General features: G+C 72.3%; 96 protein-coding genes, 1 tRNA gene and 4 pseudogenes (1 of these 101 cut by a window edge). 55 read left to right on the top strand and 46 right to left on the bottom strand.

The features are described from left to right. Positions 1-24 precede the first annotated feature (24 nt). Positions 25-2028 carry an FUSC family protein gene (locus BKA18_RS31450; RefSeq protein ID WP_366044631.1) on the bottom strand — a complete coding sequence of 668 codons (2004 nt, stop codon included), beginning with the start codon at positions 2026-2028 and terminating at the stop codon, positions 25-27. 266 nt (positions 2029-2294) lie between these two features. On the opposite strand from BKA18_RS31450, the gene BKA18_RS31445 reads away from it, so the two are divergent. Next, positions 2295-3326 (top strand): FAD-dependent oxidoreductase, encoded by a 1032-nt coding sequence (locus tag BKA18_RS31445; RefSeq protein WP_366044632.1) that lies wholly within the window; start codon positions 2295-2297, stop codon positions 3324-3326. 170 nt (positions 3327-3496) lie between these two features. Continuing rightward, positions 3497-4387: a D-alanyl-D-alanine carboxypeptidase family protein gene (locus BKA18_RS31440; protein ID WP_366044633.1), complete on the top strand. Its 891-nt coding sequence runs from the start codon at positions 3497-3499 to the stop codon at positions 4385-4387. A 67-nt stretch (positions 4388-4454) separates the two neighbouring features. On the opposite strand, the gene BKA18_RS31435 is transcribed toward BKA18_RS31440, so the two are convergent. Together BKA18_RS31435 and BKA18_RS31430 are read right to left on the bottom strand one after the other, a co-directional pair. Next, positions 4455-5798, bottom strand: a complete 1344-nt coding sequence (locus BKA18_RS31435) for a M14 family metallopeptidase (protein ID WP_366044634.1) — start codon at positions 5796-5798, stop codon at positions 4455-4457. A 99-nt stretch (positions 5799-5897) separates the two neighbouring features. Further along, on the bottom strand, positions 5898-7862 hold the full coding sequence (locus BKA18_RS31430) for a Xaa-Pro dipeptidyl-peptidase (RefSeq protein ID WP_366044635.1): 1965 nt from the start codon (positions 7860-7862) through the stop codon (positions 5898-5900). Between the two features lie 204 nt (positions 7863-8066). Here BKA18_RS31430 and BKA18_RS31425 point away from each other — a divergent pair, with 204 nt between their 5' ends. Next, the gene (locus BKA18_RS31425; protein ID WP_366044636.1) at positions 8067-9566 is read left to right on the top strand and encodes a M1 family metallopeptidase; all 1500 of its coding nucleotides are present in this window, start codon (positions 8067-8069) and stop codon (positions 9564-9566) included. A 68-nt stretch (positions 9567-9634) separates the two neighbouring features. Here BKA18_RS31425 and BKA18_RS31420 read toward each other — a convergent pair whose 3' ends face one another. Next, positions 9635-10486, bottom strand: coding sequence for an oxygenase MpaB family protein (locus BKA18_RS31420; RefSeq protein WP_366044637.1), 852 nt, complete (start codon positions 10484-10486; stop codon positions 9635-9637). A 469-nt stretch (positions 10487-10955) separates the two neighbouring features. On the opposite strand from BKA18_RS31420, the gene sph reads away from it, so the two are divergent. Continuing rightward, positions 10956-11927 (top strand): sphingomyelin phosphodiesterase, encoded by a 972-nt coding sequence (gene sph / locus BKA18_RS31415; protein ID WP_366044638.1) that lies wholly within the window; start codon positions 10956-10958, stop codon positions 11925-11927. Between the two features lie 106 nt (positions 11928-12033). Here the strand turns inward: sph and BKA18_RS31410 are convergent, their stop codons facing one another. After that, complete coding sequence (locus BKA18_RS31410; RefSeq protein WP_366044862.1) at positions 12034-13476, bottom strand: amino acid permease; 1443 nt, start codon at positions 13474-13476, stop codon at positions 12034-12036. Between the two features lie 131 nt (positions 13477-13607). Then, positions 13608-15431: an AMP-dependent synthetase/ligase gene (locus BKA18_RS31405; RefSeq protein ID WP_366044639.1), complete on the bottom strand. Its 1824-nt coding sequence runs from the start codon at positions 15429-15431 to the stop codon at positions 13608-13610. A gap of 120 nt (positions 15432-15551) precedes the next feature. On the opposite strand from BKA18_RS31405, the gene BKA18_RS31400 reads away from it, so the two are divergent. Continuing rightward, positions 15552-16307 (top strand): MerR family transcriptional regulator, encoded by a 756-nt coding sequence (locus BKA18_RS31400; RefSeq protein WP_366044640.1) that lies wholly within the window; start codon positions 15552-15554, stop codon positions 16305-16307. Between the two features lie 34 nt (positions 16308-16341). Here the strand turns inward: BKA18_RS31400 and BKA18_RS31395 are convergent, their stop codons facing one another. The 7 genes from BKA18_RS31395 to BKA18_RS31365 all read right to left on the bottom strand — a co-directional run bounded on the left by BKA18_RS31395 (position 16342) and on the right by BKA18_RS31365 (position 24793). After that, on the bottom strand, positions 16342-18546 hold the full coding sequence (locus BKA18_RS31395) for a 3-hydroxyacyl-CoA dehydrogenase NAD-binding domain-containing protein (RefSeq protein WP_366044641.1): 2205 nt from the start codon (positions 18544-18546) through the stop codon (positions 16342-16344). A 33-nt stretch (positions 18547-18579) separates the two neighbouring features. After that, complete coding sequence (locus tag BKA18_RS31390) at positions 18580-19794, bottom strand: acetyl-CoA C-acetyltransferase (RefSeq protein ID WP_030086013.1); 1215 nt, start codon at positions 19792-19794, stop codon at positions 18580-18582. Positions 19795-19855: 61 nt separating this feature from the next. Then, positions 19856-20998 carry an acyl-CoA dehydrogenase family protein gene (locus tag BKA18_RS31385; RefSeq protein ID WP_366044642.1) on the bottom strand — a complete coding sequence of 381 codons (1143 nt, stop codon included), beginning with the start codon at positions 20996-20998 and terminating at the stop codon, positions 19856-19858. Positions 20999-21062: 64 nt separating this feature from the next. Next, entirely contained in the window at positions 21063-22256 is a 1194-nt protein-coding gene (locus BKA18_RS31380; protein WP_366044643.1) for a CaiB/BaiF CoA transferase family protein, read from the bottom strand. Positions 22257-22434: 178 nt separating this feature from the next. Beyond that, on the bottom strand, positions 22435-22815 hold the full coding sequence (locus BKA18_RS31375; RefSeq protein WP_366044644.1) for an MmcQ/YjbR family DNA-binding protein: 381 nt from the start codon (positions 22813-22815) through the stop codon (positions 22435-22437). A 272-nt stretch (positions 22816-23087) separates the two neighbouring features. Continuing rightward, on the bottom strand, positions 23088-24599 hold the full coding sequence (locus tag BKA18_RS31370; protein WP_366044863.1) for a sialate:H+ symport family MFS transporter: 1512 nt from the start codon (positions 24597-24599) through the stop codon (positions 23088-23090). Between the two features lie 2 nt (positions 24600-24601). Next, complete coding sequence (locus BKA18_RS31365; protein WP_366044645.1) at positions 24602-24793, bottom strand: hypothetical protein; 192 nt, start codon at positions 24791-24793, stop codon at positions 24602-24604. 252 nt (positions 24794-25045) lie between these two features. On the opposite strand from BKA18_RS31365, the gene BKA18_RS31360 reads away from it, so the two are divergent. Further along, the gene (locus BKA18_RS31360; RefSeq protein ID WP_366044646.1) at positions 25046-26233 is read left to right on the top strand and encodes a saccharopine dehydrogenase family protein; all 1188 of its coding nucleotides are present in this window, start codon (positions 25046-25048) and stop codon (positions 26231-26233) included. Between the two features lie 23 nt (positions 26234-26256). Here BKA18_RS31360 and BKA18_RS31355 read toward each other — a convergent pair whose 3' ends face one another. Next, positions 26257-26961: an endonuclease V gene (locus tag BKA18_RS31355; RefSeq protein ID WP_040897957.1), complete on the bottom strand. Its 705-nt coding sequence runs from the start codon at positions 26959-26961 to the stop codon at positions 26257-26259. Between the two features lie 182 nt (positions 26962-27143). Here BKA18_RS31355 and BKA18_RS31350 point away from each other — a divergent pair, with 182 nt between their 5' ends. Beyond that, positions 27144-27443, top strand: a complete 300-nt coding sequence (locus BKA18_RS31350) for a YciI family protein (RefSeq protein WP_006602051.1) — start codon at positions 27144-27146, stop codon at positions 27441-27443. A gap of 87 nt (positions 27444-27530) precedes the next feature. Here the strand turns inward: BKA18_RS31350 and BKA18_RS31345 are convergent, their stop codons facing one another. Beyond that, on the bottom strand, positions 27531-28997 hold the full coding sequence (locus BKA18_RS31345) for a sugar porter family MFS transporter (RefSeq protein ID WP_366044647.1): 1467 nt from the start codon (positions 28995-28997) through the stop codon (positions 27531-27533). Positions 28998-29362: 365 nt separating this feature from the next. Between BKA18_RS31345 and BKA18_RS31340 the strand changes: the two genes are divergently transcribed. From BKA18_RS31340 to BKA18_RS31325, 4 genes are all read left to right on the top strand, one after another. After that, complete coding sequence (locus BKA18_RS31340; protein ID WP_366044648.1) at positions 29363-30268, top strand: SIS domain-containing protein; 906 nt, start codon at positions 29363-29365, stop codon at positions 30266-30268. Positions 30269-30341: 73 nt separating this feature from the next. After that, positions 30342-31223, top strand: a complete 882-nt coding sequence (locus tag BKA18_RS31335) for a class II fructose-bisphosphate aldolase (RefSeq protein ID WP_366044649.1) — start codon at positions 30342-30344, stop codon at positions 31221-31223. 180 nt (positions 31224-31403) lie between these two features. Next, positions 31404-32207: a DeoR/GlpR family DNA-binding transcription regulator gene (locus BKA18_RS31330; RefSeq protein WP_366044650.1), complete on the top strand. Its 804-nt coding sequence runs from the start codon at positions 31404-31406 to the stop codon at positions 32205-32207. An 809-nt stretch (positions 32208-33016) separates the two neighbouring features. Further along, complete coding sequence (locus BKA18_RS31325) at positions 33017-33328, top strand: hypothetical protein (protein ID WP_235450724.1); 312 nt, start codon at positions 33017-33019, stop codon at positions 33326-33328. 64 nt (positions 33329-33392) lie between these two features. Here BKA18_RS31325 and BKA18_RS31320 read toward each other — a convergent pair whose 3' ends face one another. Next, the gene (locus BKA18_RS31320; RefSeq protein ID WP_366044651.1) at positions 33393-34010 is read right to left on the bottom strand and encodes a TetR/AcrR family transcriptional regulator; all 618 of its coding nucleotides are present in this window, start codon (positions 34008-34010) and stop codon (positions 33393-33395) included. A gap of 124 nt (positions 34011-34134) precedes the next feature. On the opposite strand from BKA18_RS31320, the gene BKA18_RS31315 reads away from it, so the two are divergent. Both BKA18_RS31315 and BKA18_RS31310 read left to right on the top strand, forming a co-directional pair. Then, positions 34135-36084, top strand: coding sequence for an FUSC family protein (locus BKA18_RS31315; RefSeq protein ID WP_366044652.1), 1950 nt, complete (start codon positions 34135-34137; stop codon positions 36082-36084). Between the two features lie 82 nt (positions 36085-36166). Beyond that, on the top strand, positions 36167-36673 hold the full coding sequence (locus tag BKA18_RS31310) for a MarR family winged helix-turn-helix transcriptional regulator (RefSeq protein WP_366044653.1): 507 nt from the start codon (positions 36167-36169) through the stop codon (positions 36671-36673). A gap of 83 nt (positions 36674-36756) precedes the next feature. Here the strand turns inward: BKA18_RS31310 and BKA18_RS31305 are convergent, their stop codons facing one another. Beyond that, positions 36757-37896, bottom strand: a complete 1140-nt coding sequence (locus BKA18_RS31305) for a WD40/YVTN/BNR-like repeat-containing protein (protein WP_366044654.1) — start codon at positions 37894-37896, stop codon at positions 36757-36759. Positions 37897-38331: 435 nt separating this feature from the next. Here BKA18_RS31305 and ssgD (BKA18_RS31300) point away from each other — a divergent pair, with 435 nt between their 5' ends. Continuing rightward, the gene (gene ssgD / locus BKA18_RS31300; RefSeq protein WP_366044655.1) at positions 38332-38745 is read left to right on the top strand and encodes a spore wall synthesis regulator SsgD; all 414 of its coding nucleotides are present in this window, start codon (positions 38332-38334) and stop codon (positions 38743-38745) included. A 169-nt stretch (positions 38746-38914) separates the two neighbouring features. On the opposite strand, the gene BKA18_RS31295 is transcribed toward ssgD (BKA18_RS31300), so the two are convergent. Beyond that, positions 38915-39661, bottom strand: a complete 747-nt coding sequence (locus BKA18_RS31295; protein ID WP_366044656.1) for a TetR/AcrR family transcriptional regulator — start codon at positions 39659-39661, stop codon at positions 38915-38917. A gap of 144 nt (positions 39662-39805) precedes the next feature. Here BKA18_RS31295 and BKA18_RS31290 point away from each other — a divergent pair, with 144 nt between their 5' ends. The 3 genes from BKA18_RS31290 (at position 39806) to ssgD (BKA18_RS31280) (ending at position 42720) form a co-directional block, all read left to right on the top strand. Further along, positions 39806-40324 carry a PH domain-containing protein gene (locus tag BKA18_RS31290; protein ID WP_040899723.1) on the top strand — a complete coding sequence of 173 codons (519 nt, stop codon included), beginning with the start codon at positions 39806-39808 and terminating at the stop codon, positions 40322-40324. Next, a complete protein-coding gene (locus tag BKA18_RS31285) occupies positions 40321-41979 on the top strand; it encodes a PH domain-containing protein (RefSeq protein WP_366044657.1) in 1659 nt (552 codons plus the stop codon). Before BKA18_RS31290 ends, BKA18_RS31285 begins: the two co-directional genes overlap by 4 nt. Positions 41980-42306: 327 nt before the next feature. Beyond that, positions 42307-42720, top strand: a complete 414-nt coding sequence (gene ssgD / locus BKA18_RS31280; protein ID WP_096212098.1) for a spore wall synthesis regulator SsgD — start codon at positions 42307-42309, stop codon at positions 42718-42720. 160 nt (positions 42721-42880) lie between these two features. Here ssgD (BKA18_RS31280) and BKA18_RS31275 read toward each other — a convergent pair whose 3' ends face one another. Next, positions 42881-43660, bottom strand: coding sequence for a polysaccharide deacetylase family protein (locus BKA18_RS31275; RefSeq protein ID WP_366044658.1), 780 nt, complete (start codon positions 43658-43660; stop codon positions 42881-42883). A 151-nt stretch (positions 43661-43811) separates the two neighbouring features. On the opposite strand from BKA18_RS31275, the gene BKA18_RS31270 reads away from it, so the two are divergent. The 4 genes from BKA18_RS31270 to BKA18_RS31255 all read left to right on the top strand — a co-directional run bounded on the left by BKA18_RS31270 (position 43812) and on the right by BKA18_RS31255 (position 47327). Beyond that, positions 43812-44519 (top strand): response regulator transcription factor, encoded by a 708-nt coding sequence (locus BKA18_RS31270; RefSeq protein ID WP_006602068.1) that lies wholly within the window; start codon positions 43812-43814, stop codon positions 44517-44519. Beyond that, positions 44516-46105 carry an ATP-binding protein gene (locus tag BKA18_RS31265; RefSeq protein WP_366044659.1) on the top strand — a complete coding sequence of 530 codons (1590 nt, stop codon included), beginning with the start codon at positions 44516-44518 and terminating at the stop codon, positions 46103-46105. Before BKA18_RS31270 ends, BKA18_RS31265 begins: the two co-directional genes overlap by 4 nt. After that, the gene (locus tag BKA18_RS31260) at positions 46102-46761 is read left to right on the top strand and encodes a hypothetical protein (RefSeq protein ID WP_366044660.1); all 660 of its coding nucleotides are present in this window, start codon (positions 46102-46104) and stop codon (positions 46759-46761) included. The genes BKA18_RS31265 and BKA18_RS31260 overlap by 4 nt, the downstream gene beginning before the upstream one ends. A gap of 164 nt (positions 46762-46925) precedes the next feature. Continuing rightward, positions 46926-47327, top strand: coding sequence for a DnaJ family domain-containing protein (locus BKA18_RS31255; RefSeq protein WP_366044661.1), 402 nt, complete (start codon positions 46926-46928; stop codon positions 47325-47327). A gap of 72 nt (positions 47328-47399) precedes the next feature. On the opposite strand, the gene BKA18_RS31250 is transcribed toward BKA18_RS31255, so the two are convergent. Continuing rightward, a complete protein-coding gene (locus BKA18_RS31250) occupies positions 47400-48680 on the bottom strand; it encodes a DUF5005 domain-containing protein (protein ID WP_366044663.1) in 1281 nt (426 codons plus the stop codon). A 253-nt stretch (positions 48681-48933) separates the two neighbouring features. Here BKA18_RS31250 and BKA18_RS31245 point away from each other — a divergent pair, with 253 nt between their 5' ends. From BKA18_RS31245 to meaB, 3 genes are read left to right on the top strand one after another with little or no spacing between them, the layout of a single operon-like run. Further along, entirely contained in the window at positions 48934-50817 is a 1884-nt protein-coding gene (locus BKA18_RS31245; RefSeq protein ID WP_366044664.1) for a methylmalonyl-CoA mutase family protein, read from the top strand. Then, a complete protein-coding gene (scpA, locus tag BKA18_RS31240) occupies positions 50817-53048 on the top strand; it encodes a methylmalonyl-CoA mutase (RefSeq protein WP_366044665.1) in 2232 nt (743 codons plus the stop codon). The genes BKA18_RS31245 and scpA overlap by 1 nt, the downstream gene beginning before the upstream one ends. A gap of 10 nt (positions 53049-53058) precedes the next feature. Further along, positions 53059-54063: a methylmalonyl Co-A mutase-associated GTPase MeaB gene (gene meaB, locus BKA18_RS31235; protein WP_366044666.1), complete on the top strand. Its 1005-nt coding sequence runs from the start codon at positions 53059-53061 to the stop codon at positions 54061-54063. 43 nt (positions 54064-54106) lie between these two features. On the opposite strand, the gene BKA18_RS31230 is transcribed toward meaB, so the two are convergent. Further along, on the bottom strand, positions 54107-54613 hold the full coding sequence (locus tag BKA18_RS31230; protein WP_366044667.1) for an ATP-binding protein: 507 nt from the start codon (positions 54611-54613) through the stop codon (positions 54107-54109). A gap of 196 nt (positions 54614-54809) precedes the next feature. Between BKA18_RS31230 and BKA18_RS31225 the strand changes: the two genes are divergently transcribed. Both BKA18_RS31225 and BKA18_RS31220 read left to right on the top strand, forming a co-directional pair. After that, the gene (locus BKA18_RS31225) at positions 54810-55052 is read left to right on the top strand and encodes a DUF397 domain-containing protein (RefSeq protein ID WP_096212106.1); all 243 of its coding nucleotides are present in this window, start codon (positions 54810-54812) and stop codon (positions 55050-55052) included. Positions 55053-55297: 245 nt separating this feature from the next. Continuing rightward, entirely contained in the window at positions 55298-56203 is a 906-nt protein-coding gene (locus tag BKA18_RS31220; RefSeq protein ID WP_366044669.1) for a helix-turn-helix domain-containing protein, read from the top strand. A gap of 67 nt (positions 56204-56270) precedes the next feature. Here BKA18_RS31220 and BKA18_RS31215 read toward each other — a convergent pair whose 3' ends face one another. Next, on the bottom strand, positions 56271-57086 hold the full coding sequence (locus BKA18_RS31215) for an SAM-dependent methyltransferase (RefSeq protein ID WP_366044670.1): 816 nt from the start codon (positions 57084-57086) through the stop codon (positions 56271-56273). A gap of 672 nt (positions 57087-57758) precedes the next feature. Here BKA18_RS31215 and BKA18_RS31210 point away from each other — a divergent pair. Next, positions 57759-58406 carry a TetR/AcrR family transcriptional regulator gene (locus tag BKA18_RS31210; RefSeq protein WP_366044671.1) on the top strand — a complete coding sequence of 216 codons (648 nt, stop codon included), beginning with the start codon at positions 57759-57761 and terminating at the stop codon, positions 58404-58406. Positions 58407-58496: 90 nt separating this feature from the next. Then, the gene (locus BKA18_RS31205; protein ID WP_366044672.1) at positions 58497-59369 is read left to right on the top strand and encodes a class I SAM-dependent methyltransferase; all 873 of its coding nucleotides are present in this window, start codon (positions 58497-58499) and stop codon (positions 59367-59369) included. Between the two features lie 24 nt (positions 59370-59393). Here BKA18_RS31205 and BKA18_RS31200 read toward each other — a convergent pair whose 3' ends face one another. Beyond that, positions 59394-60716: a PucR family transcriptional regulator gene (locus BKA18_RS31200; protein ID WP_366044673.1), complete on the bottom strand. Its 1323-nt coding sequence runs from the start codon at positions 60714-60716 to the stop codon at positions 59394-59396. 192 nt (positions 60717-60908) lie between these two features. Here BKA18_RS31200 and BKA18_RS31195 point away from each other — a divergent pair, with 192 nt between their 5' ends. Further along, positions 60909-62438, top strand: a complete 1530-nt coding sequence (locus BKA18_RS31195) for a hypothetical protein (protein ID WP_366044674.1) — start codon at positions 60909-60911, stop codon at positions 62436-62438. Positions 62439-62553: 115 nt separating this feature from the next. Here the strand turns inward: BKA18_RS31195 and BKA18_RS31190 are convergent, their stop codons facing one another. Further along, positions 62554-63024, bottom strand: coding sequence for a DUF6314 family protein (locus BKA18_RS31190; RefSeq protein ID WP_366044675.1), 471 nt, complete (start codon positions 63022-63024; stop codon positions 62554-62556). A gap of 294 nt (positions 63025-63318) precedes the next feature. Between BKA18_RS31190 and BKA18_RS31185 the strand changes: the two genes are divergently transcribed. The 3 genes from BKA18_RS31185 to BKA18_RS31175 are packed head-to-tail and all read left to right on the top strand — an operon-like array spanning position 63319 to position 67936. Further along, positions 63319-64788, top strand: a complete 1470-nt coding sequence (locus tag BKA18_RS31185) for an aldehyde dehydrogenase family protein (protein ID WP_366044676.1) — start codon at positions 63319-63321, stop codon at positions 64786-64788. Then, a complete protein-coding gene (locus BKA18_RS31180) occupies positions 64785-66359 on the top strand; it encodes an APC family permease (RefSeq protein WP_366044677.1) in 1575 nt (524 codons plus the stop codon). The genes BKA18_RS31185 and BKA18_RS31180 overlap by 4 nt, the downstream gene beginning before the upstream one ends. 14 nt (positions 66360-66373) lie before the next feature. Next, positions 66374-67936 carry a GMC family oxidoreductase gene (locus BKA18_RS31175; RefSeq protein WP_366044678.1) on the top strand — a complete coding sequence of 521 codons (1563 nt, stop codon included), beginning with the start codon at positions 66374-66376 and terminating at the stop codon, positions 67934-67936. Positions 67937-68245: 309 nt separating this feature from the next. Here BKA18_RS31175 and BKA18_RS31170 read toward each other — a convergent pair. Next, positions 68246-68333 (bottom strand) — tRNA-Leu (locus BKA18_RS31170). Between the two features lie 105 nt (positions 68334-68438). Here BKA18_RS31170 and BKA18_RS31165 point away from each other — a divergent pair. Beyond that, on the top strand, positions 68439-69773 hold the full coding sequence (locus BKA18_RS31165) for a DUF2254 domain-containing protein (RefSeq protein ID WP_366044679.1): 1335 nt from the start codon (positions 68439-68441) through the stop codon (positions 69771-69773). Between the two features lie 76 nt (positions 69774-69849). Here the strand turns inward: BKA18_RS31165 and BKA18_RS31160 are convergent, their stop codons facing one another. Both BKA18_RS31160 and BKA18_RS31155 read right to left on the bottom strand, forming a co-directional pair. Then, entirely contained in the window at positions 69850-71445 is a 1596-nt protein-coding gene (locus tag BKA18_RS31160) for an aldehyde dehydrogenase family protein (protein ID WP_366044680.1), read from the bottom strand. Between the two features lie 386 nt (positions 71446-71831). After that, entirely contained in the window at positions 71832-72209 is a 378-nt protein-coding gene (locus BKA18_RS31155; RefSeq protein WP_366044681.1) for a chorismate mutase, read from the bottom strand. A gap of 625 nt (positions 72210-72834) precedes the next feature. Here BKA18_RS31155 and BKA18_RS31150 point away from each other — a divergent pair. Further along, positions 72835-73230, top strand: coding sequence for an FAD-dependent monooxygenase (locus tag BKA18_RS31150; RefSeq protein WP_366044682.1), 396 nt, complete (start codon positions 72835-72837; stop codon positions 73228-73230). A 187-nt stretch (positions 73231-73417) separates the two neighbouring features. Next, positions 73418-74284 carry a formate dehydrogenase accessory sulfurtransferase FdhD gene (gene fdhD / locus BKA18_RS31145; protein WP_366044683.1) on the top strand — a complete coding sequence of 289 codons (867 nt, stop codon included), beginning with the start codon at positions 73418-73420 and terminating at the stop codon, positions 74282-74284. Positions 74285-74311: 27 nt separating this feature from the next. On the opposite strand, the gene BKA18_RS31140 is transcribed toward fdhD, so the two are convergent. After that, a complete protein-coding gene (locus BKA18_RS31140) occupies positions 74312-74755 on the bottom strand; it encodes a MarR family winged helix-turn-helix transcriptional regulator (protein WP_366044684.1) in 444 nt (147 codons plus the stop codon). A gap of 154 nt (positions 74756-74909) precedes the next feature. Here BKA18_RS31140 and BKA18_RS31135 point away from each other — a divergent pair, with 154 nt between their 5' ends. After that, a complete protein-coding gene (locus BKA18_RS31135; protein ID WP_366044685.1) occupies positions 74910-75851 on the top strand; it encodes a quinone oxidoreductase family protein in 942 nt (313 codons plus the stop codon). Positions 75852-76093: 242 nt separating this feature from the next. After that, positions 76094-78067: an exo-alpha-sialidase gene (locus BKA18_RS31130; protein WP_366044687.1), complete on the top strand. Its 1974-nt coding sequence runs from the start codon at positions 76094-76096 to the stop codon at positions 78065-78067. Between the two features lie 28 nt (positions 78068-78095). On the opposite strand, the gene BKA18_RS31125 is transcribed toward BKA18_RS31130, so the two are convergent. Further along, positions 78096-79184, bottom strand: coding sequence for a bile acid:sodium symporter family protein (locus BKA18_RS31125; RefSeq protein ID WP_366044688.1), 1089 nt, complete (start codon positions 79182-79184; stop codon positions 78096-78098). Between the two features lie 164 nt (positions 79185-79348). Between BKA18_RS31125 and BKA18_RS31120 the strand changes: the two genes are divergently transcribed. The 5 genes from BKA18_RS31120 to BKA18_RS31100 all read left to right on the top strand — a co-directional run bounded on the left by BKA18_RS31120 (position 79349) and on the right by BKA18_RS31100 (position 84543). After that, on the top strand, positions 79349-80212 hold the full coding sequence (locus BKA18_RS31120) for a LysR substrate-binding domain-containing protein (protein ID WP_366044689.1): 864 nt from the start codon (positions 79349-79351) through the stop codon (positions 80210-80212). A 330-nt stretch (positions 80213-80542) separates the two neighbouring features. Next, positions 80543-82369, top strand: a complete 1827-nt coding sequence (locus tag BKA18_RS31115; RefSeq protein WP_246594017.1) for an AMP-dependent synthetase/ligase — start codon at positions 80543-80545, stop codon at positions 82367-82369. After that, positions 82366-82665: a hypothetical protein gene (locus tag BKA18_RS31110; RefSeq protein WP_366044690.1), complete on the top strand. Its 300-nt coding sequence runs from the start codon at positions 82366-82368 to the stop codon at positions 82663-82665. Before BKA18_RS31115 ends, BKA18_RS31110 begins: the two co-directional genes overlap by 4 nt. Before the next feature lie 48 nt (positions 82666-82713). Further along, positions 82714-83547 (top strand): aldo/keto reductase, encoded by an 834-nt coding sequence (locus tag BKA18_RS31105; protein ID WP_366044691.1) that lies wholly within the window; start codon positions 82714-82716, stop codon positions 83545-83547. 204 nt (positions 83548-83751) lie between these two features. Continuing rightward, positions 83752-84543, top strand: a complete 792-nt coding sequence (locus tag BKA18_RS31100) for a VOC family protein (RefSeq protein WP_366044692.1) — start codon at positions 83752-83754, stop codon at positions 84541-84543. A 63-nt stretch (positions 84544-84606) separates the two neighbouring features. On the opposite strand, the gene BKA18_RS31095 is transcribed toward BKA18_RS31100, so the two are convergent. The 3 genes from BKA18_RS31095 to BKA18_RS31085 all read right to left on the bottom strand — a co-directional run bounded on the left by BKA18_RS31095 (position 84607) and on the right by BKA18_RS31085 (position 89638). Next, positions 84607-86307 (bottom strand): hypothetical protein, encoded by a 1701-nt coding sequence (locus tag BKA18_RS31095; protein ID WP_366044693.1) that lies wholly within the window; start codon positions 86305-86307, stop codon positions 84607-84609. Between the two features lie 110 nt (positions 86308-86417). Further along, entirely contained in the window at positions 86418-88511 is a 2094-nt protein-coding gene (locus BKA18_RS31090; RefSeq protein WP_366044694.1) for a tetratricopeptide repeat protein, read from the bottom strand. A 212-nt stretch (positions 88512-88723) separates the two neighbouring features. Next, the gene (locus BKA18_RS31085; RefSeq protein ID WP_366044695.1) at positions 88724-89638 is read right to left on the bottom strand and encodes a class I SAM-dependent methyltransferase; all 915 of its coding nucleotides are present in this window, start codon (positions 89636-89638) and stop codon (positions 88724-88726) included. A gap of 100 nt (positions 89639-89738) precedes the next feature. On the opposite strand from BKA18_RS31085, the gene BKA18_RS31080 reads away from it, so the two are divergent. The 3 genes from BKA18_RS31080 (at position 89739) to BKA18_RS31070 (ending at position 93295) form a co-directional block, all read left to right on the top strand. Further along, entirely contained in the window at positions 89739-90827 is a 1089-nt protein-coding gene (locus BKA18_RS31080; protein WP_366044696.1) for a DUF1266 domain-containing protein, read from the top strand. A 58-nt stretch (positions 90828-90885) separates the two neighbouring features. Continuing rightward, positions 90886-92265, top strand: a complete 1380-nt coding sequence (locus BKA18_RS31075) for a cryptochrome/photolyase family protein (RefSeq protein WP_366044697.1) — start codon at positions 90886-90888, stop codon at positions 92263-92265. An 85-nt stretch (positions 92266-92350) separates the two neighbouring features. Continuing rightward, positions 92351-93295, top strand: a complete 945-nt coding sequence (locus BKA18_RS31070; RefSeq protein WP_366044698.1) for a YihY/virulence factor BrkB family protein — start codon at positions 92351-92353, stop codon at positions 93293-93295. A 12-nt stretch (positions 93296-93307) separates the two neighbouring features. On the opposite strand, the gene BKA18_RS31065 is transcribed toward BKA18_RS31070, so the two are convergent. The 4 genes and pseudogenes from BKA18_RS31065 to BKA18_RS31050 all read right to left on the bottom strand — a co-directional run. Further along, positions 93308-93619 carry a 4a-hydroxytetrahydrobiopterin dehydratase gene (locus BKA18_RS31065; RefSeq protein ID WP_366044699.1) on the bottom strand — a complete coding sequence of 104 codons (312 nt, stop codon included), beginning with the start codon at positions 93617-93619 and terminating at the stop codon, positions 93308-93310. A 238-nt stretch (positions 93620-93857) separates the two neighbouring features. Further along, entirely contained in the window at positions 93858-94343 is a 486-nt protein-coding gene (locus BKA18_RS31060) for a hypothetical protein (RefSeq protein WP_366044700.1), read from the bottom strand. Then, a complete protein-coding gene (locus BKA18_RS31055) occupies positions 94340-94579 on the bottom strand; it encodes a hypothetical protein (RefSeq protein ID WP_366044876.1) in 240 nt (79 codons plus the stop codon). The genes BKA18_RS31060 and BKA18_RS31055 overlap by 4 nt, the downstream gene beginning before the upstream one ends. 108 nt (positions 94580-94687) lie before the next feature. After that, positions 94688-94918, bottom strand: a pseudogene (locus BKA18_RS31050) (RHS repeat-associated core domain-containing protein); the annotation flags it as partial. Between the two features lies 1 nt (position 94919). Here BKA18_RS31050 and BKA18_RS31045 point away from each other — a divergent pair. Then, positions 94920-95051 (top strand): annotated as a pseudogene (locus BKA18_RS31045) (RHS domain-containing protein); the annotation flags it as partial. A gap of 192 nt (positions 95052-95243) precedes the next feature. Here the strand turns inward: BKA18_RS31045 and BKA18_RS31040 are convergent. After that, positions 95244-95660: pseudogene (locus tag BKA18_RS31040) on the bottom strand (WXG100-like domain-containing protein); the annotation flags it as partial. 425 nt (positions 95661-96085) lie between these two features. On the opposite strand from BKA18_RS31040, the gene BKA18_RS31035 reads away from it, so the two are divergent. Together BKA18_RS31035 and BKA18_RS31030 are read left to right on the top strand one after the other, a co-directional pair. Continuing rightward, positions 96086-96544, top strand: a complete 459-nt coding sequence (locus tag BKA18_RS31035) for an SseB family protein (protein WP_366044702.1) — start codon at positions 96086-96088, stop codon at positions 96542-96544. 235 nt (positions 96545-96779) lie between these two features. Then, positions 96780-97850, top strand: a complete 1071-nt coding sequence (locus BKA18_RS31030; protein WP_366044703.1) for a fatty acid desaturase family protein — start codon at positions 96780-96782, stop codon at positions 97848-97850. On the opposite strand, the gene BKA18_RS31025 is transcribed toward BKA18_RS31030, so the two are convergent. Together BKA18_RS31025 and BKA18_RS31020 are read right to left on the bottom strand one after the other, a co-directional pair. Beyond that, positions 97780-99192 carry an amino acid permease gene (locus BKA18_RS31025; protein ID WP_366044704.1) on the bottom strand — a complete coding sequence of 471 codons (1413 nt, stop codon included), beginning with the start codon at positions 99190-99192 and terminating at the stop codon, positions 97780-97782. The genes BKA18_RS31030 and BKA18_RS31025 overlap by 71 nt on opposite strands. Before the next feature lie 85 nt (positions 99193-99277). Next, complete coding sequence (locus BKA18_RS31020) at positions 99278-101422, bottom strand: phage holin family protein (RefSeq protein WP_366044705.1); 2145 nt, start codon at positions 101420-101422, stop codon at positions 99278-99280. A gap of 190 nt (positions 101423-101612) precedes the next feature. Here BKA18_RS31020 and BKA18_RS31015 point away from each other — a divergent pair, with 190 nt between their 5' ends. Both BKA18_RS31015 and BKA18_RS31010 read left to right on the top strand, forming a co-directional pair. Further along, positions 101613-102410 (top strand): MBL fold metallo-hydrolase, encoded by a 798-nt coding sequence (locus BKA18_RS31015; protein ID WP_366044706.1) that lies wholly within the window; start codon positions 101613-101615, stop codon positions 102408-102410. After that, a complete protein-coding gene (locus BKA18_RS31010; RefSeq protein WP_366044707.1) occupies positions 102394-103035 on the top strand; it encodes a DedA family protein in 642 nt (213 codons plus the stop codon). The genes BKA18_RS31015 and BKA18_RS31010 overlap by 17 nt, the downstream gene beginning before the upstream one ends. Positions 103036-103119: 84 nt before the next feature. On the opposite strand, the gene BKA18_RS31005 is transcribed toward BKA18_RS31010, so the two are convergent. The 3 genes from BKA18_RS31005 to BKA18_RS30995 form a co-directional block, all read right to left on the bottom strand. Continuing rightward, complete coding sequence (locus BKA18_RS31005; protein ID WP_366044708.1) at positions 103120-103848, bottom strand: hypothetical protein; 729 nt, start codon at positions 103846-103848, stop codon at positions 103120-103122. A gap of 264 nt (positions 103849-104112) precedes the next feature. After that, positions 104113-105327, bottom strand: coding sequence for an aminotransferase class I/II-fold pyridoxal phosphate-dependent enzyme (locus BKA18_RS31000; RefSeq protein ID WP_366044709.1), 1215 nt, complete (start codon positions 105325-105327; stop codon positions 104113-104115). Between the two features lie 146 nt (positions 105328-105473). Beyond that, positions 105474-105944: a GNAT family N-acetyltransferase gene (locus BKA18_RS30995; protein WP_366044710.1), complete on the bottom strand. Its 471-nt coding sequence runs from the start codon at positions 105942-105944 to the stop codon at positions 105474-105476. A 119-nt stretch (positions 105945-106063) separates the two neighbouring features. Between BKA18_RS30995 and BKA18_RS30990 the strand changes: the two genes are divergently transcribed. From BKA18_RS30990 to BKA18_RS30975, 4 genes are all read left to right on the top strand, one after another. Then, the gene (locus BKA18_RS30990) at positions 106064-107545 is read left to right on the top strand and encodes a bifunctional phosphatase PAP2/diacylglycerol kinase family protein (protein WP_366044711.1); all 1482 of its coding nucleotides are present in this window, start codon (positions 106064-106066) and stop codon (positions 107543-107545) included. A 111-nt stretch (positions 107546-107656) separates the two neighbouring features. Continuing rightward, positions 107657-108472 (top strand): class I SAM-dependent methyltransferase, encoded by an 816-nt coding sequence (locus tag BKA18_RS30985; protein ID WP_366044712.1) that lies wholly within the window; start codon positions 107657-107659, stop codon positions 108470-108472. A gap of 180 nt (positions 108473-108652) precedes the next feature. Then, positions 108653-109840 carry a CapA family protein gene (locus BKA18_RS30980; protein WP_366044713.1) on the top strand — a complete coding sequence of 396 codons (1188 nt, stop codon included), beginning with the start codon at positions 108653-108655 and terminating at the stop codon, positions 109838-109840. Between the two features lie 36 nt (positions 109841-109876). Next, a complete protein-coding gene (locus tag BKA18_RS30975; protein WP_040897981.1) occupies positions 109877-110236 on the top strand; it encodes a VOC family protein in 360 nt (119 codons plus the stop codon). 42 nt (positions 110237-110278) lie between these two features. Here BKA18_RS30975 and BKA18_RS30970 read toward each other — a convergent pair whose 3' ends face one another. From BKA18_RS30970 to BKA18_RS30960, 3 genes and pseudogenes are all read right to left on the bottom strand, one after another. Then, positions 110279-111202: an NADP-dependent oxidoreductase gene (locus BKA18_RS30970; RefSeq protein WP_366044714.1), complete on the bottom strand. Its 924-nt coding sequence runs from the start codon at positions 111200-111202 to the stop codon at positions 110279-110281. A 175-nt stretch (positions 111203-111377) separates the two neighbouring features. Further along, positions 111378-113405 (bottom strand): DUF5107 domain-containing protein, encoded by a 2028-nt coding sequence (locus BKA18_RS30965; RefSeq protein WP_366044715.1) that lies wholly within the window; start codon positions 113403-113405, stop codon positions 111378-111380. Positions 113406-113532: 127 nt separating this feature from the next. Next, positions 113533-113694 (bottom strand): annotated as a pseudogene (locus tag BKA18_RS30960) (arginase family protein); the annotation flags it as partial. Between the two features lie 146 nt (positions 113695-113840). On the opposite strand from BKA18_RS30960, the gene BKA18_RS30955 reads away from it, so the two are divergent. Next, positions 113841-114176 carry a DUF6204 family protein gene (locus tag BKA18_RS30955; RefSeq protein ID WP_366044716.1) on the top strand — a complete coding sequence of 112 codons (336 nt, stop codon included), beginning with the start codon at positions 113841-113843 and terminating at the stop codon, positions 114174-114176. Here BKA18_RS30955 and BKA18_RS30950 read toward each other — a convergent pair. Beyond that, positions 114157-114408: the 3' portion of a glyoxalase superfamily protein gene (locus BKA18_RS30950; protein ID WP_366044717.1), read on the bottom strand. Its footprint extends 144 nt past the window's final position; only the last 252 of its 396 coding nucleotides appear in the window; the start codon falls outside the window, past its right edge — the gene reads right to left on this strand; the stop codon is at positions 114157-114159. The two genes, BKA18_RS30955 and BKA18_RS30950, sit on opposite strands and share 20 nt — an antisense overlap.

Below are 114408 nucleotides of genomic sequence, written 5' to 3'. Positions count from 1 at the left end.
GCTGCCGCCGGAGCCGATGGGCGCTCAGCCCGCCCCCGCGTAGCCGCGGATGCGCTCCAGCTCCGTCGCCACGTCCGTGAGGGTGGCGCAGTCCGGCACCGGCAACAGATCAGGGTCCACTACGGCGGCGCCGGGCTCGCGGCCCGGGTCCTCCAGGGCCTCGGCCATCGCGGCGAGCGCGAGGCACAGCCGCTCGGCCTCCTCCGTACTCGGGCGGTGGGCGCCGTGGTCGAGACGTACCGCGCAGGCGGTCGCGGCGTCCACGATGCGTTCGGCCGCGGTGACGACGGTCAGCCAGTCGGGGTTGCGGTCGCGGGCCGCGACGAGTTCGGCCGCGGCGGTCTCCGCCGCCGCCCTGGCCTCCCCCAACGCCCGGTAGGCGGCGCGGCGCAGCGCCCGCCGCGCGGTGGGGTCCGCGCCCGGTTCCGCCTCCAGGACGTGCCGGAGGAACCGCTCGGCGGCCCACAGCGCCGCGGTCACGCGCTGGCCGATCCGCCGGCGCGGATCGGCGAGGTGCGGCAGATGCCCGACGACGAGGACGATGCCGCAGGCGATCGAGGTGTCGACGATCCGCTCGGCGGCCGCCTGGGGATCACCGCTCACCGTCACGAACGACAGCACCATCAGGGTGATCGCGACGGTCTGCAGCGCGAAGTGCCGGGTGGCGAACGGCAGCAGCGCACCGCCGGCACCGGCCACCAGCGCGGGCCACCAGGTGCCGGTCAGCAACAGTCCCGCCCCGGCGAAGACCAGCACACCGGCGACCGTCCCCGCGAAACGGTTGACCGTACGGGAGAAGAGCGGTCCCAGGTCCGGCTTGACGAGGAAGGTGGCGGTCGCCGGGAGCCAGTACCAGTGGTCGGCGCGGAGCATCAGCGCCACGGCGGTGCTCGCGGCGATGCAGACGGCGACCCGCAGCCCGTAGTCCCGCCCGGCGGGCCCGAACAGGCTGCGGCCGCGCCGGGTCCGGCCACCGACGGCCGCCAGCGCACCGCCGGCCACGGCCGCCGGCACCCTCCGCCAGCCGGGCCGGCGGGCCGGCGCGGGGCCCGGCTCCGGCGCGGGCAGCGGCTCCCGGCGGGCGAACGCGACGGCGGCGTCCAGCAGCGCCCGGTCGAAGGCGCCGCGGGCGGCCGTACTGGTCTCCGGGGCGGACAGCCGGCCCGGGGAGCGCCCGGTGCGCAGGGCGTCGGCGAACCGGCGGGGGCTCTGTGCCACCCGGGACGGCAGCGGGCGGGCCTCCCACAACAGCGCCACGCTGGCCTCGCACAGCGCGGTGGCCGCGGCCAACCGCTCGGTGAGCAGGAGTTCTTCCGTACGGGCCGGCCGGCGCAGCAGCCGGCTGGTGAGCCGGCGCAGCCGCAGCGCCTCGTCGGCACGGTCCAGGGCGGCGGTGAGCCGGCGCCGGGCGGGCTCGGCACCGGGCCCGCCGGCCGCCCCCAGGGCGTCGGCGAGCGCGTCGAAGACCCGGGCGACGGCCGCCCGCTCACCGCTGAGCGCCCCGCCCGCGGGACGCGGTGAGCGCAGTACGAGCCGCAGCACGAGCAGCCACAGACAGCCGGCGAGCATATAGAGGGCCTTCGCCCAGGGCGCGCCGGGCAGCGGCATCCCGGCGCCCAGGACGGTGGTGGCCAGCATCTGCATCCCGGCGTTGGAGCGCACCGGTCCGGCCACGCTGTCCGCGCCGGAGACGAAGCCGACCGCGAACAGCGCCGGCACCAGCCACCAGCCCGCACCGGCTGCTTGCAGCGAGGCGCCGATCAGCATGCCGAGCGCCGAGGCGAGGGCGGGCAGACCGATATGGACGATGCCGGTGCGCCGGGTGCCGGGCCGGTCGTTGACCCCCGCCAGCATCGAGCCGAGTCCGGCCAGTACGCCGGGCGCCGGGTGGCCGGTCGCGAGGCCCGCGCCGAGCAGCGGCCCCGCACACAGCGCACCGCGGGCCACGGCCGCCCAGGGCACGGGCAGCCGCTGCCAGCGGAACGGGTGAGCCAGCCAGGCGGGCACGGCGCGCTGCGCGCGGAGCATGGGCCTCCTCAGACGACGGCGTACGGACGGCGCGGCGGGCCGGTCCGGCGGGATCCGAAGGGCGACATCGGCCGACGGTGGTGCTACCAGCCTAAGGTCCGGGATTGTCCACTTCGCTGCTGCGGGGTTACCGCAAGATCACAGGCGAGCGGCGGGCGGGCGGCCCGGCCCCACCGGCTCGCCCGCGCTGCCCCCTCCGCTCCCCCGTCCGTCCTCCCCTCTTCCAGCCCCTCGGCATCGCGGACGGCACGGGTTAGCGTCGCTCCATGACGATCAGGACAGACGACGTATGGGTGATCGGCGGCGGCGTGATCGGGCTGACTTCGGCGATCGCGCTGGCGGAGGACGGACACCGGGTACGGGTGGTGAGCCGCGACGCGGCCGGCGGGACGACGTCCGCGGTGGCCGGCGGGCTGTGCTGGCCGTACCGCATCCAGCCGTACGAGCGGGCGGTGCAGTGGTCCGTACGGTCCTTCCAGGTGCTCGCCGAACTCGCCCGGCAGCCGGAGGAGACGGGCGCCCGGATGGTGACGGGCACGATGGCGAGCGCCGCGGTGCCGGACGCGGTGGACGAGGGGCACCGCGCCCCGGACAACGGCGTCGAGGAGGGTCTGGCCGCCTGGTACGAGGCGGTCCCCGGGCTGCGGCGGGCGCACCGGGAGGAGCTCCGCGAAGGGTGCGCCTCGGGGTGGCGGGCACGGACTCCTCTGGTGGACATGCCGGCCCATCTCCGGTATCTGGAACGGCGATTGACGGCGGCCGGCGGGACCGTGGAACGACGCACCCTGACGTCCCTGGAGGAGGCCGGCCGGGCGGCGGGCCTGGTCGTGAACTGCTCGGGACTCGGCGCGCGCGAACTGGTACCCGACCCGGACGTCCATCCGGTCCAGGGGCAGTTGGTGATCGTGGCGAACCCCGGTATCGAGGAGTGGTACGTGGCCGCCGACACCGGTGCGGCGGACACGACGTATGTGCTGCCGCAGCCGTACGGCCTGGTCCTCGGCGGTACGGCCCGTGAGCACGCCTGGTCGCGGGAGCCCGATCCGGCGGTGGCGAAGGCCATCGTGGCACGGTGCGCCCGGCACTTCCCCGAGCTTGCCGGCGCCCCCGTACGGGCGCACAAGGTGGGGCTGCGCCCGGCCCGCCCCGCGGTGCGGCTGGCGGCGGAGCGACTGCCCGGCGGCGCGGTGTGCGTCCACAACTACGGGCACGGCGGCGCGGGCGTGACCGTGGCGTGGGGCTGTGCGGACGAAGTGCTGCGGACCGTACGGGAGATCGGGGAGGACGGCCGCCGGTAGCCGAGGCTCCGGGGCGGTTTCCCGCCACGCCGCCTCGTCCCGGGCGGCATCCGGACACGAACAAATTTGCCGCTCCGCAGGCGCATCCATCCGCCCGTCTCATGCGTCTCACCAGCGAGCGGCACTTTTATGGCGCCGCACTGCAGGGGCATTTCATTTGGAGCATTCACTTGAAAATCGGCATTAAGGGCATTCGGCGCGTGTCCGCGGTCGTCGTCACCGCGGGAGCCGTCCTGACGGCCGGGGCGTTCACCGCCCCGGCGCAGGCCGCCACGCTCAACACCCCCACGATCACCGCCAAGGGCGGTTTCGTGATGAACAACGGCACGGGGTCGACCCTCTTCACCAAGGCCGCCGACACCCGGCTCTCCACCGGCTCCACCACCAAGATCATGACGGCTCGGGTGGTGCTGGGACAGCCGAACCTCGACCTTGATTCCAAGGTCACGGTCCAGAAGGCGTACAGCGACTACATCGTCTCGAAGACGGCGTCGTCGGCCCATCTGATCGTCGGGGACAAGGTCACCGTCCGCCAGCTGCTGTACGGGCTGATGCTGCCGTCCGGCTGCGACGCGGCGTACGCACTGGCCGACAAGTTCGGCAGCGGGTCCACCCGGGCCGCGCGGGTGAAGTCCTTCATCGGCAAGATGAACTCCACCGCCAAGGGCCTCGGCCTGACGAACACGCACTTCGACTCGTTCGACGGCATCGGCAGCGGCGGGAACTACTCGACCCCGCGCGACCTGACGAAGATCGCCAGCAACGCGATGAAGTACTCCACGTTCCGTACGGTCGTGAAGACCAGGTCGACCAAGCAGAAGGTCACGACGAAGAGCGGTGGCTACCGCTACATGTCGTGGACCAACACCAACAATCTGCTGGGCAGCTACGCGGGCACCATCGGCGTCAAGACCGGCTCGGGCCCGGAGGCCAAGTACTGCCTGGTCTTCGCCGCCACCCGGGGCAGCAAGACCGTCATCGGCACGGTCCTGGCCTCCTCTTCGGTGGCCAACCGCACCGCGGACGCCAAGAAGCTGATGGACTACGGCTTCAAGAAGTAGCCCGTTCCGGACGGACAAGGGGGCCTGCGCGCGGCCGGACGGCCGCGGGCGGGCCCCTCTCCTTTGCCTACCGGTTCTCCCCTCTCACGCGAGGGCAGACGTCCAGGGGCGTCGCGTCCGTGACGTGATAGACGGCCCGTTGGTCCAGCAGCAGCGGGACGAGCTTGCGCAGCGGCTGGCGCAGCGGGACGAGCACGCCGTCGCGCTCCCGCTTCCAGAGCACCCCGTGCCCCGCCAGCACGTCCTTGACCTGCGCGAACCGGTCCGCTTCGAGACGGTAGGCGCAGGGCGGATCGGCCAGGGTCTGCTCCTCGGTGGCGGGTTCGTTGTCCGCGCCGCCGAGGTAGACGGGGCCGCGGTCGGTGTATCCGGCGAGCCGGGCGGCGGCGGTGGCCGCTTCGATCCGCGGGCGGTGCCGGTCGAGGAAGGTGAACGCGCCCTTGAGGGCGGCGAGCTGGGAGTCCACCCGGCGCCTGTTGTTGCGCGCGGGGTCGGCCTTCTCGGCGTCGGTCAGCGCGTCGACCCGGGTCTCGACCAGCATCCCGATCGAGCCCTTCACCCCCGCGGTGTTGCGCAGGATCCGCTCCTGGCCGTCGCCCGCGACCTGCTTGACGGGGTCACCGGTCTCCGGGTCGGTCCAGATGCCGTAGACGCCGGTGGAGAAGCCGGCCCGCCGCACGGCGGGCGCCACGAAGTCCTGGGAGAGCGAGGCGGCTTCGCGGTGCACCGGGTCCGCGGTGTTGAGGTTGCGCGGCCACAGCGACAGCACGTCCTTCATGTAGTACGGGACGGTGGGCCCGTACTCGTGCAGGTCGTAGACGGTGTCGGGGCGGTAGTCGCGGAGCACTGCGGCCATCGCGCGGGCCTCGGCGGTCTGCAGGGCGAGGTGGTCGCGGTTGATGTCCGCACCGGTGGAGTTGCCGCGGGTGTCGGCGGCCCGGCCGTCGGGGTTGGCGGTCGGAATGACCAGGACGCTGGTGTGTGCCAGGAAGCGCCGGGTCGCCGGGTCCCGGGCGTAGGCCAGGTCGCGGACGGTGGTCAGGCAGGCCTCGCGCCCGGAGGGTTCGTCACCGTGCTGGGAGCAGGTCAGCAGGACGGAGTTGCCGCGCCGTACGTCCGCCGGGCGCGCGGGAGCCGGGGCACCGATCCGTACGAGCCGCATCGGCCGGCCCTGCGCGGTGGTGCCGATCCGGTCGATGCGCACGCGCGCGGAGCCGCGGTCGACGGCGGTGAGGAACTCCTGCTCCTCGGCCTCGCTGGTCCAGCGGGCGCCGTGGCTGGTCTCGAATCCCGTACGGGGCAGGGGGGTCGCGGCGGCGCGGGCGGGAGGGGCCGGCAGGATCGCGCCGAGGGTGGCCGTCAGTCCGATGGCCAGCGCCCCTCGGGCGAGGCGATGGGAGCGGGATATCACGAGGGGGTGCCTCCCTTGGGCGAGCGGTGGGGGTGGGGCGGGGCCGCCCGCGGTGGGCGGCCCCGGGCGGTCATCCCGCGGCGGTACGGTGCCGGGCGGTCAGCGCGCGGCCGGCATCCGGCTGAGGCCGTGCGGCGGGGCGAGGCCGTCCAGCAAGGGGCCGCCCACCGGGGGCCGGGACACGCCCGCGGTGGCCCGTACGAAGGCGGGGGCGCCACCGGTCAGCGGGAGCGCGGCCGAGGTGCGGGACAGGTCGAGGGTGAGCGTCGGGCGGGACGCGGGCGGGTCGATCAGACCGGCGTCGGTACCGCCGACGAGGAGTGCGAGCCGGTGTCCGGCGGGCACGACATGATCGCTCGCGGCGAGGTGCAGGGTGATCGTGTACGGCCTGCCGGGGGTGAGCGGCCGGCCCTTGTGGGCGTCGGCGTAGGTGCCGAGGTCGGCCCAGCCGCGGCTGAAGACGGTGGCGGCCACCTTCTCCGTGTCGGCGGCGGTCTCCTTGAAGCAGCCGGTGTCGGCCGGGGTGCCCGCGCCCCAGCAGGTGCGCGCGTCCAGCGTGGTGATGCCCTCGCCGGCGGCCGTGTAGTTGCGGATGGTGGCGGGGCCGAGGTCCACCAGGACGGCGGAGAGGTGGGCGGTCGAGGTGCTCGGGGTGGCGGTCACCGTCACCGTTCCGGAGCCGGACAGCCGCAGCGGCGCGCGCAGCGCTCCGGTGCTGAATCCGGCCTTGTCCGGGGTCGGTTGACCGGCCCGGGCCGCCCAGTCGGCCTCGCTCCGCTTCGGATCGTCGGTGAAGGTCTCGGTCGCGCCCTGCGGTGCCTTGGCGGTGCCCAGGACGCCGACACCGGGCACGCTGCCGCCGCGCGGCCGCAGGACGGTCGTCGAGGTGCCGGGTGCGGGCCAGCGGGGGTCGGTGGACCAGCTGCCGGGCGCCCGCTCGACATCGGCCTTCGGCGCCCGCTCGATGCCGTTGTCGTAGCCCATCAGGTAGTGGTCGAACCAGTGGTGCAGGGTCGTGACCCACTCGGCGCGACGGTAGTCGAAGGGGTCGACGTGCCCGGTCTGGGACAGCCAGATCTTGCGCGCGACGCCGTGCCGGGCGAGCGCGTCCCACCACTGACCGGCGTGCCGGGTGCGGACGTTGAGGTCCTGCATGCCGTGCACCATGAAGACGCTGGCCCGGACCCTGCCGGCGGCACGGACGTAGTCGCGCTCGGTCCACAGTCCGGTCCAGTCACCGCTGCGCGGGGCGCCCTTGACGAGCTTGCGCTGCACCGCGTCGCAGTGCTGCTGCGCGCCGGAGCTCTCGACCATGGCCGCGAGGGAGTCGGGGCCCGAGTCGTAGAGCGGGGCGCCCTGGGCGAAGTAGTAGTCGTACCAGGAGGAGATGCCGGCGATCGGGACGATGGTCTTCAGTCCCCTGACCCCGGTGGCCGCCACGCCGTTGGCGATGGTGGCGTCCCAGCTCTTGCCGATCATGCCGGTGCTGCCGTTGGACCAGCCCGCCGTGACGGGTCTGCCGCCCGTCCGCGCGGTGTAGGCGCGGGCTCTGCCGCCGAGCCAGTCGACGACGGCCCTGGCCGACCGGATGTCGGAGCGGCCGCCGACATCCACGCAGCCGTCCGAGCGGTTGGTCCCCGCGAGATCGACGAGGACCGTCGCATAGCCGCGCGGCACGAAGTAGTTGTCGTAGAAGAGCGGGAACCCGGCCGGCCGGCCCCGGTCGTCATACGTCTTCTTCTGGCTCTCGTTGCCGCGTCCGCAGCAGGAGTAGTACGGACTGGCGTCCATGATCACGGGTATGCGGCGGCCCTGCCGGGCGGGTTCGGACGGCCGCACGATGTCGGCGGCGACGCGGTCGGTCCGCCCGTCCCCGTCGCCGTCGAGCCCGGTGTCCACCCAGACCGATTCGCGGATCGCGTGGTCGTAGGAGTAGACGGGTCTGCTCTCACCGGGCACCGCCTGCGCGGCGGCCGGCCCGATCAGGGCGGACAGCAGGGCGGCGACGGCCGCCAGCACGAGCGCTGTGAAGGAGATGCGGGGAATCCGCGCAGGATTGGTCACGAAGCGGACGGTAGCGCGGCTCAACTCCCGCGCGTAAGGGTGCGGGTGACGAGGGAGGTGCGGCCGGTGACAAAGGCGGACGGCGAGAGTGGCCGGATGTGGTTCATGTCGGTCATGTGTCAGATGAGGCCATGTACATGACGCCGGCTCATCGGAGTACATAGGGTCTGAACAGAGCCATCCCCCCTACGAGTTGGAGGACTCGTGCGTCACAGACTCCTCGTCCCGGGCGCGGTCGCACTCAGCCTGGTGCTGGCGGTCCCGGCCTCCGCGGCCGACTTCACCCCGGGCGCTCCGGGTGTGGGCGACACCTACTACCCCGAGAGCGGGAACGGCGGATACGACGTTTCCCACTACGATCTGCGCCTCAAGTACCAGCCGAAGACGGACCTGCTGCAGGGCACGGCGACGCTGCTCGCCACGACCACCCAGGACCTCTCCCGCTTCAACCTGGACTTCGCGCTGAAGGTCAGCGAGATCCGGGTCAACGGCAAGAAGGCCCGCTTCGCCACCTCCGGCAAGCACGAGCTGGAGGTCACCCCGGCCACTCCGCTGGAGAAGGGCAAGCAGATCAGCGTCGTCGTGCGCTATGCGGACAAGCCCTCCGAGGTGAAGATCGACAACTACAGCGCCTGGGCCCGGACGCCCGACGGCGGTGTGGTCGCACAGGAGCCGGACGCCGCCGTGTGGTGGTTCCCCAGCAACGACCACCCCACCGACAAGGCGACGTACGACGTCTCGGTGGCGGTCCCGGACGGCACTCAGGCGCTCAGCAACGGCGTCCTGGCCTCGCAGTCCTCCAAGTTGGGCTGGACGCGTTACAACTGGCGCTCGGACAAGCCGCAGGCGACGTATCTGACGACGCTGGCCGTCGGCAAGTTCGACATCACCACCGACACCACCGCGAACGGCCTGCCGGTGATCAACGCCGTCAGCAAGGACCTCGGCGCGAACGAGGGGTCGGCGAGGGCGAGCATCGCGCGCACCGCCGAGGCCACCGAGTGGCTGGAGAGCGTCTTCGGCCCCTACCCGTTCAATGCGGTGGGCGGCTATGTGCCGAACGTGCCGGCCCATTACGCCCTGGAGACCCAGACCCGTCCGTTCTACGGGAAGAAGGCCTTCGACCGGGGCACCAATGTCTCCGTCGTGGTGCACGAGCTGGCGCACCAGTGGTACGGCGACAGCGTCTCGCTCAAGGACTGGAAGGACATCTGGATCAACGAGGGCTTCGCGGCCTACAGCCAGTGGCTCTGGTCGGAGAAGGAGGGCGAGGGCACCGCTCAGCAGCTGGCGGACTACGTCTACGCCCAGCACCCGGCCGATGACCCGTTCTGGAAGGTCAGGCCGGGCAACCCGGGCGCGGAGAACCAGTTCGACGACGCGGTCTACGACCGCGGCGCGCTGGCCCTCCAGGCGCTCCGCAACAAGGTCGGCGACAAGGTGTTCTTCGGCATCCTCAAGTCCTGGCCGACGGAGCACCGCTACGGCAACGCCTCGGTGGCCGACTTCGTGAAGTTCGCCGGGAAGAAGTCCGGCACGTCGCTGGACGGCTTCTTCGACACCTGGCTCTTCGAGCCGACCCGGCCCGCTGCCGGCGCGGCAGGCCGGACGCTCGGCGTGCGGCACACGGCCGTAGCCGAGCCCAAGTCGTGGCGGCAGATCGCCGCGGCCACCCACGGCGTGCACGGGGTACACGGGCACTGAGCAGGCCGTTCACCGGCCGATCCGAGCGGAGCCGGGGGCGCCCCCGGCTCCGCTCGCGTACCGCGTCCTCAGCCGCGCGCCGCCCGGCGGGCCCGGCGGGCGATCGGCATGAACCGCAGCCGCTCCGGAAGCACCGGCACCACGGCGCGCACCACCCGCCCGAAGCGGCGCAGCCTGCGCTCCTGTGCGTCCGTCCACTCCAGACCGAGGGCGCTGCGGGCGTCCGGCGGCATCAGCCCGATCGTCAGGAAGCGCCGGAAGCGGGTGAAGCACGGACACAGCGACGGCCAGAGCGGCCGGAGGAGCAGCCGCAGCCACCGGGGGCCGCGGTCGGGGGCCGGGATCGGCTGGTCCGGCGCGATCAACTCCTCGACCACGACGGTCACTTCGAGATCGTTCTCAAGGACCTTGCGGTAATACGGCCAGAACTCCTCGATGGTCTGCGGCATATCGCGGTCATGGATGCCCAGCACCCGGCCGACCTGGAGCCACTCCGCGTACAGCTGCCGCTCCTGCGCCTGGGTGAAGGGACGGCCGAGATACTGCTGGGCGTGCCGGAAGACGGGATAGCCGGTGGCGTGCACCCAGGCGTAGGAGGAGGGCGTGAGCGCGTGGTATCGGTGGCCGTGCGCGTCGGTCCCCTGAATGGCCTTGTGCAGCCGGCGCAGCCGGCGCCCCTCCGCGGCCGCGCCCTCGCCGCCGTACACCCACAGTTGCAGCGAGGTCAGCGACCGCTCGCCGCGTCCCCACGGGTCCGTGCGGAACACGGAGTGGTCGTCCACTCCGGCTCCTACCGAGGGGTGGGCGACCTGCATGGTCAGCGCGGCCGGCAGGGTCAGCAGCATGCGGATGTCCCCGACCAGCGACCAGAGCACGCCTCCGACCGGAGGGGGATTTGGTTCGTTATTTACCGTATTCATTGCATTAATCATGATACGGCGGCTCCCCGTGACCGGCTTAGGAGGGGATCGATTCTGCGTCACCCTCGCCGGCCCCTCCACGCCGCGGCCCCCTGGGGCGCCGCCGGGCCGACGTCACCCCGGCCGCAGCGACCGCGCCGCGGCGCACCGCCGGACCGCGCACCGGCCGAGCGCACCGCCACCGCCACCACCGCCCGAGACCCCGACCCCCCGATCCGGACGGGAGGCGCACCTCGGGACGGTCGACGGGAGGCGCACCTCGGGGCGGTCACCGCGCCGCGGCCCCCGCGACCGAGACCGGCCGACGACGGCGGCAGTGGCAGTGGCAGTGGCGGCACATCCGACGCCCCCTCACCACCGACGGCTTCGCTCCGTACATCTCACACCCCCCGAGCGGCTACCTGGAAGTAACCCCAGCTGGTTGGATGAGCGTCGCCGAGTCAAGTCCCCACCCCCACAGGGAGATTCAGTGCCGCACTCACCGCTGCGCACGTCCCGGATCGCGGCCCTCACCGCGGCTCTCGCCGCCGTCACCGTGGCCGCCGCCCCCTCCGCGTCGGCCGCCGCCGTCCCCCATCTGAAGGTGCTCAGCTACAACACCTTCCTCATGAGCAAGACGCTGTACCCCAACTGGGGCCAGGACCACCGCGCCCAGGCGATCGCGGCCGCGGACTTCTTCCAGGGCAACGATGTCGTCGTGCTCCAGGAGGCGTTCGACAACTCCGCCTCCGATGCGCTGAAGAGCCGGGCCGCGGCGCAGTATCCGCACCAGACACCGGTAGTGGGCCGGAGCCGGAGCGGCTGGGACTCCACCGGCGGTGCCTACTCGGCCACCACCCCCGAGGACGGCGGGGTCACGCTGCTGAGCAAGTGGCCCATCGTCCACAAGGAGCAGTACGTCTACAGGGACGCCTGCGGTTCGGACTACTTCTCCAACAAGGGCTTCGTCTATGCGGTGTTGGACGTCAACGGCACCAAGGTGCATGTGGTCGGCACCCACACCCAGTCCACCGACTCGGGCTGCAAGGCGGGCGAGTCGGCCGCGGACCGGGCCAAGCAGCTCAAGGAGGTGGACGCCTTCCTGGACGCCAAGAACATCCCGGCGGACGAGGAGGTGATGGTGGCCGGCGATCTGAACATCGACTCACACGGCGACGAGTACCCCGCGCTGCTCGGCAACGCCGATCTGGCGCCCGCCGACAGCCGCACCGGGCACCCCTATTCCTTCGACACCCAGGAAAACTCGATCGCGAAGTACCGCTACCCGAACGACCCCCGCGAGGACCTGGACTACGTACTGCACCGCAACGGCCATGCCCGGCCCGCCGGATGGCAGAACACCGTGGTGAAGGAGGAGTCGGCTCCCTGGACGGTCTCCAGCTGGGGCAAGGACTACACCTACACCAATCTCAGCGACCACTATCCGCTGATCGGCGGCTGAGGGGCGGACGGCGCCGGGCGCGGGGCCCCGACGCACAAGGGCGGTCGCGGACGCCTTCCGGCATCCGCGACCGCCCCGAGGTGTCAGGCGCCCCGCTGCTGCGTGGCTACTGCGACAGTTCGCGCTCCTGGGCGATCCGGTTCACCCGGCCGCGGACCGCGAACCAGCCGGCCACCAGCGCGGCGGCGATCACCGGAATGATCATCACGGTCTGCCGGCCGACACCGTCGTCGAACCACATCAGCACGATGACGCCGAGCAGGAAGACGATGGTGGCGATGTCGGTGACCGGAGTGCCCGGCAGCCGGAAGCGCGGCCGCTCGACCAGGCCCTCCTTCGACCGGCGCACGAACACCATGTGGCAGACCATGATCGTGCACCAGGTGCTGACGATGCCCAGCGCCGCGATGTTCAGCACGATCTCGAACGCCTCACCCGGCACGACGTAGTTGAGCGCGACGCCCAGCACACACACCGTGGAGGTGAGCATGATGCCGCCGTACGGCACCTGGTTGCGGTTCATCCGGCCGGCGAACTTGGGCGCGGAGCCCGCCATCGACATGGAGCGCAGGATGCGGCCGGTGGAGTAGAGCCCGGAGTTCAGGCTGGACATCGCCGCGGTCAGCACGACGAGGTTCATCACATCGCCCGCCGCCGGCACACCGACGTTGGACAGCACGGTGACGAAGGGGCTCTCACCGCCGGTGTACTTGTTCCACGGCAGCAGCATGGCCAGCAGGATCACCGAGCCGACGTAGAAGACGCCGACCCGCCACATGATGGAGTTGACGGCCTTCGGCACGACCTTCTCCGGCTCACCGGTCTCACCGGCGGTCACACCGACCAGCTCCACCGCGGAGTAGGCGAAGACCACACCCTGGAGCACGATCACGACGGGCAGCATGCCGGTCGGGAAGAGGCCGCCGTGGTCGGTGATCAGATTCAGACCTGGCGCATGGCCGCCGACCGGGTGCTGGGTGGCCAGCAGGAAGATGCCGATGAACATGAAGATGACCAGCGCGGCGACCTTGATGATCGCGAACCAGAACTCCAGCTCACCGAAGATCTTCACGGAGATGAGGTTCACCGTCAGCACGACCGCGAGCGCGATCAGTGCCATGACCCACTGGGGGATGCTGGTGAACATGCTCCAGTAGTGGGTGTAGAGCGCGATCGCGGTGATGTCGGCGATACCGGTCGTCGACCAGTTGACGACGTACATCCATCCGGCGACGTAGGCGCCCTTCTCCCCCAGGAACTCACGGGCGTAGGAGACGAACGAGCCGGACGACGGGCGGTGCAGCACCAGCTCGCCCAGGGCGCGTACGACGAAGAATGCGAAGAGACCGCAGACCGCGTAGGCGATGGCCAGTGCGGGACCGGCGGAGTGCAGCCGGCCGCCGGCGCCCAGGAACAGGCCGGTGCCGATCGCTCCGCCGATGGCGATCATGTTGATGTGCCGGCCCTTGAGGCCCTTGCTGTAGCCCGCGTCGCCCGCATCCTGCTGGGCGCCGCTTCCCCCGTCAGGTGACCTGTGGGCTGAGTCGATGACGGTTTCTGTGCTCACTGCTGGTGTATCTCGCTTTCGGGCAGGCTTGAGCGATGGCCGGATCCCGTGGATCGCACGGCCGGTCGACGGCACACCCTCCCTGAAGAGCGCCCCTCCGTCTGTGCGCAAGATCACAACGCGTACAGGCCATCCAAGATTTGTCCGAATTTGTCGTGAATTACCCGGCGCCTCATTTTGAAAGAGGGCGTCAGTTCACCCGATTCCGGACCCCACTCCTCGCCCAGCATCGCGAATTTTCTGACCTGTTCAGTCCTGTTGAGGCGTTTGTTGGCCGAACCGACAGCTCGCTCGATCTCGGCCCGCACCTCCGGATGCCGGGCCAGCTCCCGCAAGGTGCCCCCGAGGCCGTGCCGTGCCGCCCAGGCGGGGGCCAGCTCCGGGTCCAGGACCAGCAGCGCGACCAGATACGGCCGGTTGTCGCCGTACACCAGCGCCTGGGCGATGAGCGGGTGCTCCTTCAGGACGTTCTCCACCAGGGCGGGCGCGATATTCCGGCCCGTCGACGTCACGATCAGTTCCTTCTTGCGGTCGGTCAGCCAGAGGAAGCCGCCCTCGTCGATCCGTCCGATGTCGCCCGTCGCGAACCAGCCGTCGGCATCGGTCATCCGCTCCACCGACCCGTCGGCCCGCAGATAGCCCGCGCACACGGTCCGCCCCCGGACCTCGATCTCCCCGTCCGCGGCAGTCCGCAGCTCCACCCCGCCGAGCGGGCGGCCGACCGAGCCCCTCCGGAAGGCACCGGGACCGTTGGTCGTCGCCACCCCCGTCGTCTCGGTCAGCCCCCAGGCGTCCATGATCACGATGCCCAGACCGGCCCAGAACCGCAGCACGTCCGGCGGCATCGGTGCGGCCGCGCTCGCCGCCCACACCAGCCGGTCGAAGCCGGCCGGCGCCAGCAGCGGATCGAGCACCTCGGCCCTGGCCCTGCGGTACGCCTCCGCCAGCTGGGCGGACGGGCGCTCCCCTCGCTCCTGACAGGCGAGGTGGGCACGGGCGCAGTCGCCCGCCGCGGCGACGGCCGCCCGCCGCTCCTCGGGGAGCTGCGTCACTACGGTCCGTATCGACACCGTCAGCTTCTCCCAGACCCGCGGCACTCCGAAGAACTCCGCCGGATGCAGCGCGCGCACGGCGTCGGCCACCGCGGCCGGGTCCGCGCAGAGGTGGACGTGAGAGGCCCGGAAGACCGGCAGATACAGCCCCAGCATCCGCTCGGCGATATGCGCGAAGGGGAGGTAACAGAGGTGGTCGGGATGGTCCGGCACCTCCACCACGGCGTCCAGCGCCCTCGCGTTGAGCACCACATTGCGGTGGCTGACCACCACGCCTTTGGGCTCGCCGGTGGTGCCGGAGGTGTAGACGACGGTGAGCGGATCCGCCGCGTCCGCCTGCCGCAGGCCCTCCTCGAACGCCACCGGGTCGTACCGCTCGGCGCCCCGGGCGGCCAGCGCCGCCCAGCTGACGAACCGGTCCGCCGCACCGGCGCCCTCGGTGTCGACGAGCACCAGCCGGTCCAGGCACGCGGCCGCATCGTCGAGCAGCGGCGTCCAGCGCCCGGCCGCGCGCACCCCCTCCACCACGGCGAGGCGGGCCCTGCTGTGCCGGACGACCCGGGCGAGCTGCTCGGGCGCCGCGGTGCCGTACACGGTCACCGGCACCGCGCCCAGATGCACCAGGGCGAGGTCGCTGAGCCAGTGCTCGGGGCGGTTGCCCATCATGAGGAGGACGATCTCGCCCCGCCGTACGCCCAGCGAGCGGTACCCGGCCGCCAGCTCGGCGACCCGGTGGCGCACCTCGGCCCAGCTGAGCGTGTGCCGGCCGCCGGGGTCAGCCCAGGACAGCGCCGGCAGCCCTCCGTGATCCTCGGCATTGCGCAACAGCAGTGCCGGCAGGGTGAGTTCGTCCGCTGCGCCGGGCATGCGCAGGATCGTGGTCACGACGGCCTCCTGAGAAGGTGCGCCGGCGCCACGGACGTGCCGGGCCCGCGGCGGTACGCCCGGCGGAGAAGGGGGGCAAGAGGTTTCACAAGAGTGGTGAGACAGCAATACTGTTGAATCATGAGGGAGTCCGCCACCGGTCTGACCGTCGACGAGCTGGCCGCCCGCGCCGGCGTCACGGTCCGCACGATCCGCTTCTACAGCACGCGCGGTCTGCTGCCGCCGCCGGAGATCGGTCCGCGCCGGGTCGGCCGCTACGGACCGGACCACCTCTCGCGGCTCGCGCTCATCGAGGAGCTCCAGCACCAGGGCCTGACGCTGTCGGCGATCGAGCGCTATCTGGAGCAGCTGCCACCCGATCTGAGCGCCCAGGATCTGGCCATCCACCGGGCGCTGGTGGCCGGCTGGGTACCGGACAAGGCGGAGGACGCGACCCGGGAACAGCTGGAGCGGCGGGTCGGCCGGGCGCTGACCGAGGAGGACGTGGACCGGCTGGCGGCGATGAGCGTGCTCGTACGGACCGAGGACCCCCGTGTCTTCCGGGTCGACCCGGGACTGCTCCATCTGGGCACGCGCCTTCTGGACGTGCCGATCGCGCTGGAGACCATCCTCGCGGCGCGCAGCGTCGTCATCGAGCACACCCGCGCGGCGGCCCGGGAGCTCAGCCGGCTCTTCAAGGACGAGGTATGGGAGCCGAACCGGCACGGCGGGCCGGACGAGGAGGAGATGGCGCGGATGAAGTCGCTCTCGGCCGAGATGCAGCCGATGGTGGTGCAGGCACTGGTCACCGCCTTCCAGCGGTCGATGAAGCAGGAGCTGCGGGAGTCGTTCGGCAAGGAGGGCGACCGCAGCCGGCGGGACGGGCCCCAGGGGTGACGGGGGCGGGCCGCCGGGGCCCGCCCCCGACCGTTCAGTCGCTGAACTTCTCGCCCTTCCCGGCCTTTTCGACCAGCAGCGGGGACGGCGCGAACCGGTCTCCGTAGGCAGCCTGCAGCTCACGGGCGCGGGCCACGAATCCGGGCAGACCGACGAGTTCCTCCCGCCCTGGCCCACCCTGGTAGCCGTTGATGTACTGGAGCACACCGCCGGTCCAGCCGGGGAAGCCGATGCCCAGGATGGAGCCGATGTTCGCGTCGGCGACGGAGGTGAGCACGCCCTCCTCCAGGCAGCGGACGGTGTCCAGCGCCTCGGAGAACAGCATCCGCTCCTGCATGTCGGCGAACGGGATGCCGGCGCCCTCCTGGGCGAAGTGTTCCCGCAGGCCCGGCCACAGACCGGCGCGCTTGCCGTCGTCGCCGTACTCGTAGAAGCCGGCGCCGCCGCTGCGGCCGGGGCGGCCGAACTCGTCGACCATCCGGTCGATGACCGCGTCGGCCGGATGCGGCTGCCAGGTGCCGCCGGACTCCTCGACCGCCCGCTTGGACTCCTCGCGGATCTTGCGCGGCAGGGTCAGGGTCAGCTCGTCCATCAGCGACAGCACCTTGGCCGGATAGCCGGCCTGGGCGGCGGCCTGCTCGACGGAGACCGGGTCGAGGCCCTCGCCGATCATCGCCACGCCCTCGTTGATGAAGTGGCCGATGACGCGGGACGTGAAGAAGCCCCGCGAGTCATTGACGACGATCGGAGTCTTGCGGATCTGCCGGACCAGGTCGAAGGCGCGGGCCAGCGCCTCGTCACCGGTCCGCTCGCCCTTGATGATCTCCACCAGCGGCATCTTGTCGACCGGCGAGAAGAAGTGCAGCCCGATGAAGTCCTGCTCCCGCTCGACGCCTTCGGCCAGCAGCGTGATGGGCAGGGTGGAGGTGTTGGAGCACAGCAGCGCGTCGGGGGCGACGATGTGCTGGATCTCCTTGAACACCTTGTGCTTGAGACCGACGTCCTCGAAGACCGCCTCGATGACGGCGTCACAGCCCGCGAGATCGGCGGGCTCGGCGGTGGGCGTGATGCGCGCCAGCAGCTCATCGCGCTGCTGCTCGGTGGTCCGGCCCCGGGAGAGCGCCTTGGCGAGCAGCCCCTCCGCATACGCCTTGCCCTTCTGGGCCGCCTCCAGGGAGAGGTCCTTGAGGACGACCTGCATCCCGGCCTTGGCGCAGGAGTAGGCGATGCCCGCGCCCATCATCCCGGCGCCGAGGACCGCGACCTTCTCGACCTTGCGCGGCTCGATGTCCTTGGGACGGTTGGCTCCCGAGTTGACGGCCTGCAGATCGAAGAAGAACGCCTGGATCATGTTCTTGGAGACCTGACCGGTCACCAGCTCGACGAAGTAGCGCGCCTCGATGGTCTGCGCGGTCTCGAAGTCGACCTGGGAGCCCTCGACCGCCGCGGCCAGGATGTTGCGCGGGGCCGGATACGGCGCGCCGTTCAGCTGCTTCTTGAGGTTGGCGGGGAACGCCGGGAGGTTGGCCGCGAACTTCGGCTGGGCGGGGGTGCCGCCGGGGATGCGGTACCCCTTGACGTCCCAGGGCTGCTGGGACTCGGGGTGCTCGTCGACGAAGGCGCGGGCCTTGGCGAGGAGCTCCTCGGGGGTGGCCGCGACCTCGTGGATCAGGCCTGCGTCCTTGGCCCGGCCGGCGTTGTACTGGGTGCCCTGGAGGAGCACCTTCAGCAGTGCGTCGGTGATGCCGAGCAGCCGGACGGTGCGGGTGACGCCGCCGCCGGCGGGCAGCAGGCCGAGGGTGACCTCGGGCAGGCCGATCTTGGTGCCGGGGGTGTCGAGGGCGATGCGGTGGTGGCAGGCCAGGGCGATCTCGTAACCGCCGCCCAGCGCCGCGCCGTTGATCGCGGCGACGACGGGCTTGCCGAGGGTCTCGATGCGGCGCAGGTCGCGCTTGATGCCGTTGCCGGTCTCGAAGGCCTGCTGGGCCTGTGCGGGGGTGATGGCGATGAGTTCGCGCAGGTCACCGCCGGCGAAGAAGGTCTTCTTGGCGGAGGTGAAGATGATGCCGCGGATGCTGTCCTTCTCGGCCTCCAGGCGGTCGGCGACCGCGGTCAGGGAGGCCTTGAAGGCGTTGTTCATGGTGTTGGCCGACTGGTCGGGGTCGTCCAGGACCAGGGTGACGATGCCGGTCTCGTCCTGTTCCCAGCGGATGGTCGACGACGCAGGGGACTCGCTCACTGTGGCTTCTCCGTAAGGGGTGGGGACGGGCGGTCAGAGGCGCTCGATGACGGTGGCGATACCCATGCCGCCGCCGACGCAGAGGGTGGCCAGGCCGTAGCGCTTGTCCTGCCGCTCCAGCTCGTCGATCAGGGTGCCGAGGATCATGGCGCCGGTGGCGCCGAGGGGGTGGCCCAGGGCGATGGCGCCGCCGTTGACGTTGACCTTGTCCAGGCTCAGGCCCATGTCCTTGACGAAGCGCAGCACCACGGCGGCGAAGGCCTCGTTGATCTCGACGAGATCGATGTCGTCGATGGTCAGCCCGGCCTTGGCGAGGGCCTTGCGGCTGGCGGGCGCCGGGCCGGTGAGCATGATCGTCGGCTCGGAGCCGGAGACCGCGGCGGAGAGGATGCGGGCCCGCGGGGTCAGGCCGTAGCGCTCGCCGACCTCCTTGGAGCCGATGGCGACGAGCGCCGCGCCGTCCACGATGCCGGAGGAGTTGCCCGCGTGGTGGACGTGGTCGATCTTCTCGACCCAGTGGTACTTCTGCAGGGCGACCGCGTCGAAGCCGCCCGCGTCACCGATCGTGGCGAAGGACGGCTTGAGGCCGGCCAGGGAGTCGGCGGTGGTGCCGGGCCGCATGTGCTCGTCGTGGTCGAGGACGACCAGGCCGTTGCGGTCGCGCACCGGGACGACGGAGCGGTCGAAGCGGCCGTCCTTCCAGGCCTCGGCGGCGCGCTCCTGGGAGAGCGCGGCGAATTCGTCGACATCGCGCCGGGTGTAGCCCTCGATGGTGGCGATCAGGTCGGCGCCGATGCCCTGCGGGACGAAGCCGGTGTCGAAGTTGGTCATCGGGTCGGCGAACCAGGCGCCGCCGTCGGAGGCCATCGGGACCCGGGACATGGATTCGACACCGCCCGCCAGGACCAGGTCCTCCCAGCCCGAACGCACCTTGGCCGCGGCCATGTTGACGGCTTCGAGACCCGACGCACAGAAGCGGTTCTCCTGGACGCCGGCGACCGTGTCGGGCAGGCCGGCGGCGATCGCCGCGATCCGCGCGATGTCGGATCCCTGGTCGCCGACCGGGCCGACCACGCCGAGCACGATGTCGTCGACGGCGGCCGGGTCGAGTCCGGGGAAGCGCCGGCGCACTTCGTGGATCAGTCCGACGACCAGGTCGATCGGCTTGGTGCCGTGCAGCGCGCCGGTGGCCTTGCCGCGGCCGCGCGGGGTGCGGATCGCGTCGTATACGTACGCTTCGGTACTCAAGTCAACAAGCCTTTCGCATGAGGGTGGGGCAGGGGCAGCGAGTGGTCCGGGGCCGTCCGGGTCAGTCCAGCAGGGAGCGTCCGATGATCTCCTTCATGATCTCGGTGGTCCCTCCGTAGATCGTCTGGATGCGGCCGTCGGTGAAGGCCTTGGCCACGCGGTATTCGGCCATATAGCCGTATCCGCCATGGAGTTGCAGACAGCGGTCGGCGACGCGTTTTTGCAGCTCGGTGGCCCACCACTTGGCCATCGAGGCATGCGTCGCGTCCAGCTCGCCGGCGGTGTGGTCGGCGATACAGCGGTCGACGAAGGCGCGGGTGACGGCGCATTCGGTGGCCATCTCGGCTATCTCGAAGCGGATGTGCTGGAGCTTGGACAGCGGCCGTCCGAACGCCTCGCGCTCCTTGACGTACCGGCTGGTGATCTCCAGCAGATGTTCGGCGGCGGCGATCCCGGAGACGGCGATGTTCATCCGCTCCTGCGCGAGATGGGTCATCAGGTGGATGAAGGCGCCGTTCAGCTCGCCGAGCAGATTCTCCTTGGGGACGCGGACGTCGTGGAAGAACAGCTCGGCGGTGTCCTGGGCCTTCTGGCCGATCTTGTCGAGGTTGCGGCCGCGCTCGAAACCCGCCATGCCCCGCTCGACGACCAGCAGGCTCAGACCGTGCGCCCCGCCCTCCGGCGTCGTCCTGGCCACGACGATAACCAGGTCGGCGAGGATGCCGTTGGAGATGAAGGTCTTGGAACCGTTGAGGATCCAGTGGTCGCCGGCGTCCTCGGCGTGGGTGCGGATGCCCTGCAGGTCGGAGCCGGCGCCGGGCTCGGTCATCGCGATGGCGGTGATGATCTCGCCGCTGCAGAAGCCGGGCAGCCAGCGGCGCTTCTGCTCGTCGGTGGCGAGCGTCGTCAGATAGGGGCCGATGATGTCGTTGTGCAGGCCCACGGCGAGCCCGGCGGCGCCCGCCCGGGTGAACTCCTCGGCCAGCACCACGCTGTAGCGGAAGTCGGGCTGTCCGCCCCCGCCGTACTCCTCGGGCACCGCGAGTCCCAGCAGCCCCTGGGCGCCGGCCGCCCGCCAGGCGTCGCGGCTGACGATGCCGTCCTTCTCCCACTGCTCGTAATGCGGCGTCACTTCCCTGGTGAGGAAGGTCCGGACGGTCTCGCGGAACGCGTCGTGGTCCGCGGTGAAGATCTGGCGCTTCATCTGTCGGGGCCCTCCTCAGAGCCAGTGTGTGACGGTCTCGGTCGGCTTGGCGGGCAGCGGCCCCTCAGCCGGCTGTGTCCTTCTGCTCGGCGCGGGCTCGGCCGCCGGACGGGGCGTCGGACGGGCCCGGCGGCGGCGCGGCGAGGAGGCTGGGTGCCTGCCAGTCGCGCGCGATCTCCGCGGTGTCCGCACCGGGCCGTGCGGGTGGTCGGCGGAGCGCCCCCGGCGTGCGCGAGAACCGCGGCGCGGGCGCGGGCTGGGTGATCCCGCCGTGCTCGACGAAGGTGCCGCGGGCGGCGAGATGCGGATGCTGCGGGGCCTCGCGGAGGGAGAGCACGGGCGCGACACAGGCGTCGGACCCCTGGAAGACCGCCGTCCACTCCTCGCGGGTCCGGGTCCTGAAGCGCGCGGCGATGGCCGCGCGCAGCTCCGTCCAAGCGGCGAGGTCATCGCGGTCGGGGACCTCCTGTGCGAGGCCCAGCAGCCGGATGAACTCGCCATAGAAGCGCTTCTCCAGCGCGCCGACCGCCATATGGCCGCCGTCGGCGGTCTCGTAGGTGCCGTAGAAGGGTGCGCCGCCGTCCAGCAGATTGCTGCCGCGCCGGTCCTGCCAGCCGCCGGCCGCCAGCATGCCGTGGATCATCGCCGTCAGATGGGCCGTGCCGTCGACGATGGCGGCATCGACGATCTGGCCCCTGCCGTCTTCGCTGCGGGCGTGCTGGAGGGCGGCGAGGATGCCGATGACGAGGTAGAGAGAGCCGCCGGCGTAGTCACCGACGAGGTTGGCGGGGATGGCGGGCGGGCCGTCGGGCGAGCCGATCATGCCGAGGGCGCCCGTGATGGCGATATAGCCGATGTCGTGTCCGGCGGTGTCGGCGAGCGGGCCCTGCTGCCCCCAGCCCGTCATCCGGCCGTAGACCAGCCGGGGGTTGAGCGCCAGGCACTCCTCGGGGCCCACGCCCAGCCGCTCGGCCACGCCGGGGCGGTAGCCCTCCACCAGCACATCGGCGCGGGCGACCAGTTCCCGTACCTGCGCCACCCCCTCGGGGGTCTTGAGATCCACCAGCACGGAGCGTTTGTTGCGGTTGGTGAGGTCGTACGCGGGGTCGATGCCCAGCCCCGCGCCTCCGGGGCGGTCGACGCGGACGACATCGGCGCCGAGGTCGGCCAGCAGCATGGCCGCGAAGGGGCCGGGGCCGATGCCTGCGAGTTCGACGACCCGCACCCCGCTCAGCGGGCCGTTCCCTGACTCTGTCATCGCGCCCCATGCCTTTCCGCACTGTGACACTTCTGATGTAACACTCGTGATGTTAAGAACGTGTTCCACTTTCCACAAGCCCCTCATGCCAGGTGGCAACCGCGGAAAAGGCCCGTGCCGTCGATGCTCAACTGCCATCGCCGTCACGGGCCTTTGCGCGTCTGCTGCCGCTGCGCCGCTATCCCCCGTCGAGCTCGGCGATGAGCTTCTTGGGGGCTATGACGCGATACGACTCCTCCGCCCAGTCGCAGAGCAGCTCGGCCGGCGGAGCGCCCTGCTCCTCCAGGGGGACCTGGACCCATCCGGACGCGCCCAGGCCGTAACCGGCGGGCTTGGCGCCGGGCGAGGTCAGCGCATGGGCATGCGCCTCCGGGTCCTTGAGTTTCAGCGTGACCCCGCGCGGATGGCTGCCGTCATCGACCCCGAGGTAGACGAAGACCTTTTTGTTGACCTTGATGACGCTCTCGCCCCACGGAAACTCCTCCACGGCTCCGGGCAGGGCCAGCGCGAACGCCCGCACCTGCTCCCGCACCGCCGCCGGATCCGACGCCTTCGCCATGACTTCCTCCACGTCCGTCCCCCGTACGGCACCGTCTGCGGTACCGCCCGGCCCACGCGCACACCGCGCGGGCCGGCCAACGCATTCCACGCTAACGGCGACCACTGACAACGGCCCCGCGGAGCGCCGGACGCCCGGCCGGCAGCGGCACGCCTGCCGCCATGCCTGCCCGGCTCCACAAGGCGCCACGCCGTCGGCTCGCGCGGCGCACAGCCCGAGCACGGCGCCCGCCCCGTCCGGCCCGGCTGTGGTGCCCGTCGCGCCGGGCACCGCTATGGCGCGTCGGGGGCCGCGTCCCCGAAGGCCGGGCCGGGCGCCGCCCCCGCGGGAAGGGTCCCCGTTCCCCCGGCCTCCGGTACGAGGTGGTCATCGGGCGCCCGACGGTCCGCAAGGCGTCCCAGTCGCTGAGGAATGTTGCCGCCCACCAGGAGGATGACGACGAGCGTCAGCCCGAAGGTGAGCACGGCGAGCGCCCGCCCCAGGGGCATGCCTTCGGCCAGTCGGGCCCCGAGGACGGGCGCCACCGCCCCGCCCAGGGCCCCGACGTTGTAGACAAAGCCCAGGGAGGCGGCGCGGGTGGCGGTCGGGAAGTGGCCGGCGAGGTACTTCGGCAGGATCCCCGAGATGCCCTGGCCGAGCGCGAGCAGCACGAAGATGAGCACTCCGAGCGCCGGGAGACTGTCCCGTACCGCGAAGACCGGAAAGACGAAGGCCAGTGAGGCCAGCAGGGTGTACGCGTAGGCGCGGCGGGTGCCGAGCAGGTCGCCGACGAAGCCCGCCAGCCAGCAGCCCGCCATGGTCCCGAAGCCCGCGTAGAACATCACGTCGGTGACCTGCGCGGGGGCGTATCCGAGGTCGGTCTTGAGGTAGGTGGGTAGCAGGGCCTGGATCGGCCAGCTGTAGAGGAAGGCGCAGAAGACCGTCGCCATGAGGGAGACGTACAGCAGCCATCCCCGGCGGCCGCCGAGCTGCACGGCGAACGCGATCAGACACAGCGCGGCGACGCCCGACAGCCAGGGGACACCACCGGCGCCGACGGGCGTGAACACGCAGAACAGCGCGACCGAGGCGGTCGCCGCCAGCGCCGTGTTGCCCCAGCCCCGGATGCGACCGGTGAACAACGGCCGGAAGGGGTTGGGGCGTTCCCCGTCCGGACGGGCGGCGATCTGCCGCTGCCAGTCACCGGCCTCCGGCAGCGATCTGCGCACCCAGACGGCGACCAGGACGGGCAGTACGCCGATCCAGAACATCCAGCGCCAGCCCCCGTGCGGGACCACCCATTTGTAGAGCTCGGCCGCGAGGACGGTGCCGCCCGCGTAACCGGAGATCAGGAATCCGGAAGCCCGGTTACGCCATCGGGTGGGCCAGCTCTCCAGCACATACGTTGCGCCGGCGCTGTACTCCCCCGCCATGCCCAGACCGATGACCAGCCGGGCGACGAACAAACTGGTGTAATCCCAGGCGAACCCACAGGCGAAGGTGCCGAGCGAATAGAGCAGAATGCTGGTGATCATGGCGGCCCGGCGGCCGTAGCGGTCGCCCATCGCGCCCAATGCGGCGCCGCCCAGCCATCGGGTGATGAAGGCGCCGGAGATCAGCGAGGCGGCGGTGGCGGTGCGCAGGTGGAATTCGTCGGCGATGTCGGTCAGCACCAGCGTGATCAGGACGAAGTCGAAGCCGTCCAGGAGATAGCCGATCCAGGCGGCGAACATCGCCTTCCACTGGGACGGGGTGACCTCCAGCCACCCGCTCCGTAACCGGCCAGGGATGTTCCAGGGGCGCATCGTCACAGCGATCCGGCCTCCTCCAGCAGTCGGCGGGCGATTCGGTGAGCGGCATCGTCGGGCGCGGCGTCGTCGGGCGCGGCGTCGTCGGGCGCGGCGTCGTCGGGCGCGGCGTCGTCAGGAGCCGTGTCGTCGGGCGCGGTGTCCGCAGGGCCGGCGCCCGGGTTCCGCGCGGTGGACGGACGCCGGAACATCCGCCCGGCCACAGGCGGCGGGCGAAGGGAAAGAGGGTGAGAGCAGTGAGCGGCGCACCCGACATCGGACGTCCTACGTCGTGGTGCTCTTCGTGAATCTGGCCCCGTGCCGACGCACTGTCAAGACTGCACGCCGTGCTCCGCGCCGCCCCTGAACGCCCAAGGGCACTGCTGTGAGCGGTCGTTGACGGGGCGACGGCCACTGCCTAGGGTCCGGACTCCAGGTCACGAGGGTGCTGGAGAGGACGCAGGATGCGACGGCAGGACACCACCGGACGGGCCCATGACCTCGTCCTCTACGGCGCGACCGGTTTCGCCGGCGCGCTCACGGCCGAATATCTCGCGGAACACGCCCCCAAGGACTGCCGCTGGGCCCTTGCCGGGCGCAACACCGCCAAACTGGAGCAGCTGCGCGACCGGCTGGTGAAGATCGACCCGGCCTGTGCCGAGCTGCCGCTGTTGCGGGCCGACAGCAGCGATGCGGATTCGCTCCACGCGCTCGCCGCCGGCACCCGGGTACTGATGACGACCGTCGGCCCCTATGTGCTGCACGGTGAGCCGCTGGTGGCCGCGTGTGCCGCAGCCGGCACCGACTATGTCGATCTGTCCGGGGAGTCGGAGTTCATCGACCGGATGTACCTCCGGCACCACGCGACGGCACGCGCCACGGGTGCCCGCCTCGTGCATGCGGGCGGCTTCGACTCCGTCCCGCACGATCTGGGGGTCCTCTTCACGGTGGGGCTCCTCCCCGAAGACGTCCCGGTGCGCATCGACGGATTCGTCCGGAGCAATGCCACGTTCTCCGGCGGCACGCTGGCCTCCGCGCTGAACGCCGCCTCGCGCCCGGTTGCCATGGCGCGGGCCGCCCGCGAACGGCAGCGGGCCGCACCGCGACCGGCCGGCCGCACGGTGCGAGCGCCCCTCGGCCCGCCCCTCAAGAGCCGCGAAACACGGACCTGGGGTGTGCCGTTGCCCACCGTCGACGCGCAGATCGTCGCGCGCTCGGCCGCCGCGCTGGAGCGCTACGGACCCGATTTCCGCTATCGCCACTACGCGGGCGTACAGCGGCTGCCGATCGCCGTCGGCGGGGCGCTGGGAGCGGGTGCCCTGTGTGCACTCGCCCAGGTGCCGCCCGCACGGCGCTGGTTGTCGGGGCGTCTGGAGCCGGGCGACGGGCCGGGCCCCGAGCGCCGTGCGCGCAGCTGGTTCAAGGTGCGCTTCGTCGCCTCCGCCGGCGGCAGGCACCTGGTCACCGAGGTCGCGGGCGGCGACCCCGGCTACGACGAGACGGCGAAGATGCTTGCCGAGTCGGCGCTAAGCCTGGCCTTCGACGATCTGCCGGAGACCGCGGGCCAGGTGACGACCGCGGTCGCCATGGGGGATGCGCTCACCGCTCGCCTCCAGGAAGCAGGCATCACGTTCCGCGTCGTCCAGGAGTAGCGCGGTTCCCTCGCCCGGCCACCTCAGGCGGCCGCGAGCGCCTTCCGGCACAGCGCGTCGGCGGCCCGCGTCGTCTCCGGAAGGCGGTAGTGAGCCGCCAGGCGGAGCGTATGCGCACAGGCCCGGTCGAGGTCGACGCGGTGCCCCACGGAGACAAAGACCGGCTTGACGCCCTTTTGGGTCCGCAGCGCACGGCCCACCTCCTCGGCGCCGTCCAACAGCGGGGAGGTGTCGCCGCGGTCGGGCCCGGGAGGTGCATACCGGAACGTGAAGGGATTCTTGGCCACACCGATGGTGGGCAGCCCCGTCAACACCCCCAGATGGCTGGCCAGCCCGAAGCGTCGCGGGTGCGCCAGCCCGTACCCGTCGCAGACCACGAGGTCAGGAACGCGGGCGAGGCAGGCGAGCGCGTCGAGCACGGTGGGAATCTCACGGAAGGCGAGCAGTCCCGGGACATACGGAAAGGAGACCTGCCCGACGGCAGTGGCTTCGTCGACGACGGCGAGCGTACGGGCGTCCAGCGCGACGGCGGCCGCGGCGACGACATCGCGTGCGTCGTCGTAGGCCACATCGACGCCGACCACGGTGCCGTCGAACCCTGGCTCCGGACCGGATTCATCGAGCCGCACAAGCGGCCGCAACCGGTCCTGCACCGCGCGTGCCTGGGCTTCGTCGGTGGGCCAGTGCCGCAGTTCGTCGTCGCAGGAGGGCGTTCCGGGAGTGTCCATGGTGGCCACCACGCTACCGAACCGCTGAGCGAGGGAGCCGGAGCGGGCGGATCGGCTCGGTGGCGGATCCCGACGGGCCCGCGGCACCGAGCCGGCGGGCCAGCGGCGGCCTGCACCGGGCGGAACGCCCCCTTCCCGGGAGGGCCGGCGGCCGCGTGCGGCACCTCCTCTATATTGCAGCCATGTTCGTACTGGAATTGACCTATACCGCACCCCTCGCACGCGTCGACGAGGTCCTTGAGGACCACGTGGAGTGGCTGAAGAAGGGGTACGCCGCGGGGCATTTCCTCGCCGCCGGCCGCAAGGTGCCGCGCGACGGCGGCGTGATTCTCGCTGCCGGGCCGGACCGTGCGACCGTCGAGAGGATCGTGGCCGAGGACCCCTTCGTCCTCGCCGGCGTGTGTGAGTACCGGGTCACCGAGTTCGTGGCGACGACGACCGCGCCCGCGCTGGAGCAGTACCGGGAGCAACTGCCGTCCTGAGACGGCAACCCCGCGGCGCGCAGGCAGCTGCACCGTGCCGCGGCAGGCGGGGCACACCGGGACGCCAGGGGCGCCGCCATCCCGCGCCTACGCAGTCGTGGTCGGCGGGAGCGCCGCATCGCGGTGCGGGCCGGGACTCGCGGAGCCCGGTGCGAGCGGCACGGGCCAGCGTCCCCCGTTGCGCCAGTAGTCCTGAATCTCCTCCAGCTGGCGGCCCTTGGTCTCGGGCGCGGTGGCGAAAGCGAAGACCAGGGCGGCGAGCGCGAGGACGCCGAGTCCCGCGAACGTCCGGGCGGCGCCCGCCCACGCCATCAGGGAGGGGAAGAACTGGGCGATCAGGAGGTTGGCGACCAGGTCGGCGGTGAGCATGACCGACGCCCCGGTCGAGCGCAGCTGGGCAGGGAACGCCTCGCTCGCATAGACCCAGATCAGTGAGCCGAAGCCGAAGTTGAAGGCGGCGGTGAACAGCAGGATGGCGGTGAACCCCACCCAGGTCATGGCGCCGTGCAGCTCGCCCGTGCCGAAGACCGCGGTCAGGACGGCAAGCATCACGGCCATCGTGCCGATGCCGCTGAGCAGCACCACACGGCGGCCGAGCCGGTCGATGATGAGGATGGCGAGCACCGTCGCGGCCAACGAGGCGAGCTGGACGAAGGACGGCAGCAGGAAGTTCTGGCCGTTACCGGTGAAGCCCATCTCCTCGAAGATCTGCGGGCTGTAGTACGTCACGGCGTTGATGCCGGTGATCTGGCAGAAGAACCCGAGACCGACGACGAAGAGGGCGGCACGGGCGTACGGCTTGCGCAGCATGGAGCGGGCCGAGCCGCCGCTCTCCTCGGCGAGGGCCGCTCCCACAGCGGCCACCTCTGCGCGCGGATCGACATCCGGGTCGGTCATGGCCATGACCTCGACGGCCCGTTCCGTACGCCCCTTGAGGACGTACCAGCGCGGGGTGTCCGGCAGCCGGAGCAGCGGGATCAGGACCAGTGCGGCGGGGATCGCGGAAAGGCCGAGCATCCACCGCCAGTGACCGCCGCCGGACAGGCCCCAGTTGACGAAGTACGTGATGACGATGCCCGCGACCGTGGCGACTTGGTAGGCGGCGACGGAGGCTCCGCGGATACGTGCCGGTGTCGATTCGGCGACATAGAGCGGGGCGGCGACGATCGAGATGCCGATGGCGACGCCGAGCAGGAAGCGGACGACGTCGAGCACGATGACGTCGGGCGCGAGGGCGGAGAGCGCGACGAACACGGCGTAGGAGCCGGCGACGATCAGCATCGCGGCCTTGCGGCCCAGGGCGTCGGCGAGCTTGCCGCCGATCAGGGCACCCACGATGGAGCCTCCCACCAAGATGCTGTTGACCAGGCCTTTTTCAGCCTCGGTGAGATGGAAGTCCTTGCTCAGGAACACCAGGGCACCCGAGATGCTGCCGGTGTCGTAGCCGTAGATGACGCCGACGACGGCGCCGGTGAGTGCGAACAGCCTGCCGGTGCGGCGTGCGGTGTGGGGTGAGGGCGGCGGGGGCGTCGCGGAGAGCGTGGCAGTGGACACGGGAAGTCCTTTGTGCGGCGGGCGGGCCTTGCAACATGGCGAAACGTGCATGACTGATCTTGCGAGTATTCGGCGCCTTTCGCGCAGCTGTCAACACCTTCACTTCACCTCCCTGTCGTCCCCTCGTCCCTGCATCCACCCAACTGGCAACCCGACCAATCCCAGGCCACACCCCTGTACTCGCTTAGCCCATCAGGCCCACCACAAGCCGGCAGTCCTCCCGCCCCCTCTGATACGTCCACTCGTTCGAGGGATGGAACGCTGCGAGCTTTTCTGCGTACAGTCGATTGCAACGAACCAAAATATTGCAGTTTTGCGCAGTCCAAGTTTCTGCGCAGGGCAATGAGCATCACGGGAGGGTGGCCATGAGCGAGATCTCGTACATGGAGCAGGAGCTGAACAGCCAGCCGGAGACCTGGCGGGAGGCCGCGCGGCTCGGTGCGGCGGCCGGTCCGCTGCCCGAGGCCGGACAGCGGGTGGCAGTCATCGGCTGCGGCACGTCATGGTTCATGGCGCAGTCGTACGCGGCACTGAGGGAGGCGGCCGGCCAGGGGGTGACGGATCCGTTCGCCGCCTCCGAGGCCTTCCTCGGCAGCGACCGCGGCTATGACGCAGTGGTGGCCATCACGCGTTCCGGCACCACGACCGAGGTCCTGCGCGTGCTCGATGCCGTCAAGGGGCGCATCCCGACGGTGACGATCATCGGCGATCCCGAGACACCGGCGGTAGCCCTCTCCGACCGGACGGTCGCGCTGCCGTTCGCCGATGAGAAGTCGGTGGTGCAGACCCGTTTCGCCACGACGGCGCTGACGCTGCTGCGCGCGCATCTGGGCGAGGACATCTCCCGTGCGGTGACCGACGCGGAAGAGGCGCTGGTCGCACCGGTGGAGAAGGAATGGGTGGACGCCGAGCAGTTCTCCTTCCTCGGCACGGGCTGGACGTTCGGTCTGGCCAATGAGGCGGCGCTCAAGATGCGGGAGGCCTCGCAGAGCTGGACGGAGTCCTACCCCGCGATGGAGTACCGCCACGGTCCGATCGCGATAGCCGCACCGGGCCGGGTGACCTGGCTGTTCGGCCCGGCTCCGGACGGGCTGGAGGCCGATGTGGTGCGGACCGGTGCCCGATTCGTGCGCCATGCCCGCGATCCGCTGGCGGACCTGGTGCTGGTCCAACGGGTGGCGCTGGAGCGGGCCCGCGCCCGCGGCCTGGATCCGGACAACCCGCGCAGCCTGACCCGTTCGGTGATGCTCGAAGCGCCGGCCGCCTCGTAGCCGCCGCCTCGCCGAGCGCCTCCCCCGCCTTCCTCACCTCAACCAGCCCCATCCGCAAGGGAGTCAGCGTCCCATGCCCCTAGTTCCGACCTCATCGATCGTCGACGCCGCAAGTGCGGCGCGGGTCGGTGCCGCGGCGTTCAACGTCATCCATCTGGAGACCGCCGAGGCACTGGTCACCGCCGCCGAGCGCACCGGCATCCCCTTGATCCTGCAGATCAGTGAGAACTGCATCCGCTATCACGGCAGTCTGCGACCCCTCACACGTGCCACCCTCGCCCTCGCCGAGGAGTCCACCGCCCGGATCGCGGTACACCTCGACCACATCACCGACCCGGAGCTGGTCCATCAGGGCATCACCGCCGGGGTGGGCTCGGTCATGGTGGACGCCTCCGCCCTCCCGTACGAAGAGAACGTCGCCACCACCGCCGAACTCACCGCCTGGTGCCATGAGCGCGGCGCCTACGTCGAGGCCGAACTCGGCGAGATCGGCGGCAAGGACGGGGTCCATGCGCCAGGTGTGCGCACCAACCCGGACGACGCCCTGGCCTTCGTCCGCGCAACGGGCGTCGATGCCCTCGCCGTGGCCGTCGGCTCCTCACATGCGATGCAGGAACGCACGGCCGTTCTCGACAAGGAACTCATCGCGGCACTGCACTCCACCCTGCCGGTGCCGCTGGTCCTGCACGGCTCCTCCGGGGTGCCGGACGACGAACTGCGCCGCGCCATCGCCGCCGGAATGACGAAGATCAATATCTCCACTCATCTGGTCTCCGTCTTCACCCACTCGATACGGCAGACGCTGGATACCGACCCGGCGCTCGTCGACTCGCGGAAGTACATCAAGCCGGCCCGGGCGGCAGTGGCCGAGGAAGCGGCACGTCTCCTGGACGTCCTGGGCACTCCGGCGGCGGTTCCGGGCCAGTACGCGGCCCAGGCCCCGGCTCGGGGGTGAGACAGCGGAGCCGGTGGCCTGCCCTGGCACGCCATCCATACACCTCGCCCCGCCCGGCCAATGATCACGTAGACAACTCGGCAGCACCGGCGGGGCCACGACAGAGAGGAGCCCACAGTGGAGTACGACGGCGCATACCGCGCGCCACCGTGGCCTGCTGAAACGAATTAGGCTCGCGCCATGAAGCGCCATGAACGGATGAACGCACTGCTTGAGCTGCTCGGGGACCGGGGCCGGGTGGACGTCGAGGAGGCCGCGACCGCGCTGGAGGTCTCGGCCGCCACGATGCGGCGCGACATGGACACCCTGGCGGAGCAGCAGTTGCTGACCCGTACCCGGGGCGGCGCGGTGCTCAGCTCGGTGGCGTACGACCTGCCGATCCGCTACAAGCATGCGCACCGCTCGGCGGAGAAGGAGGCAGTGGCCAACGCCGCGGCGAAGCTGGTCGAACGGGGGGATGTGGTCGGACTGAGCGGTGGCACCACGACCACGGCCATCGCCCGCGTGCTGGCCACCCGTCCGGACTTTGCGGAGGCCGGCCCGCAACCGCACCTGACGATTGTCACCAACTCCCTCAACATTGCGAATGAGCTGGCCGTGCGGCCACAGATCAAGATTGTGCTCACGGGTGGGGTGGCGCATTCGCGGTCGTTCGAACTGGTCGGTCCGTTCAGCGAGTTGGTGCTTCAGCAGATCTCCATCGACGTCGCCTTCATCGGAGCCAATGGCATGGACCCGATGATGGGCGCCACGGTGCACGACGAGGCCGAGGCCCGGGTCAACCGCCTCATGGCCGAGCGGGCCCGGCGTGCCGTGGTCGTCGCGGACTCGTCCAAGATCGGCGAGCGCTGCTTCGCCCGGGTCGGTCACGCGGATGTCTTTGACACCTTCATCACGGACAGCGGAGCGAAGGAGGCAACCCGACGTGAGTTCGCGGACCGGGGCCTGCGGGTGGTGACGGCACGCCCGTCTGCGGGCGAGTGACCTCCCGGCCGGTGGCTCGGCGGCGCGCCGGCCCTGGGCAGGCTCGTGGGCTGGTCCGGATCGTGGGTACCGTTCCGGCCCTTTGGGGGCGTTGGATCGCGGGCGGGCGAGACATGCGGGTGCCTGGTGAGAGGTATGAGGCCGGGTGAGAGATACGGGGCCAGGGCCCGAGACATTCGGGGCCGGGGCCGACCCGTGCCGGTGCTTGCCACGCACGAAGCGCGCCGGAGGGCGGCATGGGGATACCGCTGGCGGCCTGAGCGGTGAGCCCCGCTGTCAGGGTTGCCGGGGAGTGCCGTGCCGGACAGGCCGTGCAATGCAGTGCCCTGCTGGGCGGGTCTGGGCTGGGTGGGTCTGGGCTGGGTGGCGAGTCTGGGCTGGGCGGGACGGGGCGGGGTGGACGGGGCGGGGCGGGAGGGGCGGGGGCGGGAGGGGCAGACGGGCAAACCGGGAAATGTGACCAACCTGGCCCGTCCCGTATTGAACTACCCCCGCACCGGTGTGTGGCAGGCCTGGTCGTGCCTCGCACATCGGCGCACCGGCCGCGCCGCGGCAACAGGGCCTGACCTGCTCCGTAACAGGCCACTAGGCGGCGGGCAGAGCGCCCGGCGTTCCTCGGCAGACGGGTGGAGGAGCCGTACCGCAACGGCCCGGTCCGGTTCCGAAAGGGTCGCGCTCGTGTCGCGCTTGTGTCCCTGTGTGGCCCCCGGGGCTGATTTTCCCTGAGTGGTGTGGACAATGGGGAATGAACGTGCGAAGCGTCTAAGGGCTTCGCGGGGGAAATCCGAGTTGTCCAGCGGGGGGATCACATGAGGAAGTTCTTGGCCATAGTGGTGGCGATAGTGGCGTGCAGCGCCTCTGTCACACTGGCCACCGCCTCAAATGCGGCAGCGGCCGACCGGTCGCCGCAGTGCGTCAAGGTCCGGAAGTACTTCAACAAGGGCCACGAGCGCTATGTCCGTCTGACGAATCTGTGCACCAAGCGGACCTCGTGCTTCACCATCGTCGTCCCGCATCAGCGCGACCCTCACGGCAGCCTCCCCAAGGGAGCGACGAAGGACGTCCGCTACGGCACGACCCAGGGGCCGCGAGCGCTGTACGTGAAGAACACCCCCTGCTGACCAGCCGCCGATAGCGGACGGACCTCGGCGGGCGCGGAGAGCGCCGGCGCCTGCCGGGGTGAGGTCACACCCGTACGGCGATGCCGTCCAGCACCATCGAGAGGTACTGCCGGGCGATCTCCTCGGGGCTGTGCTGCCCGCCCGGCCGGTACCAGCTCGCCGCGACCCAGACGGTGTCGCGAACGAAGCGGTAGGTGAGCCGGATGTCGAGGTCGGCACGGAAGACTCCGTCGGCCACGCCTCGCTCCAGGGTGCCGAGCCAGGCCTTTTCGAACTTCCGCTGGGATTCGGTGAGATAGCCGAAGCGGGGCTGGGCGGCGAGGTGCCTGGATTCCTTCTGGTAGATGGCGACGGCGGCACGATGCCGGTCGATTTCCCGGAAGGACTCGGTGACCAGGGCCTCGATGGTCTCCCGGGGGCCGAGCCCGGCGGCGAGTACGGCGTCATAGCCGTCCCACAACTCGGTCAGGAAGCTGGACAGGATCTCGTCCAGCATCGATTCCTTTGAATCGAAGTGGTAGTAGAGACTCCCGGCGAGCATCCCGGCCTCGTCCGCGATGCGGCGGACGGTGGTGGCGTTGTAGCCGTGCGCGGCGAAGATCTCCGCCGCGGTGTTGAGCAGTTCGCGGCGACGCTCGGGGGACGCGTTCGCGGTCGTCGTCTTCTTCTTGGCGGCTGGCACCTGGCCATTGTCGCTTCCTCGGGGTCGCTGTCCCGTCCCCTCGTCGCCGTTCTTTCTTCGAGATCGCCGCCCTCGTCGGTTGGGCCATATCTTTTACGAGTGAAACACCTGTTAACCTTCTTGTATGGGGAAGCACGGCAAGCCGTCCGGGCAGGGCGGCCGTACCGAGTCGGGGATCGGGGTGCGCGTCCGGCCGTTGCCCGTGCGGAGCGCGGTGCGGCTCGGTCGACCCAGCGACATCTGGCACAAGTCGGCCCTCAGTGCGGTGGTGGCGATGGCCGTCCCGGCCCTCACACTGTTCGCGCTGGGACGGCTGGACCTGATCTTCTACCCGGCGGCCGGAGCACTGTGCGCCCTGTACGGGCACGGTCTGCCGTACGCCGCCCGAGCCCGCACGCTGCTGTGGGTGGTGCTCGCCATGGCGGCGAGCGTGGGCATCGCGCTGACCACCGCGTCGCTGACCAGCTCGCCCGGGCTGCTCGTCGTGTGCGCCTCGCTGATCGCCGCGGTCCACAAGACGGGCTTTGATGCGGCGCGCCTCGGGCCGCCGGGGAACATCATCCTGACGTTCATCACTGCGTCGGCCTTCTTCGTGCCACAGCACCTCGGGCAGGTACCCCTGCACCTCGCGCTGACGCTCGGCACCGGGGTCCTGGCCTGGCTGGTCTGTATGGCTCCGGCCCTGCTACGGCCGCAGGGGCCCGAGCGAATCGTCGTCGCCCGCGCGCTGGACGCGGCGGCGGGGCTGCTGCGTACGGAACCGCGCGCCAACGGCGCGCAGCCGGCGGGGATGTCGGACGCCTGGCATGCCACCTCCGCCGCGGTGCATGCCGCATGGCGCACGCTCTACATGGTGCCGAGGCACACCCCGGCGAAGGCCACCGCCCGGGCGGGGCTCGAACGACTGCTGATCCGGGCCGAGTCGGTACTGGGGAGGATGGGGCAGGAGGCCGAAGGGGAGGGCGGGCCGTACGCCGGCCGGCACTGCAGCCAGGACATCGGTCGGAGCGCCGGCCAACCGACAGCAGCACCCGAACCCGGAAGCCGCGCTCCAGCCACGCACGCGCCGCCTCACACACACGCGCACGCGGCCCCGCACCGGCACCCAGAAGCCGACCGGCTCAGGGCCTGGGCCCGTGGGCTGCGCGGCGGGTGGCCGCTGCCGGGGATGGTGCTCTCGGCCGCGCAGGACGTGGCACAGGACGTGGCACAGGACGTGGCACAGGACGTGGAAGTGGTGGGCGTCGCCGGCGAGGTGGCCGGGGTGCGGCGGTCCGCGCCCGGTCATCCGCGCGGGGTGCGGCCGGTGCTCGCTCGGCTCGCTCCGGGGTCACCGCTGCTGCCGATCGGTGCGCGGGTCGCTGCCGGTTGCGTGCTGGCGGGCTGGGCATCGATGGCTCTCGGTGTCGGGCACCCGTACTGGGCCGTGGTCACCGCGGCCTCGATCTACCAGGCCAACACCACTCTCACCTGGCAACGGGCGCTGCAGCGCACCCTGGGGAGTCTGCTCGGGCTGCTGCTCTACACCGCGCTGCTGCCGCTGATACGCGTCGGGCACCTCGCGATGATCGGGCTGGCGCTGGCCTGCATGCTCGGGGCGGAAGCCTGGATCAGCCGCAACTACTGGCTCGGCTCGGTGTGTATCACGCCCTTGGCCCTGCTGCTGGCCGGATTCGGCAGCCGGCTACCGGCGCGGGCGCTGATCGCCGACCGCTGGATCGACACCGTGGTGGGTGCGGTGGTGGGCCTGGCCTGCTGCGTCGTGGTCACCAACCGGCGGGCCGCAGACCGTATCGAGGTCGCTCTGGAGCGGGTCGCGGCCGTGGAAGCCGATGCCTCCCGGCTGCTCGCGGCGGGGCCCGCAGCCGGTGCGGACGGTGCCCGGGATGTCGGATGGGCTCGTGACCGGCTGGCCGGTTGCCTGGCCGAGCTCCGCGAGGCCGTGGAGGTCGCGTCCGGCGAGTGGTGGCAGCGCGCCCTGCCGGACGAACGGATCGACCATGCCCAGCAGCAGGGCCACCGGGCGCTGGCCCTGCTCGTCCGGCAGCTCTCGATGCCGGCGGCGGCCGTCTGACCTGCATGGTGCCGCCCGGCGGACGGCACCATGCGGCAGGCACAATTGGGAGGCGTACGGCCGGGCCGAGAGGAGAGTGCGGGTGACCGAGGACATCGTCGCGAGGGTGCAGCGCCAGTGGCAGCAGGTGCACCCCGGGCTGGACACCGGCCCGATGGCGGTGATCGGACGGCTCAACCGCTGTTCCGCACTGCTCCAGCAGGCGGCTGACGCGCCGCTGCGGAAGGCCGGGCTCACCCGTCCCGAGTTCGACATCCTCGCCACCTTGCGCCGGATGGACCGCGAGCTGACCCCCGGGCGGGTGGCCCGCGAGACCTTCGCCTCCGGCGCCGCGGTGACCAAACGCGTACGGCAGTTGGAGGAGCGGGGGCTGGTGGTCCGCCGGCCCGACGACCGGGACCGCCGGGTCGCGCATCTCTCCCTCACCGACGAGGGCCGCGAGACCGTTGACCGGCTGCTGCCCGAACAGCTGGAGTACGAGGCGTCGCTGCTCGGCGGCATCGGCGAGCGCCGGCAGGAGGAACTCGCCGCGTCGCTGAGCGAGTTGCTGGTGGTCCTGGAGGGGCGGCTCGCCGGCCTTCTGGACTGAGGCCGGCGGCCGCCGCTTGAGCAGGAGTTGCCGCTCGGGCGGAGCCCGGAGCAGCGGAAACACGGAACGCGGCCGCCTCGCCGTCACGGTTCCAGTCGCGCGATCCGTCCCCGCTCGCCCGCGGCCCAGCAGCCCAGGTCGGGGGCGCAGTCGACGGTGTCGTACGAGCCGTTGTCGAAGGTGTGCCAGGTGCGCCCGCCGTCGAGGGTCAGATCACTGCCGGACGGGCCGACCGCCAGGGCGAGGCGGCGGGAGTACGGCAGCCAGGCGGCGCCGGAGCGGTACGCCTTCGGGGGTTCGACGGCCGGCGTCCAGGTGGCGCCGGCGTCGTGGCTGGCCGCGGCGGCGTGGGGTGAGGGCTGATCGGGGCGATAGTCGCCGCCGACCGCGAGGGCGTGGCCGCGGTCGCGGACGGCGAGCGCGAAGACGCCTCGTGCCGGGTCGCCCGCGGGCAGCGGGGTGTCGGCGACCGACCAGGTACGGCCGCGATCCGCGGTGTGCAGGACGCGGGCGGTGGCTGCGCCGCCGGTCGCGATCCAGGCGTCACGGCTCCCGGAGGAGACCAGACACTGGCCACTGGCGGCGAAGGCGGCCTCGCCCTGCTGGGCCGGCGGCATGCCGTCCGACGGCAGTACCCGCCAACTGCGGCCGCCGTCCCCGGTGGACAGGATGCGGTACTTGCCGTCGACGGGGTCGCTGAGCGCGATGCCGTGCCGCCGGTCGAAGAAGGTCAGGCAGTCGTAGAAGGCACGTGAGTCGGGGTTGCGGAAGCTTTCGGTCCAGGTGGCGCCCGCGTCCTCGGTACGGAAGACGCGTGAGGCCGCACCCTCGCCGATCGCGAGGACGACCGCGCGGCGCGCATCGAGCGCCTCGATGTCGCGGAACTCCAGCGCCCCGGCACCGGGTGGGGAGATGTCGCTCCAGTGCTTGCCGCCATCGTGGGTGCGCAGCACGGTACCGGCCGAGCCGGCGGCCCAGGCCGTCGTACGGCTGACGGCCGCCAGGCCGCGGAAGCGGGCGGTGCTGCCGCTGTCCTTGAGTCGCCAGCCGGCGTGCGGGGTGGTGAGCGAGGCCGCCGACAGCGCATCACGGGCCGGGGCGTGAGTCGTCGCGTATGACGGGGGAAAGGCCGCGTTCGTGGGGGTGTTTGCCGGCCGGGCCACGGCGACGGGGCCGGCCGCGAGTGTGGCGAGGGCCGCCGCCGCACCGGCCACGAGGGCCACCCGTCGTCCGGCACCGCGTGGGCGCAGCCCCCGGCCCGTCCCCCGGCCCGTACCCAGACACAACAAACGTCCCGTGCGCCGCATTTCGCCCCACCCCGCTCCGGTTTTGGGCTGGAAGCTAGCCCAGCGGGACCGCCCCGTCCAGACCGCCGCGCACCGCCACCGGCCGCCGTCGCCCGTTACTGCTCGCACGCTCCGGAGAGCCCTCTGTGGCCGTGGGGTCGGAATCGAGGCGCGACCCCACACCTGACATGCCGTCACATCGAGTCCCCGAGCGCCGAGTGCGCGCACCGAGCACACAGCAAAGAGGGCAAATGCGTACATTCAAAGGCCCGTGATGCAAGTCACGCAGGAATCCAATGCACTAGCGCGATATCCCGTGCGTCCTAGTGGCCAAAGACGCAAGTGTCCGCAACGAATGCAAGGGAGCCGGCGATGTCCAGCGTCATCGACCAAGCCGTTCAGGCCCGTCTCATCGCGACTGCTCCCCGGTCGCAGGTGATTCCGGCAAACCTGCGATACGACCGTGCCGATCCGTTCGCGGTGCGCTTGGTCTTTCCGCCCTCCGCGTCGCTGGACGGCGCCGAAGTGGCCTGGACGTTCGGGCGGGACCTGCTGGAGGAGGGCCTGTGCGCGCCGGCCGGGGCGGGCGATGTGCAGATCTGGCCGTACGACTCCGATGCGGTGGTCGTGGAGTTCCATGCCGTCGGCGGCATGGCCGTGGTGCAGTTCGACGCGCAGGAGCTGCGGACCTTTCTGACCCGGTCGTACGCGATGGTCGCCAAGGGCGACGAGGCAGGCCATCTGGACGTCGAGGCCGATCTCGCCGCGCTGTTGCGCGAAGCGTAGACGGCCACCGCGGCCGGAAGCGTAGACGGGGCCGCAGCGTCCGGACGGCGTCGCGGAACGGCCGCGCCACGACTGCGGAACGCCCCGCCACGGCGGCCGTACGGCCGCCACCGCGTCTCCACAGCACCACATCGCAAGGTCACCATCTCGCCCGACCGGCCCAGCCCGGTCAGGCCCGGCCCGCCGCCTTCGCCGAACCCTCCCCGGGGCGCGACGGCGGCGCCGCCCCCTCGCCCGAAGCGGGCGCCGCGTCGGCTCCGGCCCCGGCCCCGGCCCCGTACGACGCCGGCGCACCCGCATCCCCGCCCCCGGCCCCCTCCGTCCCGAAAAGCTGCGCCAGATGCAGATCCAGCAGCCGCAGTGCGGTCCGGGGGCCGTGCACATCGAGCAGGACATACGTGGACAGGCCGTCGACCATGCTGATCAGCAGCATCGCCTCGTCCTCGGTGGCGCGTTCCGGGGGGAGTTCACCGCGCTCCGCGGCCCGTCGCAGTTGGTCCGCGAACAAGGCGCGGAGCTGGGGGATGCCGTTCTTCGCCTCGGCGCGCAGGGGCTCGTCGTACACGGCACGGGCGAAGTAGGCGGCGCCGACCAGCACCCCGACCCGGCTCTTCTCGTCCAGCGGCAGCAGGCCCGACAGGCAGGCGCGCAGCACCTCACGGGGCGTCGGCTCCTCGGGCAGCGCCTCGATGCGCGCGCGGATCCGCTCCCCGGCGAGCCGGTTGATGTGCTGGAGGGCGAAGAGCAGCATCTCGTCCTTGGAACGGAAGTAGTGCTGCAGCCGGCCGAGCGAGATACCGGCCTCCGCGGCGACATCGCGCAGGCTCGCGCCGTCCAGTCCGCGGGTGCTCGCGAGCCGCCACAGCGCCTCGGAGATCTCCTGGCGCCTGGCTTCGTGGTCCACCTTCTTGGGCACGGCTGACCTCCCTCGTACGGCACTTCGCTGCGCGGCCCCGCGGGCAGGGCTTCGGCTCGGGGAGCCCGGCCCCTTTTACAAGTCGCTTGTACCGTTATAACGTACCGGCACTTAATACGCTTGACTTGGAAACCGGTGACCTTCATGCCCGAGCACGCCGCCGCGCTGCTACGCCCACCCCGCCACCGCGTCGATCCCCGGGCCCGCCGCTGGTGGACGCTTCAGGCGCTGCTGACCCTCAGCGGCCCGATGCTGCTCGTCGCGCTCACCATGGCGGTGCTCTCCCTCCTCTTCTTTCCCGGCGCGCTGCCGTGGCTGGGGCCGTTGCTGCTGGTCGTGCTCGTGGTGCCGGCCGTGAGCTATCTCCTCGTCATGCCGCGGTGGCGGTACGCGGTGCACGCATGGGAGCTGGGCGAGCGGGCGGTCTACGCGGCGGGCGGCTGGTTCTGGCAGAAGCGGCGGATCGCGCCGCTGAGCCGGGTGCAGACGGTGGACACCGTGCGCGGCCCCCTTCAGCGGCGGTACGGGCTGGCCACCGTGACCGTCACCACCGCCTCGACGGCGGGTGACATCAAGATCGCGGGACTGTCCGACGCGGACGCCGAGGAGCTGTCCCGGCGGATCGGCGAGGCCGCGCAGGATGTGCCGGGTGATGCGGCATGAGCGCTCCGCTGGGCCCCGAGGCGCCCGGAACGCACGCCGGCGCAGAGCATGCGACCCAAGGCAGCGGCGGGACCGCGGAGTGGCGGCGGCTGGATCCGCGCACCCTTCTGGTGCACTGCGGCTGGCTGGCCGCCCCGCTGGGTTCGCTGGCACTGACGGCGCTGGCCACCGGGGGCCGGATCACCGCCAAGGCCTGGTTCACCCTCGCCGCCCTCGCCGTGGCGTTCGCCGTGGTGACCACGATCGGCCTGATCCGCTGGGCACGTACGGAGTTCCGGATCGCCGAGCCCGGGAGCCGTGACGACGGCATGGCGGGCGGCGCCGGCGGTGGCCGCGGGAGCGCCGCGCTCACCTTCGATGTCCGCAGCGGGCTGCTGACCCGGCGGCTGCGCAGTGTGCCGCTGCACCGGATCCGCACCGTCGATCTGACGGCTTCGCCACTGCACCGGCTGCTGGGGGTCACCGTGCTGCGGGCGGGCACGGCGGGCTCGGGGGACGGCAGCAAGGAGCTGTCGCTGGAGGCGCTCGCGGTCCCCGAAGCGGAACGGCTGCGTGCGGAGCTGCTGGCGTACGCCGATGCCGAGGCGGCCACGAACGACCCGGTGGTGGCGCGCATCAACTGGCGTTGGCTGCGGTACGCGCCGCTCACCTTCTGGGTCATCGGCGGGGTGTTCGTGGTGGCCGGATCGGCCTACCGGGTGCTGGACGGCATCGGCATCGAGCCCTGGAAACTCGGCTTCGTCCAGCGGGCGTTCACCGAACTCGGCGCCGGCGCGCTCTGGCTGACGGTCCCGGCGGTGCTGCTGGCCGTCCTCGCCCTCGGCTCGGTCGGCGCCGTGGTGCTGTACGTCGAGAACTGGTGGAACTACTGCCTGGAGTGGACCGACGCCCGCACGCTGCGGGTGCGCCGCGGACTGTTCACCACGCGCGCCGTCACCCTCGAACGGGCCCGGCTGCGCGGGGTGTTGCTGCGCGAACCGCTGCTGCTGCGGGCCGGCGGCGGGGCGATGGTGCGGGCGGTGGCCGGTGGTCTGGGCAACCGGGAGGAGAACCGCAAGCGCAGTGGTCTGCTGCCGCCGGCGCCCCGCACGGAGGCGCTCCGGGTGGCGGGCGGCACCCTGCGGGCGCCGTTCCCCGGCAGCGGTGCACCGGTCGCGCTGGCGCCGCACCCCCGCGTCGCCCTGCGCCGGCGCCGGGTGCGTGGCCTGCTGTTCGCGGTGCTGCCCGGCACCACCGTCCTCGCCGGTCTCGGTGCGGCGTTCACGCCCGTCCTGCTGCACTGCGCCTGGATCTACGCGGCGCTCACCACGGCGCTGGTGCTGTGGCTGGCCCGGGACGCGTACCGCAGTCTGGGGCACGGCGTGGACGGCCCGTATCTGGTCACCCGCTCGGGCACCTTCAGCCGTGACACCCTCGCCCTCCAGCGCGAGGCCATCGCCGCCTGGACGTTCACGACCTCGCCCTTCACCCGCCGGGCCGGCCTCGTCGCGCTCACCGCCGCGGTCGCGGCCGGCGAGGACGGGTATCGCATCCCGGACCTCGCGGCCACCGAGGCCGCCGGCTTCGCCGCGGCGGCGGCCCCGGGGATCGTGGAGGAGTTCTTGGTGCACCCCGGGGAGCCGGGGCACCCCGTTCCGGAACAGCGGTTGTCCTGAGGGGCGTGCGGTGGGTCAGGGCCGGGCGGGCCCTGGCCCACCGGGAGAGTTCATCCGCGGCGCACACGGTCGTCCCGGGTGCGCGGCCCGCTGGCGTCGCGCCGTCCCGGATGCGCGGCCCTTGCGTCGCCCCGGATCCGCGGCACGGCACCATCAGAAGATCCACGGCACGGCGCCCTCGCCTCCCATCCCGAACCCGGACCCCAGGTCAATTGGCCGTCTCCATGAGATACCTCACACACCCGTCGCGTGCACGGCGGGAGCGGGCACACCGTCCTACTGGATGAGCCTTTACCCGTGATTCGACAGCCGTGAGGGAGCAGCGCGATGCACCGCGTCATCGACCAAGCCGTCCAGGTCCGCCTCATCGCCACCGCTCCCTCCACCCACGCCGCGCCCGCAGTGCTGCACTACCAGGCCGCGGACCCGCTGGCGGTGCGGATGTCGTTCCCGGCGGAGATCTCGCTGGACGGCACCGCGGTGGACTGGGCGTTCGCCCGTGAGCTGCTGGACGAGGGGCTGCGCAGGCCCGCCGGCCGGGGCGATGTGCGGGTGCGGCCGTCCGGTCCGGAGCGGACCGTGATGGAGTTTCATTCGGACGAGGGCATCGCCATGGTCCAGTTGCAGACCTCGGACGTCCGGCGGTTCCTCGCCCGCTCCTACCGGGCCGTGCCCGCCGGCAGCGAGCCGGCGTTCCTCGGCATGGAGCGTGACCTCGCGGAGCTGTTCGGCGCGGCGTGAGACGGCGGGACCAACGGCCCTGCCCAACGACCCTGCCCAACGACCCTGTCCAACGGCCCATCCGACCCATCCACCGCCTCCGGCCCCTTCAGCACCGAGGGCCGGACACCCCGAGGTGTCCGGCCCGATGTGTCTTCGGTGCTGCTGCGCTGCCTGCCTCTCAGCGCTGGGGGAAGCCGAACCCGAAGCCCTGACTCTGCATCCACGGCAGCAGCCGGTTCAGGGAGTCGACGGTCCGGGAGCGGTCGCCGCCGCCATCGTGGAACAGGACCGTCGGGCCCGACCGGGTGGGGAGTTCACCGCGCACGGTCGACTCGATCCTCTCGACCGTGCCGCCCTCGAAGTCCTTGCTGTCGATGTTCCAGCCCAGCGGGCGCATGCCCTGGTCCGCGGCCAGCTTGCGGCTGTAGGGGGTGAAGGCGCCGCCGGGAGCGCGGTAGTACTCGACCTGCGCACCGCCCGCCGCCTTTTCGATCATCTTCTGGGCGTCGAGTATCTGCTGCGACTGGTAGCTCTGCGGCTTCTTGTCCATGGCGGTGTTGTGGCTGACGGTGTGGTCGCAGAGCTTGTGCCCCGCGGCCACCACCTTCTTGACCAGGTCCGGGTGCGCCTCGGCCTGCGGGCCGATCATGCAGAAGACCGCTTTGACGTTGTACCTCTTCAACACCTCTAGCACCTTCGGGGTCCACACCGGGTCCGGGCCGTCGTCGATGGTGATGTTCAGGCTGCGGCCGGGGCGGTCCGAGGAGTGGGCTATGGAGGAGTCGACCGGGGCCGCCGCCCGCTTCGCCTTCTGCTGGCCGGACCCGACGCCCTCCGCCTCTGCTTTGGACGGGCCTCCGACATTGGAGAAGGCAAGTGCCCCCGCGACCACGACGGATACCACCGCCGCCGCGGTCACTCCGATGATGCCGCTCTCAACTCCGAAGCGCCTCGCCATTCCCGATCCCGTTCCCTCGTCACCGTGCTCGTGTCCGTAGCGGTCGGCGGCGGGTGCTGTGCACGCCGCCTCGCACCACGACAGATGCACCGGGGGCCGGGGAGGCTGCTCCTGTTACGGATCCATCATGAAACTTATTGATACTGGACCCATGCCACGTGTACTTCTGATCGAGGACGACGCCGCCGTACGGGACGGGGTGTCCCTCGCGCTACGGCGGCGCGGCCACGAAGTGGCGGCCGCGGCCAGCGGCGAGGAGGGCCTCGACGTGCTGCCGGCCTTCCGCCCGGACATCGTGCTGCTGGATCTGATGCTCCCCGGCAAGGACGGCTTCCAGGTCTGCCGGCTGATCCGGGCCGAGCGGCAGCTGCCGATCATCATGCTCACCGCGCGGGGCGACGATCTGGACGTGGTGCTCGGACTGGAGGCGGGGGCCGACGACTACATCGTCAAACCGGCCCGCGGCGAGGTCCTCGAAGCACGCATCCGTGCGGTGCTGCGCCGTACCGCGCTTCCCACCGACGGGGCGCCGGCCGCCGCCGAGCCGGGCCCCGCCCCCGTCGAGACCTACGGCGAACTGGCCATAGACCGGGCCGGTCTGGTCGTGGGCAAGGCCGGCAAGGACCTGCCGCTGGCTCCCTCGGAGATGAAGCTGCTGCTGTTCCTGTCCGCCACCCCGGGGCAGGTCTTCAGCCGCCAGCAGTTGCTGGAGCAGGTGTGGGAGCACAGCTACCACGGCGATGCGCGACTGGTGGACGCCTGTGTCATGCGGCTGCGGACGAAAATAGAGGACACCCCGCGCAGCCCGCGTTACGTCCAGACCGTGCGCGGCTTCGGTTACCGCTTCGGTCCCCTGTGAAGCGCGCGGGCCGCCGGGTACCGACCGGCACACTGCTGCGTGGCCTGCGGGCCCGCCTCGTCGTCGGATTTCTGGTGGTGGCCGTCCTCAGTGCGCTGACCACCGCGCTGCTGACCTACCAGGAGGCCCGTAACGCCATCCTCCAGCGCTCCCAGGACACGGCCGTCAACGACCTGCGTGCGCAGGTCAATTCGCTGGCCCCCGAGCTGCCGGTCCCGCCGTCCGAGGCCGACCTGGACTTCTTCCGGCTCCAGCTGGAGCGCTCGGGCAAGTCACGGGACTGGGACATCTCGGTGCACTACCGCGGGGTGCGGGACACCGAAGGCAGTCTGCGGGGCGGCTTCGAGGTACCGACCGGCCTCAAGGAGTCCGTGGAGAAGCGGCATGTGCCGGCCTTCCAGCGGGTGAACCGCGGCGGGGATCCCTGGCTGCTGATCGGGATGCCGGTACGGGAGTCCGACAACCGGGCCTCCGCGCTGTCCGTCTACGCCCAGCTGCCGCTGAGCGCCGAGGAGTCCAATGTCGAGGCGCTGGTGAGCGCCGCGCAACGGGGCGTGGTGCCGGTGCTGGTGCTGACCGTGGTCCTGGCGCTGCTCGCCGCGCGCGGGGTGCTGCGGCCGGTCCGCGGTCTGCGGCAGGCAGCCGGGCGGATCGCCGAGGGCAAGCTGGACACCCGGCTGGAGGTCAAGGGCGCCGACGAACTCGCCGAGCTGTCGCGGACCTTCAACGACATGGCGGCCCGGCTGGAGGAGAGCATGGCCGAGCTGCGCCGTCTGGAGTCCAACTCCCGGCGGTTCGCGGCCGATGTCTCGCACGAGCTGCGGACACCGCTGGCGGCGATGACCGCGGTGACCGATGTGCTCGACGAGGACGCCGAGTCCCTCGACCCCGACACCGCCTCCGCGGTCCGGCTGATCAGCCAGGAGACCGGGAAGCTGGCGCGGATGGTGGAGGACCTGATGGAGGTGTCACGGTTCGACGCGGGGGCCGCGGCGCTCCATCTGGACGAGGTGGACGTCGCCGAGACCATCCGCAAGACGCTGCAGGCCAGGGCCTGGCAGCAACGGGTGACCGCGGAGCTGCCGGCGGACGTACGGGCCCGGCTCGATCCTCGGCGGCTCGATGTGGTGGTCGCCAATCTGGTCGGCAACGCCCTGCATCACGGCGGTGAGCCGGTCCGGGTGCTGCTGCACGCCCCGCAGCCGGGCGCGGACCGGCTGCGGATCGAGATCTCCGACAGCGGCCCCGGCATCGACCCCGAGGTGCTGCCGCATGTCTTCGACCGCTTCTACAAGGCGGACTCCGCCCGCGCCCGCTCGGAGGGCAGCGGCCTGGGGCTGGCCATCGCGCAGGAGAACATCCGGCTGCACGGCGGCACCCTGCGCGCCGCCAATTCCCCCGGGGGCGGTGCGGTGTTCACCGTAGAGCTGCCGCTGCGCCAGGAGGAGGCGGGCGAGCCGGCCGACGAGGAAGGCTCCGGTCCGCCGGACGACGGATGGGCGGCCGCGGAGCCGGCCATGGAGCCGGCCGTGGACGACGACCGGGACGGCGCACGTCCCGCGGCCGGGAAGGCGAACCCCGTATGAGCACCCCCTCCGTCCGAAACGTCCTGCGTGCGCTGCGTGCCCGCCGGCATCTGCCGGGCGTCGTGCTCGCCGGGGTCCTCGCCGGGGTCCTCCCCGGTGCGCTGGCCGGCTGCGGTATCGCGCCCACCGATGTCATCGACGCCGGCGAGCCCGCCACCGGTGTGAAGTCGCCGGGCCAGCCCGAGGCCGATGTCCTGCTGTTCTTCTACGGTCCCAACGGGCTGCGCTCCGCGACCCGGCCGGCGAAGGAACCGGCGGATCCGGAGCAGGCCATCCAACTGCTGCGGATGGGGCCGAACCACGCCGAGCGGATGCGCGGTCTGTCCAGCGTGCTGCCGAACTTTCCCGGCCGGCTGACCGCCGACACCAGCGACGGCAACGTCGTGATCACCCTGCCGATGAATGCCAAGCTGCTGGATTCCGCCTCGCTCAACCAGCTGGTGTGCACCGCGGCCAACGCCCGGGTGCCCGGGAACAAGCCGCCGGGCCGGGTGCCGGTGACCCTCGTGGGCCAGTCCGTCCGCGTCGGCCCGATGGTGTGCGGCGGCAACAACGCCTTCCCGGTCGTCGAGCCGAGCCCGTCCGGCACCCAGCAGTCCGGCCCGGATTCGAGCGACACCGGCTCGGTGGGCGGGACATCGGGCCCGGCGGGCTGATCCGCCGGGCCCGGCCCGTACCCGCCCGGGCGGCGGGAGCCGTCCGGCTCGCGGACCGTCCGCACGGCTCCGGCCCCGCGTTACGGTGAAGACAGGCATCCGCCTTCCCCGCACGCCGGACGGAGCGGACCGGCCGGCGCCTGAATCCTCGGGAGACGCAGACCATGACCGAGCGCAAACCCCCTGGTGTGAGCTTCGAGACCTGGGTCGACCGGCAAATCCGCGAGGCGGCCGAGCGGGGCGCCTTCGACGGGCTCACGGGAGCCGGCAAGCCCCTCCCCCACCTTGACCAGCCGTACGACGAGATGTGGTGGATCAAGGAGAAGATGAGCCGCGAGCACCTCTCCTGTCTGCCGCCGAGCCTGGTCCTGCGCAAGGAGGCCGAGGACGCCCGGAAGGCCGCGGCCGCGGCGCCCAGCGAGGCGGCGCTGCGCCGCATCCTGTCCGAGATCAATGAGCGGATCCGCGCGGCACTCCGGGCGCCCCTCGACGGACCGCCACTGAACCTCGTCCCGTTCGACATCGACGAGGAGGCACTCAACTGGCGTCGGGAACACGGGAATTGAGACCGGCTCCGGAGGGACCCGCCGGCGGGGGAACGGAGCACGCCGGGCGCGGGTGCACGGCATGCCGGGCCGTCACCACGGCGCATCCGGCGCCAGCCGTACCCGCAGGAACCGCGGCCGGTACAGCTCCACGTCGCCGTTGATCCGGGGGCCGGGCGGGACGCCGGGCGGGCCGAGCCAGTTGATGTCGTAGCTGAGCAGCAGCCCGCCGTCCGCGGTGAAGGCGGGGTGCGCCTGCGGGTTGTAGACGGCGACGTACTGCGGGTCGGCGGCGGGCGGACGGGGTGGGGTGAGACGGCCGTGCGGACCGTGCCAGGGGCCCTGCGGTGCGCAGGACCAGTAGCTGGTGAGCGCCCGCAGCCCGGCCGTGCCGTCGCCGCCGGTGTCCATGGTGATCAGCACCCAGGCCGGGCCGTCGCGCACGACGGTGAAGGCGCTGCCGACGCCGCGCCGGCCACCGCCCCGCAGCACCGGCCGGGCCCGTCCGGCCCGCCGCTGCCAGCGGGCGCCGTCCCAGAACCGCCAGCCACCGCGGTCCGCCAGCCGCCCGGCCGGCACCCGTGCGAGGAAGGCGCTGGAGGCCGGCGAGGACGGCGGGTCGTCGCCGCCGAAGACATAGGTCCAGCCGCCGTCGCGGACCGCCGCCGTGCCGTAGAGGACCCGCCGTCCCGGGTCCGGGACGGCGGTCTGGTCCACGGTCTCCGTGATGCCCTCCAGATGCAGTCCGGGCAGCGAGAGCGTGGCGACCTCGGTGCCGCGCGGCTCGCCGAAGATCCACGGCCCGGTGCCGGGGGCGCGGCGCCACAGCAGGACGCGGACGACCTTCCGGGTGGCGCCGGGCACCCGGGGCTCCACGCGCGCACCGACCGGCCAGCGCAGGCCGCCGCCCGGCGGGTCGGGGAAGAACGGCCCGGGAGCGGCCGCCGTCCCGCCGGTCAGGGTGCGCTCCGGCCGACCCGAACGGGCCATCACCACGGCGGAGTTGTGCCGCAGGAGGGGCGCGGCGCCCGTGCCGGAGGTGCGCCGGTGGTGGCCTTCCCCGTGCGGGCCGGGCGGTTCATGGATCCGGTCGAGGAAGGTGTCGGAGAACAGCCAGAGGGTGCGGCCGTCGGGGAGGCGCACCGAGTGGGTACCGTCGCCGCCGGTCCAGTCGTCCAGCCGGGTGTTGTCATTGCCATAACGGGCGAAATCCGCCGTATGCCGGACATCGGCGGACCAGGAGGCGATCCGGCGTCCGGTGCAGTCCGGGCGGGAGCCGGGGGCGGTGTCCTGTGACAGCGGCCACCCGAGCCCTGCGGTGAGCAGAAGCAGTCCGGCGACGGTGGTGGCGCGGATCGGCGGCGCCCGGAACATCGCGCTCCTCTGGGGAGATCCCCCTGCTCCTCAAGCGCTCGGGGGAGGGTGCAGCGCCCACCGTAGTGAAGCGGGCGCATGCGCCGGGGCAGGCGCGTCCGGTACCGGAAAACAGGACGGGGCACGATACGGGCGACCCGTCCCACCTGCCCGTTCTCGCGCAAAAACAGGAAGAACCACTAAGGGTCAACGAGTGCAACGTCACAGCCGGAGACCCTGCTCCAGCTAACGGTCGTTCGCCTAGCCTGCTGCCATGACCGCCGAGTCCCCCGAACTCCCCCTGGCCGCCGCCTTCCCGGATGCCGACCGAGAGCAGTGGCAGCGCCTCGTCGAAGGTGTGCTGCGCAAATCGGGCGTCACCGAGGCGTCCGGCGCCGCCGCCGAGGACGCGCTCGCCACCGACCTCCAGGACGGCATCCGCATCCGCCCGCTCTACACCGCCGAGGACGGTGCGGCCGCCCCGGGCCACCCGGGCTTCCCCCCGTTCGTACGGGCCGGCCGGCCCGAGGGCACCACCGTCGCCGGGTGGGACGTACGCCAACGCCATGTCCACACCGATCCGCGGCGGGCCAACGAATCGGTCCTGGCCGACCTGGAGAACGGTGTCAGCTCGGTCTGGCTGGCCGTCGGGGACGGCGGGGTGCCGGTGTCCGGTCTGGAGCAGGCGCTGCAGGGCGTCTACCTGGACCTGGCCGCGGTGGTCCTGGACGCGGGTGCCGATTTCGCGGCGGCCGCCGAGGAGTTGCTGCGGCTCTACACCGCGTCCGGCGCACCGCTCGGCGAGGCGACCGGCTGCCTGGGCGCCGATCCGCTCGGACTGCTGGCCCGGACCGGTGACGATGCCAAGCTGCGCCTCCAGCTGGAGTCCGCCGCCCGGCTGGCCGAGCGCTGCACCGCCGAGGCGCCGGGCCTGCGGGCACTGGCGGTCGACGCGCTGCCGTACCACGAGGCGGGCGGCTCGGCCGCCGAGGAACTGGGCACCTCACTGGCCACCGGCGTCGGCTATCTGCGGCAGCTGACGGGAGCCGGCCTCGGCATCGACGACGCCTGCCGGCAGCTGGAGTTCCGCTATGCCGCCACCGCGGACCAGTTCCTGACCATCGCCAAACTGCGCGCGGCCCGCCGGCTGTGGGCGCGGGTCGCCGAGGTGTGCGGCGCGTCGCCCGCCGCGGCCGCGCAGCGCCAGCACGCCGTCACCTCCACGGTGATGATGACCCGTCGTGACCCCTGGGTGAACATGCTGCGCACCACGGTCGCCGGGCTGTCCGCCGGGGTGGGCGGCGCGGAGGCGGTGACGGTGCTGCCGTTCGATGCCGCGCTGGGCCTGCCCGACGCGTTCGCCCGGCGGATCGCCCGGAACACCCAGTCCGTGCTGCTGGAGGAGTCGCACCTGTCGAAGGTCATCGACCCGGCGGGCGGCTCCTGGTACGTGGAGAGCCTCACCGACGAGCTGGCCCGCGCCGCTTGGGCGTGGTTCCAGGAGATCGAGGGCGCGGGCGGCCAGGCGGCGGCGCTGCGCTCCGGGATGATCGCCGACCGGCTGGCCGAGACCTGGCAGCGCCGCACCGACGACCTCGCCCGCCGGCGTGAACCGATCACCGGCGTCAGCGAGTTCCCCCATCTCGCCGAGCCCCCGGTACACCGCGAGCCGGCGCCCGCGCCGATCGGCGGCGGGCTGCCGCGGGTGCGCCGGGACGACGCGTACGAGCGGCTGCGCTCGCGCTCCGACGCCCATCTGGCGGCGAGCGGCGCCCGGCCGAAGGTCTTTCTGGCCGCGCTGGGCCCGGTGGCGGCACACACCGCGCGGCTGTCCTTCGCCGCCAACCTGTTCCAGGCGGGCGGCATCGAGACGGTCCAGGAACCCGGGCCGGTGGATGCGGAGTCGGTGGCCGAGGCGTTCGCCCGCAGCGGCGCGCGGACCGCGTGTCTGTGTGCGAGCGATGCGGTGTACGGCGAGCAGGCGGCGGCCGTGGCGGCCGCGCTGAAGTCGGCGGGTGCGGTGCGGGTGCATCTGGCCGGCAAGCCGGGCGAGCGCCGCGAAGAATTCACCGCGGCCGGTGTGGACTCCTTCGTCTTCGCCGGCTGCGACGCGGTCGAGGTGCTGTCCTCGGCCCTTGATGTCATGGAGGTGGCGTGATGCCAGAGACGACGCAACAGGCCGGCGCCATCCCGGACTTCAGCACGGTCGAGCTGGGGGAACCGGACGCGGCGCACGGCGCGGGCGACGGCGCGCAGTGGGCCGAGGCCGTCGAGCAGGCCACGGGTAAGGGCGTCGCGGACCTGACGTGGGAGACGCCGGAGGGCATCGACGTCAAGCCGCTCTACACCAAGGCGGACGTCGACGGGCTGGACTTCCTGGGGACGTACCCGGGGATCACGCCGTATCTGCGCGGCCCGTACCCGACGATGTACGTCAACCAGCCCTGGACCATCCGGCAGTACGCCGGCTTCTCCACCGCCGAGGAGTCCAACGCCTTCTACCGCCGCAACCTCGCGGCCGGCCAGAAAGGCCTGTCGGTCGCCTTCGACCTGCCGACCCACCGCGGTTACGACAGCGACCACCCGCGGGTCACCGGTGACGTCGGGATGGCGGGCGTCGCCATCGACTCGATCTACGACATGCGGCAGCTCTTCGAGGGCATCCCGCTGGACAAGATGACCGTGTCGATGACGATGAACGGCGCGGTGCTGCCCGTGCTGGCGCTGTACATCGTGGCGGCGGAGGAACAGGGCGTACCGCCCGAGAAGCTGGCCGGGACCATTCAGAACGACATCCTCAAGGAGTTCATGGTCCGCAACACCTACATCTATCCGCCGCAGCCCTCGATGCGGATCATCTCCGACATCTTCGCGTACACCTCGCAGAAGATGCCGCGCTACAACTCCATCTCGATCTCCGGCTACCACATCCAGGAGGCGGGTGCGACGGCCGACCTGGAGCTGGCGTACACCCTCGCCGACGGGGTCGAGTACCTGCGCGCGGGCCTGGCGGCCGGTATGGACGTGGACTCCTTCGCACCGCGTCTCTCCTTCTTCTGGGCGATCGGCATGAACTTCTTCATGGAGATCGCCAAGCTCCGCGCGGCCCGGCTGCTGTGGGCGCGGCTCGTCCAGCGCTTCGATCCCAAGAACCCCAAGTCCCTCTCCCTGCGGACCCATTCGCAGACCTCGGGCTGGTCGCTGACCGCGCAGGACGTGTTCAACAACGTCACGCGGACGTGTGTGGAGGCGATGGCGGCGACCCAGGGCCACACCCAGTCGCTGCACACCAACGCCCTGGACGAGGCGCTGGCGCTGCCCACCGACTTCTCCGCCCGGATCGCCCGCAACACCCAGCTGTTCCTGCAGCAGGAGTCGGGCACCTGCCGGGTCATCGACCCGTGGGGCGGCAGCGCCTACGTCGAGAAGCTCACCCACGATCTGGCCCGGCGCGCCTGGCAGCACATCGAGGAGGTCGAGGAGGCCGGCGGCATGGCCAAGGCCATCGACGCGGGCATCCCGAAGCTGCGGGTGGAAGAGGCCGCGGCCCGGACCCAGGCGCGGATCGACTCCGGGCGGCAGGCGCTGATCGGCGTCAACAAGTACCGGGTGGAGACCGACGAGGAGATCGAGGTCCTCAAGGTCGACAACTCCTCGGTGCGCGCCCAGCAGATCGAGAAGCTCAAGCGGCTGCGTGCCGAGCGCGACGAGCAGGCCTGCCAGGAAGCGCTGCGGGCGCTGACCGCGGCGGCCAAGTCCGGTCCCGGCGAGGGGCTGGAGGGCAATCTGCTGGCGCTGGCGGTGGACGCGGCCCGCGCGATGGCGACCGTCGGTGAGATCTCGGACGCACTGGAGTCGGTCTACGGGCGGCACTCCGGCCAGATCCGTACGATCTCCGGTGTGTACCGAGACGAAGCGGGCCCCTCCTCCGGTGTCGAGCGCACCCGGTCGCTGGTGGCCGAGTTCGAGCGCGCCGAGGGCCGCCGCCCGCGCATCCTGGTGGCCAAGATGGGCCAGGACGGCCATGACCGCGGCCAGAAGGTGATCGCCACGGCCTTTGCCGACCTGGGCTTCGACGTCGATGTCGGCCCGCTGTTCCAGACCCCGGCCGAGGTGGCCCGCCAGGCCGTGGAGGCGGACGTCCATATCGTCGGGGTCTCCTCCCTGGCGGCCGGCCATCTGACGCTGGTGCCGGCGCTGAAGGAAGCACTGGCCGCGGAGGACCGGGAGGACATCACCATCGTGGTGGGCGGCGTGATCCCGCCGCAGGACGTGCAGCCGCTGCGCGACATGGGCGCCGCCGCGGTCTTCCTGCCCGGCACGGTCATTCCGGAGGCCGCCCACGATCTGGTGCGGGACCTGGCAGCGGTCCTCGGCCACGAGCTCTGAGCGGGGGGACATGCCGGCGAGGATCGATGTCGAACGGTACGCCGAGGGGGTCCGCGCGGGGTCCAGGGCCTGGATCGCCCGCGCCGTCACCCTGGTCGAGTCCACCCGCCCCGACCACCGGGCGGCAGCCCAGCGGCTGCTGATCGAGCTGCTGCCGTACTCCGGTGCGGCCCGCAGAGTGGGCATCAGCGGCGTGCCGGGCGTCGGAAAGTCGACCTTCATCGACGCCCTCGGCACCCTGCTGACGGGTATGGGGCACCGGGTGGCGGTGCTCGCCGTGGACCCGTCCTCCAGCCGTACCGGCGGCTCCATCCTGGGCGACAAGACCAGGATGGAGCGGCTGGCGACCGACCCGGCGGCGTTCGTCCGGCCCTCCCCCACCTCCGGCACGCTGGGCGGAGTGGCGCGGGCCACCCGCGAGTCCATCGTGGTGATGGAGGCGGCGGGCTACGACGTCGTCCTGGTGGAGACGGTCGGCGTCGGCCAGTCCGAGACGACCGTGGCCAACATGGTCGACACCTTCCTGCTGCTGACCCTGGCGCGCACCGGCGACCAGCTCCAGGGCATCAAGAAGGGCGTACTGGAGCTGGCGGATCTGGTCTCCGTCAACAAGGCCGACGGGCCGCACGAGCGGGACGCCCGGTCCGCGGCCCGTGAACTGGCCGGTGCGCTACGGCTGTTGCAGCCTGTGGACGCGGCCTGGACACCGCCCGTCCTGACCTGCAGCGCCCGCGAGGGCACCGGTCTGAAGGCGCTCTGGGAGCGGGTCGAGCAGCATCGCACCCTGCTGAATTCCACCGGCGCGCTGGCCGAGCGGCGCCGCACCCAGCAGGTCGACTGGACATGGTCGATGGTCCGGGAGCGGATGATCGACCGGCTCCAGGAGCACCCCGAGGTGCGCCGGCTGGGCCCCGAGGTCGAACGTGCGGTGCGCGACGGCGAGCTCACCGCGACGCTGGCGGCCGAACGGCTGCTGACGGCGTTCGGCCTGGGAGACGTTCCCCCGTCGGCCTGAGCGGCAGCTCGCGCCACACCCCCGTAGCGGCGCGAGCTGCCCCTCAGCCGCGGTCCGACACCGTCGCCCAGACGGTCTTCCCGGACCGGTCCGGTGGCGTCCAGCCCCAGGCGTCGCTCAGCCGGTCGACGATCTGCAGACCGCGCCCGGATTCGGCCAGGGTGTCCTGGGGCCTGACGACGGGCGCGCCGGCGCCGGCGTCCGAGACCGCGCACAGCACCGTGGCACCCTGCCGGGTCAGGGCTAGCCAGGCCGGCCCCAGGGGCGCCAGGGCCGCACGGCGCTCCCGCTCCCCCGATGTCCGGCTGCCGTAGCGCAGTGCGTTGCTGACGAGTTCGGACACGACCAGCGCCGCGTCCTCGGCGACGCCGGCACACAGTTTCCAGCCTTCCAGCGTCACCCGGGTGAACCGGCGGGCCTCCGACACGGTGCGGGCCGAGCTGCTCAAGGCGCACGCGGCGAAGTCGTCCGGGGCGGGCATCCACCAGGCGTCGTCACGCGCTTCATCCCGGAGGGCGTCGTGCACGGTCTCTGCCGGATGAGTGGTCATCAACATCTCCGCGAGGGGGATTTCGGGACTGGGCCGGACTGCCTCGGAGAGCTAATATCCTCGTCAGCCGTCCGTCGGTGCAAGTGCATCTGCAATTACATCGGTAAGTACGGCCACCCAGGGGCGCGTTCACGCCAAGGTGAGCGCAGGCTCGGAATCGATCGGAGGAACGTCCTCCAGCAAGGGAGCATCTGTGATGGAGCCGGTGACCAACGGCATACGGGCGACCAGCATCGAGGGGGCCGTCTGGCGCAAGAGCCGCCGCAGCAACCCGAGCGGCAACTGCGTTGAAGTGGCGGTTCTTTCGGACGGCGGCATCGCGGTGCGCAACTCCCGCTTCGCCTCGGGTCCGGCGCTGATCTACACGCGCGACGAGATGACGGCCTTCGTCCAGGGCGCCAAGGACGGCGACTTCGACGACCTCATCGGCCACGCGTGACGCATATGTCGGCCGAATATCCGCCCTGGGTGTACGGCGGCTGGGGGCGATGGGACACTGGGCGTTCGCCCGACCACCCAGGGGAGTCAGCATGAGCGAGCGCAGCGAGCGAATCGTGGGAAGGTGCGCGCCACGCGAATGCGGGGCCGAGCGAAGCGAGGTTTCGGCATGAGCGAGCGCAGCGAGCGAATCGTGGAAAGGTGCGCGCCACGCGAATGCGGGGCCGAGCGAAGCGAGGTTCGGGGATGAGTGCCGCGCAGCCGAGCGGCGATCCGTCTCTGCGCCGCTACCTCGAACACCCGCGGGGCGGCCCGACCGTCCTGCGCATCGTGCTGGGCACACAGCTTCGCCGGCTGCGTGAAGCGGCCGGCATCACCCGCGAGGCCGCCGGGGACGCCATCCGCGGCTCGCACGCGAAGATCAGCCGCCTGGAACTGGGGCGGGTGAGCTGCAAGGAGCGGGATGTCGCCGATCTGCTGACGCTCTACGACGTCACCGACGAATCGATCCGCTCGGACTTCCTCAAACTGGCCCGCCGGACCAGCACTCCCGGCTGGTGGCATCAGTACGGCGATGTGCTGCCGGGCTGGTTCGAGACGCATATCGGCCTCGAAGAGGCCGCCTCGGTGATCCGCACCTACGAAGTCCAGTTCGTACCGGGCCTGTTGCAGACCGCGGACTACGCCCGCGCGGTGACCCAGCTCGGTCATCCGCGGGCCTCGGCCGAGGAGATCGAGCGACGGGTGCAGCTGCGCGTCCAGCGTCAGGAGCTGCTGACCGTCCCGGACGCGCCGCGGGTGTGGGCCGTGATCGACGAGGCCTCGCTGCGCCGTCCGCTCGGCGGGCCCGAGGTGATGGCGGGCCAGCTCAGACATCTGCTGAAGAGGGCCGAGCTGCCGAACGTCACGGTGCAGATCGCGCCGTTCAGCCTCGGTGGCCTGGCGGCGGCCGGCGGGCCGATCACGATCCTGCGGTTCCTGGAGCCGGATCTGCCGGACATCGTCTATCTGGAGCAGCTGACCAGCGCGCTCTATCTGGACAAGCGCGATGACGTCGACCACTACCTCGCGGTGATGGACCGGCTCAGCGCCCAGTCCGAGTCGCCGCGGGAATCCCTGGTGATGCTGGAACGGCTGCTCAAGGAGAGCTGACGCGCCGAACCGAGCGGCAGAGGGGCGGGCCTCGATGGAGCCCCGCCCCTCTTCGCTGTGCGGCCGCTTACGGCTTGCGTGCGACACCGCCGAACTCGATCCATTCCTGGGTGAGCTGCTTGGGGCCGAGGTCCGCATCCGGCATCCAGGTGGAGACCTCCACCAGGCCCGGTTCCTGGACCTCCAGCCCCTCCAGGAACCCTGCCAGCTCATGCGCCTGGCGCACCCGGCCCCACTGGCCCTGGGTGCTGACCCGCATGAACTCGGTGACGAAGTCGCGGGTGGCGGCGTCCTCGCTGACCAGCTGGCACACCACCAGGAAGCTGCCCGGCACCAGCCGGTCGGCGACCCGCTTGATGAGACCGGCCGGGTCGTCGGAGTCCGGGATGCAGTGGAGCACGGAGACGAACAGCGCGGCGACGGGCTGGTCGAAGTCGATCAGCCGGGTCACCTCGGGGCTGCCCAGGATGCCGTCGGTGTCCCGCATGTCCGCCTGGATGACGGCGGTGTGGTCGTTCTCCTCCAGCAGCGCGCGGCCGTGCGCCAGCACGATGGGGTCGTTGTCGACGTACACCACGCGGGACTGCGGGTCGATCTGCTGGGCGACCTGATGGACGTTGTCCTGCGTCGGCAGGCCGGAGCCGTGGTCGATGAACTGCCGGATGCCGTGCTCGCGGGCCAGCCAGCGGACCACCCGCTGGAGGAAGCGCCGGTTGTTGATCGCCAGCACCTGTGTGCTCGGCACGACCTTGCTCAGCTCTTCGCAGGCCTCGCGGTCGACGGCGTAGTTGTCCTTGCCGCCGAGGTAGTAGTCGTACATCCGGGCCACACTCGGGATGCTGACGTCGACGACGCTGGACTGCGGTCGCGCTTCTTGGCTCATTCGACACTTTCCCGTCGCTTCGGCAGCATTCAGCCAGGGGGCGGCCACGCTCGTTCCGTATGCGTACGACCACGCCCCGCAGGCCCCAACATACCCACCGGACGGGGGTTGTTGCAGGCAAGTGACCGGGTCCCCCGCACGGAGTTGCGGCTGCTCCTCCGAAGGCGGGCGGCAAACCCAACAGGCGGACGAATCAAGGGGGTTCAATCGGCCACGCGGGGTCCGGGGGAGGCACCCGCACGGCCCTTCCGGCCGGGAATCGCCCCGCCGGGTCAGGGTCCGGCCGGGTCCGAGCCGCAGGCCGGCCGTGCCAAGCTCGCCGAGTCGGCGGCCCACCGGGTCACCGGCCTGCCGGGGGCGGGGTGCGGGCCGCCGCCTCGCCACTCATCGGCGGCGGCCCGCTCTCACTTCCCCCGGCGACACCCAGCGCCGGGCTCCGCCCCGTGTGACACGGCCCGGCCGAGGAGCACTCCCGGCTCGTGCCACATGCGGCTCCGCCTCGGCCTCACCCGATCAACAGCCGTTGCGGAACGGGGCGTTACGGAGAATCGCCTACCACCCTCGGGACGCTTTACACCTGCCGACGATCACGACGACGAGCCTTCCCCACGCCCCGCAGACTTACTTTTACGTAAACTTACTCGCCAGTAAGGTTGCGGTAGGCTGACCCGAATGAGCGACATACGCAGGCAACGCGTCCCCCGGCCAGTCCGGGAGCAGCAGATCATCGACGCGGCGATCCGGGTCTTCGCCCGGCGCGGCTATCACGCCGCGTCGGTGGACGAGATCGCCGAACTCGCCGGAATTTCCAAGCCGATGGTCTATCTCTACCTCGACTCCAAGGAGGGGCTGTTCCTCGCCTGTCTGCGGCGCGAGGCCGAACGCCTGCTGACCGCGTTCCGAGCCGCCGCGGGCCCCGCACACTCCCCCGAGCTGCGACTGCGGGCCGGACTCCTCGCGTTCTTCACCTTCGTCGCCGAACACCGCGACAGCTGGGTGGTGCTGCACCGTCAGTCCTCGGAGCCGAGCCCGGCGATCACCACGGAGCTGGCCCGGTCGCGGCGGGCGCTGCTGGCGGAGGTCACCGGGCTGGTGCGGGCCGACATCGAGGAGAGCGACGGACCCGCCTGCCCCGAGGACGACGCCGAGTTCGTGACGTACACCCTGGTCGGTGCGGCGGACTCGCTCACCGACTGGATGGCGCTGCACTCCGGCGAGCCCCCCGAGCGGATCACCCTGCGGCTGATGAACATGGTGTGGGTGGGGATGCGCAATGTGCTCGACGGGGAGGTGTGGACGACGCCGTCCGGGACGCCGTAGGAGCCTGCGCCCGCCCCGCGCCCGCCTGGTGGGCGGGCTGCTCCGGCCCCGCGGGGTGGACTCCCCCCGCCCCGCGGGTAGGAGGGACGGATGACCACAGAGAAGAGCGAGCCGGCGCCGCTCCCGGGGACCCTGCCCACCACCGAGGAGATGGTCCTGGCCAACCAGGCGAACTGGGACGCGCGCACCCCCGTCCATGTGGCCAGCGCGTTCTACGGGCTGGACGGTTCACGGACCGCCGAGGACTGGTTCGCGCCGTTCGAGTGGACGGATCTGGGGGATCTGACGGGGCGGGAGGTGCTGCATCTCCAGTGCCATCTGGGCACCGAGACCGCCGCGTTCGCCGAGCGGGGCGCCGCGCACACGGTGGGGCTGGACTTCTCCGCCGCGGCCGTGGCCCAGGCGCGGCGGCTCGCCGCGCAGGCCGGCCGGGCCGTGGAGTTCGTCCGGTCGGATGTGCACCGGGCCGTGGAGGCGCTCGGCGGGCGGCAGTTCGACGTGATCTACACCGGCAAGGGGGCGCTGTGCTATCTGCCGGACCTGACGGCCTGGGCGGAGGTCGTCAGCGCGCTGCTCCGGCCCGGCGGGACGTTCTATCTGGTCGAGTTCCATCCGCTGCTGGACGCCCTGGGGCCGACGCCGAGCCCGGAGCGGCAGCAACTCCGGCTGCATCACGACTATTTGGGCGGACGCGGACCGATCCGAAGCGACACCCCCTGCACCTACACCGACGGTCCGCCGGTGCAGGGCGCCACGACCAGCTATGAGTGGCGGCACGGCCTCGGGGAGGTCATCTCCTCGGTGATCGGCGCGGGGATGACCGTCCAGCTGGTCCGGGAGACCGAGCTGCTGCCCTGGAAGCGGTTCGATGCCATGGTGCCGTCCGAGAACGGCTGGTGGCGGCTGCCACCGTCGGAGCCGATCATTCCGTTGCTGTATGCGCTGCGGGCGGTGAAGCCCTGAGTTCCGGCGGCACGGGCGCAGGCCTCAGCCCGCCTGGCCGTGGAGGCGCCGGTGGGCCAGCGCCCACCAGATCTCCGCCAGATCGGCCGGGTCGCGCAGGCTGGTTCCGGTGATCTCCTCGAAGCGCCGGAGCCGGTTGCGCAGGGTGTTGGGGTGGACGTACAAGGTCCGGGCGGCGGCGTCCAGACGCAGTCCCTGCCGCAGGTAGGCGGCCGCCGCCTCCTCCAGCTGGGCACCGTCCTCGCCGCGTTCGGCCAGCGGCGCGAGGCGCAGCCGCACCAGCCCCTCCCCCACAGCGGGGAGCGCCACGACCGTGGCCCGCAGCCCCAGTTCCTCACGGGTGAACGCACCGACGAGCCCGAAGCCGACGGCGGCCCGCAGTGCCTGGGTGGCCCGGGTGAATTCCGCGGCGAGGCCGGAGGGGGTGACCGGCGCGCCCAGCCCCAGGACCAGGCTGCGGCACAGCCCGGCCGGGCGCCCGGCCAGCAGCCCGGCCACGTCGCCGTCCACGGTCGTGACCAGGGGCCGGCCCGCCGTATCCAGCGCGAGCCAGGGGCGCAGCGCGGCGACGATCCGGTGGAAGGCACGGTCGCCGGGGCCGGGGTGACCCGGGGGTTGCCCTCCGGGGGCGGCCCCTGAACCGCCGGACGGGACGGCCTCGGGTAGAACGACCTCGGACGGGACGACCGCGGGCAGGCACGCGCGGAACGGGAGGCGGAGCGCACTGCGGTCGTACGAGCCGTCCGTGAGCTCCCCGTCGTCGGGCCCGACGGCGCCCGTCCCGTCTGTGGACAGCGAATCGTCCCACCGTGCCTGACCGAGCAGCAGGGCGCGGACCAGCGCCGCGCGCCGGCGGTCCGTCCTCGCGTCCTCCTGGATCCCGACGCGGCAGCTGCGGACGATGCGCAGGGTGTTGGCGTCGACCCAGGCACGCAGGGTCTCGGCGATCGGCAGCAGGTCCTCGGCGGTGCCGCGGCGGGCCGCCATCTCCTCGCCGAACCGCCGCCAGACGACGTCCGTGCCGATCCGGTAGGCCGAGATGATGTCCTCGACGGGCAGCGCGCGGGCCAGCGCCGCGATCTCGTCGAGGTGGGTCTCCGGGATGCCGTAGCCGGCGCCTTCGCCGGGCGCGGCTCCCTGCGGGCTCCGCCGCTCCTCGGACCAGCGCTGCACCAGCGACAGGCTGTTGCGCAGGGACGCCATCACCCGTGGCCGGAGCTGGTGCAGTGACACCACGGCGTAGGAGGGGAGTTGGGCCCGGAGCCCGTCGACGACCTCGTCGGTGAGGGCGTCGATGGCGGTGTGCAGCGCGGCGACGGCCTCCGGCACCGTTGTGGATGTCTCCACGCGTCCCCTCCCGACTCGGTGTCTTTCCCCATGGCGAAAGCGATCATTCGTCGCCATGCTACGAGGAAGCCGCCCGAACCCCTACAGATGTTCGATGTTGGATGACTTTTCCCCCGTCATCCGGATCGTTCCGGCGTTCGGCAGGCGGCTCCGTAGTGCCTCCTTGCCACCCCCCGCACCCCAAGGAATTCCATGGCTGTTTCCTGGCGCCGGATCGCGGTGCCCGCCGCCGCGGTCGGCGTACTCGTCCCCGCCGCCCTCGGCACCCATGCGCTCCTGTCGCACTCCGACGACCCCGGCTCGTCCCCGGCCGCCATACGGGCCGCCGGGTCCGCGGGGCCGGACTCCGCGCCGGACGACACCGCAGGAGCGTCCGGCCCCGAGGGCGGCGCCGTGGCCGCCCAGCCGTCCAACGCGCCCACCGGTTCCGGCCGTTCGGTCGCGGTCCGGCTCTCGTCGTACGACGCGCACGGCAAGCGGGCGGTGCTCAAGCCGTCCGCCGGCAAGACCGTGCGCACCGGCGATGTCATCGCCGCCGCGCCGAACCGGCACGCCCCCTCGGGCGCGCTGTTCAAGGTGGGCAAGGTCACCGGCTCCCGGGACGGCGAGGTCCGGGTGACCACCGCCCCCGCGACGCTCTCCGAGCTGCTCGGCAATCAGAAGGTGGACCAGCGCACGGCGTTGCGGGCCGGTGAGCTGACCGTCAAGCCGCTGTCGTCCGGTGTCACCGTGCAGAACCCGGGCACCGGCCAGGGCGGCGGCGCCTCGGCCACGCCGTCCGGCGAGCCGGGTACGCCCGCCGGCGGCAGCCCGGACGCCTCGCCCAGCCCCTCCCCGAGCCCCTCGGCGAGCGCCGCGTCGAACGCGCCGGGGATGCGCGCCCAGCTCACCCACCCCGCCGCGGGCGCGGCCGGTGCCGCCTCCCGCGACACGCTGCCGCCCGGCGCGGCGAAGGCGCTCACCACCTTGCGGCTCGGCGTCAACGTGCCGCTGCCCAAGGGTGTGCAGGCCACCGACAGGTCCCCGGCCCGGCTGTCCGGTGAGGTGACGTTCCGGCCCGAGCTGATCTTTCAGTACGAGAAGCGCGGCGGGCTGAACCTGCTGCCGCAGCGCGCGGCCGTCGGCCTCGGCGGCTCCTACGCCTATGGCTGGCAGGTGCACGGCAAGGTCCGCGGGACCGCCGACACCGGGCAGGTCTCCGTGCCGCTGGCGGCGGTCACCGGCCGGCACGTCTTCTGGGTGGGCCCGGTTCCGGTCGTGGTGAGCACCGAGGTCACCTTCACCTACCGCTTCACCGCGGGCGGCCGCATCGTCCTCGACGCCGACCAGCGCACCTCCGGGGCGTTCGCCGTGGGCGCGAAGTACGACCGCGCGAACGGCTGGCAGCCGCTGCACACGGCGGACCAGCAGACGAAGGGCTCCGCTCCCCGGGTCGAGGGCGCGGCCACGGCGACCGCCCGTATCGGGGCGCGCGCCGAGGTGTTCCTCTACGACACGGCGGGCGTCGGCGGCGAACTGTCCGTCCACCTCACCGGACGGGCCGCGGCGGCCCATGGCGGCGGGGCCCCGGCGTGGTCGCTCAGCGCGGGCTACGACCTGAAGACCGAGCTGATGCTGCAACTGAAGATCTTCGGCATCCAGCTCGTCGATCTGCGGACCACTCCGTTCGCCCTGCACGACGAGCGGAAGCTCTTCGGGCACGGCAAACTGCCCGCCGCCTGAGCCGGCAGCTGCCGGACGACAGACCGCGCCCCCGGGGGAACTCCTGCCCCCGGGGGCGCCTTTCGGTGTCCAGGGGCCGCGGGTGCGCCGTTGCCGTGGCCATGGGCCGCGGCACTCACCCCCGGCGCCGGTAGACCGAACACAGCAACTGGTCCTTCGCCGGCCCGGCGACCCGCCACCGCAGATGCCATTCGTCCGCCGTGACCGCGGTGAAGCATCCCTCGTAGCGGTCCTCGGCACAGGGGTGGACGGCGGTCCACCGGCCGGCTCTGAGGTCGAGGTCGTGGAAGGGCCGGCCGTCGGCGAAGTCGACGGCGGCGGTGCCTTCCGGGCGGGGCCGCAGCCGCAGCGTGCGGCTCGCCGGGTGCACCGCTCCGTCCCAGGTCAGCTGCCCTTCCTCATGGTGCAGCAGAGCGCCGGCCGCGTCGTCGGGCCGGAACTCTGCGGTGCCGCGGAAGTGCCCCTCGATGCCGGTCCGCAGGTCGTGGACGGTGCGCTCGACGTCCCAGCGGCCGGCCAGATAGGCGGCGGCATCGGGCACCGGGTACGGGTGCGGACGCGAGAGGTCCGGGCCCGGCTCCGCCACCGGTCCCGGGTGTGGCCCCGGCTCCGACGCCCGCCGATCCCCCCGATCACGCTCCTTGCCCATCCCCCCATTCTCCCGTCCGCCGACCCCGTCACTCCGTCGGCCCCACCCGGGGCCGCCCTCCTCTCCCCCGGCCGCTCGTACCGTGCGCAGCAGCACCGCCCGTCTTACTCTCGGTGCAGTGATCGTCACCGAGGTCCGCACGGCGGGCCAGCCGGCGGCCTGACGCCGCCGGCCGGGGCGCCGCGCCCGCCGCTGCCGCCTCGTACGAGCCCGGAGACCGGAGGCAGCACCATGCCGGATCTGTTCATCGGTGGTCAGTGGACCGCAGCGGCCGACGGGCAGCTGCGCGAGATCCGCTGCCCCGCGGACGGCACGCTGGTCGCGACGGTCGACGAGGGCGGGCCGAAGGACGTGGCGGCGGCGGTCTCCGCCGCCCGTACCGCCTTCGACGACGGGTCCTGGCCGCGGACGCCGGCGGCCGAGCGCGCCCGGGTGGTGCTGCGGGTCGCCGAGCTGCTGGAGCGCGACAAGAGCGCGCTGGCCCGGGCCGAGTCGCTGGACACCGGCAAGCGGCTGGTCGAGAGCGCCTACGACATGGACGACATCGCCAACTGCTTCCGCTACTTCGGCAACCTCGGCGCGGCCGGCGGCATCGACCGGGTGGTGGACGCCGGCGCCCCGGAGGTCGACAGCACGGTGCGGTACGAGCCGGTCGGGGTCTGCGCGCTGATCACCCCGTGGAACTACCCTCTGCTGCAGACCGCCTGGAAGGTCGCCCCCTGCCTGGTCACAGGCAACACCTTCGTCCTGAAGCCCAGTGAGCTGACCCCGCACACCGCCCTCCACCTCATGCGGCTGCTGGCCGAGGCGGGCGTGCCGGACGGCGCCGCCAATCTGGTGCTGGGCACGGGACAGGGCGTGGGCGCGCTGCTGACCGAGGACTCGCGGGTGGACATGGTGTCGTTCACCGGCGGTCTGGCCACCGGCCGGCGCATCATGGCCGCGGCGGCGCCCACCGTGAAGAAGATCGCGCTGGAGCTGGGCGGCAAGAACCCCAACATCGTGTTCGCCGACGCCGATTTCGACACCGCCGTCGACTACGCCCTGATGGCGGTCTTCCTGCATTCCGGGCAGGTCTGCTCGGCCGGCGCCCGGCTGCTCGTCCAGGAGGAGTTGCACGATGCGTTCGTCGACGAGCTGGTCTCCCGCGCCCAGCGGATCCGGCTCGGCGGACCGTTCGACGAGTACGCCCGCACCGGCCCGCTGATCTCGGCCGCGCACCGGGCGAAGGTCGAGGCGTATGTGGCGGCCGGGCTCGACGAGGGCGCCGTCCTCCTCTGCGGCGGCTCGGCACCCGACGACCCCTCGCTGTCCCACGGCTTCTACTATCTGCCGACCGTGCTGGACGAGTGCACCCCGGACATGTCCGTCGTCCGCGACGAAAGCTTCGGCCCGGTGCTGACCGTCGAGCGGTTCCGGGACGAGGACGAGGCGGTCTCGCTCGCCAACGACACGGTGTACGGGCTGGCCGGCGCGGTGTGGACACAGGACAGCGAACGGGCGCACCGGGTCGCCGCCCGGCTGCGCGCGGGAACGGTGTGGATCAACGACTTCCATCCGTATGTGCCGCAGGCGGAGTGGGGCGGTATGAAGCAGTCGGGCGTCGGAAGGGAGCTGGGGCCCGCGGGGCTGGCCGAGTACCAGGAGGCCAAGCACGTCTGGCGCAATACCGCACCGCGTCCGCAGAGGTGGTTCGAGTGACCGATCCCGCAGCGTCCCGGCCCGATCCCGCGGCCGGCCACCCGCACGAGGACGAGGCGATCGCCGAGCTCGGCTACAAGCCGGAACTCAAGCGCACACTGGGCAACTTCCACACCTTCGCGGCCGGCATCAGCTACATCTCGATCCTCACCGGCACCTTCCAGCTGTTCTACTTCGGTATCGCGCACGGCGGCCCGGCGTACTGGTGGTCCTGGCCGATGGTCTTCCTCGGGCAGCTGATGGTGGCGCTGTGCTTCTGCGAGCTGGCCGCCCGCTATCCGGTGGCCGGGTCGATCTACAACTGGGCCAAGAAGCTCGGCGGCCCGCACATCGGCTGGCTCGGCGGCTGGATGATGCTGACCGCCTCCATGGTCTCGCTGTCGGCGGTGGCACTGGCGTACCAGGTGACGCTGCCGCAGATCTCGTCGTGGTTCCAGTTCATCGGCGACGGCACCGGCAAATCCGCCGCCGAGAACGCCGTCCTCCTCGGCACCGTGCTGATCGCCTTCACCACCCTGGTCAACGCCTTCGGCGTGAAGCTGATGGCCCGGATCAACTCCGCGGGCGTGGCGATCGAGCTGATCGCCGCCATCGTCCTGGTCCTGCTCCTGGCCGCACACATCACCCGCGGCCCGTCCGCGGTGACCGACACCTTCGGTCTGGGCCAGGGCCAGAGCCTGGGCTACTTCGGCGCGTTCCTCACCGCGTCGCTGGCCTCGGCCTACGTGATGTACGGCTTCGACACGGCCTCCTCGCTCGGTGAGGAGTCCAAGGACCCCGGCCGCAACGCCCCCCGCGCGATCCTGCGGGCCCTGGTCGCGTCCTTCCTCATCGGCGGCCTGATCCTGCTGTTCGCCCTGCTGGCCGTGCCCGATCTGCACGCCAAGGAGCTGTCCGTGGACGGCCTGCAGTACGTGGTGCTCTCCACGCTCGGGTCGACCGTGGGACAGATCGTGCTCTGGTGTGTGGTCATCGCGATCACCGTGTGCGAACTGGCGGTGCACACCGCCGGCATCCGGCTGGCGTTCGCGATGGCCCGGGACAACAACCTCCCGGCCGCCTCGCTGCTCGCCAAGGTCAGCCCGCGCTTCCAGACCCCGGTGCTGCCGGCCGTCATCATCGGGCTGGTGGGGATCGGCATCCTGCTCATCAACGTCAACCAGCCGCAGATCTTCTCGGTGATCACCAGCATCGCGATCATCATGATCTATCTGGCCTACCTGGCGGTCACCCTGCCGATGCTGGTCCAGCGGCTGCGCGGCAACTGGACACCGGTCGAGGGGAGGTTCTCGCTCGGCAAGTTCGGCCTTCCGGTGAACGTACTCGCCGTGCTCTGGGGCTTCGGGATGTCCGTCAACCTCGCCTGGCCGCGCGCCACGGTCTACAACGCGACCGGCCCCCAGCACTGGTATCTGCGCTGGGGCGCCTTCTTGTTCATCGGAGTCGTGGGCCTCGGCGGATTCGCCTACTACTGGTTCGTCCAGCGCAAGAAGACGGGCGTCCTGGCCATGCACGCCGCCGTCACCTCCGACACCGGCCCCCCGGGCGACAGCGGCGCCCCCACCCCCTGATCTGGAGCGGCACGATGGCCCAAGAGACCCCTGTGGACGAGTTCGACTATGTGGTGGTCGGCGGCGGCACGGCCGGTGCCGTCGTCGCCGCCCGGCTCAGCGAGGACCCGGCGGTCAGCGTCTGCCTCCTGGAGGCCGGCCCCAGCGACGTCGGCGACGACAACATCCTGCGGCTGGACCGCTGGATGGGACTGCTGGAGTCCGGCTACGACTGGGACTATCCGGTCGAGCCGCAGGAGAACGGCAACAGCTTCCTGCGGCACGCCCGCGCCAAGGTGCTCGGCGGCTGCTCCTCGCACAACTCGTGCATCGCCTTCTGGGCCCCGGCCGAGGACCTCGACGAGTGGGCGGCGATGGGCTGTACGGGCTGGAGCGCGGCCGACTGCTTCCCGCTCTACCAGCGGCTGGAGAACAACGACGCCCCCGGAGACCACCACGGCCGCAGCGGCCCGGTCACCTTGCGCACCATCGCGCCCAACGATCCGTGCGGGGAAGCCCTCCTGAAGGCCTGCGCGGCCGCCGACATCCCGACGACGCCGTTCAACTCCGGCGAGACCGTCATCCGCGGCGCCAACTGGTTCCAGATCAACTGCCTCCCCGACGGCACCCGTTCGTCGGCCTCGGTGTCGTATCTCCACCCCGTCATGGGCACCCGCAAGAACCTCGAGGTACGCACCGGACTCCAGGCCAAGCGCCTGAACTTCGACTCCTCCCGGCACTGCACCGGCGTGGACTATCTCGCCCCCGACCTGATCCACACCCGCACCGTCCGCGCCCGTCGCGAGACCGTCGTCTCCTGCGGCGCCATCGACTCCCCGAAACTGCTCATGCTCTCCGGCATCGGCCCGGCCACCCATCTGCGCGCCACCGGCATCGACCCGCTCGTCGACTCCCCCGGTGTCGGCTCCTCCCTCCAGGACCACCCGGAGGGCGTGATCATGTGGGACGCCAAGCAGCCCATGGTCACCTCGTCCACCCAGTGGTGGGAGATCGGCATCTTCGCCGACACCGAACCCGGCCTCGACCGCCCGGACCTGATGTTCCACTACGGCTCGGTGCCCTTCGATCTGAACACCTTCCGCCGCGGCTATCCGACCTCGGAGAACGCCTTCTGTCTGACCCCGAACGTGACCCGCGCCCGCTCCCTGGGGACGGTACGTCTGCGCACCCGCGACTTCCGCGACAAGCCCAAGGTCGACCCGCGCTACTTCACCGATGAACACGATGTGCGCGTGATGACGCACGGGCTCCGCCTGGCCCGCGAGATCATTTCCCAGTCCCCCATGGCCGAGTGGGCCGGCACCGAACTCGCCCCCGGGCCCTCCGCGCACTCCGACGCCGAGCTCCTCGACTACGTCCGCACCACCCACAACACCGTCTACCACCCGGCCTGCACCGTCCGAATGGGCGCGGCGGACGACCAGGCGACCCCGCTCGATCCCCAGCTGCGCGTGAAGGGCGTCACCGGTCTGCGGGTCGCGGACGGTTCGGTGATGCCGTTCCTGACCACCGTGAACCCGTGCATCACCACGATGATGATCGGGGAGAAGTGTGCGGACCTGATGCGCAGCGGCTGATCCGGGCACACCGAAGACCTACGAGGTGGGCTCCCTGCGTCGGCATTGTCCGCATCAGGTGCTAGGGGTCGCCGTCCGGTCTTACGACCTTTCAGCCTCTCAGCCTGACCTTCCGTCCTTCTCCTCGGCGAGAGCCAGAGCTCCCTTCCCCGAGGCTTGGCCGGTCAAACTCCCTCGCTCGCCCCGTAGGCCGGATTCCAGGATACTCCGAAACAAAGGGGATGGAAGGGGTGATTTGGACATCAATTGCGCCGCGGCTGGGCGATGCCCCAGAAATGCAGAAAACCCCTGGTCAACAGGGGTTTTCGCTGGTGTCCGAGGGGGGACTTGAACCCCCACGCCCGATAAAGGGCACTAGCACCTCAAGCTAGCGCGTCTGCCATTCCGCCACCCGGACTAGGTGTGATCTTCACGGGGCGTTCCCCGCGGCGACATGGACAACAATACCAAGGTTTCGGAGTGCCTTTCACCTGCGTATCCGCCCGCCACATAACCTCGATTTATGGGCAATGAGGGACAAATCTCGCATACCGATGGTCCGCGCAGGCCAAAAGCGTTTTCCCCACTGCGGGAGCATCTGCGGGACACGTTCTGGTTCGCGCCCATGGCGGGACTGGTGGGCGCGTCCCTGCTGTGGTGGGCCGCAAGCTCGCTCGATCTTGAAATCATCGCGAGTCTCCAGCAGGAGCATGCCTACACAGAGGTCCGGGAGCTGGTCTCGCTCACCGAGGACACCAAGGTCATCGTGACGACGATCAGCTCGGCGATGCTGACCTTCATCGGTGTGGTCTTCAGCATTTCGCTGGTCGCGCTGCAGATGGCGAGCGGTCAGCGCACACCGCGGGTGGTGCGGATCTTCATCCGCAGCCGGATCAGCAAGCTCACGTTCACGGTCTTCCTCGCGACCTTTCTGTTCTCGCTGCTGGTGCTCACCTCCTACGAGAGCGAGCCCAATCCGCGGCAGGTGACCTCGGTGCCCGTGGTGCAGAGCCTGCTGACGCTGATGCTGGTGGGGCTCAGCCTGGTGTTGTTCGTCGTCTATGTGTCCGCCACGCTGCGGCTGATGCAGGTGGGCCCGGTGGTCGACCGGATCACCCAGGAGACGCTGCGGATGCTGGCGCGTCAGGGGACGGGTGCGCAGGGCACGGGGTCCGAGGTGCCGTCGGCGCCCGAGACGGGGCGGGTGGCGCACGAGGGGCGGGCCGGTGTGGTGCTGGATGTGCATGTGGCGCGGCTGGTGCGGGTGGCGCGGCGGCACGGGGTCGTCCTGCGGCTGATCCCGCGGATCGGGGACTTCGTCCTGCCGGGGGCGCCGGTGCTCGCGGTGCACGGCGGGACCGTGCCGCCGCGGCGGGCGCTGCGGTACACGGTGTCGGTGGGGCGGGAGCGCACCTTTCACCAGGACCTCGGGCTCGGACTGCGGCAGCTGTCGGACATCGCGCTGCGGGCGCTGTCGCCGGGGGTGAACGATCCGACCACGGCCGTGCAGTGCCTGGACCGGATCGTGCAGATTCTGGCGGCGGTGGCGCGGCGCCCGCTCGGGACGGTGCACCACCGGGACCGCCGGGGTGCGGTGCGGCTGACGCAGAGCATTCCGGACTGGACGGCTCTGGTGGATCTGGGACTGACCGAGATCCGGGCGGCCGCGGTGCACAGTCCGCAGCTCACCCGGCGGATCCTGGCCGGGATCGAGGATCTGTTGCTGCTCGCACCGCAGGGCCGGCAGGAGCCGCTGCTGCGGCACCGCACGCTGCTCCTGCAAGCGATTGCGCGTGCGGTGCCGGCGGCGGCGGACCGGCGGTTCGCCTCGTCTCCGGACCGGCAGGGGATCGGCTAGGTGTGCTGTCCGGAGAGGTTGGTGACGCGGCTAGCTGGTGCGCACCCGATCCGCCACCCGCCGGTCCGGGTCCGGGTTACGGCATCAGGTGGTAGTCCGGGAAGTTGCCCGGCAGGCGTTCGGCGGCCGGGCCCTCGGTCACCGCCCGTACCAGGAGTTCGCCCCCCACGAACGCGCCGCTCCAGGAGTTGCCGAAGCCGCCGAAGAGCTCGTCGCGGTCGCCGCGGGAGCGGGGCTTGCCATGGCCGACCTTGAAGGCGCGGATCTGCGGGGCGAGGCGGTCGTAGGTCTCCTTGTCGTCGCAGGACAGGCTGGCGACCAGGGCGCCGTTGCTGGCGTTCATGGCGGCGAGCAGCTCGGCCTCGGTGTCGACGAGCACGATGGTGTCGACGGGGCCGAACGGCTCGGCGTGGTGGAGCGGGGAGGAGGAGGGCGGGCCCAGCAGCGTGGTGGGCGGGAAGTAGGCCGAGGTGTCCTGGGAGGACAGGAAATGGCCGTCGGCGAGGCTGCCCCGGTGCAGGGGGACGGCGCCCCGGGCAATCGCCTCGGAGGTGAGGTCGGCGAGCTCCTTGGCCTTGCCGGCGTTGATCAGCGGGCCGAAGTCGAGTTCGGGGAGCGGGTCCGCGGGATCGGCGACGGCCAGCGGGTGTCCGAAGCGGACGCTGCGCACGGCCGGGAGATAGGCCGTGAGGAAGTCGGCGAAGGCCTCGCGCTGGACGACGAAGCGGGGGTAGGCGGTGCAGCGCTGCTTGGCGTAGTCGAAGGTCTTGCGCAGCAGCGGCGTCAGGGCCGGCCAGTCGCTGAAGTTCCAGATCCCCCAGGTGTTGAGGCCCTCCTGTTCGAGGATGTGGCGCTTTCCGAGGTCGGCGACGGCGGTGGCGACCCGGCCGCCGGTGTCCCGGCCGCCGACGAAGGAGACACAGCCGATCTCCGGTGAGCGCACCAGGGCGGGCGAGAGCTCCTTGCCGCTGCCGCTGACGAGGGTGGCCGGCACCCCCTCGCGGGCGGCCAGGGCGCAGGCGAGGGTGAGCGTGACCAGGCCGCCGTCGGTGGGGGTCTTGGCCATCACCGCATTGCCGGCCAGCGCCTGCACCAGCATCGCGTGGATCAGCACCGACATCGGATAGTTCCAGCTGGCGATGTTGCTGACCGGGCCGGGCAGCGGGGCGCGGTCGGCGAGCATCCGCTCGATCTCGGAGACGTACCAGCGGACGCCGTCGATGGCGCGGTCGACGTCGGCCTGCGCGAGTTTCCAGGGCTTGCCGATCTCCCAGACCAGCAGCAGGGCGAGCAGTTCCCGGTGCTCGGTGAGGGCGTCGAGGGTGGCGGAGATCCTGGCCTTGCGCTCGGTCAACGGGACCTGGCGCCAGGCCCGGTGCTGGTCGAGGGAGGCGCGTACGGCATGCAGCGCGGCATCCGCGTCCAGGCGGGGCGGACCGGCGATGGGGGTGCCGTCGACGGGGCTGGTGGCGGGCAGCGGAGCGCCGTCCGGGTGCCAGGCGCCGGCCCACAGATTGAGGGCCCGGTCGTCGCGGAACGCTTCGGGGGCCGCGGCCAGACTGCGCTGCCAGGCGTCCTGCCAGGACGTTCCGGGCTTGAGGGCGAGCGTCGGGGCGGGCGTGGTGCGCGCGTTCCGCTGCGGGTTCGAGGTGGATTCGGGGGTGGGTGCCATCGGTTGTCTCCGCTCTCGGTGCACGGCCGGAGGGGCAGGGTGGTGGCGCTCGGGCGGTCCCCGGGGAACCGCGTTACTGGACGGTAGTGGGCAAGGGGGCACTGCGGGACGGTCCGGCGTCAGGTATGGCGAGTGTCACTCGGCGCGGGCGACGGGGCCACCTGGGTGAGGCGACCGGTGGGCGGGGGCCGGGGTGGCCGGTTTCGGGCGGGTCCGCCCGAAAGGAGGTGCGCCGGCTCCAGCGACGCTCAAGTCGCCCTCCACGGTGGGGACTTGGGTCGGCCTCGGCCCGGCCCGGGACGGCGGGGTCCGTCGCACACGGGCACACGACGAGGGTGGGCGGGCCCGCACGGCCCGCCCACCCTCGTACGTCGTCTGCCCAGGACTCAGCCCGCGGCCGGTTCGGCCGGTTCCGCCGCCCCCTCCTGGGTACGGTCGGCGATCGCCCGGTGATGGCGGACCACCTCGCCGATGATGAAGTTGAGGAACTTCTCGGCGAAGGCCGGGTCCAGCTTGGCGTCCTCGGCCAGGCGGCGCAGCCGTTCGATCTGCGCGGCCTCGCGGGCCGGGTCGGCGGGCGGCAGGTGGTGCCGGGCCTTCAGTTCGCCGACCTGCTGGGTGCACTTGAAGCGCTCGGCGAGCAGATGCACCAGGGCGGCGTCGAGGTTGTCGATGCTGCCGCGCAGGTAGCTCAGCCGCTCACGGGCCGCCTCGTCCGCGACGGAGGTCGCGTCGCCGGCCGCCGGTGCTGTCCCTTCGCTCATGTGCGTCTCGCCATTCGTGATCGGTCGGGTGCCCGTGCCCTGGGGTGCTTCGGGTACGTCAGGGGTGGTCGCGTAGGTCATGGGTGATCGACACGCACATTACCCGGACGGTGGCCGTCGACCGGCGCTGATCTCACGGAGCGGACCGGCGGGAATCCGCACCGGACGACGCCGGCGGGAAGCGGTCCCGAACAGGGGCGCGGCGGCAGGGTGGGCGCCGGATGCGGCGGGGAGCGGAGCGTGCGCGGAGGCTTCGGCGGTGCCGTGCGGCCCGGCGCAGCCCGTCGGACTCCCCCGGACGACCGTCGTACGCCCGGTGGCGGGACCCCCCACAGATCCCGCCACCGGGCCGCTTGACGCGGAACCGCGGTGTGCGCCGGCCCCGGCTCAGGCATATACCCAGGCCGATGCCCGGCCATCCCTCCCGCGGCACATGTACGGAATTCTGTTGCCCTCCCCTGATTACCGGGCGCGGAAGGGGAACTCCTGCGACAATGCGCCCGATGACGGAGGTGGCCGTCGGGCCGCGGGACCGCGCCCGCACCGCGTCACGGGCGAGTTGCTGCCGCCGTACTGTGGCGGACTGCTGGAGCTGACGACTCGTCAAGAGTTGTTCCTCCAGCCCATGTACGACTTCACGGCGCCGCGCTACACCGCCGGCCGGCTGGTGCTCGCGGGCGATGCGGCCACCGTCGTCCGGCCGCACACCGGCGGCGGCGCGATCAAGGCGCTCCAGGACGCCGTCGCTCTGGAGGCCGCGCTGCGGGCCCTGCCGGAGCGGCCGGATGCGCTGGAGGCGTACGGCACCGAGCGCAGCAGGACCGGCCGGAGCATGGTCGAGCTGGGGCGGCGGCTGGGGCGGGTCTTCGTCCAGGACACCCCGGACTGGCGGACGCTGGACCAGACCGGACTGGAGGCGGCCTGGGCCGCGGCCGACGGCTCGGGCGCCTTCGGCGGCCGCGGGCTGAAGGAGGCGGGGCCCGCGGGGAAGGAAGCGGGGCCCGCCGGGCCGGGGCGCTGAGCCCGTGCAGGAGCCCGTCCCGCCCATGTAGGGCCCGCCCGTCCCGTGCAGGAGAATGGGAGGGTCGAGGGCGCCGTGGCGCACCACGTCCCCGGTGACCCCCGACAGCCTCTGCCTCCAGGGCCGCTTCGGCTGTCCGCAGCTACACCACCGGATCCAGGGCCGGTGAGGACGGGACTGATCAGACATGGGACGGGTCACCGAGCGACGCCGCGTCATCCGCATCCGCGACGGTGTCGTGAGCACCCGCCCGGACACCCTCGTCGCCGAGGAGCCGATGGAGATCCGGCTCGGCGGCAAGCCACTGGCGATCACGATGCGCACTCCGGGGGACGACTTCGCGCTCGCCGCCGGCTTCCTCGTCAGCGAAGGCGTCCTGGCGCGCGCCGACGAGCTGACGCACATCGTCTACTGCGCGGGCGCGACCGGCGGCGAGGCCGGGAACGGGGAAGGCGCGAACACCTACAACGTCGTGGATGTGCGGCTCGCGGACGGGGTTCCGGTTCCGGACATCACCCTGGAGCGCAACGTCTATACGACCTCGTCGTGCGGGCTGTGCGGCAAGGCCAGCCTGGACGCGGTGCGCACCCGCACCCGCTGGCCCCTGGACGCCGGCCCCGACACCCCGGTCCGTATCGAGCCGGCGACGCTCGCCGCGCTGCCCGACCGGCTGCGGGCCGCCCAGCGCGTGTTCGAGCGGACCGGGGGCCTGCATGCCGCGGCGCTGTTCACGGCGGACGGCGAACTGCTCGACATCCGCGAGGACGTCGGGCGGCACAACGCCGTCGACAAGATCATCGGGCGGGCGCTCCAGGAGGGGCGGCTGCCGCTGTCCTCCGGCGTGCTGATGGTCTCCGGGCGGGCGTCGTTCGAGCTGGTGCAGAAGGCCGTGATGGCGGGCATTCCCGTGCTCGCCGCGGTCTCGGCGCCCTCCTCGCTCGCCGTCGACCTGGCCGCCGAGACCGGGCTGACCCTGATCGGGTTTCTGCGCGGCTCCTCGATGAACGTGTATGCGGGCGCGCACCGTCTGGCGGTGGACGGAGCGGCCGGCTGAAGCGGCGGCCCGGCACCGGGTCCCCGGTTACTCCTCGGGCAGCGCGATCCGGGTGAGCAGGGCGATCAGCTGCTCGCGTTCGGCCGGGGTCAGGTCCGCGGTCAGCTCCGCGTTGGCCCGGTCACCGAGCCGCTGGGTGCGGCGCAGCCGCCGCCGGCCGTCGGCGGAGATCTCGACGGCGTTCTTGCGGCGGTCCCCCGGGTCGGGCGTGCGGGTCACCAGCCCGTCCCGCTGGAGGTCGTTGACGAGCGCGACCATGTCCTTGGGGTCGATGCCCAGCGTCCGGCCGAGCTCCGCCTGGGAGACCGGGCCGAGTTCGGCGACGGCCGCCAGCACGGCGTGATGCATCATCCGCATGCCTTCGGTGGCCAGGGCATCGGCGACGAGGCGATGGCCCCGGGCGGCGGCGCGGCCCAGCAGCCAGCTGGGGAGCGCGCGGATGCGGGCGGGGGCGTAGGGGGTTTCGGCCATGGACCCACCGTACCCGTAAACCGTTGGGGATGCCCCATGAAAAAACATAGGTGGCTCCAACGGCTTTGTGGTTATCGTTGGGGAGCCCAATAACATCCGATGACATCCGGGAGGCGTGCGCCGACCGGAGACATCCTCCCGGAGGTGTGCCCCCATGCGCCGAGTCCGATTCCATGCCTACGGCGGTCCCGAGGTCCTGCGCGTCGAGGACGCCGAGGAGCCGGTGCCCGGCCCCGGCGAACTCCTCGTCCGCACCGAGGCGATCGGCGTCACGCTGCCGTGCGTACGACGGGTGCGCGGCGACGGCAACGGCGGCGGCGATCCACTGCCCGCCATGCCCGGGGGCGAGATCGCCGGTGTGGTCGTCGCGTGCGGCGCGGACGTCACCGGCTTCGCCGTCGGGGACCGCGTCACCTCGCTCACTCTCACCGGCTCCTACGCCGAACTCGCCCTCGCCCCCGCCTCTCTGGCGAGCCGGATACCGGACGGCGCGACCCCCGTGGAGGCGGTGGCCCTGGTGCGCAGCGGACATGTCGCGCTCGCCGCGCTCAGCACCGCCGCGCCGCGGGGCGCCGAGTCCGTCCTCATCACCGGTGCGGCCGGCGGCACCGGGCATCTCGCCGTCCAACTCGCGAAGCTCCAGGGCGCAGCGCGAGTGGTGGCCGCCGTCAGCTCGGCCGCCAAGGCGGAATTCCTCCGCGGGCTGGGGGCCGATGAGGTGGTGACGTACGACCAGGAGTCCTGGGGCGAGCCGTTCGACGTCGTGCTGGACGGGGTCGGCGGCGAGCTGCTGCCGCGGGCGCTGGCCGCGTCGGCTCCCGGCGGGCGGCTGATCTTCTTCAACTCCGGTGGCGGTACGGTCCCGGCGTACGACCTGCTGGCCGGCGACCGGACCATCACCGGGCTGACCATGCGCCGCTTCGCCGCCGTCCACCGCACGCGCTACGCACAGCACCATGCCCAGCTGTGGGAGCTGGCCGGATCCGGCCGGCTGCGGGCCGCCGTCCATGCCGAACTGCCGCTGGCCGAGGCGGCGAAGGCGCACGAGATCATCGAGGGCAGGACCAATCTCGGCAAGGTGGTCCTGCGGCCGTGAGGGGCGGTGGGCGCCGCGGTGCCGGGTGCCCGGCGCGTTCGGCACTCCCCTCCCCTGTGCCCCGTCCGGCGCACCCGGCGCAGTACTTGCGGGCCGGGCGGGTGAATTCCGGCTGCGGCACGGAGAACCGACGCACGCTCCTTGTCGCGGTCCGCACGCGGCAGTAGCTTCCGTCGCGATGTACATAGGACGTGGGATGTCCTGATGACCCGACGCCGATGCCTCGAAGGGCAGGCCGGACCATGACGTCAGTTCTCCGCGCACACCCCGGTCACCGCAGCAGACCCCGGCGCCGCCGTGCCGCAGCCCTGCTCGGCGCGCTGACCGCCACCGCCCTCGCCCTCCTGCCGACCGCTCCCGCCCGGGCCGCGTCCGCCGGCGCGCCGGGCGCGGCCGGTTCCACGGCGTCCTCCCCGGCCGGCGGATTCGACCAGCAGATCCTCTTCAAGGCGTCCCAAGAACAGGGCTACTTCTGCTTCCGGATACCGGCCGTCGTGGAGTCCGCCCGGGGAACCCTCCTCGCGTTCGCCGAGGGCCGGCGGCACGACTGCGGGGACGCCGGCGACATCGACCTGGTCCTCAAGCGTTCCACCGACGGCGGCCGCACCTGGGGCCCGCTCCAGGTCGTCAACCACGGAGGCGGCGACACTCACGGCAACCCGGCGCCCGTCGTGGACCGCCGCACCGGCCGGATCGTCCTGGCCGAGACCTACAACAAGGGCCGCGCCGACGGCCTCAGCTGCGACGTGCCCTGTGACCGCACCCCGCACCTCCAGTACAGCGACGACGACGGCGCGACCTGGTCCACGCCCCGGGACCTGACCCCTGCCATCCGGCCCCCGCAGTGGAATTCCTGGTACGCCACGGGTCCCGTGCACGGCATCCAGCTCACCCACGGACGGCACCGCGGCCGGCTGGTGTTCGGCATCAACTCCGAGAGCTACGCGGGCAACCGGGTCACCGCCAACCACGCCGCGCTGGTCCACAGCGATGACGGCGGCGCCACCTGGAAGGTCGGCGCGCTGGACACCTGGCCGATCGCCGCCGACGGCACCTTCCGGCAAAAGCCCTCCGAAATGACCCTCCTGGAACGCTCCGACGGCTCGGTCTACGTCAACGGCCGGGAACAGGACGGCACCGATCTGGGCCATCGCACCGCGGCCGTCAGCCGCGACGGCGGCGCCTCGTTCAGCGCGCCGTTCCGCGCGCTGCCCGACCTCTACACGCCGATGGTGCAGGGCTCCGCGCTGCGGCTGCCGCACTCGCCCGCCGCGGGCGGCCGCAGCCGTACCCTCTTCGCGGCGCCCGCCGACCCCGACCGGCGGCGCACCATGACCGTCCGCTCCTCCTGGGACGAGGGCCGCACCTGGGAGAGCGCCGACCGGGGCGCCCGGGTCACCACCGACTGGTCCGGCTACTCGGACCTGGTCGCCGTCTCCCCCGAGGTCACCGGCCTGATGTACGAGGGCGGCGCGGTCGACGCCCGGGACGAGATCCGCTTCGCCCGCTTCACCGAGGCCTGGCTCGGCCCGCGCCGCGGCCCGGACCCCACGACCCGCGACACCGCCCGCGGCGCCCGGCCCGCGCACGTCCTCGGCGGCCCCCGCGGCACCGACGGCCGCTTCGGCGGGGCGCTGTCCTTCGACGGCACGGATGACGCGGTCCGCCTCCCCTTCCGCGCCTCCCTCCCCCTGGGCACCCAGGACTTCACCTGCAGCCTGTGGTTCCGCTACGACACCACGACCGGCGAACAGCCGCTGCTGTGGATGGGCGGGGTGGGCACCAGGACCCCGCAGGTCGCAGTGGAGGGCGACCCCGCCCACGGCCGGCTCGTCGGCCGCCTGACCGCCGTCGACGGCGCCGCGCCGGCCGCCACCGCCCAGGCCGTCACCCACGCCGCCTACAACGACGGCAGCTGGCACCATCTGGCGCTGCGCCGCACCGGCGGCCGGCTGCTGCTCACCGTGGACGGCGACGAGACCACCGTCGTGCCCGATGTCCCGGGGTCGGTCAGCCGGGGCTCGGTCTTCGGTGTGCACCTGGGCCAGAAGCCCGACGGCCGGGTCCAGTTCACCGGGGCGCTGGACGAGGTCCGCGTCTACCGGCGGGCCCTGAGCGACACCGAACTGGCCGCCGTCCGCACCGACAACGCCCCGGCGCCCGGCCCGCTGGTCCTCGGGCTGCCGCTGGACCGGGTGCGTGGGGCGGGACGTTAGGGGCGCGGCCCCAACGTGCGCCGGAGCGTTATGTGCGCGGTCCGGACGGCTGCTGCCCGGCCGCCACCGCCGCCGTCGCCTCCGCCGCGCCACCGGGACCGGCCGGTGTCGTGGCGGGAGCCCCCTCCCGCCGCGGCTCCGGTACGGTGCGGGCCGCCATCCGCTTCGCCAGGACCGCGCACACCATCAACTGCATCTGGTGGAACAGCATCAGCGGCAGCACCACGAGCCCGGCCTGGGCGCCGAAGAGGACACTCGCCATCGGCAGACCGGCCGCCAGGCTCTTCTTCGAGCCGGCGAAGGTGATCGCGATCCGGTCCGCGCGACGGAAGCCGAGCTTCCCGGCGCCGTACGAGGAGGCCGCCAGCATCACCGCGAGCAGCACCGCCTCCACCCCCAGCAGGCAGAGCAGCCGCAGGGCGGAGACCTGGTGCCAGATGCCCTGGACGACGCCGGCGCTGAAGGCGGCGTAGACGACGAGCAGGATCGAGCCGCGGTCCACCCGGCCCAGGACCGTCCGGTGGCGGGTGAGGAACCCGCCGATCCACCGCTGCAGCAACTGCCCGGCGACGAACGGCAGCAGCAGCTGGCAGACGATCTTCAGCAGGGAACCGGCGGAGAAACCACCGCCGTTGCCGTGCAGGACGAGTGCCGCCAGCAGCGGTGTGACGACGATGCCGAGGAGACTGGAGAACGAGCCGGCGCAGATCGCCGCCGCGACATTGCCGCGGGCGATGGCGGTGAAGGCGATCGAGGACTGGACCGTGGACGGCACCAGGCACAGGAACAGCAGCCCGGTGTAGAGGGTGGGCACCAGCACTTCGGGGACCAGGAAACGGGCGGCCAGGCCGAGCAGGGGGAAGAGCACGAAGGTGCAGGCCAGAACGGTGAGATGGAGTCGCCAGTGGCGCAGTCCGGCCAGGGCCTCGCGGCTGGAGAGCCGGGCGCCGTAAAGGAAGAAGAGCAGGGCGACGGCTCCGGTCGAGGCCCCCTCGGCGACGGTGGCGGCCGGTCCGCGGGCGGGCAGCAGCGCGGCCAGCCCGACGGTGCCCACCAGCGCCAGGATGAATCCGTCCACGGGCAGCCGGGAAGGCAGCTTGAGCACAGGGCGGTGCATGATCTCTCTTCGGTCGTGGGGCGGCTCGCGGGCAGGACGGCCGGGTGCGGCCCACCGTCCAGGGTGGCGCGACCTGCACCGATCGGGAACCCCTCTTACCATGGTCACTGTTATTACGTTCTGCGATGAACGACGCCGGGGGCGACGGCCGAGACGGAGGGCCCGTGTTCGAACCCGTACAGCTGCGCACCTTTCTCGCCGTGGCGCAGACGCTGAGCTTCACCCAGGCCGCGCACCGGCTCGGGCTGCGGCAGTCGACCGTGAGCCAGCACGTCCGGAAGCTGGAGACGACCGCCGGGCGCCGGCTGTTCACCCGGGACACCCACGGGGTGGAGCTGACCGAGGACGGCGAGGCGATGCTCGGCTTCGCCCGGACGATCCTGGCGGCGAACGAGCGGGCCACCAGCTTCTTCGCCGGGACCCGGCTGCGCGGCCGGCTCCGCTTCGGCGCCTCGGAGGACTTCGTGCTGACCCGGCTGCCGGAGGTCCTCGAAGGGTTCCGGCGGGACCACCCCGAGGTCGATCTGGAGCTGACCGTCGAGCTGTCGGGGACCCTCCACGAGCTGCTGGCGGCCGGGCGGCTCGACCTCGTCCTCGCCAAGCGGCGCCCGGAGGCGTCCCACGGACGACTGGTGTGGCGCGACCGCCTGGTGTGGGTCGGCGCCGAGCGGCTGCGCCTGGATCCGCAGCGTCCGGTACCCCTGGTCGTCTTCCCGCAGCCCGCGCTGACCCGGGCCCGGGCCCTGGAGGCGCTGGAGCGCGCGGGCCGGGAGTGGCGGATCGTCTGCACCAGCGGAAGCCTGAACGGACTGATCGCCGCAACCCGGGCAAGCCTGGGCGTCATGGCACATACGAGGGGCATGATCCCGCCAGGTTTGGTGCAGATCTCGCCACGTGCCGGCCTGCCGGAACTGGGCGGCGTGGATTTCGCTCTTCTCCATGGAGAGCGTGACCGCACGGCGCGGGGCCCGGCCGAGGCGCTCGCGGACGCGGTCCTCGCGGGCGGCGTCCGGCTCCAGCTCCCCTGACCGGCCGGCTCCAGCTCCCTGACCGGCCGGTGACCGATCCGCCGCTCCGGCCCCGACATCCGGCGTCGCTCCGGACGAGCCGCCCCTCGGCCGTCACGCGCAGAGAGCACAAGGTCACGTGCAGAGATTTGGTGCAGATATGGTCCCGGCGTCGTGATCGTCCGACGTTGAACCGGCGGGATCATGTCCCCGCTTCTCCAAAGTCACCCCTTTTCGCCAGTTGGCCAGTTCCCGTGCAGCCGCGTTCGCGACGTGGTACGGCCCTGCCGGAAGAGGTCACCGTGGGGTACGGTCGCGGCCTTGTGAGGAGCACCACGAGGAGCTGGGTCATTGCGCGAGTTCACCGTCCCCCCACTGGCGACCGCGCCCCGGGTCGGCGGGCTGGCGGACGTCGTCTACGAGCATGCCGAATCCGATCCCGGACGCGTCGCTCTGGCGCGTAAGGACGACGCGGGAAACTGGCAGAACGTCACCTCCGGACAGTTCCGGGACGAGGTCCTCGCACTGGCCAAGGGGCTGCTCGCGCAGGGCGTCCGCTTCGGCGACCGCGTCGGCATCATGTCCCGTACGCGCTACGAGTGGACCCTGTTCGACTTCGCGCTGTGGTCGATCGGCGTCCAGTCCGTCCCGCTGTATCCGACGTCCTCGGCCGAGCAGGTCTTCTGGATGCTGCACAACGCGGGCGTCTCGGCCTGTCTGGTCGAGCACGAGGACCATGCGATGACCATCGGCTCGGTCATCGACCGGCTGCCCCACCTGCGCAAACTGTGGCAGCTGGACGCCGATCCGGTGGCCGAGCTGACCGCGGCCGGTGCGCATATCGATGACGACGTGGTGCACCGCCACCGGATGGCCGTCACCCCGGACGCCACCGCGACGATCATCTACACCTCCGGCACCACCGGCCGCCCCAAGGGCTGTGTGATCACCCACGCCAATTTCATGGCCGAGTCCGACAACATCGTGCTCCGCTACGAAACGGTCTTCCACTCCAAACCGGGCGACGAGGCGGCCACGCTGCTCTTCCTGCCGCTGGCGCACGTCTTCGGACGGATGGTGCAGGTCGCCGCGATCCGCGGCCGGGTCAAGCTGGGCCACCAGCCGGAGCTCGCGGCCCGCGCGCTGCTACCCGACCTGCAGACCTTCCGGCCCACCTTCATCCTGGCGGTGCCGTACATCTTCGAGAAGGTCTTCGCCGCGGCCCGGCGCAAGGCCGAGGCCGACGGCAAGCTCGGGCCGTTCGACAAGGCGGTCGACATCGCGGGCCGGTACGCCGAGGCACAGGAGAACAAGGCCTTCGGCACCGGCTCCGGCCCCAGCGCCTCGCTGCGGATGCAGCACCAGATCTTCGACAAGCTGGTGTACAGCAAGGTCCGTACGGCGATGGGCGGCCGGATGCGGTACGCGATGTCCGGCGGCTCGGCGATGGAGCGTCGGCTCGGGCTGTTCTTCGCCGGTGCCGGTGTGCGGATCTTCGAGGGTTACGGCCTGACGGAGAGCACCGCGGCCGCCACCGCCAACCCGCCCGAGCGGACCCGCTTCGGCTCCGTCGGCACCCCCATCCCCGGTACCACCGTCCATATCGCCGAGGACGGCGAGATCTGGCTCTACGGCGGCCAGATCTTCCACGGCTACCACAACGACCCGAAGGCGACCGATGCCGTGCTGCACGACGGCTGGTTCTCCACCGGTGACCTCGGTGCGCTGGACGAGGACGGCTATCTGACGATCACCGGCCGGAAGAAGGAGGTCCTGGTCACCTCCGGTGGCAAGACGGTCTCGCCGGTGGGCCTGGAGGAGCGGGTGCGGGCGCATCCGCTGGTCGCCCAGTGCATCGTGGTCGGCAACGACCGGCCGTTCATCGCCGCGCTGGTGACCCTGGACCCGGAAGCGGTCACCCACTGGCTGGCCATGCGCGGCAAGCCGGAGATGCCGCCGACCGACCTGGTGCGCGACCCCGACCTGGAGACCGAGATCCGGCGTGCCGTCGTCGCCGCCAACACGCTGGTCTCCCAGGCCGAGTCGATCCGTACGTTCCGGATACTGGCCAACCAGTTCAGCGAGGAGCACGGGCTGCTGACCCCGTCGCTGAAGCTCAAGCGCAAGGCGATCGAGACCGCGTACTCGGTCGAGGTGGACGCCCTCTACCAGGCGTGACGGCGTGGTGCGGCGGGGCGGCGGTCTTCGCCTGCGGCGGCTGTCCGTGGCTGGGGCGGGCGGTGGCCGACGGCCTGTCCCGCGGCTCCGGTGCGGTCCCCGCCGGACTGCCGGGTCTCGTCGGCGCCCTGGAGCTGTGCACCGGACTCGTGATGCCCTGCGCCGGCGCGTTCACCCTCGGCGAACTCACCGCAGCGGACGGCCGCATGCCCGCGGTCGAGCCCTTCCAGAGCCGCCCGCCGCCGCACGCTGCGCACCTCCCGTGGACCTGCGCGGGAATGCGTGACCACGGATGATCGTTGACGTCCGTGCACGCAACAGTCGACGTAAGGACCGATTCCCCCGTGAGCAAGGTTCCCTCTATCACGCTCAACAACGGCATCGCCATGCCGCAGCTCGGCTTCGGCGTCTGGCAGATCGAGGACGACCAGGCGTTCGCCACCGTCGGCCAGGCCCTGGAGGCCGGCTACCGCAGCATCGACACCGCGGCGATCTACGGCAACGAAGCGGGCACGGGCAAGGCACTCGCGGCCTCCGGCATCGCCCGTGAGGAGCTGTTCGTCACGACCAAGCTCTGGAACAGCGACCACGGTCACGACGCGGCGCTGCGAGCCTTCGACACCTCCCTCCGCAAGCTCGGCCTGGAGTACGTGGACCTCTATCTGATCCACTGGCCGCTCCCGTCCAGGGACACGTACATCGACACGTACAAGGCCCTGGAGAAGATCTACGCGGACGGCCGAGCCAAGGCCATCGGCGTCTCGAACTTCCAGCCTGCCCACCTGGAGCGGCTGCTCGGCGAGACCTCCGTCGTCCCGGCCGTCAACCAGATCGAGCTGCACCCGCAGTTCGCGCAGGCCGATTCGCGCGCCTTCCATGCCCGCCACAACATCGTCACCGAGGCGTGGTCGCCGCTCGGCCAGGGCAAGGGCCTCCTGGAGCACCCGACGATCGCCGAGCTCGCCGCCAAGCACGGCAGGACCCCCGCCCAGGTGGTGCTGCGCTGGCACCTCCAGCTCGGCAATGTCGTCATCCCGAAGTCCGCGACGCCCTCCCGCATCGCCGAGAACATCGACGTCTTCGGCTTCGAGCTGGACGACACGGACCTCGCCACCCTCGCGGGGCTGGACTCCGGCAACCGCCTCGGCCCGGACCCGGCCACCTTCGGCATGGGCTGACCTGCCGCGATACCGGCGCCGCCCGGCCTGACCGGGCGGCGCTGCGGCGTACCCGAGTGGCGGACGCGGCGGACGCCAGGAAGTGTGGAGGGTGAGTGCGGGGCGGCTCCCGCGGCGCGCCGTCCGGGGCCGGTACCCCTCCGCTTCGCCTGCTCCTCCCCTGTGCCGTACGGCCGGGGAGGTGCCCCCGTCGAGGAGGCCACGATGCCTGAAGTCACCGCTCCCTACCAGCCCGGGACGCCTTGCTGGGTCGATCTCGCGGCCCCTGACCAGCAAGCCGCCATCGACTTCTACTCCCAGGTCTTCGGATGGACCGGAGAGATCGGGCCGGCGGAGACCGGTGGGTATGCCGTGTGCCGCCTGAACGGCAAGGCGGTGGCCGGCATCATGGCCGCGGTCCCGATGGGCGGCCAGCCCGCGCCGCCGACCGTGTGGACCACCTATCTGGCGGCCGCCGATGCGGAGGCCACCTCCCAGGCGGTGACCAAGGCCGGCGGCACGGTCCTGATGCCCGTCATGGACGTGATGACGCTCGGCCGGATGGCCATCGCGGCCGACCCCACCGGAGCGGTGTGCGGCATCTGGCAGCCCGTGGACTTCCCCGGTGCCGGCATCGTCAACGAACCCGGCGCGCTGATCTGGAACGAGCTCAACACCACCGACCCCTCGGCGGCCGGCGCGTTCTACCAGGCGGCCCTCGGCATCGAGAACGCCCCCATGGAGGGCGCCGAGCACTACTACGCCCTGACGGTGGACGGCCGTCCGGTGGGCGGGATGCAGCCGATGTCCGAGCAGATGCCGCCCGACACCCCCTCGCACTGGCTGCCGTACTTCTCGGTGACCGACACCGACGCCACGGTCAAGAAGGTGACCGCGGCCGGCGGCGCGGCGCTCCAGCAGCCCTTCGACATGATGGCCGGCCGGATGGCAGTGGTGACCGACTCGCAGGGCGCGACCTTCGCCGTGATCAAGCCGAAGCCGATGAATCAGGGCTGAGTCGGCCGGCCGTCCGCAGGCGGCCGCGCGCACACCGCGGGCGCGCGGCCGTGGCCCGGCCGCTCAAGGCGGCCAGGTGAAGGCCACGTTCAGCGCGCGCGGCCCGGTGCGGACGACCAGGCCGCCGGAGAGTTCGCCGGCGGTGCGCCGCGCGTTCAGCCACACCTGTACGGCGGCGCCGAGCAGCAGTGGGTCGAGGCGCGGCACGGGGTCGCCGTAGGCGCGTGGGGCATGCGCTTCGAGCAGGGTGCCGCAGCGCCGCAGCAACAGCAGACAGCGGTCCTCGGCCAGCGCCGCGACGGCGACATCGAGGCTCGCCCGGGGGCTGTGGATGCGGTCGCGCAGCCAGTCGGCGGGGGCGAGTTCGCCATCGATGACGGTACGGGCCAAGACCTCCGCCGACGACCGCCACAGCCGGTGGGTCTCCTGCTCCGTCACCGCCAGAAACCCGCGGGACTCCTCGTGATCGTGGGCGAGGACCGGCCAGCGCCGCACGGCCACCGAGCCGTCGGACAGTACCTCGCCGGTCACGTCGTACGCCGTCGGGCCCACGTGCCGCTCGGGGCGCGGCTCCGGGACGGGATCCGGCACGGGAGGGTCCGCGGGCAGGGTGATGTTCCGGTGCGCGAGGAACGGATACATCACCTCCTGGAGGCGCCGGCCGGCCTCGCCGCGGGCCGCCAACTGCCCGTCCACGGGCGCCTGCAGCCGCTGCGGGGAGTGCTGCTCGGCGGCGGCCAGCAGCTGTGCGAGGAGATCGCCGTCGGGGTCGAGCCGGGGGGCGGCGCGGCTGAGGGCGGCCGTGGGTGAGGCCGGGTCCAGTTCGTCGAGCCCGGTGGCGGCGAGCAGCAGGACGCGGTGCAGCGCGGCGGAGTAGAAGGTGGTGCTGCCGTGGTCGCCCACCACCCAGTCGCTGGCGATCAGCGCGGCGCGCCAGCCCTCCTCCGGCGGCAGCACGAGCAGCCCGGCATCCATCGCCCGGGCCAGCCGCTGGTGGACCCGGTGGCGGCTGTGCCGGGCCCAGACGTTGGGGTGCAGGACCAGGGCGACCGCGAACTCGTCCGCCGGCAGCGCGGTGACCAGCTTCGCGGGCAGGTCCGGATGCCGGCCGAGCAGCGAATGCTCGCTCCAGGTGCTGTTGACGACGACCAGCCGGCGGCCCTGTCCGACGCCCAGCCGCGCACGGTAGAGGTCGCGCCGGGGCCGGCTCTGCTCGATCCGGTCCCAGCAGTAGTCGCCGATCAGATGGGCGACCGGGACGGCCTGGGGGCAGGTCCGGGCGAGCCGGGCGATCTGCTCCTCGTGCGAGACCCCGATCGCGGCGGGCAGCACCCGCCCGCCGCGCATCAGCTCCCGCCGGGACAGCCCCGCGGGCGCACCGGGATCGCCGGTGGACTCGGTGACCAGCCGGTTGTACCCGGCGCCGTGCGGCATCACCATCAGCGGGGCGTCCAGCCGCCGCATGGAGGGGTGCACGGCGCAGGCCACGGCCAGATCGAAGCGCTGCCGGGTCGCCTCCCGCCAGCTGAGCACACGGGCACCCAGGCCGTTGAAGTAGTCCGCGAGTCCGTCGGCGAAGACCGAGCCCGGGTTGACGGTGTAGGAGACCGCGATGCCGTCCTCCGGGCGCAGCAGGCGCATCACGTCCATCAGCCGGGTGGCCGAGGTGAGGGTGCGTGCCACGCCGAGTACCTGGGCGTCCTCCGGCACGGTGTTCCAGCGCGACCGCCGGCGGCTGGTACGGCGGCGGGGCAGCAGGGACACGGGGGATCCACTTTCGGGGCGGCGGGACGGGGCGGCGGCGGGGCCGGGGCGATCGTAGCGCCCGTACCTCGCTCGCCGGGGAAGGGAGCTGAGGGCCCGGCAGGTCGCGGTCAGTCCACCGGTTCGCCGATTCCGGCACGTTGGCGCAGCTCCCGCATCTTGCTGCGGGCGGCGCGCTGTACCTGGGGGCTTTGCATCCGGTCGCCGAGCTCCACCGTGAGTTCCAGCGCCTCCTTCAGCTTGACCACCTGGCCGAGCCGCTCGGCCAGCAGCGCGGCATCGGTGACCGCTTCCAGCGCCTGCTCGAAGCGCCCGCTCGCACGGTGGGCGCGGCCGCGCACGATGCCGAGCCGCACCCGCATGGCGTCATCGCCTTCGGCCCGGGCCGTCGCCATCGCACCGTCCAGCAGGTCCAGGGCCTCCTGCGGGCGGCCGGCGGCGAGGACCGCCTGGCCGAGGTTGTAGCTCTGCACCACGATGCCGTGCGGGTCCCCCTCGTTGGCGTGCAGGGCGCGGGTGAACAGGGCGATGGCCTCGTCGGGGCGCTTGCGGGCGAGGCACAGCAACCCCTGGGTCTCCCGGATGATGCCGGGCAGCCGGGCGTCCGCCACCGCGCCCAGGAGCTCGTCGGCGCGGCTCAGCTCGGCGTCGGCGAGGTCGTACTCGCCCAACGAGTAGTGGGCACGCGCCAGTTGGTTGCGCATTCTGATCTCGGCGTCGATCCGGCCCTCCCAGCGGGCCGCCTCGATGCCCAGCCGGTGGGACTCGATCCAGTCCGCGTAGTGCTTGCGGCCGTGGTAGAGCGCCCAGAGCGATTCGCACAGCCGCCAGACCGCGTCGTGCCACCCCTCCTCGGCGGCCGTCCGCAGCACGGCCAGCAGATTGGCCCGCTCGGCGTCCAGCCAGTCCAGCGCCTCGGCGCCGGTGCCGAAGAGCCCGTGGCTCCCGTCGGGCAGGGCCGGCGGGGCTTCCTGGAGGCGGAAACGCGCTCCCAGGACGAGCCGGTCGGCGCGGGCGGCGGCGATGAGGTAGAAGTCCGTCACCCGCCGCCGCATCTCCCGTACGTCCTGCTCGGGGCCGGTCCGGGCACGGGCGTGCGCCGCCACCACGTCGTGCAGCCGGAACCGGCCCGGGGCGCCCGCCCCGACGGCCATATGGGCGGTGCGCAGATCGCGCAGCCCGTCCTCGAAGCGGGGCACGCCCGCGGCCCCGGCGACGTCCGCCGTGAAGGTGGTGCCGGGGAAGGCGCCCAGGAACCGGTAGAGGGCCAGGGTGGGGGCGCAGAAGGTCGCGGTGACCGCGTCGAAGACGGCCGCGACCGACCGGTCGGCCTCCCCGGGCCGCAACTGTTCCTCGGCCAGCGCGTCGACCACGGCCTCCAGGCTCATGTGCGGCCGCTCGATGAGCCATTCGCCGGCGGCGCGCAGCGCCAGCGGCAGACCGCCGCAGGCCGCGACGAGCCGGGCCGCCGCCCCGGGGTCCGCCCCGGATGCCGGGTCCGGCTCCGCGGCCGACGGGTGCCAGCGCCGCACCAGTTGTACCCCCGCGTCGGTGTCGAGCGGGCCCACCGTCAACGGCACCGCGCCGTCCACCTCCAAGGAGGCCAGTCGCTTGCGGCTCAGGACGACGGCGAGTCCGTGACTCGGCAGCATCGGCCGCACCTCCGCGGCGTGCTGGGCGTTGTCGAGGACCACGAGGAGCCTGCGGCCGGCGGTCGCCGAGCGGAACAGCGCGGACCGGTCCGCGGTGCCCGCGGGGATGAGGCTCTCGTGGACGCCCAGGGCGCGCAGCAGGGTGCCGATGACGCCGCCGACGTCGATGCCGCCGTCGCGGCGCACCTCGGCGAGGTCGGCGTAGAGCTGTCCGTCGGGGAAGCGCTCGGCCAGCTCCCGCCAGACCCACTGGGAGACCAGCTCCGTCTTGCCCACGCCGCCCAGGCCGGTGATCACGATGGTGGCGGGCGGGCTGTCGGGACCGTACGAGGCGAGCGCCGCGCTCAGGGCGGCGAACTCCGCGGTGCGGTTGACGAAGCCCGGCCGGGGCGGCGGGACCTGACGTGGCGTGATCGAAGCGGGTGCCGGCGTCGTGGCGAAGGTGAGGGAGCCGATCCGGTCGGCCTGCACGACCGGGCCGCTCACGACCGCGTCACCCGAGATGACGTTGCGGACGGCCTCGCCGGCGCCGTCGCTCCTGTCGCTGTCCACCCGATCTCCCTCCATGCCGTCACCGCGCCTCCAGGGCGCGGGAGGTGCCCCCGTCGCGGCCCGCCGCCCAGCGTATTGCCTGGGCGGCGGGCACCGGCCGGGTCCGCGCGGATCCGGCCGGGCCGTACGGCCGCGGTGCGGTGGACGACCGGGCCACCGGGTCCGGGGGCTGGGGGGTGTCCGCGAGCCAGGCGGGACTTTGCGGACACCCCCTACTGCGCGCGGGCCGTGTGAACGGTCTGCACGGACAGCAGGAAGGCATCGGGGCGGTGGCTGATCCCGGCGGCGTCCTCGGGGTCGGTGAGGCGGGCGAGGGTGGTGCGGTCCTCCTCGTCGAAGCGTTCGGCGCACTTCTCGGCGGCGCGGCTCAGCGTGGCCGCGACCCAGGCACAGGCGTCGGCGGACAGCGGGGCCGGCAGGTCGAGCAGGAAGCTGCGGGTGGACGGGGTGCGCAGACCGGCGTCGGCGAGGAACGCGGGCCAGTCCTCGGTCTCGTGGACGAAGCCGGGCAGCGCTTCCCGCATCGTGCTGAACCACTCGTCGGCCGCCGCGTCGATCCGGGACTGCAGCCCCGGGCGGCCGATGCCGAGGTCCCGCGGAAGGTAGCGCGGGGGCAGGCCGCCCTCGCAGACGGCGAGCAGTCCGCCGGGCCGCAGATGACCGGCGAGGGTGGCGACCGCTTGGCGCTGGTCCCCGATGTGGTGCAGGACCTTGCTCGACCAGATGACGTCGCCGCCGCCCAGGGCGTCCAGCCCGTCCGGGAAGTCGGCGAGATGGGTACGGACCCGTTCACCGAGGCCGAGGCCGTCCGCCCGGGCACGGGCCCGCTCCAGGAGCTCCGCGCTGCCGTCCACCGCGACCACCTCGGCGGCGGGGAAGGCGCGGGCCAGCAGACAGCTGACGACACCCGGCCCGCTGCCGATGTCGAGCACCCGGCGCACGCCGTCGGGTCCGGCGCCGGTCCCGTCGCCGAGCAACTCGCGCAGCCAGGCCGCGGCCTGTTCGTAGAGCGGCGTGTACAGCTCGGCCTCCTCTTCGAGGTGCGAGGCGAGCATGGCCCAGTCCATGGAGGTGTTGTCGTGGGATGCGGGGTGATGCCCGGTAACAGGGTGTTCGTGAGGACTCATGACGGCGAGCCTGGGGCACCGCCGGCGCCGGTGCAATCTTCCTTGCCGGTTCAGCAACCCCCCGTTCGGGCGGCCGACAGGGTGTTCGTAAAGTCTGGCTGTGGCTACTCCGGGATGGATGCCGCCGACGGACACCGAGCGGCGGCTGTACGAAGCGACGGCGCGGGGCGACCGGGACGGTCAGGTCGCGGCGATCGCCGGTGAGGACCTGTATCTGGCGGTGCCTCAGCAGGGGCAGGACCCGCTGCCCGTCTACGACGACCCGGCAGTGGGCGGCAGGTGCATTCCCGTCCTGACCCGCGGCATGCTCCCGCCGTGGCAGCCCCAGCAGTTCTTCGACCGGGTGTCGGTGGAGGAGCTGGCGCAGGACTGGCCGAACGACAAATGGCGGCTGGCGGTCAACCCGGGGACGCCGTGCGCCGCGTATCTGGACGCGTCGCACGCCCACCGCATGGGCTGGCTCCAGCACCGCACCCGGGCCGGGGTGCGGCCCGGCGGGCTGCTCGTCACCCACTTCGGCGGGCCGCTGCACGGCCCCCTCGCTCAGGGCCTGGCGTGCGGCGCGCCGCTCGCGCTGCACCACAGCGTGCCGTGGAACGAACTCGGCACGGCCTTCCTCGACCACGCAGCGGACGCCGAGACGCTGCGCGCCCAGTGGTCGGTGACCGACCCGGCCGGCTGGCAGCAGCGCCTCGACCAGCTGCTCGGCGGGCAGTTCGTCCCCGCACAGACGGAGGCGGCACTGCGCGCCCGGGCCCGCGGCCGGGACGCCGGGGAGCTCGCGGACGCCGCGGCCGGGAAGGCGGGCGAGGGTGCGGAGGTGCCGGCCGTCCCGGAGCTGGTGACCCGTTACGAGGAGCGGTTCCGCGCGGACGGGCTGCTGCCGGCGGACGGTCGGGTGGCCTCCCTCGTCGCGCTGGACCATGCGCACGCCGTCGGTCTCGTCCGCTGGGGTCTGGGCGCCCGGCTGTGCGCGCCCCCGCAGGCCGAGCAGGCCGTGGTGCAGGCCGGTGCGCGGGCCCGGGAGGCATACGGCAGCTGGGAGGAGTTCGCCGCGGGCTATGCGCTGGGCCGGATGCTGGCGTTCGACAACGGCGCGTTCGGGCCGGAGTACGCCCAGGCCCTGCACCTCCACCGGGTGCTGACCCAGGACCCGGCCTCGCCGTGGCGCGGTCTGCCCTTCGCCTGACGGCCGTCCGTCCGTGGTGGCGGGCTCGTGGGGTACGCGTTCGGTGTAGACGTATGTCATGGATGTAGCGGTTTGCCTGTTCAGCTCGGACCTCCGGCTGCACGACCAGCCGGTGCTGCGGGCGGCGCTGCGCTCCGCGACCCGGGTGGTACCGCTGTTCGTCGTGGACTCGGGGGTGGCAGACGCCGGGTTCATGGTGCCCAACCGGGCGGCGTTCCTGGCCGATGCGCTGGCGGATCTCGATGCGGGGCTGCGGGAACGCGGCGGTCGGCTGGTCATCCGTACGGGGGATGTGGTCACCGGGACCTGCCGGGTGGCGGCGGAGACCGGCGCCGGGCAGGTGCATCTCGCGGCCGGGGTGAGCGGCTATGCGCTGCGCCGGGAGCGGCGGTTGCGCGCGGAGCTGGCGGCCGCCGGGCGGACGCTGGTGGTGCACGACGCGGTGATCACGGCGCTGCCGCCGGCCGCGGTGCTGCCCTCCGGGACGGGCCGGGACCACTTCGCGGTCTTCACGCCGTACTTCCGGCGCTGGCGGGCCGAGGGGGTGCGGCCGGTGCTGTCCGCGCCGCGGTCCGTACCGGTCCCGGAGGGGGTGCGTTCCCAAAAACCGCCGTCGGCCGAGGTCCTGTGCCCGGGCGGGAAGCCGTCGCCCGCGCTGCCGGCGGGCGGCGAGCGGGCGGGGCGCCGCCGGTTCGCGGCCTGGCAGCGCTCGGGCATGGCCGACTACCAGGACCGGCAGGACGATCTGCCGGCCGATGCCACCTCACGGCTGTCGCCGTATCTGCACTTCGGCTGTCTGTCGCCGGCGGAGCTGGTGCACAAGGCGGCCGGCCGCCCGGACGCCGGCGCCGCAGCCTTCGTACGGCAGCTGGCCTGGCGGGACTTCCACCATCAGGTGCTGGCGGCCCGCCCCGGCGCGGCGCACGCCGACTACCGCACCCGACACGACCGCTGGCGCCACGACGAGGACGAGGTGCGCGCGTGGAAGGAGGGCCGCACCGGCTTCCCGGTGGTCGATGCGGGGATGCGGCAGCTGCTGCACGAGGGGTGGCTGCACAACCGGGCCCGGATGCTGGTGGCGAGCTTTCTGACCAAGACGCTGTATGTGGACTGGCGGGTGGGCGCGCGGCACTTCCTGGCTCTGCTGGTGGACGGCGATGTGGCGAACAACCAGCTCAACTGGCAGTGGATGGCCGGCACCGGCACCGATACCCGGCCCAACCGGGTGCTCAATCCGCTCGTCCAGGCCGAGCGGTTCGATCCGCGGGGCGACTACGTACGGCGCTGGGTGCCGGAGCTGTCCGGCCTGGACGGCCCGGCCGTCCACCGGCCGTGGCGGCTGACCGGGGCCGAGCGCGCCGCGTACGACTATCCGGACCCGGTGGTGGATCTGGCGGACGGCCTGGCCCGGTTCCGTCGGGCCCGCGGGCTGGAGTAGACGGGGCGGTTGCGGCCGGTGTGTCAGGGGTGGCCCGCCGGCGGGAGATGATGCAGGACGGACCGACGGAGAGGACGGATACGACATGGGCGGGAGCGGTATGCGCCGCGGTATGGACCGGACGCTGCTGGACCGTGCGCTCGGGGCGGCGGGACCCAGGCAGCCGGCCGCGCTGCCGACCTGGGCCCAGTGCCGTACCGCGCTGCGCCGTACGCCGCTGTCGGTGTGGCACGACGATGTGACGGACTGGGCGGCGAGCCTGACGTACTACTCGGTGCTGGCGCTGTTGCCGTCGCTGATCGTGACGGTGTCGCTGATCGGGCTCGCCGATCCGGCGGCCACCGAGCAGCTCATCAACCAGATCAGCTCGATCGCCCCGGCCCAGTCGGGCCCGACCGTGCACCGTGCGCTGGTGAGCATGGCGCATCAGCGCACCGCCGCGTGGGTGGTGGTCGGCGGCGCCATGGCCAGTGCCCTGTGGTCGTCGTGCAGCTATCTGGCGGTGTTCCGCCGGGCACTGCACGCGATGCACCGCACCCAGGACGACCGGCCGCCGTGGCGCAAGGCGCCGCGCATCCTCATGACGGCGCTGCTGCTGATGGCGCTGCTGATCAGCAGCGCGGTGGCCCTGCTGGTGAGCGGACCGATCGCGACCACGCTGGGCCGCACGGTCGGGCTCGGCGAGGCGGGCGAGGCGACCTGGAACCTGCTGAAGTGGCCGCTGCTGCTGCTCCTGGCCACGGTGCTGGCGATGGTGCTGTTCCGTTCCGGGCCGCCCAGCTCCCGCGGCGTGCGGCGCGCGGCGCCCGGCGGGGTGGTCGCGGTGCTGCTGTGGCTGGTCTCGTCGGCCGCCTTCGCGCTCTACACCTCGTACGTGGGCACCTTCAACCGGCTCTACGGCTCCCTCGCGGGGCCGGTGGTCTTCCTCATCTGGCTGTGGTTCTCCCACCTGTCGCTGCTGTCCGGCGCCCAGTTCAACGTGGAGCTGGCGCGTGCCGGGCGGGTGGTGCGGCCGCGCTCCGGCAGCTGAGCCGCCCGCGGGTCAGCGCGCGCCGTGCGCCGCGGCGATCTCCTCGATACGGCCGGCGAGACCGACGTCGAGGTGGGTGATCCGGCCCCCGATGCTGTGGGTGTTCACCGCCACGGCGAGCTGGTTGTAGCCCAGGGTCAGCTCGGCGTGGTGGCCCAACTCCTCCTGGATCTGCGCGATATGGATGACCATCGCGACCGCCGGGAAGTGCCCGTGGAACCGGTAGCTGCGGCGCAGCAGGTCCCCCTCGACCGACCATCCGGGCAGCTCCGCGAGGTGCTCCTCGATCTCCTCGCCGCTGAGCGGTTCCAGCTGAGCATTCATGGGCGCTCGCCTCTCACCATGGGCCGGCCACCAGTCGCGCCGACTCCGCCACGTATCGATGTCCCCGCCGGGCCACCCCTGCTTTCCCGGCAGCCACGACACCTCCAGCGTGGCACGCCGCCCCTTCCCCCGCGCCCCGCGGCACGTATACCGCCTCCGCACGGCTCAGCACGCCGCCCTTCCCTGCCCTATCCCCCGAGGTCCCCTGGGCAGGGCGCGATTGCTCACCCCTGCGTCCTCAGCCCAGGTGGACGGCCCACACGTCCCCGAAACCCACGTAATTGTCGCGCTCCTCTTCGACGTTGTTCACAATTACCGACACCTTGGAGTGGGGCGCCCGGTACGCAAGGAAGGTTTTCTGGTCCTTGGTCTCCAGGTCTGCTACCCCATGACGTACCATCTCTTCCCGTAGATCCGTCCAGGCGGTGTAGGGCGGGAAATCGACGCCCATCGCCCGGCTCCATTCTTCGGCCAGGTCCGGGCTGTAGGGCAGTCTGTGCAACTGGATACCACAGCCCTTCATCACCCAGTCGACGTCAGGGTCGGAATCGAAGCCGAACTCTACGAAACCGTAGTCCCGGCGGAGCGAGAGCCCCGTTTCGCTCGGTACATCGATGTGGTCACCGTGGATCGCCCGGTCCACCTCGCTGACCGGCGAGCCGATCGTCAAGCCGTGCAGACTCCCGGTCGCGACGAGCGTGGCGAGGAACTCGATTCCGGTCACTGCAACTTCCCCAGATAGTCGATGATAGATTTCATTTCACCGGCTCGGTTTTCGGTGAAACCCCAGTTGTGATCAAGCATATGCTGTCGCGCCTCCGTGGCTTTCAGGATGAAATCCTCGCGGAGCTTGGGGTCATTGTGCAGCGCGTCAACGGCATTCTTCACGCTTTTCTCGGATGCCCAGCCCGTCCTTGCCATGCGGATGGGATGTCCGACGAGTTCGCCCTCGTCGTTCACGGTGATCCGGACTTCATCTTCCCACGTCTTCTTTCCCTTTCCGGCTGGGACATGGACGTGCGCCCCCTTTGTTGCCCAGTCCTGATCCACCGCGGATACGCGGATCTTGCAGGGCTTGAGGCCCAGTGGGTCGGACCAGGTATGGGGGTTGTGGACGTAGGTTACGGGGTGCGGAGCGGGCGCCAGGCCGAGGGGGTCGGGGGACAGGTAGCGGGCAACGTCGGGGTCGTAGTGACGGCGGACGTTGTAGTGCAGCTGGGTTTCCGGATCGAAGTACTGGCCGGGAAAGCGCAGGGGCGTGTATGCCGTGGCGTCGGCGGTCCAGATGGTTTTGCCCCACGCCCCGCAACAGGTCATCGACCAACGCTTCTTCACCATCATCACCGACCTTGTCGGCACCCCGAGCGAACTGGTCTCCGAAAGCGGCGACATCGTCTGGCGGAGTCGGTCCACTCTGGATGGAGAAACTCTCCCCCGCACTGCCCCCGCCGACACCGGCGGAGACTCCGAGCGCGGATTCGGCCGCCTGGAAGACCATGCCGCTCACCGCCCGCCCGACCACCTCCACCAGCGGATTGACGGCCGCCTCGATGACCTGGCCGATGATGTACTGCTCCAACTGCTGCACCAGGAAGTCCATGAGCTTCTCGGCAGCCTCCACGACCAACACCTCGGCCGCCTCCGCGGCCCCCAGCGTGGCGACCGCGGCGGCCTGATCGGCAACGAACGTGATGGCCAGCACGGTGAGTTCGGCGATCGCCTCCACCTTCATCGCCACGATCGTGTCCGCCGCGACATCCAGTGCGGTCGCCACCGTGTGGCAGGCGTTGACCAGCTCCGTCATGTGACTGTCGGACAGCTGCCCCCACTTGGACAGCAACGCTTCGTACGACGCGCCCTGATAGACGTCTTCCAGCTGTTTGATCGTGCCGGTGGAGTCCTTGTGGGTCTCCTCCACCTTCTGCGCGAAATCCCTTACATGAGAAGCGAATTCGCGGACCTTGTCCTCATTGACGTTCGGCCAGTTCACCCCGATGAACTGAAGGAACGACACCACCTGTCCAGGCAGCTCGATCGCCATGCTGCTCCCCCCTGTGACACCGGTGACAGCTCAGCAGACGACGTTCAAGGGAAGGGCAAGGAGAAGGCAAATGTGTGTCCTGAATACCGTCAGGAGGACCTCTGGCACTCCAGCGGCACATCGTGATCACACTCGCGCCGGGCCTGCGTAGCCCACAGCAGGTGCTGCATGCCATCCGGGGTGGCCACCGGTTCCCTGCTCCGGAGCCGGTCCCCTGCTCGGGACCGGTCCCCCCTCGGGGACGTTGCAGAGATCCCGGGGCGGCATAGCCTGGAGGGTGTGGGCACGCTTGCCCCGGCCCCGAGCCGCTGGCGGGCGGTATCCGGCCCCCGTGTCGCCGGGCGGCATCCGGCGGCGGCTGCGGCACTCGCGTCCCGTCTGTGTCGGGCGGGTGCCGGTGAGCGACGCCGACGAGAGGACACCCCATGAGCAGCTCCAGCCCTGACGACCACGTGCCCCCGACCGAGGCGGCTGCCGCCGAGGGAGCCCCGTCCGCGGAAGAGGCGGCGGAAACCCGGGCCGCCCTGATCGACATCGCGACCAGCGTGGCCCTGCTGCCGCAGTCACCACCGGCCGAGGGCGAGGAGGAGCGCCCCGAGGGCACCATCGCCCTGCCGGTGATCGAGCAGGAGGGGAATCGATACGTCCCCGTCTTCACCACCGAGGACGCGCTGCTGGCGGCCGGGGGAGATCCCGACGCCGCGCTCTGCCTCCCCGTCGTGGACCTGGCCGCGAACTGGCCGGCGGACGACCTGTGGCTGGCGGTCAACCCGTCCACCGAGGAGGGTCTGGTCCTTCCCCCGGACCTGGTGCGGGCACTGCCCGCCTTCAGCCGGGGCAACGGCCAGGCCGAAGAGCCGGGGCCGGGGCCGGGGCCGGGCTGAGGGTGACGGAGGCGGCGCCGGAGGAAGCAACTGGCCTGACAGCGCTGCAAGTTGCCCCCCATGAAGGTGGAGGGGCTGAGCCAGGGCTCGCCGACGCCGGGAGCCGGTCGACAACCCCTGGGGCGGCCGCGGCGCGGGGGTGGAGCCACCACCCCCCTCCCCTCCCGCCAACCCCCCGCCTGCCCGGGGGCGGACCGGCTGTCGTGGGCCGGGACGGGTCACAAGACTCGCTGGCATGACGACGAGCCTTGAGAGTCTTGAGAACCGTGAGAAAGCTTCCTCGCCCGCCGGCCCAGCGGCCGAGGGCCCCGGCAGCGACTTCGCGCGGCTGTCGCGGCGCATCGTGGCGGCGGGGCTGCTGAAGCGGCGGCCGGGCTATTACGGCGTGCGGCTGTCGTTGGTGAGTGCGGCGTTCGTCGGGGGGTGGGTGGCGTTCTTCCTGGTCGGGGACAGCTGGTGGCAGGCGGGCGTGGCGCTGTTCCTGGCCTTCGTGTTCGGGCAGGTGGCGCTGGTCACCCATGATGTGGCGCATATGCAGGTGTTCCGCGGGCGCCGGCTGAGCGGGGCCGGGGGGCGGATGTTCGGGAACCTCGGGGTGGGGATGTCGTACGGCTGGTGGATGGGCAAGCACACCCGGCATCACGCCAACCCCAATCATGAGGAGCTGGACCCGGACGTGGCGCCGGACATCCTGGTGTGGTCGCAGGAGCAGGCGCGGGCCGCCACGGGGCTGCCCCGGTTCCTCGGCCGCTATCAGGCGCAGCTGTTCTTTCCGCTGCTCACCCTGGAGGGGTTCAATCTGCGGGTGTCGAGCATCCGGGCGCTGCGGTCCCCCACCATGAAGCACTGGGGAAGCGAGGCGGCGCTGTTGCTGGCGCATATCGTGCTCTATCTCGGCGCGCTGTTTCTGGTGCTGTCCCCCGGTAAGGCGCTGGTCTTCCTGCTCGTCCACCAGGCCGCGTTCGGCGTGTATTTGGGCGCTACGTTCGCGCCCAACCACAAGGGGATGCCGACGCTGAAGGGGGACGCCCGCCCGGACTTTCTGCGGCGGCAGGTGCTGACCTCACGCAATGTCCGGGGTGGGCCGCTGACCGATGTGCTGCTCGGCGGGCTCAACTACCAGATCGAGCACCATCTCTTCCCGAGCATGCCGACCCCGCATCTGCGCCGGGCGCAGGTGATCGTGCGGGCGTACTGCGCCGAGATCGGTGTCCCCTATCACGAGACGGGGCTGCTCAGGTCGTACGCAGAAGCGCTGCGTCATCTGCGGCGGGTGGGGGAACCGCTTCGGGCCGGCGGGGAGTAGGCGGCTGCGCCGCGGCCCGGTCGTCCTCCTGCCGGGCCGTGCGCCGGGCCGCCATGACGGCGTAGACGAGGATGCCGGCGAAGAGGAAGAGCACGCCCTGGTAGATCGCGGCGTAGCCGGCGCCGGCGACGAGCCAGAAGGTGAAGCCGAAGGCGGTCAGGGCGAGGGTGAGGTCGCGGGCGAAGCGGGCGGGGCGGACCTTGTCGCGGCGGCCGGTGAGCAGGAAGTAGACCTGGGCGCCGGCGGCGAGGAGGTAGGGCACGGTCGCCGAGAAGGTGGTGATCAGGACGAGGATCTCGAAGACGCCACCGGAGCCGGACAGGTAGTTGAGCACCGTCAGGGCGCTGGCGAGCACCCCGGCGGCCAGGACGCCGAAGGTCGGCACACCGCGCCGCTTGGTCAGGAACGCGGCGGGGAAGAGCCCGTCCTTGGCGGCGGCGTACGGCGCCTGGGCGCTCATCAGGGTCCAGCCGTTGAGCGCGCCGACGATCGAGACGACGGCGGCGAGCGCGACGACGGTGCCGCCCCAGTGGCCGCCGAACATCGCGTTCACCGCGTCGGAGAACGGCGCCTGGGACTTCACCAGCTTGTCGTGGGCGACGGTGCCGAAGACGGCGACGGTGCCCAGGAGGTAGACCACGGCGGAGCCGATGGTGCCGAGGACGGTGGCCCGGCCGACGTTCCGCTCCGGGTCGCGGACCTCGCCCGCGCTCATCGCGGCGGACTCCACGCCCACGTAGGAGTAGAGGAGGATCGCGGCGGCCGCGGACATCCCGCCGAGCGCACTGCCGCTGCCCTCGTGGAACGCACCGAGGTGGTGCGGGTCGAAGAAGAACAGGCCGACGACGGCGATGAAGAGCAGCGGGACGAACTTGAGGACCGTGGAGACCGTCTGGACCAGGCCGACGTAGCGGGTACCGGCGAAGTTGGCGAGGGCCGGCAGCCACAGGGCGATCAGCGCGACCGCGAGGTCGGTGCCCTTCGTCGGGTGGCCGGGCAGCAGGACGTGAACATAGCCGACGGCGGCGACCGCGAGGGCAGCGTTGCTGACCCAGGTCATGGTCCAGTACGACCAGGCGGAGAGGAAGCCGGCGAAGTCGCCGAACGCCTCGCGCGCGTAGACGTAGGGGCCTCCGGTGTCCGGGTGGCGCTCGGCGAGCCGGCCGAAGACCAGGGCGAGGGCGACGGCACCGACGGTCAGTACGCCGAAGGCGACCAGACTGACGGTGCCGAACGGCGCCACCGACGCCGGCAGCAGAAAGATGCCACCGCCGATGATGTTGCCCATCACCAGGCAAGTTGCGGTTCCCAGACCGAAGCGGCGGGTGTGCCGGTCGTTCATGTCGTGGCGGGCCTCTCGTCGTGCGCTGTGCACCCGGGGTTACCGAGCGGTGCTCATCGTCCGCGATCGGCGCCGCCCGCCAAAATCAGCGGCTTTTGTCCTGCGGAGGCCGTCCCGGCGGTGAAAAACCTTCGGGCTCGGGCTCGTCGTGCCGCAGTTCGTCCACAGCGGGTCCGAGGGGCAGTTGCGGGCCGTCGGCCTCCGCCAGCCAGCGGCGCAGCACCTGGTGCACCTGTTCGGCGCCGGTCAGCGGCTCGCCGTCGGGGACCGGCGCGGTGAGCTCGGCGGGCCAGAGGAGGAAGGGGTGGCTCTGGGCGCCGCCCAGCCCGCCGTGCGAGCCGATCTGTTCCTCGAAGGCGTGGACCGCGCCGGTCGCCGGCTCACAGACCGAGTTGATCATGAGGTCGGCGGTGTGCGGGAAGCGGTCGGTACGGCGTACGGCGTCGGCCGCGCCGTCGCCGAAGGGAGCGAGGGGGTCGGCGCCGAGGACGCGGCCGGTGTCGAGGTAGTGCTCGGCGCCGGCCGGGCCGAGCACCACGGGGCCGTGGGCGGCGGAGCGGACCAGGACGAAGCCGATGCCGGGGTGGTCGGTGAGGGTGGTCAGCAGGGCGGGGTGGCGGCGGTCGAGTTCCTCGCGGGTGATCCGGCCGGGCACGTCGGGGAAGGACACCAGGCCCAGGTTTCCGGAGGCCAGCACGACCGGGTGGGCGGCAACCGGCTCCCGGGGCGCGGCCGGGTCCTGGAGGCGGTGCGGCGCGGCCGGCTCTTCGGGGCGGTGCAGCGCGGCCCGCACCGCCGCTCTGGCCTCGGCACCGCTCGGGCTGCGCCCGGCGCGCCGCGGCACCGGCAGCCCGCACCCGGCACGCACCAGGTCCTGCAGGCTCAGCCCGTAGCGCTCCCGGAACGTCGGGCCGTGGCTCTGGCCGTGGTCGGAGAGCAGCACGATGCGGTACGGGCGCGGGGCGTGCCGGGCGGCCCGGGCGATCAGTGCCAGGGCCCGGTCGAGGCTGCGCAGCACCTGGCGGGCGTCGCGGTGGGCGGGCCCGGAGTGGTGGGCCACTTCGTCATAGGCGACGAGGTCGGCGTAGACGGCGGTGCGGCCGGCGAGCAGGTCGCCGATGACCGCGGCGACCACCACATCGCGTTCGACGACGGTGGCGAAGGCCCTCAGGACGGGGTACAGGCCGCCGCGTGCGACCCGCGGCACCTCCCTGCGCAGGCGGGTGCGCAGCGACTGGACGATCTCCCGGACGACCTCGGCGACGAAGGAGACGGCGGTGCGGGTGGCGTTGGCCGGATCGGAGAAGTAGGCGAAGTAGCCGGCGCGGGAGCGGTGGTGTCTGCCGCGCCGGGCGGCCACCGACATCACCAGCGCGACCTGGTCGGCGCCGCCGCTGAAGAGGTTGCCGCGGCTGGCGCCGTCGCGGGCGAGCAGCCCGCCGTCGCCGGTGCGCTCGATGGCGCGGCGCTGGAGTGCGGCGGCGCTGCTGGGCCGGTTGCTGACGACGACGGTGCGGGTGTCCTTCTCGTACCAGCGGAAGGCCGGCACGTCCTCGTTGCTGCCGTGCAGCAGGGCGAGCTGGCTGGCGCCGGTCTGGCTGGACCAGTCGGTGCGCCAGGGGGTGAGGCGGTGGCCCTCGCGCCGCCAGCGGGCGACGGTCTCCATCAGCGGCCCCTCGCCCCCGGTGGCCTCGCACAGCAGGTCGTGGCCCAGGCCGTCGAGCTGGAGGAAGACCGTGCCGGGGGTGGCCGGGCCGCGGGGACGGCGGCCGTGGCGGCGCCCGGCCAGCCGGACCAGTCTGCGGTGGTAGGCCTCGTCGTTGCGGACCGCGAGGAAGGCGGAGGTGGCCGAGGAGGCCGCGGACATCACGGCCGCGACGATCACCGCGGTCTGGGGCGCGGCCTGTCCCCGGCCCTCGGGGATCAGATCGAGGGCGAGCAGCAGCAGGGACCCGTTGAGGAAGAAGCCCAGCAGGCCGAGGACGAGCGCCGGCACCAGCAGCAGGGCACGCACGAGCAGCGGCCACACCACCGCGCTGAGCAGGCCGAACGCACCGGCGCCCCAGGCCGCGGCGACGGCGGTGCCGGTGAGGCTGTCGCCGTTCGCGGACTGCAGCCGGAAGTCGGGCAGCAGGGCGGCGAGGACGAGGAGGGTGAGGCTGGACACCAGCCAGACCGCGAGCACCCGGAACAGGGCGCCGCTGAGGGATGTCCACCGTGGAATCCGCACGCCGCTGCCACCTCACGCTCCGGCCCGCACCGGCACCACGGACCTGTTGACCAGCGTGGCACACACCCGGCCGCCCCCGGCTCCGGCCCGCCCGCCCGTGCCCGGCACCCGCTTTCCCGGCCGGATGGTGGACGATCGGAAGGAGCGCCCCCGAGGCGGGCGGTGCGGCGCGTCGGGACGGAGGTGCGCGGTGTCGGTGAAGGTCACCTGGTGGGGGCATGCCACCGTGACGGTCGAGGACTCCGGGGTGCGGGTGCTGACGGACCCGCTGTTCGTACGCCGGCTGGCGCATCTGCGGCGCCGGCGGGGCGCGCTGCCGCCGCCGGAGGCCGCCCGGGCCGATCTCGTCCTGGTCTCCCATCTGCACGCCGACCATCTGCACCCCGCCTCGCTGGCCCACCTCGCGCCGGGGACCCGGCTGGTGGTGCCGCTCGGCGCGACGGCCGCGGTGCCGGGGCTGCGCCGGGTGGCGGCGGCCCGTGCGCTGCGGATCACCGAGCTGCGGGCGGGCGAGGAGTGCCCGGCCGGTGCGGTGACAGTACGGGCGGTGCCGGCGGCGCACGACGGGCGGCGGCTGCCCTGCGGCAGGCGCCGGGTGCCGGCGCTCGGCTATGTCGTACGCGGCGCGGCGCGCACCTACTTCGCGGGCGACACCGGCCTGTTCGAGGAGATGGCGGACGAGGTCGGCCCCTGCGAGGTGGCGCTGCTGCCGGTGGGCGGCTGGGGGCCGTTCCTCGGGCACGGGCATCTCGACGCCCGGCGGGCGGCGCAGGCGGCGGCGCGGCTGGCGCCGTGCAGCGCGGTCCCGGTGCACTACGGCACGTACTGGCCGATCGGGATGGACGCCGTACGGCCGCATGAATTCCATGCGCCGGGCCAGGAGTTCGAGCGGCTGATGGCGACGGTGGCGCCGGGGGTGCGGGTGCACCGGCTCGGGCACGGTGAGTCGGTACGGCCGAAGGTCGGGTGCGATGGCGTTGCTGGGTGAGCTGGTGCAGAGCGTGCCGCCGGAGTCGACGCAGCAGACGGTGGGGCTTCCGTCGCTGTTCCTGCTGGTGGTGATCGGGTCGCTGGTGCCCGTGGTGCCGACGGGGGCGGTGGTCAGCTCGGCGGCGGTGGTGGCCTTCCACCACACCTCGCCGTTCGCGCTGCTGCTGGTCTTCGCGGTGTCGTCGCTGGCCGCGTTCCTCGGCGATGTCGGGCTGTACTGGCTCGGGCGGCGCGGCACCACCTCCCCGGGCGGCTCACGCTGGCTGGCGCGGCTGCGGGCCCGTGCCGCGCCGGAGCGGCTGGCACGGGCGCAGACCGGGCTGCGGGAGCACGGGGTCCTGGTGCTGGTGCTGTCGCGGCTGGTGCCGGCCGGGCGGATCCCGGTCATGCTGGCCTGTCTGCTCTCGGCGATGCCGCTGCGGCGGTTCGTCCGCGGCGATATCGCGGCGTGTCTGGCCTGGGCGGCGGCGTATCAGCTCATCGGGCTGCTGAGCGGCTCGCTGTTCGGCGAGCCGTGGCAGGGCGTGGTCCTGGCGGTCGCCCTGACGCTGCTGATCGCTGCGGCGCCGGCGATCCGGCGGCGCCTCGGGCGGGGCGGGGCGGATGGCGGGGCCCGTCTCTGAGGCCCCCAGGGAGACTCGAACGCTTCCGCCACTGCGGCGGTGGAGCCGCCGGAGACAGCTCCACCGCCGCGGCCGGGCGGGCATTTACTCGTGGGCGCTGATCACACCGCCGCTGCTGAGCACGATGGAGACGCCGTTGGCGTCGAGCCCGACGTCGTGCTGGTTCGTCTCCAGCGTGGCGGCCACGCCGTCGTGGCCGATGATCTGCGCGCGGTACCGCAGCTCGCCGACCTTCGTGACCTTGGCCGTCCAGCCGCCCGCGAGCTTGAAGGTGCCCGGTCCCTGGTGTCCGCCGCCCATCCAGGAATGGACCTGGCCGTCCAGCGTGAGCGTGACGAACATGTCGTTGGCGTCGAGCCCGTCGTCGTGCCCCTTCGTCTCCATCGTGGCCAGGACCGAACCGCGGGCGACGATCTTGGCGCGGTAATGCTGGTCGCCGAGCCGGTAGATCTCGGCCTTGCTGATGCCGTCCGCCAGGCGCTGGGTGCGGACCGGGGATGCCGCCCTGCCAGCGTTGGCGGCGTGCACGCTGCCCGACTGCTTGCCCGTGGCGTCCGCCTTGGCGTCCGCCTTGGCGTCCGCCTTGGCACCGGCGCTCGCCTGGGCGTCGGAGCCCGGTAATCCGGCGGAGGAGCCCGCGCCGCTGGACTCCACGGCGGCCTTCGCCGTGTCCGAGTGGCTCGCGGGCTTCGCGCCGGCGGCGTCCGAGCCGGAGCAGGCGGTCAGGGTCAGGGCGGCGGCCGCGGTCAGGGCCGCGGCGGCCACGCGCAGGGTGCGGCGACGAGCGGTGCGGACAGTGGTGCTGGAGTTCATTTCGGGTCCCCCGGGTCGGTCGGTGTCGTTGTCTCTCGGTACGTCACCCACTCTGATCGGGGCCACTATCGAGAAGCTGCCGCTCCGCTAACACCCGGCTAACACGGGTGTCAGGAGGGGAAGGACGCCAAGGAGAACCCGAAGAACCGGGCGCGGCAGCCTGATTCGCGTCTCTTCCGGGCCAACGGGCCGACCGCACCCGGTTCGAGCCCGTGCGGGACAGGATCCGGGGGCCTCGCACAGGCCCCGGCCGAGCGGCGGCCGTCAGCCGTCCGTGGCGGAGGTGAGTCCGGTCAGCGCGCGGGACAGCCCGGTCAACGCCTCCGTGAGGTGCCCGAGTTCCAGCGGATCGGGCGCGTCCAGGGTGCGTTGCCGCAGCTCCCGGTCGGCGCCGAGCAGGGCCTCGGCGCTCAGGCGCACCCGCAGGGCGCCCGGCGCATCGCCGAAGCGGTATCCGCCGCGCGCCCCCCAGGGCGCCAACTTCCGCTCCAGCGCATGGGATTCCACGATGCCGCGGGCGGCCAGCGGCCGGCGCAGCGGTTCGAGGTCGGCGTAGAGATGGCTGCCGGAGTGCGGCGGACGGCAGACCGCACCCGCCTCGGTGACGGTGTGGTGGAGCGCCGCGGCGAGGGTGCCGTACACCCGGGCGACGGTGGCCACCCTGGCGCGCAGCGCGTCGGGTTCGCCGAGGGCATGGGTGACGGCGCAGCCGAGCGGCCCCGGAAGCGGGGCGCCGACCGCGGTGAGCGCGTCCAGCGCGGCGGCCCGCAGGACGGTGCCCCGGTCGGTGTCGGGGAAGCGGGCGAGCGCGGCCGGCCAGGAGGCGGGCACCAGCGTGGCCCGCAGGTCGGTGAGGACCACGACCTCGTCGGGCAGCATCTCGGCAGGGCTGAGCAGCACGGTGTCGTGCGGATCGTGCAGCAGATCGCGGCGGGTCTCGTCGCTGACGATCCACAGGCCCTCTCCCACCGCCGCCTCACAGACCTCGTGGAGCTGTTCGGGGGCGGGGCAGGTGCCGGTCGGGTCGTCGGCGACGGACAGGACCAGCACGCGCGGGGTGTCACCGTGCATCCGGGCCCGGCGGACGGTCTCCAGCAGCGCGAACGGGTCGGGCACGCCACCCGATTCGGCCGGTACGGGCGCGAGGTGCACCGGCCGCCCGAGCAGGTGGGCCGGCGGCGCGTGCCACTCGGCGCAGGGCCGCGGCAGCACCACCGCCCCGTCGGCCGCGGCGTACAGCGCGAGCAGCAGCGCCGGCGCCCCGGACGCGGCGAGGACCCGGTCGGGCGCGGTGACCAGGCCGCGGCGTTCCCAGTAGCCGCAGGCGGCGGTGCGCAGCGGGGCCGCGCCGCCCAGGGGGTCGGCCTCGGTGCGGTCGGCGGCCGCGGAGAGGTGGGCGACGAGGTCCGGGAGGACCGGCAGGCCCACCGGCGGATCCGGGTCCGGTTCAGGCCGCGGGTCCGGGGCGGTCCGCTGCATCCGTACCTCCACTCCGCAACGGCGGGTCGATGGTGGGCCCGTCGCAGGACGGGCGGCCCGTCCACCTTGGCAGATCACGGGGGTGGCGACGGGGGCGACACGTCAGCGGCGGGCGGGACCGGCGCTCAGGAGGGCGGGACCGGCGCTCAGGAGGGTGGCACTCGCGCTCCCCGCGGCGGGCGGGCCGGCGGCGCCTCGTAGCGGTGCACCGTCACCACCTCGCCCGGTCCCCATTCCTGCCGCTCGGTGCCGCGGCGGAGCCAGCCCAGGTGCTCGTAGAGGGCGATGGCCGCGGTGTCGGTGGCCTTCACCTCCAGTACGGGGCGCAGTCCGCGGGCCGTCGCCGCCGCCTCGACGGTGTGCAGCAGGCGCCGGCCGAGTCCCGCGCCGCGGGCGCCGGGCGCGACGTAGAGCCGGCTGATCTCGCGCCCGCACAGCGCGGCATGGCCGACGACCGTGCCGTCCACCTCGGCGACCCAGGCGGCGGTCAGCCCGTCGGGGGTCAGCCAGCGCACCGGGTCGCCGGGCCAGTGGTGCGGGTAGCCGCTGTGGGTGTGCACCTCGGCCAGGACGGCCGCACAGGCGTCGAGGTCGGTGTCGTGCCGTCTCCGGATCATCCGGGCATCGAAGCACGGTCCGCACCGGTCCGGAACCCGCCGGCCCGGCCGCGACGCTCCGGCGGCCACCTGCCGCGGGTTCCGGTCTGTTCGGGCCGGTCCGGGGTACAAGGTGGCGCATGCGAACGCGACTGAGCCGACTCGACCGGCGGACCTTCAACCTGATCGCCACGCGCGAGTGGCCGGGCGCCCAGCGGGTGCTGCCCCGGCTGACCCGAAGCGCCAACCACGGGCTGCTGTGGCTGGGGCTGGCGGCCGGGGCGGCCGCGGTGGGCGGCCGTCCGGTGCGCCGGGCCGCGCTGCGCGGCGTGGCCTCCCTGGCCGTGGCATCGGCGACGGTGAACACGCTCGGCAAGCGCTCCGTACGGCGTCAGCGCCCGGTGCTGGACACCGTGCCGGTGATACGGCAGTTGCACCGGCAGCCGATCACCTCCTCCTTCCCCTCCGGGCACGCGGCCTCGGCGGTGGCCTTTGCGACCGGTGTCGCCTTCGAGAACAAGTGGTGGGGCCTGGCGCTGGCGCCGGTCGCCGCGTCGGTGGCGTTCTCCCGCGTCTATACGGGGGTGCACTATCCGGGTGATGTGCTGGCGGGTGCCGCGCTGGGGGCGGGGGCGGCGTTCGCGGTCCGCGGTCTCGCCCCGACCCGCGCCCAGCTGGCGCCGCCCGCCCGGCCCCGCGCCGAGGCCCCCGCGCTGCCGGGCGGCCGCGGGCTGGTCGTGGTGGCGAACCAGGGCTCGGGGCAGCGCACGGGCCCGCCCCCGGACCGGGCCGGGGAGGTGCGCGCAGTACTGCCGGAGGCCGAGGTGACGGTGTGCGGCGGGGAGGACGGGGAGCCGCTGGACAAGGCCCTGGACGAGGCCGCGGAGCGGGCCAGGGCGCTGGGCGGGGCGCTGGGGGTGGTCGGCGGGGACGGCACCGTCAACGCGGCGGCGGCGGTCGCGGTGCGGCACGGGCTGCCGCTCGCGGTGCTGCCCGGCGGCACCCTGAACCACTTCGCCTACGACCTGGGGATCGAGACCTATGCGGCGGCGGCGCGCGCGGTGGAGAGCGGCGAGGCCGTGGCGGTGGACGTGGCGCGCTTCCGGGCCGGGCCGCATCTGGAGGGGCACCAGTTCCTCAACACCTTCTCGATCGGCGCCTATCCGGAGCTGGTGCGGATCCGCGAGCGGTGGGCGGGCCGGATCGGCGCCTGGCCGGCCGGGATCCTCGCGGCGTGGGAGGTGCTGCGCACCGCCGCGCCGCTGACCCTGCGGATCAATGGGGAGCGGCGGGCGGTATGGCTGCTGTTCGTCGGCAACTGCCAGTACCGCGGGCTGGGGCTCGCGCCGGTGCGGCGGCACGATCTGGCCGACGGGGTGCTCGACGTACGGGTGGTGCACGGTGGCCGGCTGGCCCGGACCCGGCTGCTCGCCGCGGCGTTGATGGGCACCCCGCGCAGCTCTCCGGTGCTCGGCGAGGCGCGTCTGTCGCGGCTGCGGATCAGTGACGTCCCGGAGGGTACGCAGCTGGCGTTCGACGGTGAAGTGGCGCCCGCGCCGAGCGAGTTGTCGCTGGACAAGCAGAGAGAGGCGCTGACGGTCTACCGCTTGCTGCCCGAATAGTGAGATACGACTCTCATAATGCGAGATTGACGCGTACGGTGATGTCACCACGCCGAAGGGGCGGCCGCGCCGTGCTGCGGCCGCCCTCCCCGCCCGCGTAAGGAGTCGGCCATGCCGCAGGAATCCGCCGTCTACACCCACGGCCACCACGAGTCCGTACTGCGCTCCCACACCTGGCGCACCGCCGCCAACTCGGCCGGATACCTGCTGGATGCGCTGCGGCCGGACATGCAGATCCTCGATATCGGCTGCGGCCCCGGCACCATCACCGCCGATCTGGCCGCCCTGGTGCCCGACGGCCGGGTCACCGGCCTGGAGCGGGCTCCGGAGGTGCTGGAGCAGGCCCGCGCCACGGCCGCCGGACGGGGCCTGACCAACGTCGGCTTCGCGGTCGGCGATGTCCACGCACTGGACTACCCCGACGACACCTTCTGCGTCGTGCACGCCCACCAAGTCCTCCAGCACGTGGGCGATCCCGTCCAGGCGCTGCGCGAGATGCGCCGGGTCACCAAGCCCGGCGGGATCGTCGCCGTCCGCGATGCGGACTTCTCGGCCATGGCCTGGTACCCGGAATCCGACGGGATGACCGACTGGATGCGGCTGTACCAGCGGGTGGCCCGCGCCAACGGGGGCGAGCCGGATGCCGGACGCCGGCTGCACGCCTGGGCGCGGCAGGCCGGGTTCGCCCCGGACGCGATCACCGCCACCGCCGGCACCTGGTGCTACCACACCCCGCAGGAGCGGTCCTGGTGGAGCGAGCTGTGGGCGGACCGCACGGTCAGCTCCTCGTACGCCCGGCTCGCGGTGGACGGCGGACACGCCACACCCTCGGAGCTGGACCGGATCGCACAGGCCTGGCGGGCGTGGGGCGCCGACGAGGACGGCTGGCTGGCGATCCTGCACGGCGAGCTGCTGTGCCGCGTCTGACCACGGCACCGCCGGCCGCTGCGCGACGCCGGCCGGGCCGGGCACACCCCCGCCCCGCCCGGTCGGCGCATCCCGCTCGGCGCCGCCCCACCGCCACTGACGCGGATGGCCCCGCGATTGCCCCTGACGGCCCAGCCGCACCCCTCCCCCGGCAGATGAATCCCCTTCCTGCCGGTATGGATGGAGAGCGTGACCCGAATACAGCGCCTGGCCGCCCTCGCCGCGCTCGCCCTGCTCGCGGCGGGCTGCGGCACCCAGCGGTCCGCCGGCCCCGCCCGCTCCTCGGCGCCCGCCGCGCCGGGCGCCGCCCGGGCCTCCGCCAACGCCACCTTCACCCTGCTGGCCACCGGCGACGTACTGCCGCACAACGAGATCATCCGGCAGTCCGGCGGCAACGCCGGCGGCCACGGCCATGACTTCCGCACCATGTTCGCCGGGGTGAAGCCGGTGGTCTCCGGCGCGGATCTGGCGATCTGCCACATGGAGACCATCTACGGCAGGGACGGCGGGCCGTTCACCGGCTACCCCAGCTTCAAGTCCCCGCCCGAGGTCGCCGCCGCCCTCAAGGACGCGGGCTACGACTCCTGCTCCACGGCCTCCAACCACACCCTCGACGACGGCGCCGACGGCGTGCGCCGCACCCTGGGCGCCATGGACGCGGTGGGCCTGCGCCACACCGGCTCGGCCCGCTCCGCCGCCGAGGCCGCCCGGCCCGCCCTGCTGCGAGCCGGCCCCGCGAAGGTCGCCCAGCTCTCGTACACCTATGGCACCAACGGCATTCCACTGCCCGGCAAGGCGCCCTGGGCGGTCAATCTGATCGACCGGAAGAAGATCATCGACGATGCCCGGGCGGCCCGGCGGGCGGGGGCGGACGTGGTGGTCGTCAGCCTCCACTGGGGCACCGAATGGCAGCCCGAGCCGGACGAACAACAGCGCACCCTGGCCCGCGCGCTGACCGCCTCGCGCACCGCGGGACGGCCCGACATCGACCTGATCCTGGGGACCCACGCCCATGTCCCGCAGGCGTACGAGAAGGTCAACGGCACCTGGGTCGTCTACGGGATGGGCGACCAGCTGGCGGGCCGGATGTTCAACCACAGCAACCAGCCGGACGGCCGCGGCAACCAGAGCTCGATGGCCCGCTTCACCTTCGCCGGGCCGTCCGGACCCGGCCGCCGCTGGACGGTCCGCAAGGCGGAGTTCCTCCCCCAACTCACCGACATCAACGACGGGTTCAGGGTCGTGAACCTCAACGCGGCACTCGCCCGGCAGCCCGAACGCAGCGACTACGTACGGGCCCGGGACGCCATACGGACCATCGTGCTGTCACGGGGCGCCGGCCGGAGCGGTCTGATCATGGCCAACTGATCGCGTAGCGGCGGGGGTCCCAACTAGGGTTGCCGTATGGACATTCTGGGGACCTCATTGCGGGTGTGCGTCAGCGATCTCAATGCCTCGATCGGCGTCTACGAACGGCTGACCGGTGCCGAGGCGATCCGCTTCCAGCGTGGCGGGGTGGCGGTCGCGGCCGTCGGGTGCTTCTTCCTGATGAGCGGCCCCGAGGCGGAGTTGTCGGTGCTGCGGAAGATCACCGCGACCCTCGCCGTCAAGGATGTGGACGAGGCGGTCGCCGACCTCAAGGCGGTCGGCGCGGACATCATCGCCGGTCCGCTGCCGACGCCGATCGGACGCAATCTGGTGGCCCGGCACCCGGACGGTTCGATCTTCGAGTACGTCGACCGGAAGCCGGATGCCGAGGCCTGAGCGGCCCCGGCACCCCGCGCGCCGCCGGTGGCGGGCCCGCCGTCAGGACACCTCAAGGACGATCTTGCCGCGGGTCCGGCCGGCCATGCTCTGCCGCAGCGCCTCGGCGGCCTCGGACAGCGGGAAGACGGCCGCGACCGGCACGGTCAGCTTCCCGGCGTCCGCCAGCGCGCCGAGCGCGGTCAGATCGGCCGTGTCCGGGCGCACCCACACCATGTGGCCGCCCTTGCCCTTGACCTCGCCGTCGGCGACCGAGGCCACCCGGCCGCGGTCCTTGAGCAGCTCCTGCGAGACGTCCACGACGCCACCGCCGACGAAGTCCACGGCCGCGTCGATGCCCTCGGGCGCCAGCGCCCGCACCCGGTCGGCGAGCCCTTCGCCGTAGGTGACCGGCTCGGCGCCCAGGGACCGCAGGAAGTCGTGGTTGCGCTCACTGGCGGTGCCGATGACCCGGGCCCCCCGGGCCACCGCGATCTGGACGGCGAGCGAGCCGACACCGCCCGCGGCGGCGTGCACCAGGACCGTCTCGCCCTGCTTCGCAGCCACCCGCGCCAGCGACTGATAGGCCGTCAGTCCCGCCAGCGGAAGCCCTGCGGCCTGCTGCCAGCTGAGCGAGGCGGGCTTGCGCGCCAGGGTCCGCACCGGTGCGGCGACCAGCTCCGCGTAGGTGCCGTGCTGGACGGCGTCCTTGCGGACATAGCCGATGACCTCGTCACCGACCTCGTACTCGGTGGCGTCCGCGCCGACCGCTTCCACCACGCCCGCCACGTCCCATCCGGGGACGAGCGGGAAATATGTGTCCAGCATCGGGTCGAGATAGCCCGCGAGGATCTTCCAGTCGACCGGGTTGACCCCGGCCGCCTTGACCCGGACCAGGACCGAGTCGGGGCCGACCTTGGGGTCGGGCAGGTCGGAGTAGGCGAGGACGTCGGGGCCGCCATAGGTCTGCGTGCTGATTGCCTTCATGATCCGCCACAACGCGTGCCGGTCCGGGATCATTCCAGGGGCGCGCGCGGTCACCGCAACGGCGTACGGCGCGGGGGCGGCCACCGGCCGCCTCGGCCGCGCTCGCCCGCGCCCGGTTCCCGCCGCCCGTTCCGCCCCGGAGCGGGGCGGGCGCCCGCGGGGCTGTCCGGCGCCCTTACGCCGGACGCATCCGGTAGTCGTACCGCTCCGGGAGCGGATGGGTGGCGCGGGCCGTGGCGCGGACGTCCTCGGTGACCGGTCCGCCGGCCGCGACCAGCCGCTCGGCGATGGCGTACCAGGTGTCGCCGAGCACCTCGTCGCCCTCCCGCAGCGCGGCGATCTCGAACCCGGCGTCGAAGATCTCCCGGGCCGCGGCCGGCTGCCCCTGGGCCAGCAGCACCTGTGCGGTCAGCAACGCGAAGCGGCCGTCGGCCGGAGCGGTCTGCCGCAGGCCCGCCAGCAGCTGTGCGGCCTCGGCCGTACGGCCGGCCGCGAGCAGCGCGGGCACCGCCTCCCGGGCGAGCGCGGGCAACACCTCCTGCCAGGCCCGGGCGCGGGGCCCCTCTTCCGAGGCCGCCCGTGCCGCCGCCGCGCAGGCCTGCGCATACCGGTCGGCGGCGCGGGCCGGCTCGCCCGCCACGGACTCGGCAACGGCCAGGCAGTACAGCGGCAGACAGCCGGCCCCCTGCGCGAGCGCCCGCTCCCAGCTGCGGACGGCCTGGGCGCGGTCGTCGGCGTGCCACTGGGCCAGACCCAGGTGGTAGTCGGTGGCCGGGCCCGGCGCCGCGGACTCCAGCAGCTCTCGCCAGGCCGGCGCGACCAGCGCCGGTCCGGGGGCGGGGCCGGCGGCCGGCAGGTCACCGGTGGTGAGCAGGGTCAGCCAGGGCTCCTGCTCGGCGCCCAGCGTGGCCGCCTCGAACGGCGTGCCCGGCAGATCGAGGCCCGCGCGGGCCACCTCCAGTGCACCCCAGCCGGAGCCGGTGGCCAGCGACTCCTTCGGTTCGTGGTCGGCATACGGCCGCCAGGCGGCGTAGGCGGCCTCGACGTCCGCCCGCGGCAGGACGGCTTCCAGCCGGGCCGCCACCTCGCCGCGGGCCGCGGCCCAGTCCGCGCCGTGGACCGTCGCGGCGTCGGTCTCCAGCGGGCCGTACGCCTCCAGCCAGGCGAACTCGCCACCGGCGTCCAGCGGTACGTGCTCCAGCTGGGTGCGGGCCAGTCCCGCCTGGATCTCGGCGTAGCCGCCGGTGCCCGGTGCGGTGAGCCACTGCTGCCAGCGGCGCCCGCCCCGGCCCGCACCCCACAGGAAGAGCTTGCGGCCGCGCAGGGCGCCGGTGGAGGTCTGCACCAGGCCGCGACCGTCCGCGTCGAGCGAGGTGATCCAGCCGCGGGCACCCTCGGGCACGTCGTAGAAGTAGTCGGCGGGGTACTCGCTGCGCAGCGGGTAACTGCGGTCGGCGCCCTCGGAGTCGGGCACCGGGACGCGGCGCAGGGTGTGGGCGTAGCCGAAGTGCCAGGCCTCGTCCGCGGGGGCCAGGACGCGAGTGCCCTCGTCCTCGGGAACGGCGGTGTTGGACCACCAGTACACCGGCACGGTGTGCGGGTGCGGATTGCGGATCCGCACGCCGACGTGCAGGAAGTCGGAACCGTCCGGCAGCCACAGGTCCACCTGGAAGGGCAGGTCGCGCAGCCGCTCCCACTCCCACAGCCGCAGCATCTCCCCGCCGTCGGGCGCCGGGAGGCGGGCGGCGTGCAGCGGGGCGCAGGTCAGGGTGGTGTGTCCGGTGGCGCCGACGTTCCATTCGATGCCGCCGGAGAACCAGGCGCCGTTGAGGGCGAAGGCCGCGGGCTGGAACACCGGGTTGCGGTAGAGCAGTTCACGGCCGGTGGGCTTGTGGTGGAGGGAGTACACCCGGCCGCCGAGGCCGGGCAGGACGGTGGCGCGCAGCCGGTCGTTCTCCAGGACCAGCGCCTCGACGTCGGTGCTGCGGCGGGCGCGGCCGTAGCCGTCCCGCATCCGGGTCGGCAGGATCGAGCGCAGCGGTGCGTAGCCGAGCTGCCGCGCCATGTCGGCGGGCAGGCGGGTGTCCGGCCCGAGTTCGATGTGGTGTGGGTCGTGGCCGGCGCACAGCGCGGGGAGGGGGTTGTCCGGGCCGAGGGGCGCGGCGGGAAGGGTCAGGGTGGTGCGTCGCACACTCGTGGCCACGGCTGCCTCGCAATGCCGATCCGGGCCACCTCGGCTGCGGCGGCCTCACGTTGACCATGGAACCGCGTCCCCGCCGCCCTGCACAGGGCTTCTTGCGGCCGCAGGAGGTCAGGGTTGCGCAAAGAGATCAGGGTTGCGCAAAGACGTCCTCAAGGAGATCGGCGAGCAGCACCGCGCCGGACCCTTCGGGGTCGCGGTCCGGGTCGTAGATCGTGACGTTGACGCCGGCGCAGCGCGGCGAGGCGGCCAACGGGCCGAGCAGCGCGCGGAGTTCGTCCGGGATCAGGCCGGCTGCCCCCGCCCGGTGATCCGGGCGCGGGCGGCCGCAGTGATCGTCGCACAGCCCCGCGGAAAAAGGGGAGGCCCCGTCGAATTCACCGACATAGCCTGGCACTTCGGCCCACCGGCGGACAGCGGAACGGAAGACGGCACCCCATGGCGACCCAGCACACCTACCGAGTGATCGTCCGCGGCAAGTGGGACGGCCTGACGGCCCCGGCCCGCGAGAGGCTGCTGGCCGAGGTGGCCGACCACGGGCTGTCGCAGATGCGGTTCACGCCCGAGGGTTCGCTGGCGTACGACGCCGCGCTGCACTCCTTCAGCTACCGCTGCGTCATCGTCTCGGACGCGGCGGACGGCGAGGAGCTGGCGGCCGCGCTGGCCGAGGAGCAGGCGGAGAACGCCCTGCGGGCCGCCGGACTCGGCTGCCGCGAACTGCGCTCCACGGCCACCGACATGGACACCATGAAGATCAACCGCAAGTCGCGGTAGGACCGCCGTCGGCGCCCGGCTCGGTCAGGCGCAGCCGGTTGCCGAAGGGGTCGGTCAGCGTGAGCGTGGTCCCCGTCTCGTCCTCCTCCAGACCGGGCCGCAGATACGGATAGTCCTTACCGGCCAGCTCGGCATGGAGCGCCCGCACCCCGCTCAGCTCGGCGTACACCGTGGAGCCGGGTGTCGCATCGCCGTGGTGCTCGGACAGATGCAGGACGAGGTCACCGCGGGA

Source organism: Streptomyces auratus (assembly GCF_050433025.1).
Taxonomy (GTDB): domain Bacteria; phylum Actinomycetota; class Actinomycetes; order Streptomycetales; family Streptomycetaceae; genus Streptomyces; species Streptomyces sioyaensis.
The sequence above is the reverse complement of the archived record's forward strand: the minus strand, read 5'-3'. Positions and strand labels throughout refer to the sequence as shown.

Coding starts and splice junctions, on each gene's coding strand:
- BKA18_RS31450 (WP_366044631.1), bottom strand. CDS start 2,028: ATGCTCCGCGCGCAGCGCGCCGTGCCCGCCTGGCTGGCTCACCCGTTC.
- BKA18_RS31445 (WP_366044632.1), top strand. CDS start 2,295: ATGACGATCAGGACAGACGACGTATGGGTGATCGGCGGCGGCGTGATC.
- BKA18_RS31420 (WP_366044637.1), bottom strand. CDS start 10,486: ATGAATACGGTAAATAACGAACCAAATCCCCCTCCGGTCGGAGGCGTG.
- BKA18_RS31400 (WP_366044640.1), top strand. CDS start 15,552: ATGAGGGAGTCCGCCACCGGTCTGACCGTCGACGAGCTGGCCGCCCGC.
- BKA18_RS31385 (WP_366044642.1), bottom strand. CDS start 20,998: ATGAAGCGCCAGATCTTCACCGCGGACCACGACGCGTTCCGCGAGACC.
- BKA18_RS31380 (WP_366044643.1), bottom strand. CDS start 22,256: ATGACAGAGTCAGGGAACGGCCCGCTGAGCGGGGTGCGGGTCGTCGAA.
- BKA18_RS31375 (WP_366044644.1), bottom strand. CDS start 22,815: ATGGCGAAGGCGTCGGATCCGGCGGCGGTGCGGGAGCAGGTGCGGGCG.
- BKA18_RS31370 (WP_366044863.1), bottom strand. CDS start 24,599: ATGCGCCCCTGGAACATCCCTGGCCGGTTACGGAGCGGGTGGCTGGAG.
- BKA18_RS31365 (WP_366044645.1), bottom strand. CDS start 24,793: ATGTTCCGGCGTCCGTCCACCGCGCGGAACCCGGGCGCCGGCCCTGCG.
- BKA18_RS31360 (WP_366044646.1), top strand. CDS start 25,046: ATGCGACGGCAGGACACCACCGGACGGGCCCATGACCTCGTCCTCTAC.
- BKA18_RS31355 (WP_040897957.1), bottom strand. CDS start 26,961: ATGGACACTCCCGGAACGCCCTCCTGCGACGACGAACTGCGGCACTGG.
- BKA18_RS31350 (WP_006602051.1), top strand. CDS start 27,144: ATGTTCGTACTGGAATTGACCTATACCGCACCCCTCGCACGCGTCGAC.
- BKA18_RS31340 (WP_366044648.1), top strand. CDS start 29,363: ATGAGCGAGATCTCGTACATGGAGCAGGAGCTGAACAGCCAGCCGGAG.
- BKA18_RS31335 (WP_366044649.1), top strand. CDS start 30,342: ATGCCCCTAGTTCCGACCTCATCGATCGTCGACGCCGCAAGTGCGGCG.
- BKA18_RS31330 (WP_366044650.1), top strand. CDS start 31,404: ATGAAGCGCCATGAACGGATGAACGCACTGCTTGAGCTGCTCGGGGAC.
- BKA18_RS31325 (WP_235450724.1), top strand. CDS start 33,017: ATGAGGAAGTTCTTGGCCATAGTGGTGGCGATAGTGGCGTGCAGCGCC.
- BKA18_RS31315 (WP_366044652.1), top strand. CDS start 34,135: ATGGGGAAGCACGGCAAGCCGTCCGGGCAGGGCGGCCGTACCGAGTCG.
- ssgD (WP_366044655.1), top strand. CDS start 38,332: ATGTCCAGCGTCATCGACCAAGCCGTTCAGGCCCGTCTCATCGCGACT.
- BKA18_RS31290 (WP_040899723.1), top strand. CDS start 39,806: ATGCCCGAGCACGCCGCCGCGCTGCTACGCCCACCCCGCCACCGCGTC.
- BKA18_RS31285 (WP_366044657.1), top strand. CDS start 40,321: ATGAGCGCTCCGCTGGGCCCCGAGGCGCCCGGAACGCACGCCGGCGCA.
- ssgD (WP_096212098.1), top strand. CDS start 42,307: ATGCACCGCGTCATCGACCAAGCCGTCCAGGTCCGCCTCATCGCCACC.
- BKA18_RS31275 (WP_366044658.1), bottom strand. CDS start 43,660: ATGGCGAGGCGCTTCGGAGTTGAGAGCGGCATCATCGGAGTGACCGCG.
- BKA18_RS31270 (WP_006602068.1), top strand. CDS start 43,812: ATGCCACGTGTACTTCTGATCGAGGACGACGCCGCCGTACGGGACGGG.
- BKA18_RS31260 (WP_366044660.1), top strand. CDS start 46,102: ATGAGCACCCCCTCCGTCCGAAACGTCCTGCGTGCGCTGCGTGCCCGC.
- BKA18_RS31255 (WP_366044661.1), top strand. CDS start 46,926: ATGACCGAGCGCAAACCCCCTGGTGTGAGCTTCGAGACCTGGGTCGAC.
- BKA18_RS31250 (WP_366044663.1), bottom strand. CDS start 48,680: ATGTTCCGGGCGCCGCCGATCCGCGCCACCACCGTCGCCGGACTGCTT.
- BKA18_RS31245 (WP_366044664.1), top strand. CDS start 48,934: ATGACCGCCGAGTCCCCCGAACTCCCCCTGGCCGCCGCCTTCCCGGAT.
- scpA (WP_366044665.1), top strand. CDS start 50,817: ATGCCAGAGACGACGCAACAGGCCGGCGCCATCCCGGACTTCAGCACG.
- meaB (WP_366044666.1), top strand. CDS start 53,059: ATGCCGGCGAGGATCGATGTCGAACGGTACGCCGAGGGGGTCCGCGCG.
- BKA18_RS31230 (WP_366044667.1), bottom strand. CDS start 54,613: ATGACCACTCATCCGGCAGAGACCGTGCACGACGCCCTCCGGGATGAA.
- BKA18_RS31225 (WP_096212106.1), top strand. CDS start 54,810: ATGGAGCCGGTGACCAACGGCATACGGGCGACCAGCATCGAGGGGGCC.
- BKA18_RS31220 (WP_366044669.1), top strand. CDS start 55,298: ATGAGTGCCGCGCAGCCGAGCGGCGATCCGTCTCTGCGCCGCTACCTC.
- BKA18_RS31215 (WP_366044670.1), bottom strand. CDS start 57,086: ATGAGCCAAGAAGCGCGACCGCAGTCCAGCGTCGTCGACGTCAGCATC.
- BKA18_RS31210 (WP_366044671.1), top strand. CDS start 57,759: ATGAGCGACATACGCAGGCAACGCGTCCCCCGGCCAGTCCGGGAGCAG.
- BKA18_RS31205 (WP_366044672.1), top strand. CDS start 58,497: ATGACCACAGAGAAGAGCGAGCCGGCGCCGCTCCCGGGGACCCTGCCC.
- BKA18_RS31195 (WP_366044674.1), top strand. CDS start 60,909: ATGGCTGTTTCCTGGCGCCGGATCGCGGTGCCCGCCGCCGCGGTCGGC.
- BKA18_RS31185 (WP_366044676.1), top strand. CDS start 63,319: ATGCCGGATCTGTTCATCGGTGGTCAGTGGACCGCAGCGGCCGACGGG.
- BKA18_RS31175 (WP_366044678.1), top strand. CDS start 66,374: ATGGCCCAAGAGACCCCTGTGGACGAGTTCGACTATGTGGTGGTCGGC.
- BKA18_RS31165 (WP_366044679.1), top strand. CDS start 68,439: ATGGGCAATGAGGGACAAATCTCGCATACCGATGGTCCGCGCAGGCCA.
- BKA18_RS31160 (WP_366044680.1), bottom strand. CDS start 71,445: ATGGCACCCACCCCCGAATCCACCTCGAACCCGCAGCGGAACGCGCGC.
- BKA18_RS31155 (WP_366044681.1), bottom strand. CDS start 72,209: ATGAGCGAAGGGACAGCACCGGCGGCCGGCGACGCGACCTCCGTCGCG.
- BKA18_RS31150 (WP_366044682.1), top strand. CDS start 72,835: ATGTACGACTTCACGGCGCCGCGCTACACCGCCGGCCGGCTGGTGCTC.
- fdhD (WP_366044683.1), top strand. CDS start 73,418: ATGGGACGGGTCACCGAGCGACGCCGCGTCATCCGCATCCGCGACGGT.
- BKA18_RS31140 (WP_366044684.1), bottom strand. CDS start 74,755: ATGGCCGAAACCCCCTACGCCCCCGCCCGCATCCGCGCGCTCCCCAGC.
- BKA18_RS31135 (WP_366044685.1), top strand. CDS start 74,910: ATGCGCCGAGTCCGATTCCATGCCTACGGCGGTCCCGAGGTCCTGCGC.
- BKA18_RS31130 (WP_366044687.1), top strand. CDS start 76,094: ATGACGTCAGTTCTCCGCGCACACCCCGGTCACCGCAGCAGACCCCGG.
- BKA18_RS31125 (WP_366044688.1), bottom strand. CDS start 79,184: ATGCACCGCCCTGTGCTCAAGCTGCCTTCCCGGCTGCCCGTGGACGGA.
- BKA18_RS31100 (WP_366044692.1), top strand. CDS start 83,752: ATGCCTGAAGTCACCGCTCCCTACCAGCCCGGGACGCCTTGCTGGGTC.
- BKA18_RS31085 (WP_366044695.1), bottom strand. CDS start 89,638: ATGAGTCCTCACGAACACCCTGTTACCGGGCATCACCCCGCATCCCAC.
- BKA18_RS31075 (WP_366044697.1), top strand. CDS start 90,886: ATGGATGTAGCGGTTTGCCTGTTCAGCTCGGACCTCCGGCTGCACGAC.
- BKA18_RS31070 (WP_366044698.1), top strand. CDS start 92,351: ATGGGCGGGAGCGGTATGCGCCGCGGTATGGACCGGACGCTGCTGGAC.
- BKA18_RS31065 (WP_366044699.1), bottom strand. CDS start 93,619: ATGAATGCTCAGCTGGAACCGCTCAGCGGCGAGGAGATCGAGGAGCAC.
- BKA18_RS31035 (WP_366044702.1), top strand. CDS start 96,086: ATGAGCAGCTCCAGCCCTGACGACCACGTGCCCCCGACCGAGGCGGCT.
- BKA18_RS31030 (WP_366044703.1), top strand. CDS start 96,780: ATGACGACGAGCCTTGAGAGTCTTGAGAACCGTGAGAAAGCTTCCTCG.
- BKA18_RS31025 (WP_366044704.1), bottom strand. CDS start 99,192: ATGAACGACCGGCACACCCGCCGCTTCGGTCTGGGAACCGCAACTTGC.
- BKA18_RS31010 (WP_366044707.1), top strand. CDS start 102,394: ATGGCGTTGCTGGGTGAGCTGGTGCAGAGCGTGCCGCCGGAGTCGACG.
- BKA18_RS31005 (WP_366044708.1), bottom strand. CDS start 103,848: ATGAACTCCAGCACCACTGTCCGCACCGCTCGTCGCCGCACCCTGCGC.
- BKA18_RS31000 (WP_366044709.1), bottom strand. CDS start 105,327: ATGCAGCGGACCGCCCCGGACCCGCGGCCTGAACCGGACCCGGATCCG.
- BKA18_RS30995 (WP_366044710.1), bottom strand. CDS start 105,944: ATGATCCGGAGACGGCACGACACCGACCTCGACGCCTGTGCGGCCGTC.
- BKA18_RS30990 (WP_366044711.1), top strand. CDS start 106,064: ATGCGAACGCGACTGAGCCGACTCGACCGGCGGACCTTCAACCTGATC.
- BKA18_RS30985 (WP_366044712.1), top strand. CDS start 107,657: ATGCCGCAGGAATCCGCCGTCTACACCCACGGCCACCACGAGTCCGTA.
- BKA18_RS30980 (WP_366044713.1), top strand. CDS start 108,653: ATGGAGAGCGTGACCCGAATACAGCGCCTGGCCGCCCTCGCCGCGCTC.
- BKA18_RS30975 (WP_040897981.1), top strand. CDS start 109,877: ATGGACATTCTGGGGACCTCATTGCGGGTGTGCGTCAGCGATCTCAAT.
- BKA18_RS30970 (WP_366044714.1), bottom strand. CDS start 111,202: ATGAAGGCAATCAGCACGCAGACCTATGGCGGCCCCGACGTCCTCGCC.
- BKA18_RS30955 (WP_366044716.1), top strand. CDS start 113,841: ATGGCGACCCAGCACACCTACCGAGTGATCGTCCGCGGCAAGTGGGAC.